The following is a 115343-nucleotide window of genomic DNA, read 5'->3' as shown; positions in this document are numbered from 1 at the left end:
AGTGGGTGAACCGTCCCCGGGCGTGGCCTCGGGGTGGGCCGGGGGCTCGGGGCGGGCGTGGCCGGAGGTGGTCCGGCCTGTTCGCCCGGCGCCCTCGGAGGCGTCCGCCGTCGGAGGCGTCCGCCCTCCGGGGTTTCCGCCCTCGGGGGTTTCCGCCGTCGAAGACGTCCGCCGTCGGGGGTGTCCGGTCGCTCCGGGTGGGAGCGGCGGGTGGCCCCGGGCCCTCCCCGTATCGGAGTGCGCGGAGGGGGCGGGCGGGACGGGTCCTCGGCGGGCCCGGTGCCCCGGTGTGCTCGTGCCGGAGGGGTCCGGGTCAGGACGGGCGGCGGGCCTCGTCCGTCAGGAGGACCGGGATGCCGTCGCGGACCGGGTACGCGAGGCCGCAGTCCTTGCCGGTGCAGAGGAGTTCGGGGGTCTCGTCCGCCGTGCGGTCGTTCAGTGGAGCGTGGCACGCGGGGCAGGCCAGGATCTCCAGGAGGCCGGCTTCGAGCGGCATGGGGTGTCCCTTCGAACAAACGGTGGTGTGCTGCCCTACGGGCCAGGTCAGCCTACCGCCGGGGGCCGGGGGTCGCCCCGTCCCCCGGCGGCGGGCCGGTGGCGGGCTCAGTCGGTCGCCCGCACCAGGGCGAGGACCTCGTCGCGGACCTTGGCCATGGTGACCGCGGAGCGGGCCTCGACGTTGAGGCGCAGGAGCGGCTCGGTGTTCGAGGCGCGGAGGTTGAACCACCAGTCCTCGGCGGTGACCGTGAGGCCGTCCAGCTCGTCGAGGGTGACGTCGTCGGACTCGTACGCCGCGCGGACCTTGGCCGCGCTCGCCGCCTGGTCGGCGACGGTGGAGTTGATCTCGCCGGAGGAGGCGTAGCGGTCGTACGAGGAGACCAGCTCGGAGAGGGTGCCGTCCTGGCCGCCGAGGGCCGCGAGGACGTGGAGCGCGGCGAGCATGCCGGTGTCCGCGTTCCAGAAGTCCTTGAAGTAGTAGTGCGCCGAGTGCTCGCCGCCGAAGATGGCGCCGGTCTTCGCCATCTCCTCCTTGATGAAGGAGTGGCCGACGCGGGTGCGGACGGGCTCGCCGCCCTGCTCGCGGACGACCTCGGGGACCGACCAGGAGGTGATCAGGTTGTGGATGATCGTGCCGCCGGGGACCTTGGCCAGTTCGCGGGCGGCGACGAGGGCCGTGATCGCGGACGGGGAGACGGGCTCGCCGCGCTCGTCGACGACGAAACAGCGGTCGGCGTCGCCGTCGAAGGCCAGCCCGAGGTCGGCGCCCTCGGCCCGGACGCGGGCCTGGAGGTCGACGATGTTCTTCGGGTCGAGCGGGTTGGCCTCGTGGTTCGGGAAGGTGCCGTCCAGCTCGAAGTACATCGGCACGAGGTCGAGGGGCAGGCCCTCGAAGACGGTGGGGACGGTGTGGCCGCCCATGCCGTTGCCCGCGTCGACGACCACCTTGAGGGGGCGGATCGAGGTCAGGTCGACCAGCGCCTTCAGATAGTCGGCGTAGTCGGTGAGGGTGTCCCGCTCCGTGACCGTGCCCGGGGTGGCGGCGGGTTCGGGCGCGCCGGTCTCCGACCACCGCTCGGCCAGCTCGCGGATCTGGGCGAGACCGGTGTCCTGGCCGACCGGGGCGGCGCCCGCGCGGCACATCTTGATGCCGTTGTACCGGGCGGGGTTGTGCGAGGCGGTGAACATGGCGCCGGGCAGGCCGAGGCTGCCGGAGGCGTAGTACAGCTGGTCGGTGGAGCAGAGCCCGATCAGGGTGACGTCGGCGCCGAGGCGGGCCGCGCCGCGCGCGAAGGCGTCCGCGAGACCGGGCGACGAGGGGCGCATGTCGTGGCCGATGACGATCGCCTCGGCGTCCGTCACCCGTACGAAGGCGGCGCCGAACAGCTCGGCCAGGGTCTCGTCCCACTGGTCGGGGACCACTCCGCGGACGTCGTACGCCTTCACGATCTGCGACAGATCGACAGTCACGGATCCACCCTTCTGAGTTCTCGGCACGCGGTGCGGCGTGTGTACGGAACGCCCAAACTACCCGGCGCGCCGGAGGGCGACGCGGACGGTGGCCGGTTGGAAGCGCGGGTGGAAGCCGGCCGGGGGCGCGGAAGGCGGCCGATCGGCCCCCTGGTGGCGGCTCGTCAGTTTTCCGTGGCGGATCATCAGATTCCGGTGGCGGGCCGTCAGGTCCCGCTGCCCGCCGGGCGGCACGCGCCCCGGTGCCGGTCGTGGGGCGTCGGCCGCCGGGGGTCGGTTGCCGGTTGCCGGGCGTCGGTCGCGCCGGTTGCCGGGCGTCGGTCGGGCCGGGCGTCAGTTGTCGGGGGAGCGCAGCACTCTGAGGTGTCCTCGGCGGCCGACCTCCATCGGATCGCCTCCTCGGCCGGAGCCGCCCTTGCCGCCGGCCTCGGCCGCGCGCTCCTGGGGGCGGGCCGCCTCCCGTACCGCGTTGGCCAGGGCTTCGAGGTCGTCGCCGCTGGGGCGGGGTGGGGCGGAACCGTCGGTGAGCCGCACGACCTCCCAGCCGCGCGGGGCGGTCAGGCGCTCACTGTGCTCGGCGCACAGGTCGTAGCAGTGGGGCTCGGCGTAGGTGGCGAGCGGGCCGAGGACCGCAGTCGAGTCGGCATAGACGTACGTCAGTGTCGCGACGGCAGGGCGGCCGCACGCGGTGCGCGAACAGCGACGTACAGGGCTCACGACGTTGGACGGTACCGCACTCTTGAGCGGGCCGCGACGACTCTCCCTCAGGTCACTCCACCGTGTCGCGGTGTGAGCTGTGCCACCGACGCCCTCGGACGGCCTTCTCCGGCCTGTGGGAGAGGAGGCGCAAGAGGCCTCGCGCCGGAGTCGATCCAGGCGATCCGGGGTACGGATCCGGTCGTCCGGGGCCAGATGGCCGATCGTGCGGACGGGACGAGACGAGCGGATGATTGGCCGGAATGTTCGGGTTTCGCGGCAGGGCGGATCGGCGGGGTCCGGAAGCGTCGGGAGGTGGCGAGGATGCGCCACGGTACGGGGGGACCGATGAGAGTTACGCTGCGTCAGTGATGGACAGTCCTGTGCCGCCCAGCCCCCCGCAGCGCCCCACGGAGCCTTCGGCGGAGCCCCGGGTGCGTCGCCGCGACCGGCACGGCCGCGGGATGCGCGGGCCCGTCGCCCCGCCCCAGGTGCCGCTCTCCGCGAGCCGGGCCGACACCTTCCGCGATCTGGTCCTGGACTCGGTGGAGCGGCTGGAGCGGCGCTGGCCGCAGCTGGCCGACGTCGAGTTCCTGGTGATGGAGGTGCCGCCGCCGGTGACGGGCGAGATCGTGCCGCTGGGCGGGGCGGTGGCCGCCGAGAAGGGCGAGCCCGCCCGGGTCGTCGTCTACCGGCGGCCGGTCGAGATCCGCTCCAAGAGCCGTGACGACCGGGCGCTGCTGGTCCACGAGGTGGTCGTGGAGCAGGTCGCCGAGCTGCTCGGCCTCTCCCCCGAGTCCGTCGATCCTCGGTACGGGCAGGAATGAGGCGGGCGGGGCGGGGGCGGGGCCCTTGGGGTGGGACCCTGACGGGACGGACCCCTGTTACGGGACAGGCCCCGTACGGGACGGACCCTGGCGAGTGGGAGCTGTACGGGGTAAGCCCCGACGGGTGCAGCCCGAATGGGGCAGAGCCCGTACGGGACGGCCCCTGACGCGTGGGACCCGTACGAGGTGGCCCCGACGGGTGGAGCCCGTATGGAGCGGAGCCCGTACGGGATGAGCCCTGACAGGGGCAGGGCCCGTACGGGAGGCCCCCGCCCTCGCCGGGGCCCTTCGGGTGTCAGTCCAGGACGCCCAGGTCCTGGCGGGCCGCCGGGACCTCGACCGTGCCCCGGTCGTCGACGAAGGGCTGGATGGTGAACATCGGGATGCCGTCGAGCGGAAGGGCCAGCATCCGGGAGGCGTGGACCTTGCCGCCGGAGACCGGTTCCACGGTCAGCGCGTAGGAGCCCTTGAGGCCGCCGGGGACGAGATCGACGAGGGCGGTGGTCGTGCCCGCCTTGACGGCGACCTCCTTCGACACCGGCGTCCCTCCGCCGGATCCGGCCGAGGCAGTGACCTTGACCCGGGCGTCGGCGCCGACGGCCGTCAGGGCGAGCGTCGAGGCCTTGGCTCGGTTGTCGGCGACGGTCGCGCGGGCGGTGACCGGCGCCGTCGCGGGCAGGAAGGCGATCTCGGTCTTGCCCTCCTTGCCCCGGACCACCTGGAGCGCGGCGACGAACGGCGTCGCCTTCTTCGGGTCGCTCGGGGTGAGCACCAGGGAACCGGTCTGTCCCCTGGTCAGCCCCGGCAGGTCGATGAAGGCGGTCATCCCGGACTTCACATGGAGGCCGTCGGAGCCCGCCGGGACGATCGTGCCGGTGGCGGTGGCCAGCTGGACCTTGAGGTCGGCGTCGTCCTCGCCGGGAACGAAGGCCACCAGGCGTACGGAGGTGGCGTCGGCCGGGATGCCGGGGAGCACGGCGGTGGTGGCCGGGTCGGCGGCGGGCGGGAGCCAGTCGCCGCCGAGCTTCTCGTCGGCGGCGGCGATGGCGGCGCCCACCCGGCCGCTGCGGGTGGTGACGTGGACGGCCACGTCCTGCTGGGGCGCCTCGGCGGTGAGGGTGGAGAGCAGGACGGGGACGGTGGAGTGGGCCGGGACCGGGATGCCCTCGGTGAACTGGGACTTGAGGGCGCCCTTGGGGCCGAACAGCTGGATGTCGGCGACGGCGGCCGTGTCGTCCGGGTTGGTGAGGTGGACGTAGTCCTGGCGGTCCTTGCCGGTGGAGGCGGCCGGGAACCAGAAGTCGGTGTCGGGGCCGCCGCAGCCGAGGCCGCGCAGTCCGCGCGCGCCGCCCGCGGAGACGACGGTGGTCTGCTGGACGGTCCAGCCGGGCGCGAGGGTGCCGGTGGCGGAGCCGACGAGCGCGGGGACGCCCGCGCCGTCGACCTGGGCGGCGACGGGCTTGCCGGGGGCGGTGACGGTGGCCGGGAGCTTGGGCGCCTTGGGCTTCTTGCCGGTCTTGCCCGCGCCGTCCGCGGCCTGGCTCGCGGCGGGCCGCAGCCGGGCCGCGGACGGCTCGGCCTTCGCGGCTCCGGTCGCGCCCGCGGCCGTGCCGGTGCCCGGCGGGGTGTACGAGGTGTAGAGGGTCTCGGCCACCTCGGAGGTGCTGGGGACCGGGCAGACCAGTCCGGCGCGCTGCACCGGAAGCCGGGTGGCGGCCTTGGCCTCGGGGACGGGGGCGGCGCCGGGGGCGGTGAGGGACGCGAAGCCGGTGACGGCGGCGAGGGCCGTGGCGACCGCGATCAGGGAGAGGGTCGTGCGCTTCACTGGTGGCTGCTCCCGTCGGGACGCTGCTGGTTCTCGTGGCCCTGGGGATATCCGTAGCCGTAGCCGTACGGGTCGTACTGCTGCGGGTCGTACGGGGGCTGACCGTCGTACGGGGGCTGACCTTCATAGACCTGCTGACCGTCGTACGTCCGCTGTCTGTCGTAGGCCTGCTGTCCGTCGTAGGCCTGCTGGCCCTCGTACGGCTGCTGACCGGCGTAGGGCTGCTGCGGTCGGCCGTAGCCCTGGTCGGCGTAGGGCTGCTGCTGGTCGTAGCCCTGCGGGGGGTACGCGTACGGCTGCTGCTGGTACGCGTCGGCGGGGTACTCCTGGCCGGGGTGGTAGCCGCCCTGGTCGGCGTAGGCCGGGGTGTGCGGCTGGTCCGGGGCCTGGTCGTGGCCGGTGGGGGCCCAGCCCTGGGAGGTGTCGGGCTCCTGTGCCCGCCGGGGCTCGTACGGCTGCTGTTCCGGGATCGGGAGGCGCTCCGGGTCGGCCCCGGGGGCGTCCGGCCCGGATCCGGCGGCACCCTCGGCCTCGGCCTCGGCGGAGGCTTCCGCCTCGGCGGCCGCGCGCAGACGGCGGGCCCGGCGGCCGTCGCCCTCGGCGGACGGGGCCGGGATCACCGGCGCCTCCTCGGGCAGGTCGTCGTCGATCTCGCGGCGCCGTCCGGGCAGGGCGAGGACGAGCAGCACGACCGCGAGGCCGACCTGGGTCCAGACCCAGACGGTGTGGGTGAACGGCTGGTCGTACGTGATGTCGAGGCGACCGCCCTGGGCGGGCAGTTCGAAGCCCTGGGCCCAGCCGTCGACGGTGGTGCGGGGCAGCTCCTTGCCGTCGAGGGTGGCGGTCCAGCCCTCGTCGGCGCGGTCGGCGAGGCGCAGGACGCGCCCGGCGGGCCCGGCCGGGACCGTGGTGTGGGCCTCGACGGGTCCGGCGGCGACGGCGACCGGGGCGGGCTTCTTCCCGGGGTCGGCCGCGGCGTCCTCGGGGTTCTTCCCGGCGGGCGGGACGATCATGATCCGGGCGATCTCGCGGTCGACCCGCCAGAGCGCGCTGCCGTCGAGCTGGCTGAGGCGGCTGAGCCCGGGGGTGGCGTCGAGGACGCGGCTCATCTGGCGCGGCGCGCCGTCGCGGACGAGGACGTAGCGGATGGCGTACCCGCTGAGTTCCTCGGTCTGGTCGGCGCCGGAGCCCGCGACGAGATGGGCGACGACGGAGTCGAGGCGCGGGTCGGCGTCGGCGGCGGCGGTGAGTTCGCCGTCGCCGAGGCGGGCGCCGGAGCCGCGCACCAGGGTGTAGGCGACCTCGCCGGGCGCGCCCGCGCCGAGGACGAGGGTGCGGGGCTGGTCGCGGGTGCCGCTCTCCTCGGCGACGAAGGCCGGGACCTGGACGGGGTCGCGCCGGGTCAGCGGGCCGTCGGCGCCGCCGATCATCCAGCCGACGGCGGCGGCGGCCGGGCCGACGGCGCAGGCGAGGGCGATGAGGGCGGCGACGGGCTGGCGCCAGCCGAAGCCGTGGACGGCGACGCGGCTGCGACCGCCCTCGGCGCCGATGGTGCCGGCGGCGATGAGGGCGGCGCCGTAGACGAGGGTGGCGGGCCCGGACCAGCCGGTGCCGTCGGCGCCGTTGGACAGGACCGCGAAGAGGAGTCCGGCGAGGGCGGCGGTCCAGGCGGCGCGGACGGCGAGCTGCCGCTCCTCGCGCAGGAGTCCGGCCAGGGCGGCGAGGACCAGGCCGATCAGGAGCAGGCCGCCGGTGGTGCCGGGGCCGCCGGGGCTGGCGCCGAGCAGGTCGAGCGCGGTGGCCGTGCCCGTACGCACGTCGAGCCCGGCCTCGTGGAGGAAGGCGGCGGGGTCGGTGAGCAGGGTGAGCGACCAGGGGGCGAGGACGAGCAGCGGGGTGCCGACGGTGGCGAGGAAGCGCAGTCCGTACGCGGTGAGGTCGGAGCGGCGGACGACGAGGACGCCGAGGCCGAGGAGGACCGCGAGCGGCCAGACGACCGGGGTGAACGCGGTCGCGAAGGTGAGCAGGAAGGTGTACGCCCAGGTGGCGCGCCAGCTGCCCCGGTCGGGGCGGTTGAAGCCGTGGGCGGCGACGGCGGCGCGGGCCATCAGCGGGAGGAGGACCGCGAGGACGGCGGTGCCGAGCCGGCCGGTGGCGAGGGCGCCGGTGGCGGCGGGCAGGAAGGCGTAGGCGATGGCGGCCCAGGCGCGCAGCAGACGGGACTCGACGATGCCCCGGGCGGCGAAGTACGCGGTGAACCCGGCGAGCGGGACCGAGCAGACGAGCAGCAGGGTCAGCGCGGTGGAGGTGGAGCCGAGGAAGAGCGCGGAGAGCGCGGCCAGGACGGCGAGGTAGGGCGGGGCGGTCTGGGTGCCGCCGGTGCCGAGGGCGTGCCAGGAGTCGGCGTACCGCGACCAGAGGGCGGAGACGGTGTCGGGGGCGGGCAGCAGGGTGCCGCCCGCGAGGGAGCCGCCCGCGAAGAGGCCGCGGCAGGCGACGAGGGAGACGACGAGCAGCAGGGCGAAGAGGACCGGTCCCGGGCGGCCCGCGATCTTCTTGAGCCGGGCGAACTGCTCGATCTCCAGGTAGTCGGCGTCGTCGCCGCCGGGGCCCGACTCGACGACTCCGTGGCGGGAGCCGGTGTCGGCGTCGGCGCCGCCGAAGTCGGAGGTGAACTGTTCGAGGGCGGCGCGGACGGTGGCGCCGGGCGGCGGGAACAGCGGGCGGAGTTCGCTCGCGGGGACGGCCGGGTTCCTGCGCCGTTTGCGGGCGGCGAGGATCTTCTCCGGGCGCAGCAGGGTGGCGAGGAGGCCCATGAGTTCGTCGACGGCCTGTCCGGGGACCTTGCCGACGAGACAGGCGAGGGTGCGGAACAGGGTGCCGAGGACGAGGCGCACCAGGACGTACGGGAGGGCGGCGCCCCGGGTGTTGGCGAGGAGGGTGTAGACGGCGCCGGCCTTGTCGACGCGGTGCGGGTTGGCGGCGGTGCGTCCGGCGCAGTCGACGGTGCGGCGCTCGCGGGCGGAGGCCTCGGCGTGCCGGAGGACGGCGTCGGGGGCGATGAGGACGCGATGTCCCGCGGAGTGGGCGCGCCAGCAGAGGTCGACGTCGTCGCGCATGAGGGGCAGGCGGCGGTCGAAGCCGCCGAGTTCCTCGAAGACGTCACGGCGGATCAGCATGCCCGCGGTGGAGACGGAGAGGACGGAGCGGACCTGGTCGTGCTGGCCCTGGTCCTGTTCGCGGCGGTCGAGTCCGGTCCAGCGGCGGCCGCTGCGGGCGATGGAGACGCCGGTTTCGAGGAGCTGCTTCTTGTCGTACCAGCCGCGCAGTTTGGGGCCGATGACGGCGGCGTGCTCGTCGGCGTCGGCGACGCGCAGGAGTTCGGCGAGGGCGGTGGGCTCGGGGGCGCAGTCGTCGTGGAGGAGCCAGAGCCACTGGACCGGTTCGCCGTGCGGGAGTTCGGGGAGGTCGTAGGCGTCGTCGTTCCAGCTGCGGGTCTCGGGGTCCCAGCTGCCGGGGCGCTTCAGATAGGGCAGGTCCTCGGGGCCGAGGGGGGGCGCGGTGCGCGCGGCTTCCTCGACGGCGGCGCCGAAGCCGGTGCGGCGCGCGAGGTGCAGGACGCGGTCCGGGCCGATGGCGTCGGCGAGGAGCCGGGCCGAGTCGTCGGCGCTGCCGGTGTCGGCCGCGACCACGTTCTGCGCGGGGCGTTCCTGGGCGAGCAGCCCGGCGAGGGCGTCCGGCAGCCAGCGTGCGCCGTCATGGGTGACGAGCACGGCGGTGACGACGTGTCGCGGAAACTCAGGAGTCGAGGACATCGAGCTACGGGCCCTCCGGCCGGGGTCGCCCGCTGGGGGCGTGGGGTGCGTCTCGGACGGAGGCCCACACTAACGGCTGTGCGCGGAGCGCTCTCCCGCCCTGTGGACAGAGCGGGAGGAACATGCCCATCCCCTGTGGACGGAGTGTGGGAGGCGGTGGCACGGGGTACGTGCGGGGCCGCCTGACGGTGCGGCGGGTGCCCAGGACGCGGAGCGGTCCCGTGCGGTGGCCGTCCCTGACGCGGAACGGTCCCGTGCGGTGGGTGCCCCGGACGCGGAACGGTCCGCCGCCTGTGGGTGCTGCACAGGGGGCGGACCGTTCGGTGGGGTCTGCTGGGCCGACGTCACGCGGTGCCCGTGCCGGGGGGCGGCGGGCGGTCTGCCGTTCAGACGGCGGCCTTCTTCAGTCGGCGTCGCTCGCGCTCGGAGAGACCGCCCCAGATGCCGAACCGCTCGTCGTTCTGGAGGGCGTATTCGAGGCATTCCGAGCGGACCTCGCAGGCGAGGCAGACCTTCTTGGCTTCGCGGGTCGAGCCGCCCTTCTCGGGGAAGAAGGACTCGGGATCGGTCTGGGCGCACAGTGCGCGCTCCTGCCAGCCGAGTTCTTCGTCCGCGTCCTCGACCAGCAGTTCCTGGAACAACTCGGTCATGTGCGCCCCTCGTCTGTTCTGTGCGTCCCGTGGTGTTGCCGTGGTGTGTGCCCGGCCGAACGACACGAGTGAAATTACAAGTTCGTGGTCTGCGCGAGTCAAGCCGAGATCTGCTACCGGGCCCGGTATTCACTCTGCGGAACCAAGCGTATGCGGAAAGTGTTCAAATCACCAAAAAACGTGACACAAGCCACCGCCCGGTGACACCGCCACTCTCCGCCGCCCTCACGGGGGAGGACGAACAGGGCGCACACCCTGTTGCGATCCGGCCATGGAAGCGAGCCGGATCACAGACCGACCGCGCCCGCTCGTCGACAGGGACGGCCGAACCGCCTCCGCGGAGGCGGCCGTACGCCTCCCCGGGGACGGTCGAATAGCCGTCTCACCTGGTCGACACATGAACAAACCTTTCTCCGGTATGCCCTAACCGGATGAGGTGAAACATTACCGCCAAAACGGTCATTGAGTTGACAGTCCGGTGGCCTTCCGGCCACCTTGGTTGCCATGCCAGCGACCGCAGCGCTCTCCGCGACCCACGACCGTGGGTTCCGCAGCGCTGTCCAGGCGCGCTGTTGCTGTCGTTGTTCCAGCTGTTGATGCCGTAGAGCTCCAGCCTTTTCCCCCAGCGTCACCCCTGCGTCACTCGCGTCACCTTTCCCGTGACCCCCACCGCTTCTGTTTCTGCTGAGGAACCCCCCTACCCATGAACATGGACAGCGACCTTCAGATCGCCGGCGACATCCTCGAAGTCCCGCACCTGCTCCAGCCCGAGCGCCCGCACCCCCTCACCGTGGCCGAGTTCACCGGTCTCGCGCGCTCGCTGGCCGCCGACCGCTCCCAGTGGGCCCCGTACGTCGAGTACGACGCCACCACCCGCTGGTACCACCGGCTGCGCACCGGGCCCGGCTACGAGGTGTGGCTGCTCTCCTGGCTCCCCGGCCAGGGCAGCGGGCGCCACGACCACGGCCCCTCCTCCGGCGTGCTGACCGTCCTGGAAGGCGCCCTGACCGAGCGCACGGACCGGGGCACGCGGACGCTCACCCCCGGCGGGGAGCGGCTCTTCGCCCCCGGATACGTCCACGAGGTCGTCAACGACTCCCTCGAACCCGCCGTCAGCCTGCACGTCTACTTCCCCGGGCTCACCGAGATGCCGATGCGCTCCACGCCCGTCACCCGGTGCGTTCCAGCCGCCCCTGGGGTCCTCACCGCCTGACGGCCTGACAGACTGCCGTACATGCGCATTGTGGTTCTGGCAGGCGGCATCGGTGGTGCCCGTTTCCTTCGCGGCCTCAAGCGGGCCGCGCCGGACGCGGAGATCACGGTCGTCGGCAACACCGGTGACGACATCCATCTCTTCGGGCTGAAGGTCTGCCCCGACCTGGACACGGTGATGTACACCCTCGGCGGTGGCATCGACGAGGACCAGGGCTGGGGCCGCCGTGACGAGTCCTTCACGGTCAAGGAGGAACTCGCGGCCTACGGCGTCGGACCCGAGTGGTTCGGCCTCGGCGACCGGGACTTCGCCACGCACATCGTCCGTACGCAGATGCTCGGCGCGGGCTACCCGCTGAGCGCCGTCACCGAGGCGCTGTGCGCCCGCTGGCGGCCCGGCGTACGGCTGCTGCCCATGTCCGACGACCGCGTCGAGACCCATGTGGCGATCGAGACCGACGGCGAGCGGCGCGCGGTGCACTTCCAGGAGTACTGGGTGAAGCTGCGCGCCTCCGTCCCGGCGCTCGCGGTCGTGCCCGTCGGCGCCGAGGAGGCGAAGCCCGCGCCGGGCGTCCTGGAGGCCGTCGCCGAGGCGGACGTCATCCTCTTCCCGCCGTCCAACCCCGTCGTCAGCATCGGCACCATCCTGGCCGTGCCCGGCATCCGCGAGGCGGTCGCCGCCGCCCCCGCGCCCGTGGTCGGCCTCTCCCCCATCGTCGGCGACGCGCCCGTGCGCGGCATGGCCGACAAGGTCCTCTCGGCGGTCGGCGTGGAGTCCACGGCGGCGGCCGTCGCCCTGCACTACGGCTCCGGGCTCGTCGACGGCTGGCTCGTCGACGGCGTCGACGCGGGCGCGGTCGACGAGGTCGAGGCGGCGGGCATCCGCTGCCGGGCGGTCCCGCTGATGATGACCGACCCCGAGGCCACGGCCGCGATGGCCCGGGAGGCCCTGGCGCTCGCCGAGGAGGTGCGCGGATGACCGGCGCGCCGCCCTCGTACCGGGTCTGGGCGCTGCCCGGACTGCCCGAAGTGGCGGCGGGCGACGACCTCGCCAAGCTGATCGCCGCCGCCGCGCCGGACCTCGCCGACGGTGACGTCCTCCTCGTCACCTCCAAGATCGTCAGCAAGGCCGAGGGGCGGATGGTCGCCGCCGCCGACCGCGAGGCCGCCATCGACGCCGAGACGGTACGGGTGGTGGCGCGGCGCGGGACCCTGCGGATCGTGGAGAACCGGCAGGGGCTCGTCATGGCCGCCGCCGGGGTCGACGCCTCCAACACCCCCGCCGGGACGATCCTGTTGCTGCCCGAGGAGCCCGACGCCTCGGCGCGCCGGATCCGGGCGGGGCTGCGGGACGCCCTCGGCGTCGACGTGGGCGTGGTCGTCACCGACACCTTCGGGCGTCCCTGGCGCAGCGGGCTCACCGATGTGGCGATCGGGGCGGCCGGGGTGCGGGTCCTCGACGACCTGCGCGGCGGGACGGACGCGTACGGCAATCCGCTGAGCGCGACCATCGTCGCCACCGCCGACGAACTCGCCGCCGCCGGAGACCTCGTCAAGGGCAAGGCCACCGGTCTGCCGGTGGCCGTCGTCCGGGGCCTTCCGCACGTGGTGGCCGGGGACGAGGAGCCGGGCGCGCGGGCCCTGGTGCGCTCCGCCTCCGGTGACATGTTCCGGCTGGGCACCTCGGAGGCCGTACGGGAGGCGGTGACGCGTCGGCGGACCGTACGGGAGTTCACCGGGTCGCCGGTCGACCCCGGGGCGGTGCGGCGCGCGGTCGCCGCCGCCGTGACCGCGCCCGCCCCGCACCACACCACGCCGTGGCGGTTCGTGCTCCTGGAGTCGGAGGAGTCGCGGGTGCGGCTGCTCGACGCGATGCGGGAGGCGTGGATCGCGGACCTGCGGCGGGACGGCAAGTCCGAGGAGTCCGTCGCCCGCCGGGTCCGGCGCGGGGACGTGCTGCGCCAGGCCCCGTACCTGGCGGTGCCCTGCCTGGTCACGGACGGTGCCCACCACTACGGCGATCCGCGCCGGGACACGGCCGAACGCGAGATGTTCGTGGTCGCGGCGGGCGCGGGCGTGCAGAACTTCCTGGTGGCCCTGGCCGGTGAGCGCCTCGGCTCGGCGTGGGTCTCCTCGACGATGTTCTGCCGGGACGTCGTACGGAAGGTCCTCGACCTGCCGGACGACTGGGACCCGCTGGGCGCGGTGGCGATCGGCCACCCGGCGACCGAGCCGGGGGCACGGCCGGAACGGTCGGCGGAGGACTTCATCGAGGTGCGGTAGGCAGGAACGGGGTGCACCGGTGGGGGCCTGAGGGCCGGGCCCCCACTGCGGGGCGCTGCCCCCTACGGGGCCGGGCCGATCCCGTACGGGCAAGGGTTTCCCCTACGGGCCGGGGAGACCTCCTACGGGTCGGGCCGACCCCGTACGGCCAGGGCTCCCCTACGGGACGGGCCGGTCCCGTACGGGGCCGGGTCTCAGATGCGGGTGATGTCTCCCGGGGTCATCCGGGGTGCCCTGCGGGGCGGGACCCGGCCGCCGAGGAGGATCAGGCGGGCGGCCCGGTGGCGCTGGCCCGCGTAGGGCGCGAGCAGTTCCAGCATCGTCGTGTCGTCGGCCGTACGGTCGCCCGCGAGGGCCCAGCCGACGATGCCCGGGAGGTGCAGATCGCCCGTGGTCACCTCGTCCGGGGCGCCGTTGCTGCGCTGGACGGTCTCGGCGCTCGTCCAGGGGCCGATACCCGGGACCAGTTCAAGACGGGCGCGGGCCGCCGCCGGTGCCATCCGCGCGGCCTCTTCCAGACGGGCCGCCACCCGGGCGGCGCGGACGATCGTCGCCGAGCGCTTGCCGTCGACGTTGGCGCGGTGCCACTCCCAGGACGGGATCGCCGCCCACCCGCGCGCGTCCGGCATCACGTGCATGCCCTCGGGCGCCGGGCCCGGCGCGGGCTCGCCGTACTTCCGTACGAGCAGCCGCCAGGAGTGGTAGGCCTCGTCCACCGTGACCTTCTGCTCCAGGATCGTCGGGACCAGGGTCTCCAGGACGAGTCCGGTCCTGGTGAGCCGCAGCCCCGGGCGGCGCCGGTGCGAGGCCAGGAGCAGCTTGTGCCGGGGGACGAAGGCCGCAGGGTCGTCCTCGGCACCGAGCAGTGCGGGGAGGCCGTCCAGGAGCCAGGAGCCGCCGGGCCCCCAGGCCTCGGCCTCCGCCCGCCCCTCCCGGACGGCAACGCGGAGGGTGCCGGGCCCCTCGGGGGTACGGCTGGCCCGCCAGACCGAACCGTCCGGGGCCACCCGGAACGCGGGATCGGCGGGCCCCCGCCGCAGCGGCCCGAGGGTGAGCCCCAGATCGAGAGGCGCGTCTCCGGGGAGGGTCAGGGTCCGGGTCCGGGTCCGGGTCCGGCAGAGGGCGGTCGCCGCACCGGCAGGGGCCCCGGCCGGTGCGGCGGAGGGACCCGCCGTGCCGGAGGGGGCCGCCGTACCAGAGGAGGGCACGGCCACCTGGCCGCCGCGCGCGCCGACGCGTGAGACGGGGACGGGGGGAGTGAAACGGCCTGCCATGAGGGCGAGGGTAGTCGGAGCGGGGGCGGAACCCCGTACGCGTCAGGGTTGCGGGCCTCCCGCCCCTGAGGGCCCTGAGGGCCCCTCGCCCCTGGTGGTCCGAGCCCCGTGGTGCTCTGGATCCCCCTAGTGGTCCGGGTCCCCCTGGTGGTCCGGGTCCCTACCCGCCCAGCCTCCTACCCGTCCGGGCCCCCTACCCGTCCCGTCCGGTTTCCCCTACTGGTCCGGCCTTCCGGTCCGGTTTCCCCTACTGGTCCGAAGAGAAGCGGACCGAGCACGGGGGCAGGACGGCGCCGCACCAGATCCTGATGCCGTCGCGGAGTTCGTTGTCCGCGCCTATCCGTGCTCCGTCGCCGATCACCGCGCCGTCCAGGACCGTGCGGGCGCCGATGTGGGCGCCCGCGCCGATCAGGGAGTCGGTGATCACCGCGCCCGGTTCGACGACCGCGCCCGCGAGGAGCGTGGAGCCGCTGATCCGGGCGCCCTCGCCGACCACCGCGTCGGCGCCGACGACCGTACCGCCGGTCAGCTTGGCGTCGGGGGCGACCCGGGCCGTCGGCAGGACGAGGCGGTCGCCGCAGCGGCCCGGCACCGCAGGGGAGGGCGCGCGGCCGAGGACGAGGTCGGCGGAGCCCCGGACGAAGGCCTGGGGGGTGCCGAGGTCCAGCCAGTAGGTGGAGTCCACCATGCCCTGGAGGTGGGCGCCCCGGGCGAGCAGTTCGGGGAAGGTCTCCCGCTCGACCGAGACGGGTCGGCCGGTGGGGATGGTGTCGATGACCGAGCGCCGGAAGACGTACGCGCCCGCGTTGATCTGGTCGGTGACGATCTCCTCGGGCGTCTGCGGCTTCTCCAGGAAGGCCGTGACGCGCCCGGTGGCGTCGGTGGGGACCAGGCCGAAGGCGCGCGGGTCCTCGACGCGGGTGAGGTGGAGGGAGACGTCCGCGCCGGATTCCGCGTGGGTGGCGACCAGGGCCCGGATGTCCAGGCCCGTGAGGATGTCCCCGTTGAAGATGAGGACCGGCTCGTCGGGTCCTGAGCGCAGCCTGGAGGCCACGTTGCGTATCGCGCCGCCGGTGCCGAGCGGCTCCTCCTCGGTCACGTACTCCAGGCTCAGGCCGAGCGAGGAGCCGTCGCCGAAGTGCGGCTCGAAGACCTCGGCCAGGTAGGAGGTGGCGAGCACGATGTGCTCGACCCCGGCGGCGCGGGCCCTGGCCAGCTGGTGCGTCAGGAAGGGGACGCCCGCCGCGGGGACCATGGGCTTGGGCGTGTTGACCGTGAGCGGTCGCAGCCGTGTTCCCTTGCCGCCGACCAGGAGGATCGCTTCAGTCACCTTGTCGTCTCTGCTTTCCTGTTCGGGGCCCGTCGGTTCGCCCGTCGCGGTCGTCCGTGCGATATGACCGGTCAGTTTATGCAGATGGTTGCCCCGATGCCCCCATCAGTGCCTTCCCTGGTACTTCGCGGAGCTGGTACGGGCGCTGCCGAGCCGGCCGTACAGCCGGGCGCCGGGGCACTCGGTGGCGAAACCGTCGCGGTGCCCCGCGATGGTGTGGAACCGTACCCGAGTGCCCTTCTTGTAGAGGTTTCCGCCCCCGGAGACGAGGTAGGTGCTGCCCTTGGGGTCGATCCCGTGGAGCCCCAGTTTCCAGGCCGTGAGCCGGGCGACGGCGGTCACGGCGGCGGCGGGCGGGGTGCTGCTGCCGAAGGTGCCGAGGACGGCGATGCCCATGCTGTCGACGTTGAAGCCGAGGGTGTGCGCGCCGAGGACGGGCTTGGTGACGCCGCCCGCCCGGCCCTCGTAGATGTTTCCGCACTTGTCGACGGCGAAGTTGTAGCCGATGTCCCGCCAGCCGCTGCTCTTCACGTGGTAGCGGTAGATCCCGCGCAGGACGGCGGGCGCCTGGCTACAGCTGTAGTTGTTGCCGGTCGCGCTGTGGTGCACGAAGGCCACCTTGATCGTCTTCGTGTAGACGAAGCCCTTCTCCCGGATGCGTTCGTCCGCGCCCCAGCCCTGCCGGGTGACGATCTTGGGCCGGGGGCCGATGTACGGGCGTGCGGCGGGCTGCTTCACGGAGGACTGCGCGGTCTCCGCCACCGCCGTCACCCCTTCCGTCTCCCCCGCCGCCTCGGCCTCCTTCGCCAGGGCCGGGACCCAGGCCGACCCGTAGGGGGCGAGCCGGGTGCCCCACTCGCCCTCGGCCGCCTCCCTGGCCGTCTCCGCGGCGGTCCGCGCGGCCTCTGCGGCGGCTTCCGTCATCTCCGCCGCGTCCGTGCCGGGGCCGGTCCCGGAGGACGGCCCCGAGGCCGAACCCGAGGCCGAACCGGCGCGTGCCCCCGAGTCCGACCCCGAAACCGGCCCTGAGGCTGCCCCCGCTCTCGTCCGAGGGGGCGCGGCCGACCCCGAGTCCGCCCCTGAGTCCGCCCCCGAGTCCAAGCCCGGGTCCGTCGCCGTCCCCGCCCTCGTCTCCGGGGCCTCCCCCGGGTCCACCAGTTCCAGGCGCAGGCCCCCGGGGAGCTTCTCCTCCCCTCTCACGCGGATCTCCACGCCGTCCGAATCGCCCACCCACAGCGGGGCGGTGGAGCCCTTGAGCACCCGGCCCGCGCCCTCCGCCGTGCCCGGGTCCGCGCCGTGCTCGTCGTTGTGGGTCTCGACGTCCTGCCACTCCGACCAGGTCCCGCCGCCGGTGGCCCGGGTGCGGACCTGCACGGTGCCGCGCAGCACGGCCCCCGGGTCGTCCCAGACGACACCGACGAGCGAGAAGGGCCTGACGTCCCGGCGGCCGAGCCCCTGGACGCCCGCCCCTCCCGCGCCGCCGCCCAGCGCCCGCGAGGTCCCGCCGAGCGGCGCCAGCGGCAGCGACTGGGTGGAGCCGGGCAGTTCGGGCGCGGGCGGCAGCGCCGCGACCGCGGGTGGCCGTGCGAGCGCCGGGGGCGCCGAGGCCGCCACGGGCGCGGCGAGGGAGACCGGCAGGGCGAGGACCGCGGCGCAGGTGACGGCGATCGTGGAGGCGAGTGAGGCACGCATGGCCCGATCCTGCGGAGCCCCGGGCCGTTCCGCTCGCCGGAAAACTGACGGGCCGTCGGGCCGACCGGTGGACGGTGTCACCGGTACGGCGGACCCGCACGGGCCGGCCCGCGTACCCTGTCCGGCGTGAACGCCAGCGACCGCACCCCTGCCGACCTGCTGCGATCCGCGCTCGCCGCGGACCCCGCCCGCCCCTTGGTCACCTTCTACGACGACGCCACCGGTGAACGGGTGGAATTGTCCGTCGCCACCTTCGCCAATTGGGTGGCCAAGACGGCGAACCTGCTCCAGGGCGAGCTGTCCGCCGAGCCCGGCGACCGGCTCGCGCTGCTGCTGCCCGCGCACTGGCAGACCGCCGTGTGGCTGCTCGCCTGCTCCTCCGTCGGCGTGGTCGCGGAGATCGGCGGCGACCCGGCGGACGCGGACCTGGTGGTCGCGGGGCCCGACACCCTGGAGGCGGGCCGCGCCTGCTCCGGCGAGCGGATCGCGCTCTCCCTCGCCCCGCTGGGCCGCCGCTTCCCCGAGGTGCCCGCCGGATACGCGGACTACGCGGTGGAAGTGCCGAGCCAGGGCGACCGCTTCGCCCCGTTCGCCCCGGTCGATCCGGACGCTCCGGCCCTCGTCGTCGACGGTACGGAACGCAGCGGCGCCCGGCTCGTCGAGCAGGCCCGCGCGGACGCGGCGGAACTCGGCCTGGACACCGGCTCGCGGCTTCTCTCCGGCCTCGGGTACGGGGACTGGAAGGGCCTCTCGGCCGGTCTGTACGCGCCGCTCGCGGCCGGTGGCTCCGTCGTCCTCTGCCGAAACCTGGAGCTGCTGGCGGCCGACTCCCTGGCCAAGCGCGCGGAGAGCGAGCGGGTGACGACCACGGCGGTGTGAGGACGGCGCCACGTGGGGGCTTCCCGTACGGGGCGGCCCCCTCCCCCGTACGGGAAGGCCCCCGTCCCTCAAACCTCCGGCCCGCGCCCTCCGCCCGTGCGGAACCGTTCCTCCACTCGTTCGGCCGAGCGACGCGCCGAGTCCCTCCGGTTGTACGCCCCGGCAGGTAGATGATCGGCCGGGGAGACGGCTCCTTCCGCACAACCATGGCCCGGGTTCGCCCGTCTCCTTCTACGACCGGCGGTCGCCCGCCGACGCCACGAAGGACGGACTCAGACGTGACGGACCGCGCGGGCTCGCCCGAACCGGATCCCCCGGAAGCGCCGGGCGCGGACCCCGGTGCCCCGGGGGCGCCGCGCCGGCGCCACTGGCTGCGATGGACCGCGCTCGGCGTCTCGGCGACGGTGCTCGCCGCCGCCGGGGCCGGCTGGTGGTTCTACCGGAAGCTCGACGGGAACATCACGACGGACACCACCGCCGAGGCCGAACTCCGCAGATACGAGAAGGAGCGCCCGCCCGCGGGCACCTCCGCCGCCCGGAACATCCTGCTCATCGGCTCGGACACCCGGGCGGGCGCCGGGAACCGCCCGTACGGCAGGGACAAGGGCACCCAGCGGTCCGACACCACGATCCTGCTGCACCTGGCGGCGGGGAAGGCGGGCGCGACCGCCGTCTCCCTCCCCCGCGACCTGATGGTGACCGTCCCGAGCTGCCGGAAGGCCGACGGGAGCCGGACCGGGGAGCAGTCCGCGCAGTTCAACTGGGCCTTCGAGTTCGGCGGCGCGGCCTGCACGATCCGTACGGTCGAGAAGCTGACCGGGATCCGGGTGGACCATCACATGGTCGTCGACTTCCGGGGCTTCAAGAAGATGGTGGACGCGGTCGACGGGGTCGAGGTCTGCCTCAAGGAACCGGTGGACGACCCCGACGCCCAGCTGAGGCTGCCCGCGGGGCGTCAGATCCTCCACGGGGAGCAGGCGCTGGGATTCGTCCGGGCGAGGAAGTCGATCGGCGACGGCAGCGACACGGAACGGATGGACCGCCAGCAGCAGTTCCTCGGCGCGCTCGTCAACAAGGTCCAGAGCGACGGGGTGCTCCTGAACCCGACGAGGCTCTACCCGGTCCTGGACGCGGCCACCAAGTCGATCACGACCGATCCGGGGCTCGACTCGCTGCGGGACCTCTACGACCTGGCCCGCTCGATGCGGGCGATCCCGACGGACCGGGTGCAGTTCCTCACCGTTCCCCGACGCCCTTACTCATATGATGCGAACCGTGACGAACTGGTACAGCCGGCGGCGAGTCAGCTCTTCCGACGACTGCGGGAGGACCAGCCCGTCGACGTGACGCCGAGCGTCGGGGCGACCCCTGCCCCAGGGACGGCACCGGCTCCCGGGACGGTGCCGCGCGCCGACGGGAAGCCCGACGACGCGGACGCCCCGACCCCCGGGGCCACCCCCACCTTCACGGGGCGGAACGCGGCGGAAGGGGTGTGCTCCTGAGGCTGCCAAGGGGGCGACGAGTAAAGGACACACCAAGGTGAGGACGGGGAGGGATGAGGTTTGAGCAAATTGCCCGGTTGTAAGGGGCGTGGAATTTGTCACGCGCGTCGCCCCGCGCTGAACTGGGCGGATAGTGTGACGCGATCCGGTGCACCCGTAAGGCGTGGTCGCACTCACCAAGGATCGAACGACCGGGAGAGCGGCGCCCTGTGGGGGAGGCGCCCCGCGCCGCACCGACGGAGGACTCGAGGAACCGTGGACGCGCACAGCCGTGGACGGGCGGACGACATCGACCCCGCCGACCAGTGGGTCCTCAACCCGCGAACGGGCAACTACGAGCTGCGACTGGACCACTCCGCTGAGCAGTCGCAGGCACCTTCCCCGGCCCATGGATCCACCGCTCCCGTGCCCGCTCGGGGCCCCGCCGAAACCCCGGCCGCACCCGCCGCACCCGCCGTGCCCGTGCAGCGGCGCCGCCGGGTCGACGAGGAGGACGACGGCGGCGGGCGGCAGGCCCCGGCGAGCCGCCGCAAGCCGAAGCAGGGTGCCTCCCGCAAGCGCAAGGCCCTCCTGTGGACCGGCGGCACCATGGCCTTCGTCCTGGTGGGCGGCGCCACCGGCGCGTACATCCTCTACAAGAAGCTCGACGGCAACATCGCCGTCATCGACACCGTCGGCAGCGAGAGCAAGGGCTTCCGCAAGGGCGAGGCCTTCAACGTCCTGGTCATCGGCACCGACAAGCGGACCGGCAAGGGCAACGAGGGCTACGGCGACAAGGACAGCCCCGGCCACGCGGACACCACGATCCTCTTCCACGTCGCCAAGGACCGGACGAACGCCACGGCGCTCTCCATCCCCCGCGACCTGATGACGACGATCCCCGAATGCCAGTCACGGCAGCCTGACGGAACGATTCTGACGATCCCCGGCCAGGAACAGGCCCGCTTCAACGTCAGCCTCGGCCAGGACGGACGCGACCCCGGCTGCACCATGCGGACCGTCAAGGAGCTGACGGGTCTGACCGTCGACCACTTCATGATGGTCGACTTCAACGCCGTCAAGGAGCTGTCCACGGCCGTCGGCGGCGTGAAGGTCTGCGTCGAGAAGCCCGTGGACGACAAGAAGTCGCATCTGAAGCTCCCCGCCGGCGAATCCGTCGTCGAGGGCGAACAGGCACTCGCCTTCGTCCGTACGCGCTCCAGCTTCGGCAACAAGAGCGACCTCGACCGGATCAAGATCCAGCAGCAGTTCATCGGCTCGATGATCCGCCAGATCAAGTCGAGCGAGACCCTGACCAGCCCGAAGAAGCTCTACGACCTGGCCCAGGCGGCGACCAACGCGCTCACCGTCGACAAGGGCATAGGTTCCCTCTCCAAGCTGGAGGACATGGCGAAGGAGCTGTCCGGGGTCGACACCAGGAACATCGCGTTCACGACCCTCCCGGTCATCGACAACCCGGACGAGCCCAAACCCGTCACCGTGGTCCCGCACCCGACACAGGCACCCGAGCTGTTCTCCGCGCTCCAGGCCGACGTCTCGCTGACCGAGGTGAAGAAGAAGGCACAGGACACCAAGAACGCCCAGGCCCAGGCCCAGGCGAAGCTGCTTCAGGGCACCCGCGCCCAGGCCTCCGACGTACGCGTCGACGTCTACAACGGCAGCGGCATCCGGGGCGCGGCCCAGTCGACGCTCAACTGGCTCCAGAACGAGCAGGGCGTGAACCGCTCCACCAACAAGAGCAACGCGCCCGAGAAGGCGGCGCGGACGACGCTCACCTACGCACCGAACCAGGCCGATCAGGCCCGCGCGCTCGCGGACATGATGGGTCTTCCCGCCACGGCACTCAAGCCTGGCACGCAGGACGCCGCGCCGCGCGAGCCCATGACGCTCGTCCTCGGCGCCGACTTCAAGGGCGCGGGGGTGCCCGTCAACGGCCCGGCGAAGGCGCCGGACGTCGTGAAGGTAGAAGCTGACAAGCAGGTGTGCGCCAAGTGACCCGGAAGCACCGGGACTCGGCGCACGCCTGACTGACGAGGGGACCTTGGGGTGGGACAGAACAGCGTGCGTGGGGAGGGAACGCGGGGACGCGTTCCGCGCGCCCGTGAACTGGGCTGGGACGACGAGATGTACGGCGAGGGCGAGGCCGGGAAAGCGGCCGGCGGCCACGCAGTGACGTCCGAGCGGTCCGGGGACGACGGGGACGACGGCGGCGGGGCTTCCGGCGCCTCGACCCGTGCCGAGCGCCGTCGCGGCGCGGCGGGCGGCGGCGCCTCGGCCGGTGGCGGCGGCGACGGCCGCTCGGGACACCGGCGCGGCGGCTCCCGCAGGCGCGGCAAGGGCCGCGCCAAGAAAGGCGGCAAGCGCAAGGTGCTGCGCTGGGTGGCCATCACGATGTCGGTGCTGATACTCGGGACGGCCGGCGCCGGATACCTCTACTACCAGCACCTGAACGGAAACATCCGCGGCGGCAGCCGCGCGGGCGGCGAGAGCGGCGTGAAGAAGGCCGCGCCGAACGCGCTCGGCGACACCCCGCTGAACATCCTCCTGATCGGCTCCGACAGCCGCGCCGACGCCAAGAACGTGGCACTCGGCGGCGGCAAGGACCTCCGGGACGCCAAGCCGCTCGCCGATGTGCAGATGCTGCTCCACGTCTCCGCCGACCGGCAGAACGCCTCCATCGTCTCCATACCGCGCGACACCATCGTGCCCATACCGGAGTGCAAGGACGGCGCCCAGACCTACCCGGCGACGACCAGCGACCCCATCAACGAGACGCTGGGACGCGGCGGTCCCGGGTGCACCCTCACCACCTGGGAGAAGCTCACCGGGATCTACATCGACCACTGGATGATGATCGACTTCGCCGGTGTGGTGGCGATGGCCGACGAGGTCGGCGGCGTCCCCGTCTGTGTGAAGACCGGCGTCTGGGACAAGTCGACCCGCGCCCAGAAGGGCGGCTCGGGCCTCAAACTGCCCGAGGGGACCACCGAGGTCCAGGGCAAGCAGGCCCTCCAGTGGCTCCGTACCCGGCACGCCTTCGGCAGCGACCAGAACCGGGCGAAGGCCCAGCACATGTACCTCAACGGCATGGTGGAGAAGCTCCAGAAGCAGAACGCCTGGAGCGACACCGGCCAGCTGATGAGCCTCGCCGAGACCGCCACGAGGGCGCTCCAGGTCTCCGACGAGCTGAAGAGCGTGAAGAAGCTCTTCGATCTGTCGATGCAGCTGAAGAACGTGAAGATGAACCGTCTGACGACGGCGACGGTCCCGACGACCGAGTGGTCCCAGAACCGGAACAAGGTCGTCATGATCGAGTCGGCCGCCGACAAGATGTGGTCGATGCTCCGCGACGACATCGCCTTCGACAAGAACGGCAAGCCCGCCGGGGAGAAGGCCAAGCCGACCGCGCCCGCGAAGCCGAAGGCGGTCCCCGAGGAGCCCGGCACCCTCGCCGTGACCGTCCTCAACGGCACCGCGGGCAACGACAAGTCGCCCGTCGAGGGCCGTGCCAAGGCCATCGCCAAGGCCCTCGCGGACAAGGGCTTCACCCAGGCGGGGCACTCCAAGGAGCCCGCGCCCCGCGAGGACACGATCGTCCTCTACCCGAAGTCCGGCGGCGACCAGGGCAAGGCGAACGCCGCCTCCGTGGCCAAGGCCCTCGGCCTCCCGGAGAACAAGGTCAGGGCCGACGAGAAGGCGGAGGGCATCACCCTCGTCGTCGGCGCGGACTGGCGCGAGGGAGACGCCTTCAAGGCCCCGGCGACGGTGGCGGGCGATCTGCCCGTGGGCGCCGACGACAAGACGGAGTGCATGGACATCTACTCGGTCTACCGCTGGGACGGCAAGAGCTGACCGCTCCCCGCACACGGCGACGGCCGGGCCCCCTCGGCGGGGACCCGGCCGTCGTGCTTCTCGCCGAAGAGGAGGCCCGGGGGCTCAGACCGCCTCGGTCTCGCCCGTGCGGACGGCCGGGCGGCGGCTCGCGATGACCTTGCGCGCCAGGGAGCGGGGGCTGGTCAGGAAGCCGTACCCCCAGGACATGTGCATGGTCGCGAGGGCCACCGGGATCTGGAGCCGGGCCTTGAGCGGCAGGCCCTTGCCCGCCGGGACGGAACCCGCCGTGATCGCGGCGAGGTAACCGGCCGGGATCACGAAGCCGAAGGGGGTGAGGACGGCGCCCGTGACGAGACCGGCCACGATGGCGCAGAGGGCCACCGGCGGGGCCAGATAGCGCAGGTTGATGGAGCCCTGGTGGTAGCGGGCCACCACATGGCGCCAACGCCCGTAGTCCTTGTACTGCTTGGCGAGGGCGCGCACCGAGGGGCGCGGCCGGTACTGCACGCGCAGCTCCGGCGAGAACCAGATCAGCCCGCCGGCCTCGCGGATGCGGAAGTTCAGCTCCCAGTCCTGGGCGCGGATGAACTCGACGTTGTAGCCGCCCTGCTGCTCCAGCGCCTCCCGGCGGAAGACGCCCAGGTACACGGTCTCGGCGGGCCCCGCCTCGCCGCCGGTGTGGAAGGCGGCGTTGCCCACGCCGATCCTCGACGTCATGGCGGCGGCGACGGCGTCCTCCCACGCGTTCTCGCCCTCGGCGTGCATCACCCCGCCGACGTTCTGCGCGCCGGTCTCCTCCAGGAGCCGGACGGCGGTGGCGATGTAGTTCGGGGAGAGCATCCCGTGTCCGTCGACGCGCACCACGATCGGGTGGTGCGAGGCCTGGATCGCGGCGTTGAGCGCGGCGGGGGTACGGCCGGTGGGGTTCGGCACCGTCTGGACGCGGCGCTTGTCCGACGCGGTCTCGCGGACGAGTTCGGCGGCGATCTCGTCGGTGCGGTCCGTGGACGGCCCGAGCGCGATCACCACCTCCATCTCGCCGTCGTACTCCTGCTCCAGGATGTGGCGAACCGAGGTGCGCAGATACCGCTCCTCGTTGAGAACCGGCATGATCACGGAGACGGGGGGCAGCATGGTTCCTCGGGGGTTCGGGGGTCGCCCCCCGGGAGACGGCGTTATTGCCCGCCACGTTACCGCGAACGGGGGACACCGAGCGCGCCCGCACGGGTGGTGCACCACTCCTCTGATCGTATGGACCTATCGTGCTCCGGTCCCTACGTCACACCGCGGAGGTGTCCGTCCGTGCCCACACCGCCCCGCCCGGCCCGCCCCCGGCCCGCCGCCCGCGCCGTGCCGGTCCGCCGGAGGCGTCCGCGGTGGGGGATACGGGCGGCGACGGCGCTCTCCGTGACGGTGCTCGCGGCGGGCGGGATCGGGCACGCCGTGGTGACCGGGCTCGACACCGGGATCATGCGGGTCGACCCCTTCAAGGACATGAAGAACCGGCCGCAGGCGGGCCACGGGATGAACGTCCTCGTCGTCGGCACCGACGGACGCGACCGGATCACCCCGGAGGAGCGGACCCTGTACCGGCTCGGCGGCGCCCCCTGCCACTGCACCGACACGGTGATGCTGGTGCACCTCTCGGAGGACCGGGAGCGGGCCAGCGTGGTGAGCCTGCCCCGCGACTCGTACGCCGAGATGCCCGAGCACACCGATCTGACCACCGGCAAGGAGCACCACGCGCATCCGGTGAAGCTGAACGCGGCGTACGCGGAGGGCGGCCCCGGGCTGACCGTGCGGACCGTCGAGTCGATGACCGGCGTCAAGATCGACCACTATCTGGAGCTGGACTTCACCAGCTTCATGCGGACCGTGGACGCCGTCGGCGGGGTGCGGATCTGTACGACCCGGCCGATGAAGGACGCGTACACCGGGCTCGACCTGCCCGCGGGCACCCATGAGCTGAACGGCGGGCAGGCCCTCCAGTACGTGCGCTCCCGGCATGTCGACGGCGCCGCCGACCTCGGGCGGATGCAGCGGCAGCAGCGCTTCCTCGCGGCGCTTGCCGAGCGGATGTCGAGCGGCGGGGTGCTGCTCAACCCGGTGCGGTTCCGCGAGGTGGCGACGACCATGCTGGGCTCGGTCCGCGCGGACGAGGGCTTCGGCACGGACCAGCTGCTCGCCCTCGCCAAGGCGATGCACGGCTTCACCCCGGCGTCGTCGGAGTTCGTCTCGGTGCCGGTCGGCGACATGAGCTTCCCCGTGAAGGGGATCGGCTCGACGGTGAAGTGGGACGCGGCGAAGGCGCAGAAGCTGTTCCAGTCGCTACGGGAGGACCGCCCGCTGGCCCCGGCGCCCACCGGTTCCTCGGCGAAGGCGCCGAAGGCGCTGGTGGTGGACGTGCCGCCGCGCACGGTCCGGGTGCAGGTCTACAACGGCACCCGGACCGACGGGCTCGGCAGGAAGGTCGACGACGCGCTGCGGGGCACCGGCTTCGACACCACCCGCACCCCGATGACCGGGGCGGGCCCGGAGCGGGACCGGACCGTCATCGAGTACGACCCGCGCTGGGACCGCTCGGCGAAGACCCTGGCCACGGCTCTCCCGGGCGCGGAGCTGCACCCGGTGGAGGGGCGCGGCGGGACCCTGCGGGTGACGGTGGGCGCGGAGTACCGGGGGGTGACGGCGGTCCACGCGGAGGACACGGCCCACGGCCCCTTCGAGGCGGTCACGGGAGACAGGGTGGTGTGCCCTTAGGGGGTACGGGTACGGGAGGGGCGCGTACGGAGGAAGGCGTACGGGTACGGGAGGAGCGCGTACGGGTACGGGCTCAGTCCTCGTACCCCTCCGCCGCGCGGCGCTCGCGGAGTTCCATGATCGCCTGGCGGCGGGCGAGGCGGTGGGTGCGGCGGATCTGGGCCTCCTGGTTGCGGCGCTTGTCCTGCTCCGTCTCCGGGATGACCTGCGGCACCGCGCGGGGCCTGCCCTCCGCGTCGACGGCGGCGAAGACGAGGTACGCGGAGCCGACCTGGGTGGCGGGCGTGGACTCGTTCCAGCGCTCGGCCAGGACCCGTACGCCGACCTCCATGGAGGACCGGCCGGTCCAGTTGACCTGGGCCTTCACATGCACCAGATCGCCGACCCTGACCGGTTCGAGAAAGGCCATCTCGTCCATCGAGGCGGTCACGGCCGGGCCGCCGGAGTGCCGGCCCGCGACCGCACCCGCCGCGTCGTCCACCAGCTTCATGATCACGCCGCCGTGCACCGTACCGAGGAGGTTGGTGTCATGGCTGGTCATGATGTGGCTGAGGGTGGTGCGGGAGGCGGAGGTGGGCTTGCCCGGGATATCGCCCTGATCTGTCATGCCCTCCACCATATGCCGGGTCCGGTCGTGGTAGCCGTCCGGTCCGGTTTGCATCAGCTTGGCAACAGGGGCGGCCCTATCCTCCACCCGGCCTGTCGTCCACGAAGGCCTGCCCGGCACACTGGTCCGCATGAATGACTGGCCCGAAGACGGCGGCTACGGCCGCGGCAGCGCGAACCCCCAGCCCGAGGGACCGCGCCGGATGAGCCATGTGCGGCGCCCGCCGGTGCCGCAGCAGCCGCCTCGGCACGACCAGGGCTACCACCAGGGCCAGGGTCAGGGCTACGACCAGGGCCAGGGTCGGGGTTACGACCAGGGTCAGGGTCGGGGTTACGACCAGGGTCAGGGTTACAACCCCGACTTCACCCAGGCCCAGGGCACGGGGTACGACTCCGGCTACAGCTCGGGCCAGGTCTACGGCGGCCCGCAGGGCGGCGGGCACGGCGGCGTGCCCCCGCAGTACGCCCCGGGTCCCGGCGGCGGGCAGCCCGGCGGACCCGGACGCGCGGCCCCCGACTGGCGCAAGCGGATCAAGATCGGCTCCATCGTCGTGGTCGTGGGCGTCCTCGTGTGGGGCGTCGGCACCTACGCGTGGGCCAGCTCGCGGATGCGCAACGAGGTCGATCTCTCCAAGGTCGTCGAGCGCCCCGCCGAGGGCGACTGCACGACGTATCTGATCGTCGGCTCGGACAGCCGTGAGGGCATGACCGCCGAGGAGAAGAAGAAGCTGCACACCGGCTCCGCCGAGGGCAAGCGGACCGACTCCATGATGATCCTCGCCGCGTGCTCCAGCGGGAACACGATGATCTCGCTCCCCCGTGACTCCTGGGTGACGATCCCGAACTTCGTCGGCTCCGAGTCGGGCAAGGCGTTCCCGGCCCGCGGCGGCTCCAAGCTGAACGCGGCGTACGCGCTGGACGGGCCCGAACTGCTCGTGCGTACCGTCGAGTTCAACACCGGGCTGCGCATCGACCACTACGCGGAGATCGGCTTCGCCGGTTTCGCGAACATCGTGGACGCGCTCGGCGGGGTCGAGCTGAACATCGAGAAGGGCTTCAAGGACAAGAAGTCCGGCGCCGACTTCCAGGCGGGCACGCAGACCCTCAACGGCGAGCAGGCGCTGGCCTTCGTCCGCACCCGTTACGCCTTCGCCGAGTCGGACCTCCAGCGGACGAAGAACCAGCAGAAGTTCCTCTCCGCGCTGGCCAACCAGGCGGCGACACCGGGCACGATCCTCAACCCGTTCGCGCTGTACCCGACGCTGGGCGCCGGTCTGGACACGCTGATCGTGGACAAGGACATGTCGCTGTACGACCTCGGCAAGATGTTCTTCGCGATGAAGGGCATCAACAGCGGCGACGGCAAGTCCATGAACATGCCGATCGCGGGCAGCGCGCCGCAGAACTCCCTGAAGTGGGACATGCCGAAGGTGAAGCAGCTCGTCGAGCAGATCAAGAACGACGAGAAGGTCACGGTCGAGTCGAACCGCTGACGCCCGGCCCCGCATGTCGCGCGGCGCCGCTTCTCGTACGGCGCCGCTTCTCGTACGCATCATGAGGGGGTGTCCTCCCACCGAGGAGGACACCCCCTCACGGCACGAAGTCCGGCACGGAATCCGGGACGGGGTCCGGCACGGAATCCAGGACGGGGTCCGGCACGGAATCCAGGACGGGGTCCGGCACAGGGCTCCCGACCAGGGCAGGACTATGCTCGGGCAGGCATTCCGCCCGACGTTCACTGGAGACCCGCATGGCCCTCAAGATCACTGTGATCGGCACCGGCTACCTCGGCGCCACGCACGCCGCGGCCATGGCGGAACTGGGCTTCGAGGTGCTCGGGCTCGATGTGGTCCCCGAGAAGATCGAGATGCTCTCCGCCGGGCGGGTCCCGATGTACGAGCCCGGTCTTGAGGAACTGCTCGCCCGGCACGTCGCCGGCATCGAGGGCTCCAGCGGGCGGCTGCGCTTCACCACCTCCTGGGAGGAGGTCGGCGCCTTCGGCGATGTGCACTTCGTCTGTGTGAACACCCCGCAGAAGCACGGCGAGTACGCCTGCGACATGAGCTACGTCGACTCCGCGTTCGCCTCCCTCGCCGCCGTCGTCCGCGAAGGGGCCCTGGTCGTCGGCAAGTCGACCGTGCCCGTCGGCTCGGCCGAGCGGCTCGCGGGCGTGCTGCCGGAGGGCGTGGAGCTGGCCTGGAACCCGGAGTTCCTGCGCGAGGGCTTCGCCGTGTCGGACACCCTGCACCCGGACCGGATCGTGGTCGGCGTACGCGGCGAACGGGCCGAGAAGCTGCTGCGCGAGGTGTACGCCGTACCGGTCGGCGAGGGCTCGCCCTTCGTCGTGAGCGACTTCCCCACCGCCGAGCTGGTGAAGACCTCCGCGAACTCCTTCCTCGCCACCAAGATCTCCTTCATCAACGCGATGGCCGAGGTCTGCGAGGCGGCGGGCGGCGACGTCGCCAAGCTGGCCGAGGCCATCGGCTACGACGACCGCATCGGGGCGAAGTTCCTGCGCGCGGGCATCGGCTTCGGCGGCGGCTGTCTGCCGAAGGACATCCGGGCGTTCATGGCCCGCGCCGGGGAGCTGGGCGCCGACCAGGCGCTGACCTTCCTGCGCGAGATCGACTCGATCAACATGCGGCGGCGCGGCCAGATGGTCGAGATGACCCGCGAGGTCCTCGGCGGCAGCTCCTTCCTGGGCCGCCGGGTCGCCGTCCTCGGCGCCACGTTCAAGCCGGACTCGGACGACGTCCGCGACTCCCCCGCGCTGAACGTCGCCGGTCAGATACACCTCCAGGGCGGCCAGGTCACCGTCTACGACCCGAAGGGCATGGACAACGCCCGCCGCGTCTTCCCGACCCTGGGCTACGCGGACTCGGCCCGCGAGGCGGTACGCGGCGCGGACGTGGTGCTGCACCTGACGGAGTGGCGCGAGTTCCGCGACCTCGACCCGGCGGACCTGGCCGAGGTCGTCTCCTCCCCGGTGATCCTGGACGGCCGCAACGCCCTGGACCCGGAGCGCTGGCGCGCGGCGGGCTGGACGTACCGGGCGATGGGGCGGCCTCGGGCGTAGGGGGCGGGGGCTCGCGGAAGCGGTTGCGCGCCCCAGGGCTTCAGGGCCTCAGGGCTTCAGGGCTTCAGCCGAGCCGGTGTTCCCAGCGCAGCAGGGGGCTGCCGTCGATCCCGTACAGGTGCGATCCCTCGGTGACCTGGAGGCGGACGGTCTCGATGCCGGGGCGTCCCGCGTCCTGCCAGGCGACGAGGGAGCGTTCGACGCGGTCCCAGAGCGGCACGGGACCGCCTTGGCGCACCGTCCAGCCAGGGCCGTCGGGGACGAACGCGGCGAACGACTCGCGCTCCGGGTCGAAGAGATACCGCAGGGGTGTGCCGTCGCCGTCCGTCGCCCGGACGAACTGCGCGCCGGGCGCCGCGAGCTGGGCGAGGAACGCGGGCATCCACTCCTCCAGGGCGAGCGGGGGCACCAGCGCGGGCCGCTCGCCGTCCGGGCAGGCGGTCCTCGCGGAGAGGTCGCCCGCCAGGGGAACCACGGCCTGGGCCCGCGCCTGCATGAAGGAGGAACGCCCGACGATCCCGCCCTCGGCGGTGCCGTCCTCGCCGACGGTCAGCCTGGCGAGGCCGGTCCCCCACGGCCAGGACCCGACCGTGCCGAGGACGATGCCACCGGGCCGGGTCTGTCTGATCCACGCGTACGGGATGCGCCGGACGGCGCAGGTGGCGATGACACGGTCGTACGGTGCCCGGTGCGGGTGTCCGAGGAGCCCGTCGCCCGTCACCGTCCAGGTGGAGAAGCCGACGGCCTCCAGGGCGGCGTCGGCACGGGCCGCCACCTCCGGGTCGACCTCGACCGTGGCGACGGCGTCCTCGCCGAGACCGTGGCACAGGAGAGCCGTCGAGTAGCCGGTGCCCGTGCCGATCTCCAGGACCCGGTGGCCCGCCGAGACGTCCAGCGCCTCGATCATGGCGACGACGGTGGCCGGGTCGGTCGAGGAGGACGTGGGAAGACCGGTGACGGGGCCGTCGGCCCGGTCGGCGGTGAGATGGCCGTCGAGCTGGGTGGTGAGGGTGTCGAGGCCGTACGCGATCCTCGACCAGTCACCCTTCTCCGTACGGGCGGCGGTGACGGGCCGCCAGACCCGCCCCTCGTCCAGGAACACGCCCGGGTGGAGGAACCGCTCCCGGGGCACGGTCTCCACGGCGGCGCGCAGCCAGGGCGAGACGAGGACGCCTCGGTCCGCGAGCAGGGCGGCCATCCGGTGCCGCTCGTGCGCGGTGTCGGTCATCGTCGGTTTCCTTCCGTGAGGAGGTCGGCGAAGGCGGCGGACAGCGGCAGTCCGGTCTCCGTCTCCAGCCACCCCCACTGCCCGTTGGGGTTCAGCTCCAGCCACCAGTGGTGGCCCGCCCGGTCCACGGCGAGGTCGAAGCTCCCGGACACCAGTCCGAGCCGGCCCAGGTAGTCGCGCAGGGCCTTGTCCACAGGGCCGGGAAGACGCTCGACGGCGTAGGTGAGAGCGCTGTAGTCCCTGCGCCAGTCCAGCAGTCCGGAATCGATGCGTACGGCGAACGTGCGCCGGCCCACGATCAGGACGCGGAGATCGGCGACCTTGTCCACCCGGGCCTGGAACAGGTGGGGAGTCACGCGGACGCTGTCGTCGATCTCGTCGGCGGTGACGGGAGCGGCCCACCCGGTCACCGGCACGCCGTCCCGCGTGTACGGGGTCCACCGCAGGGTCTTGGAGATCGCCTCCGGCTGGGAGCGGATGAACTCCCGGGCCGCCTCGGGATCGTTGGTGACCAGGGTGGGCGGGACGGTGAAGCCCAGCCGCCGGGCGAGCGCGAGTTGGGCGGGTTTGTAGTCGGCCGCCGCCATGCGAAGAGGGTGGTTGACCCAGAGCGGGTCGTCCAAGGCGTAGAGGATGCCTCCGAGCCCGTACCGGACCTGCGCGGCAGCGAACCGGGAATCGTCCGGCGGCAGATGGGCGAACGACGGCCACTCGGGGCGGCGCCAGTACACCGACCGTACGCGGGTCAGGTCGAGGCGCCTCGACGGGGTGCGCGCCTGCCCGGTCACGGGGGCCGTGCGGGCACCGAACCCGGCCGAGACGGTGAGGTGCTCACCGATGTCGGCCGGGTCGAACCGCACCACCGGCACCGCACGCCGGTCGAGTACGCCGATCACCATGTCGGCGGTGACGTCGTCCGCCTCGGTGACCACCAGGACCGTGCCTTGCTCGACCGATGTCATCAGTCCTGGCTGCTGTCCTGGTCGTGTCCTTGGTCGTTCTTGGAGTCCGAGTTCGTCGTCGTGGACGTCTCGGTGCCGGAACCGGTCCCGTGCCTGCCCCTCTCGACGACCCGCCCGGCACGATCACGGAAGACCCCGAGCTGCGTCGCGGGGTCGATGGAGACGGTGGCATGGGGCCGACGGACGACGGCCGGGTAGGGCGCGAGACGGGCGGCGGCCCAGGGGCGGGTGGGGGTGGTCATGGGGAACTCCTTGGATGAGGTGAGGCTTACGCCTCGGAGGAGAGCGGGGCGGATGCCTTCGGCTGCCGACGTCCACGGTGCGCTGGGCGTCCTGACGCTTCGGGGCCCCGAAGCGTCCTTCGACCTCCGGGGTCGTACGACCATTCAACGGACTTGCGACGACAGCGGCCAGGAAGGCTTGTCGTCGTCTCCCGCCCGGCCAACCGGAAGACTTTGCGTACCCATTACGCCTCAGCTGGTTCGCCCGGCGTCTCCCCAGCTACCTTCGGCGCCATGGGAGCGAACGCCATCCTCAAGGGCCGGATGGATGAACTCGGCCTCACACAGGACGAATTAGCCCATCGGATGAACGCCGCGATCGAGTCACTCGGGGGCAGACCGGGCGACGTGTCCTCGCGTACAGTGCGGAACCTGCTCAACGGGAGCACGCGGAGGCCGATCGGCCGTACATGTGCCGCATTGGAAGCGGTTTTCGGGTGCCCCGTATCGGCCCTGGGGTTCGACCCGCCCCGTGCCACCGCACCAGCGGAGGATCCCGTGCACCGCAGAACCTTTCTTGGCGCAGTGACCGGAACCACCGCCACCGCCGTGGCTGCCTCGGCCGGCCGCACGCGGTGGGGGCAGGCTGACATCTGCCGCCTTCACCGGGAGTACACCGACCTGCTCAGAGGTGACCGGCTCGGTGGAGCACGACAGGTCGAGAACCAAGCCATCGAATTGGAGGCCCGCATCCAGCGGGTTCTCACCGGCCACGGCGCCTCGGACCGTGTCCGGCGTCGGATGTACCGGCTCGCCTCCCATGCCAGATGCCTGGCAGCCTTCGCAGCCATCGACAGGAGTGCTCCGCGGCGCGCCCGCGCCCACCTGGACACAGCCCTCACCCTTGCCGGGCTCGCGCGCGACGGCGAGACCACGTACCAGGTCTGGGACCATCTGATGCTCACCTCCAGCCAGCGGGAGAACCATGCCGAGGCGATGGCCGGTGCCGAGGTGATGAAGCGTTCGTCGGTGGCTCGACGCGATCCTCTGTACGCGTCCCTGGGGCACATGCGGCATGCCAACGCCTTGGCCATGCTGCACCGGCCCGTCGAGTCGCTGAGAGCCCTGGATCTCGCGGAGAAGGCCTTCGGACGAGCCCGGGATGAGGAGCCGCCGATGTGGATCACTTTTTACGGCCCGGCCGAGTTCGCCGCCCTGTCGTCGTACGTCTGGACGGCGCTGGGGGAGCACGAGCGGGCCGAGTCCTGTCTCCACCGCACCCTCGCCGCTCTCCCCGGTGACATGGCCCGGGACCGGGCCCTGTACACGGCGCACCTTTCGCTGTCCCAGGCCAGGCAGGGGGAGCCCGAGTCGGCGTGCGTCACGGCACGGCGGGCCTACGTGATGCTGTCGTCGGCGGTCGGCTCCCAGCGCACGATGAACGCCCTCAACCGAACGCGCCAAGTCGTCGAGGCCACGGGCACGAAGGCGCCCGCAGTGGCTGACTGGATCGAGGAGTCCCGCCGATGGACCTGAAGTGGTACACGCACTCCGACGCGCCCGCCGTCCGTTCCCTGCTTCTCGATGTCCACGACGAGGTGTACGCGGACGATCCCGACCCGTTCCACTCGCGTGAGAGGTTCTCGTACTTCCTCGACCTGTGGTCGGGACGCGAGGACTGGCGGTGTGTCTCGGGGTGGCAGAGCGGTGGCCCGGTCGGGTACGCGTACGGCTCGATGTTCAAACCTGGCGGCTGGTGGAAGGGGTCGCTTCGGCCCAGGGATGTGCGAGGCCGGATCTTCGCCCTGTCCGAACTGATGGTGGTGCCGTCGTGGCAGGGCACCGGCCGGGCGCGGCGCATTCATGACGCGCTCGTCGAGTCGACCGAGGCGGACTTCGTGACGCTCCTCGTCGACTCCGCACACCCCAAGGTGCGTGCACTGTACGAGAAATGGGGCTACGCGCAGCGGGACGAGGCCAAGCCTTCCGAGGACTCGCCTGTGTACGCGGTGATGGTGCGCGCGGCACGGACCGATGCCCCCTAAACCGAAGGGCTCCGGGCAGGAGGGCCGGTCGCCGTACGAGAAGCCTTCCACGTACACCTGCGCCACCCGCTGGTCCGTGATCTCCCTGCCGTACCACGATTCGTGCGAATGGGGACAGTAGCGCTTCCTCGCCCTGAAGGCCCCCCGTGGCGGGAGGGGCGGCTCGTCACAGACCGCCCCTCCCGCCCGTCGACGCCCTCAGCGCCCTACGCGTCCCGCGCGTCCAAAGACTCCAGCGTCGCGTTCGAGACCGCCGTCCTGTTCCTCAAGTCCCGGGAGACCGATTCCGCGTCGCGGAGGGTGCGGACCGCGTTGGTCCAGGTCAGTTGGGTGAGGTCCTGGTGGGACCAGCCTCGGTGGAGGAGTTCGGCGATCAGGTTCGGGTAGCCCGAGACGTCGTCGAGGCCCTCGGGGGTGAACGCCGTGCCGTCGTAGTCGCCGCCGACGCCGATGTGGTCGATGCCCGCCGCCTCGCGCATGTGGTCGAGGTGGTCGGCGACCGTGGCGGCGGTGGCGCGGGGGCGCGGGTCCGTCTCCTCGAAGGCGTGGTGGATCGCCATCGCGCCCGCCGTGGTGTCGAGCGGGTGGAAGCCGTGCGCCCGCAGGTTCTCGCTCGCGCGGGCGGTCCACTCGGCGGCGCCGGGGAGGATGAACTTGGGCACGAACGTGGCCATCGCGATGCCGCCGTTGGCGGGCAGCCGCTCCAGGACGTCGTCCGGGACGTTCCTCGGGTGGTCGCAGACCGCGAGGGCCGAGGAGTGCGAGAAGATCACCGGCGCGGTACTGGCGTCCATCGCGTCCCGCATGGTCGACGGGGCCACGTGCGAGAGGTCGACCAGCATGCCGGTGCGGTTCATCTCGCGGACGACCTGCCGGCCGAAGGCGGAGAGTCCGCCGACGCGGGGCTCGTCGGTCGCCGAGTCCGCCCAGTCGTTGTTCTGGTTGTGGGTGAGCGTCATGTACCGCACGCCCAGGGCGTACAGCGCGCGCAGGGTGGCGAGGGAGTTGTTGATCGAGTGGCCGCCCTCGGCGCCCTTGAGCGAGGCGATCCGGCCCTGTTTCCTGGCCGTCTCCATGTCGTCCGCCGTCAGCGCGGGCGCGAGGTCGGCCGGGTAGCGCGCGAGGAGTTGGTCGACCGCGTCGATCTGCTCCAGGGTGGCGCTGACCGCGTCGTCCCCCGCGAGGTCGCCGGGGACGAACACCGACCAGTACTGGGCGCCCACGCCCCCGGCCCGCAGCCGGGGCAGGTCGGTGTGGAGTTCGCCGGTGCGGTCGGCGCCGATGTCGAGCCGGTCCAGGTCGTAGCGCGCGCGGGCGCGCAGCGCCCAGGGCAGGTCGTTGTGGCCGTCGACGACGGGGTGCCCGGCGAGCAGCGCGCGGGCCTCCTGGAGCCGGTCGGCGGCGCTCATCCGGCGAAGCCGAAGGAGTCGCTGCCCCCGACCTTGGCCCGCAGTCTCCGGCCCTTCTCGGTGGCCTGGTCGTTCAGTTCCCGCTGGAAGTCGCGCATCCGGTCGAGCAGCGCCGGGTCGTGCGCGGCGAGCATCCGGACGGCGAGCAGGCCCGCGTTGCGGGCGCCGGCGACGGAGACCGTGGCGACGGGGACGCCGGCCGGCATCTGCACGATGGAGAGCAGCGAGTCCATGCCGTCGAGGTACTTCAGCGGCACGGGCACGCCGATGACGGGGAGCGGGGTGACGGAGGCGAGCATGCCCGGGAGGTGGGCGGCGCCGCCCGCTCCCGCGATGATCGCCTTGAGGCCGCGGCCCGCGGCCTCCTCGCCGTACGCGATCATCTCGCGGGGCATGCGGTGCGCGGAGACGACGTCGACCTCGTAGGGGATGCCGAACTCGTCGAGGGCCTGGGCCGCGGCTTCCATGACGGGCCAGTCGGAGTCGGAGCCCATGACGATGCCGACGACGGGCGCGGTGGCGCTGCTCGTGCTGCTCACTCGGTGATCGTTCCTCGCAGGTAGCCGGCGGCATGGCGGGCGCGCTCCAGCACGTCGTCCAGGTCGTCGCCGTAGGTGTTGACGTGGCCCACCTTGCGGCCGGGCTTCACGTCCTTGCCGTACATGTGGATCTTGAGCTGCGGGTCTCGGGCCATGCAGTGGAGGTACGCGGAGTACATGTCCGGGTAGTCGCCGCCGAGGACGTTGCACATCACGGTCCACGGGGCGCGCGGGCGCGGGTCGCCCAGGGGCAGGTCGAGGACCGCGCGGACGTGGTTGGCGAACTGGGAGGTGACCGCGCCGTCCTGGGTCCAGTGGCCGGAGTTGTGCGGGCGCATCGCCAGTTCGTTGACGAGGATGCGGCCGTCGGTGGTCTGGAACAGCTCGACGGCGAGGTGGCCGACGACGCCCAGTTCCTTGGCGATCCGCAGTGCCAGTTCCTGCGCCTGGCCGCCCAGCGTCTCGTCGAGGTCGGGGGCGGGGGCGATCACGGTGTCGCAGACGCCGTCGACCTGGCGGGACTCGACGACCGGGTAGGCGACGGCCTGGCCGTGCGGGGAGCGGACGATGTTGGCCGCCAGCTCGCGGACGAAGTCGACCTTCTCCTCGGCGAGGACCGGGACGCCCGCCCGGAAGGGGTCGTGGGCGTCCTCGGCGGTGCGGACGAACCAGACGCCCTTGCCGTCGTAACCGCCGCGGACGGTCTTGAGGATGATCGGGTACCCCCCGACCTCGGCGGCGAACGCCGCCGCGTCCTCGGGGTCCGCCACGATGCGGTGCCGGGGGCTGGGCACGCCGATCTCGTCGAGCCGGGCGCGCATCACCCCCTTGTCCTGGGCGTGCACCAGCGCGTCGGGCCCGGGGCGGACGGGGATGCCGTCCGCTTCGAGGGCCCTCAGGTGCTCCGTGGGGACGTGCTCGTGATCGAAGGTGATCACGTCACATCCACGCGCGAAGGCACGCAGCGTGTCCAGGTCGCGATAGTCGCCGACGACGACCTCGCTCACCACCTGGGCCGCGGAATCCTGCGGGGTGTCACTGAGGAGCTTGAACTTGATGCCGAGGGGGATGCCCGCCTCGTGGGTCATACGGGCGAGCTGACCGCCACCGACCATGCCGACTACCGGGAACGTCACCCTCTTAGGGTATCCGCACCACCGAGGAACACGCGTCCGGCTGTGCTTTGGCACAACGAAGGGCCAGGTGGGGAGCGGCTTCCCCCATGGTTTGCGAGGTACACCGACGGGTGACAGGGGCGCTGGTTAGCATGGTCGGGTTGACGTCGCCCGGACGTCATACGGACGGACGGGACTGAGCCATCACCATGAGTGAACCCGGCGCGCTGCGCACGCGACTCGACCGGCTCGTCCGTGAGGTCGTCAAGTTCGGTCTGGTGGGCGGTCTCGGCGTCCTGGTGAACCTGGGCGCCTTCAATCTGATCCGTCACTACACGGACATTCCGATGGTCCGGGCCAGTCTGATCGCCACCGTGGTCGCCATCGCCTTCAATTACGTGGGGTTCCGCTACTTCACGTACCGCGACCGGGAGAACTCGGGGCGGACGAAGGAGATGACGCTGTTCCTGCTGTTCAGCGTCATCGGCATGGTCATCGAGAACGGTGTGCTCTACGCGGCGACGTACGGCGTCGGCTGGGACGGTCCGCTGGCGAGCAACTTCTTCAAGTTCTTCGGCATCGGCATCGGGACCCTGTTCCGCTTCTGGTCGTACCGCACCTGGGTGTTCCGGGCGCTGCCCGCGAAGGAAGCGGTGCAGACCGCCGAATCGTTCCTCGAACACGCGCCGCGCCAGGCGACCCGCCGCCAGCCCGACCGGGTCTGAGCCGAGCCCGGATCGGGGCCGAGCCGGGGCCGGGTCGGGGCTGAGTCAGGGTCGGATCGGGGTCCCAGGCGGGCCCGTACGGGATTTACCGTACGGGCCGTTCCAGGGGTTCCGCCGAGATGCCCCTGACCTCCCGGCTGAGGAAGAGCGCGAAGACCGGCGGCTGCTGCTGGAGCAGTTCGAGGCGTCCGCCGTCCGCCTCCGCGAGGTCCCGGGCGACGGCCAGACCGATGCCGGTGGAGCTGCGTCCGCTGACGGCTCGTTCGAAGATCCGCGCGCCGAGGTCGGCGGGGACGCCCGGCCCTTCGTCGGTGACCTCGATCACGGACTGGTTGCCGGTGACCCGGGTGCGCAGGGCGACCGTGCCGCCACCGTGCATCAGGGAGTTCTCGATGAGGGCGGCGAGGACCTGGGCGACCGCGCCGGGGGTGCCGACCGCGCGCATGCCCTGCTTGCCGGAGTGGACGATGGCCCGTCCGGCGCTGCGGTAGGCGGGGCGCCACTCCTCGATCTGCTGCTTGACGACCTCGTCGAGGTCGAAGGCGACGGCGGAGCCCGTCCGTGGGTCGCGGGAGTTGGTGAGCAGCCGTTCGACGACGTCGGTGAGCCGCTCGACCTGGGTGAGCGCGATCGTCGCCTCCTCCTTGACGGTGTCGAGGTCGTCGGCGAGGGCGACCTCCTCAAGGCGCATGGAGAGCGCGGTGAGGGGGGTGCGGAGCTGGTGGGAGGCGTCGGCGGCGAGCCGGCGTTCGGCGGTGAGCATCCGGGCGATGCGCTCGGCGGAGGCGTCGAGGACGTCCGCGACCCGGTCGAGTTCGGGGACCCCGTACCGCTTGTGGCGGGGGCGGGGGTCGCCGGAGCCGAGACGCTCGGCGGTCTCCGCGAGGTCGGTGAGCGGGGAGGCGAGCCGGTTCGCCTGGCGTACGGCGAGGAGGACGGCGGCGACGACGGCGAGGAGCGCCACCGCCCCGATGATCAGCAGGGTGCGGCCGACCTCTGCGGTGACGGCGGAGCGGGACTCCTCGACGGTGACCAGCTCGCCGCGCTCGCCCTGGGCGTGCCCCCGCAGGACGTCGCCGCCGGGCCGGTTGCCGATGTGGATGGGCTCGCGGCCGGGGATGCGGATCGTGGCGTACCGCTTGGCGCCGCTCTGTTCGGCGAGGATGTCCGGGTTGACGGGCTCGCCGCCGATGAGGCGGCTGTCGACGATGGAGACGATCCGCAGCGCCTCCGAGTCGACGCTCTCCTGGGCGCTGCTGGTGATCGTCCGGGTCTCCACGATGACCAGCGAGACGCCGAAGACGGCGATGACGACGAGCACCACGGCGAGCGTGGACTGGATGAGACGGCGGCGCACGGTGCGGGGTCAGCTCTCTTCGAAGCGGTACGGGGCCGGCCACGCGAAGGCCGTACGGAGTCGGCCCCGCGCGCGGCCGTACGGGGTCAGCTCTTCTCGAAGCGGAAGCCGACGCCTCGGACGGTGGCGATGTAGCGCGGGTTCGCCGCGTCGTCGCCGAGCTTCTTGCGGAGCCAGGAGATGTGCATGTCGAGGGTCTTGGTGGAGGACCACCAGGTGGTGTCCCAGACCTCGCGCATCAGCTGGTCGCGGGTGACGACCCGGCCGGCGTCCCGGACCAGGACCCGGAGCAGGTCGAACTCCTTCGCCGTGAGCTGGAGCTCCTCGTCCCCCATCCAGGCGCGGTGCGACTCGACGTCGATCCGTACGCCGTGGGTGGCCGGGGGGACGGCGGGCTCGGTGGCGCCGCGCCGGAGCAGGGCCCGGACGCGGGCGAGGAGTTCGGCGAGCCGGAAGGGCTTGGTGACGTAGTCGTCGGCGCCGGCGTCGAGCCCGACGACGGTGTCGACCTCGTCGGCGCGCGCGGTGAGCACCAGGATCGGGACCGTGTGGCCTTCGGCGCGCAGCCGGCGGGCGACTTCGAGACCGTCCATGCCGGGCAGTCCGAGGTCGAGCACGACCAGGTCGACGCCGCCCTGGAGTCCGGCGTCGAGGGCGGTGGGGCCGTCCTCACGGACCTCGACCTCGTAACCCTCTCTCCGCAGGGCGCGGGCCAGCGGTTCCGAGATGGAGGCGTCGTCCTCGGCGAGCAGTACACGGGTCATGGAGTGATGGTAGTCCGCGCGGGTGCCGGACCGGGGCGGGTTCGGCCGGGGCCGGAGTCCTCCTGTGGATCTTGTGCTCGTCGCGCGCGGGACCTTCGAACAGGTGCATGCGGTTGCGTCTTGGCCTGTGATCCATCTCTCAAGTCCTTCCATATCCGACAGTGTCGTGGCGTATGGTGGCGAGACGTCTGTAGCGGTAAACGGGGACCTTTGGCCGACTTCACTCGCCGAGGTCCTCTTCTGCGTGAGGTGCGGCTGCGCCGTTCCTCAGGACGATGAATGACCTGTGGGCCGGGTTCCGGGACGCGACGACGCGATTCCCGGGGCGTGGATCCCGACGGGGCCGTACCGACGGCCCCTGCGGTGCCGGCCTCCCCCACCGGGCGCATCACGCTCACAAGGCACGCGTCCCGACAGAGCAAGGATCGACATGGCGTCCAGCCTGACGACGGCTTCGAACGGAATCTCCGGTTCCGGGAAGACGTTCCTCGGCCACCCCCGCGGCCTGGCCACCCTCTTCTTCACCGAGATGTGGGAGCGATTCTCCTACTACGGCATGAGGGCACTGCTCGTTCTCTACCTGGTCTCCGGCGGCACGGACGCGGCCGTCGGCAGCCAGGGCGGCGGATTCGCCATGACCGCGGCCACGGCCACGGCCATCTACTCCGTCTACGTGTCGATGGTCTACCTGATGGCCATGCCCGGCGGCTGGTTCGGCGACCGCGTCTGGGGCGCCCGCAAGACCGTCGCCATCGCCGGTTTCGTCATCATGGCCGGTCACGGTCTGCTGGCCCTGCCCGGCCAGGCGATGTTCTTCGTCGGTCTCGTGTTCGTCGCCGTCGGCTCCGGTCTGCTCAAGGCCAACATCTCGACGATGGTCGGCCACCTCTACGACGGTCCGGACGACCCGCGCCGTGACGGTGGCTTCACGCTCTTCTACATCGGCATCAACCTGGGTGCCTTCGTCGCTCCCTTCATCGTCGGCACCATCGGCGAGAAGGTGAACTGGCACCTCGGCTTCGCCCTCGCCGCCCTCGGCATGGGCCTCGGTCTGGTCTGCTTCCTCTCCTTCTCCAAGAGCCTGAGCGAGAAGAGCAACGTCGTCCCGAACCCGCTCACCGCGCAGGAGCGCAAGGGCATCCTGACCAAGGCCGCGATGATCGTCGTCGTCGCCGCCGCCTTCTACGGCGTCGTCGTCGGCCTCGACATGTTCACCTTGAAGTGGGCGCTCGTCCCGATCACCCTCGCCGGTCTGATCATCCCGGTCGCCGTTCTCGTCCGCATCAAGCGGGACAAGGACCTCGACAAGACCGAGCAGTCGAAGATGACCGGCTACATCTGGTTCTTCGTCGCCGCCGCCGTCTTCTGGATGATCTACGACCAGGGTGGTTCGACGCTCTCCCTGTTCGCCGACGGCAAGGCCGCCGACAGCCTCTTCGGCTTCACCTTCCCGGCCACCTGGTTCCAGTCGCTGAACCCGCTCTTCGTGATGGCGTTCGCCCCGGTCTTCGCCTGGCTGTGGCTGTGGCTCTCCCGCCGCAACCAGGAGCCGAACACCGTCGTGAAGTTCTCGATGGGCCTGGTCCTGGTCGGCGCGTCGTTCTTCGTCTTCATCATCCCGATGAGCATGGCGTCCGACGGCACCAAGGTCTCCCCGATGTGGCTGGTCTCGATCTACATGATCCAGACCATCGGCGAGCTGTGCCTCTCCCCCGTGGGCCTCTCCGTCACCACGAAGATGGCGCCGCAGAAGTACGCCTCCCAGATGATGGGCGTCTGGTTCCTCGCCGTCACCGCGGGCGACTGCACCACCGGTCTGCTCTCCCTCGCGGGCGTCAGTCTGAACGGTACGGGGATCATCGCGATGGAAGCCTCGCTCGCGGTCCTCGCGGGCTTCGCGATCTTCATGTACCGCAAGAAGGTCCAGAGCCTCATGGGCAGCGTCCGCTGACGCCACCCCCTTCCGTACGGCTCTGAGGGCCGCCGCACCGACCGGTGCGGCGGCCCTCCGCCGTTCCCGGCCCGGTGTCAGCGCCTGAGCCGCGCCCACGGGGTGAAGGTGAACACCGCGCCGCCGAGCAGGATGCCGGTGCCCGCGACGAGCGCGAGGGCCCGCAGGGCGCCGTCGCCGTCGCCGCCGGTCTGGGCGAGGTTCCCGCCGGAGCCGCCCGTGCCGCCGGAGGCACCCGTGGCAGCCGTACCGCCGGAGCCTGCGGCACCGCCGGAGCCGCCGGAGCCGCCGGAGCCGCCGGAGCCGCCGGTCACCCCGCCTTCCTGCTTGCTCGTGTCCAGCGTGAGCGAGGCTTCGACCGCGCCCTGCACCCGGCAGGGGATCGCGATCTTCGCGGAGCCCAGGGTGACGGAGATGCCCAGGGTGCCGGGGCTGAGAGTGGCCTTGCCGGTGGCACCGGGCCGGTAGGTGCCCGTCATGTCCGGCAGGTTCACCGGGTCGCCCAGCTTCAGGGCGGTCGCGTTGGCCGGTCCGGCGACCTTCACCGTGCCGTGGTCGGCGCCGCCGACCGTGATCTCCATGGACGGCTTGAGCGCCCCGGCGGGCAGCGGGGCGGGGCTGTCCATGACGCCCTTGGCCGTCTTGACCGTCAGGTCGTAGACGCCGCCGTTCCTCCGGGCGTCGATCGTGACCTTGGAACGGACCGGGGGGATGCCGTCGTAGTCGCAGAGATAGGAGACGGCGACTTCCTTGCCGGGGAAGGAGGTGGGACCGGTGGGACCGCCGGTGGTGGAGCCGGTGGTGGAGCCGGTGGTGGAGCCTCCGCTGGTGGTCGTACCGCCGGAGGAGGTGCCGGTGCCACCGGAGGCGCCGGTGCCGCCCGAGGCCGTCGTCCCGCCTGAAGTCGTCCCCCCGGCCGCCGTCGAACCACCAGAAGTCGTTCCCCCGGAGGCCGTCGAACCACCAGAAGTCGTTCCCCCGGAGGCCGCCGAACCACCGGAAGTCGTCCCCCCGGCCGCCGTGGTCCCACCATCCGTGGTCCCACCGGCAGTAGCTCCACCATCCGTGGTCCCGCCGCCCGTGGTCCCGCCGGTCGTCGTGGAGCCTCCCGCCGTCACCTTGATCGTGGCGCCGACCGGGACCGGTTCCTTCGGGGTGCAGACGGTGTCCGTCGACAGGGGCTTGGAGACGTTGATCGTGTACGCGCCGGGAGTGAGGGTGATCTCGCCCGCCGAGGTCAGTTTCAGCGTGCCCTTCATCTCGGGCAGCACCATCGCGCTGTTCTTGGGGATGGGCGGGTTCTGCCGGGGGCCCGTCATCGCGACCGTCCCGGTCCCCGCGCCGCCCACGGCGAGGACGCCGGTCGGCTTGACCGTGTCCTGGTCGAGGTCGAGCATGTCGGGGTTCTTCGACGCGGCCTCGACCGTCTTCCAGACGATCTCGACCTCGTCGCCGACCCGGGCCTCGGCGGGTGCGGTGATCTGCACTTTCGTCGTCCCCCGTACGGGCGGAAGCCCGGAGATCGGCGGTGGGACGCACTCCGTCGCGTAACTGCTCCCGGCGGCCCCGGCGGGAGCGGCGGTCAGCAGGATCCCCGCGCCGCCGAGCGCCATCGCGATGCCCGCCGCGCACATCCTCCGTTGCGTACTCACGCGTGTCCCTTCGTCGTCGGACTGCTCTCTGGGGCTGACGGTGCGGAGTCAGGACGGAACCACGGCAGGACCGCGGTGGCCTCGGTGCTCTCGGCGTCCCCGGGGACCCGCCGTACGAAGCCGGGGACACGCATGCGCGTACGCGGTCGGGGGCGCGGTCGGGGTCGGTGCCGGTCGGCGGGCGGCCGGGCCCGGTCGACGAGGGCCATCCCGATACGGAAGAGGGCGGCCGGAACGACGATCGCGAGCAGCGCCCAGAAGAGGATCACGCCCCAGGGCCTGTCGACGGCCCACGGCTGCTCGGCCAGGACCTTCCCCGCGTACGTCACGGAGACCCGGTAGTCGCCGTGCGCGCCCGCCGGAAGTTCGACGGGGAGCCGTACGCGGGCCTTCCCGCCGGAGGCGATCGTGCCGCGCCACTGGCGTTCCTCGTACTGCGGTGCGAAGACGCCGTGCCCGGTGCCGATCCGGAAGACGGGGTCCTTCACGGGCGCCGGGCCGAGGTTGCCGACGGTGAGGACGATCTCGCGGGAGGCCGGGGCGCCGAACCGGACGAGGACGCCGTCGTCGCCTTCGAGACGGACGGTGGTGAGGACCGCGAGCCGTCCGTCGCCGGAGGGCTCGGGGAGCGGGGCGGTGGGGTGCCCGGCGACGGTGAACGCCCGGTCCACGGCGTCCTGCCGGCCGGTGACCCCGGCCACGTGCACCACGCAGGGGCAGGGCTTGGGCGGTTCGGCGACGGGCAGCCTGGCGCTGAAGCCGCCCCGGGCGTCGACGGTGGCGGCCCGGCCCTCGGCGTTGGCGCAGGAGTTGGTGCCGCCGACGACGCCCTTGCCGGGGGCGCCCTGCCCGCAGACGAGCAGCATGAGCAGCGCGCCCGGCTGCCAGCCGCTGCCGCTCACGGTGATCTCCCCGCCCTTGCCGCCCTCGGTCCGCGAAAGCGCGACGACGGGCCCGGAGTCGGCCGTCGCGGGCGCGGCGGGCAGCAGGGCGAGGGCCAGGGTGGCGAGGAGGACGGCAAGGGTACGGACCGCCCGCGGGCTCGTACGGATCGTCCTCATGGTGTCGCTCCCGCCGAGGCTTGTGGAGTACGGGTACGGGTCCGGGCGCGCCGTCGCAGAGCCAGGCCGAGGACGCCCGCCACCGCCGCGAGTACCCCGGCCCGCACCGGGCCGGAGACGAAGGCGGCTCCGGCGCGGGCGGTGGCGGGGTCCGCGCCCGGGGCGGTGGCGGTCAGCCGGACGGTGACGGAGTCGAGCGCGGGCGGGTCGGGCCAGGGTTCGGTGCGGGTGACGCGCTCGCCGGGCCGGAGGGTGAGGGGCAGCGGGTGGTCCGGCCGGTCGAGGCGGGTGCCGAGGAGCCCTTCGGCACGGACGGCGAGCCGGGGGGCGAGGACCGTACTGCCCCGGTTGACCAGGGTGTAGCGGAGGGCTCCGGTGCCGGTGTCGACGCGGACGTCCTCGACGGTGAGCGCGGCGAGACGCGGCCCCGGGACCCGTAACCGCAGGTCGAAGCGGACCTCACGGCCCGCAGCCGTGGCCCGTACGGTGCCCCGGTACCCGCCGGGCGGGGTGTCGGCGGCGACGGTGACGGCGAAGGGCACGTCGGCGCGGGTCCGCGCGGGCACGGTCACGTCCGCACGGGCGAAGGCCACCCGGGCCCCGTGAGCGGCGAGACGCACGGTGAGCGGCCGGGCGCCCGGATTGGTCAGCGACAGGACGTCCTGGAGGACACTCCCGGCGGGGCCCTCCAGATAGACGTACGGCCGACGGGCGACGGGCGCGGCGGTCCAGGACCGATCGACTGGGGGCGGCACGGTCCGGGACCGGTCGGCTGGGGGCGGCACGGTCCGGGACCGGTCGGCTGAGGGCGGCACGGTCCGGGACCGGTCCCCGGCAGGCACCACCGACCAGCCCCGGCCCCCCGCAGGCACCACCGCCCAGCCCCGGCCCCCGGCAGGCGTCGACGTCCAGACCCGGTCGCCCCCGGACGCCACCGACGTCCAGACCCGGTCACCCCCGGCAGCCACCGACCAGGCCCGAACCCCCGCAGGCGCCACCGCGACCACGCCGCAGAGGGTGGTCGCGGCGGCCGCCAGTGCCGGGCGGGCGGCCGGTCGCATCAGCGTGCCGTGCGTCGCGTGAGCCAGAGGACTCCGGCGGCGCCGGTCAGCAGGACGGTGCCGCCGAGGGTGCCGAGGGCTACGGCGGAGTCGAGGGGGCCGGTCCTGGGCAGTTCGGCGCCGGTTCCCGCGTCGGCGGGCGGCGGGGCGGCGGAGTCCCCACCGGCACCGGAACCCCCGCCGGCCCCGGAGGTCCCACCGGCCCCGGAGACGCCCGTGACGTCGAGTTCGAGGGCGGGGCGGGGGCTGTTCTTCGGGGTGCAGACGGCGGCGTCCATGCCGAGGGCGTGCACGGTGAGGGTTCCGGCGGTGAAGGTGACCCTGCCGTTCTTCCTGGGGGTGTAGGTGCCGGTCAGGGTGCCGATGGCGATGGGGGTGTCGGGCGGGATGGCGGCGGTGTTGGGGGCGCCCTCGACCTTGAGGGTGCCGGAGTCGGCGCCGCCGAGGACGAGTTCGGCGCGGGGGGTCATGACGCCCTTGGGAAGCTCGATGGGGCTGTCGGAGACACCCTTCTCGAAGGACATGGTGACCGTGTAGGACCCGCCGTTCCGCACCGCCTTGATGTCGACGGGCGACACGGCGCTCTTGGGCCCGATCTTCGTCGTACAGCCGTAGTTCACGTCGACGACGGTCGCGTACGCGCCCGGGGCGGCGCCCCACACGACCGCCCCCGCGACCCCGGCCGTCAGGACGGCCGCCGCCGCCCTCCTCCGATTCGACACCTTGGACACCGGGAACACCCCTCACGGCGAACGGACCTGACGGTCTTTCAGATGAGCCGTCAAGGTACGCCGGGGGCCCTGCGGAGGGAAGGCAGGGAGGCGGGCGGAGTTGTGAAGGTCGTGCGAGCCGTCCGGGGCCCCCTGAGGGCGCCTTGGCCTCGACGCCGAGCCGGGAGTTCCACGGCTCCGGGGTCGGATCGCACGCGCGGAGCACGCTCGCGGGACCGGGGCGGGGCGTCGCTCAAGGAGGAGGCGCCGATCCCGTAACCCCGTACGAGGCTCTAGGCCGGCGCCGCCAGCTCCGCCCAGACCGTCTTGCCCGGCGCGCCCGGGACCCGTTCGATGCCCCAGTCCAGGCAGAGGCGCTGCACGATGAACATCCCGTGGCCGCCGGGGCGGCCCGAGCGGTGGGGGGTGCGGGGGGCCGGCTGGCCCGCTCCCCGGTCGGTGACTTCGAGGCGCAGGATCCTCGGCAGGCGCAGGACGCGGAGGCGTTCGGGGCCCTCGGCGTGCAGGCAGGCGTTGGTGACCAGTTCGGAGACGACGAGCAGGACGTCCTCGGCGGCGGCCCTGCGGTCGGCGGTGGCGGCGGGCAGCCAGCCCCATTCGTGGAGCGCGGTCCGCGTGAAGTCGCGGGCGAGCGGCACCGTGCCGCTGGTCTCGCCGAGGGCGAGGGTACGGACGTCGGAAGCTTGGTCCATCAGCGCTTCACCTCACCGATCGACGGGACAGAGGGGCAGGACGGGGGCCGTGCGGGGCGGAACGGAGAAACCGTTCAGCCGGGCAGGGCCGTGGCGAGCGTCTCGTGGACGGTGAAGACGGCTTCCGCACCCGTGATGTGGAACACCCTGGCCACCGGCGGTCTCATCGCCACCAGATGCACCCCGCCTCCCGCCGCGTGCGCCCGCAGCCGGGCCGCGAGGAGCACATTGAGCCCGGTGGAGTCACAGAACTCCAGGCCCGAGCAGTCGACGACCAGCCGGGAACGGCCCGCGTCGAGCGCCCCGTCGAGGGGTTCGCGCAGCAGGTCGGCGGTGTGGTGGTCGAGTTCGCCGGACGGGGCGAGGACTTCGCTCGCGCCCACGGTCCGGACCTCGACCCGCAGCCGCGCGGGCGGTGCGCTGCCGATGTGCTCGCGGTCCATGTGCCGTGCCTCTTCTCGCTCTCGCGGATCCGGACTTGCGTCCACGAACCCTACAAGCGGGGGCCCCTTTCCCGCACATGAGGTCTCCAATAAACCAGGACAAACCGGATTGTCGACACTTGCGGGCCCCGGTGTCGAGCAGGTAGGGCTAGAGGGAGACACCGACACGAACGGCTTTGGAGGCGCCGCAAACCGCAGCAGAGGACCCCACGAAGGAGACCCATGTCACCCCGGCTCGACGCCCCGCGTACCCCCGACGCGCCGTCGGCAGCAGTCCCCCTCGGACACCCGGTCGACCAGGCCGCCGGCCGCCCCGCCGACCCGACCACCGGCCCCCGCGCCGGAACGGTCACCGCCCAGGTCACCGTCCCGACCGCCACCCCCTCCGGCGGCCCTTCCGTCGCCCCGCTCGCCGGCCCTCCCGCCGGTGCGGCCACCGACCCGGTCACCGGCCTCCCCGTCGGAGCCATCGACGACCGCCCCCTCGACCGCATCGGACCGGTCGACGCGCGGGCGCTGTCGAAGCAGCTCTTCGCCCGGCTCGCCGAGCTGGAGGAGGGCACCCACGACCACGCGTACGTCCGCAACACCCTCGTCGAACTCAACCTCGCCCTGGTGAAGTTCGCCGCCTCCCGGTTCAGCACCCGCAGCGAACCCATGGAGGACATCGTCCAGGTCGGCACCATCGGCCTCATCAAGGCGATCGACCGCTTCGAACTCACCCGCGGCGTGGAGTTCCCCACGTTCGCGATGCCGACCATCATCGGCGAGATCAAGCGCTTCTTCCGCGACACCTCCTGGTCCGTGCACGTCCCCCGCAGGCTCCAGGAACTCCGGCTCGACCTCGCGCGGGCGGGCGACGCGCTCGCGCAGCGCCTCGACCGTTCGCCCACCGTGGCCGAACTGGCGGAGGAACTCGGCATCACCCCCGAGGAGGTCGTCGAGGGCATGGCCGCGAGCAACGCGTACACCGCGAGTTCGCTCGACGCGCAGCCCGACGAGGAGGAGGGCGGCGCGGAGGCCACCCTCGCCGACCGGATCGGCTACGAGGACCACGGGCTCACCGGCATCGAGTACATCGCCTCCCTGAAGCCGATGATCGCCTCGCTGCCCGTCCGCGAACGCCGCATCCTCTCCCTCCGGTTCGTCTCCGGCATGACCCAGTCGGAGATCGGCACGGAACTCGGCATCTCCCAGATGCACGTCTCCCGGCTGCTCTCCCGCACCCTCGCCAGGCTGCGCCGGGGCCTCACTCTGGAGGAATGACCTCCGTCCCCTCCCCCGAGCGGTCAAAATGACTGCGGAAAGGGCCCGTTCACGGTCGTCCGACCGAGAGCGGGCCCTTTCCGCACGACAGGGGGGCGCGCCGACGGGCCTTCCCGTACGACAGGGAAGCCGTGCCGGACAAGCCTTCCCGTACGACCGGGGAGCCCGTGCCGGGCGGGTCTTCCCGTACGACCGGGAGGGCCGCGCCCACACGCCTTCCCGTACGACCCGAGGGCCGCGTTGACGCGTCCTTCCGCATCGGGTCCCATGGGGGTCCGGGGTTCAGGGGGGGAAACATGGTCTCCGCGTACGCGGAACTCGAAGAGCGGATGCGTGCCAGGCTCGACGGCCGGGAGTGCCTCTACGTGCCCTCGTGCCGCCTCGGTCTCTACCTCGCCCTGCGCCACTGGTGCCCGCCCGGCGGCCGGGTGCTGATGTCCCCCGTCAACGACGACGTCATCTTCTTCGTCGTCCTCGCCGCCGGACTCCGCCCCGTGCAGGCGCCGCTCGACCCGCGCGACGGCTCCCTCGACACCGCCGCCGTGCCCGACTCCCTCTGGCCGGGGCTCTCCGCCGTCCTCACCACCAATCTGTACGGCGCCCCCGACCCGGCGCCCGAGCTGCGCGAGCGCTGCGACCGGCTCGGCATCCCGCTGATCGAGGACGCGGCCCACGCCATCGGCTCCACCGTCGGCGGGCGGCCGGTCGGCACCTACGGCGAGGCGTCCGTCTTCAGCCTCTCCAAGCACACCGCCGCCAAGACCGGCGGCTTCCTCACCGTCGCCGACCCGGCCGACCGCGCCCCCCTCGCCGCCGCCCGGGACGCCCTGCTCCACCCCGCCCGCACCGGCGCCGAACTCGCCTATCTGGTACGCCCGTACGCCGAGGCCACCGTGCGCGGCCTGCGGCTCGCCGGGGCCGCCCGCGCGACCCTGCGGCGGCTCGGTCTCGACGAGCGGGACGGGATACGGATGCCCCTGCGCCCCGGGGAGCTGGCGCGGGCCCTCCCCTCGGCGCCCGCGCTCGACCCCTTCCACTCCTGGATCCGGGTCGATCTGCACGACTACCGGCTGCGACCGGGCCCCGGCAGGCTCCGCCGTACCGCCCACAGGCTCGCCGCGCTCGACGGCGTCCTCGACGCGCACCGGGCGGGCACCGCCCTCCTCCACGCCAGCGAATACGCCGACCAGGACGCCGATCCGGACGCCAAGGCCCGCCCGCCGCAGCCGCTCTTCCGGGTGCCGCTGCTCGTCGCGGACCGGGACGCGGCCATCGCCGCCCTCGCCCGGCACCGGATCACCACCGGCTATCTCTACGATCCCCCGCTCGACACGTACGCGGGCACCCGCTTCACCGACCCCTCCCCCGCGCCCGAGCCCGCCGCCTGGTTCGCCCGGCACGCCCTGCCCGTCGACCCGCGCCACGCCACCCGGGTCCTGCGCGTCCTGCGCGCCGAGGGCGTGACCCCGGTCCGGTCCTCGACCGCGCCCGGCGGCGCCCGGTGACCGACGCCGGACGGCCACGGGGCCGGGGGCGGACCGGAAGGAGCGCCACCCCCACGGACCCGCACCGCCGGGACCGCCCGCGCCCCGCCCCGACCCCCCAGGCTCCCCGGGCTCCCCAGGCCCCCCGGGCCCCCCGGGCCCCCCGCGAGGAGTCCGACGCCTCCCTCTTCCGCAACGCCTACGCCCTGATGCTCTCCACCGGCGTCTCCGCCGCCCTCGGGCTCGGCTTCTGGCTGGTCGCCGCCCGCTACTACTCCGAGGAGGCCGTCGGCCAGGGCTCCGCCGCCATCGCCGCGCAACGGCTGCTCGCCTCCCTCACCGCCACCACCATGATCGGCGCCGTCGTCCGGTACGTGCCCCGGGCCGGGCGCGCCACCGGGCCGCTCGTCCGGCGCCTCTACCTGGTCAGCACCGGCGTCGTCACCGTCGCCTGCGGCGGCTTCCTGCTCACCCTGGACCTGTGGGGCCCCTCGTACGCCCCTCTCGGCTCCCTGTCCGCCGGGCTCTTCTTCACCGCCTCCTGTGTCGGCTGGGCCCTGCTCACCCTCCAGGACGGCGTCCTCACCGGGCTCCGCCGGGCCGTCTGGGTGCCCGTCGGCAACGCCGTCTTCTCGCTCGGCAAGCTGGTCCTGCTCGTCGTCCTCGCCACCGCCCTGCCCGTCCTCGGCGTCTTCGTCTCCTGGTCGGCGGCGATCGCCCTGTCCGTACTCCCCCTGGGCTGGCTCGTCTTCCGCCGGCTCATCCCCCGGCAGGCGCACGCCGACCGGGACAAGGAACCGCCGGGGACGGGCGAGATCGGCCGGTTCATGGCGGGGGACGCCGTCGGCGCGCTCTTCAGCCTCGCCATGATCAACCTGCTGCCGGTGATGGTCGCCGTCCGCTTCGACGCCGCCCACAACGCCTTCTTCTACACCGCCTACACCGTCGGCGGCACGATGGAGTTCATGGCCATCAACATGGCCTCCTCGCTCACCGCGCACGCCTCCCACAGCCCCGACTCCCTCGCCGAGGGCGTCAGGGGCGCGCTGCGCCGGATGGCGGTGCTGCTCGTCCCGGTCGTCCTCGTCCTCGTCGTCCTCGCCCCGGTGATCCTCTCGCCGTTCGGCCCGGACTACGCGCGCAATGGCACGACCGTGCTCCGGCTGCTCGCCGCCGCCGCGCTGCCCCGGGTCGCGGTGGAGCTGTACATCGGCGTGCTGCGCGTCCAGGGGCGTACGGGAGTGCTCGCGCTCCTCCAGGGAGCCATGTGCGTGCTGGTGCTGGGCAGCGCGACCCTGCTCCTCGGGCCCTACGGCATCCCCGGCGCCGGGGTCGCCGTCCTCGCCTCGATGACGCTGATGGCGGCGGTCTCGGCGCCCGGTCTGCGGGCCGTGCTCAAGGGCCGCGCCCGCCCCGGGCGCCCCCCGGAGGCCGCCCGGACGAAGCCGCGCGCGGAGGACGGCTACGGCACCGGCTGGGCGCGGGAGAGCGCCTATCTGCGGGGCGCGCACGACTCGGTGACGCCCGCGTTCGGCATCCCCGTGTACGCGCCCCCGCCGGAAGGCGCACGGCCGTCCGGCCCGGTCGCCCCGGCGCCGGTCGCCGTCCCCGACCGGGCGGGGCCCTGGCTCTGGCCGGTCCTGGCGGTGGTGGCCGGGGCGTTCTGGCTGCCCCTCGCCCGCTCCGGCGGTCTGGACGTGGAGCGGCTGCCGGGTACGGGGCTGCCGGGCGCGCTGCCCCCGCCGACGCTCGCCGCCGGGCTGCTGCTCCTGGTCCTCCAGGGCGTGTCCGTCGCCCGGCGGGCCTTCCGGCCGGTCTTCGCCGGAACGGTGCTCCTCGCCACCTTCCTCGCCCTGCACACCGCGCCCCCGCTGCTCGGTCTGCGGCCCCCCGAGGCGGCGGGGCCCGGCGCCGGACTCCTCGGCGAGGGACTGGAGCGGGCCGTCATCCCGATCGCCCTCCAGGCCCTGTGTCTGCTGCTCGTGGCGGTGCTGCTGCGGGTGGCCGGGGCCGGTCCCCGGGGCACCACCGCCCTGGTGTGGGTCCTGGCGTGGGCGGGCTGGACGGGCCAACAGGGCTTCGCCGCCGCCCCGTTGCCGCTCTTCCTCGCACTGGCGGGGAGCACGATGGCGTTCTGCGCCTTCCGGGGGCTCGCGGCGGGACGGCGGTAGGCGGGGGCGGTGGTAGGCGGGGGTAGGCGGGGCGCCGCCGCCCCGCCACCGGCCCGGCCGCTCAGCGTTCGGCCGCGCCCCGGGTCGCGGCGGGCAGCGGAAGCCCCGGCAGGAAGGCGACCACGCTGGTGAAGAGGGACAGCGGGACGAGGAAGGCCGATACGGAGAACGCTCCGAGCAGGAAGAGGAGCGTGGCGACGAGCGAGGCGAGGGCCAGGCTCACCGGGGCGGCGAGCGCGAACGACTCCAGGCGGGCACCCGGCCGCAGCCCGCGCGGCTGCGGATACAGCAGCGCGGCCCCCGGCCCGAGACAGACGAAGGCCAGCACCACGATCCAGCGCGGCGGGGAGCCGTCCGGCAGCAGGGTCGCCGCGAGGGCCAGCCACCCGGAGGCGGCGACGAGCACACGGGTCCGGTTTTGGTTCCGATACCGGGGCTGGGGCTGGGACTGGGACTGAGGTTGGGGCTGGGGCTGGGGCTGGGGCTGGGGCTGGGGCATGCTCACGAGGCACCGCCTGGGGTGGCCGGGGTCCGGGGGGACTTCGGTGGCTTCGGTGGCTTCGGGGACTTCGGGGTGTACGCGAGGACGAGACCGTACGGCCCCTCCTCGACGGTCGTGAAGAGCGGGGACTCCTTCAGGCGGGTCCGCAGGGCCGCGAATCCGCCCGGCGGCAGCAGCCCCTCGCCCGCCGTGTACCGGTCCTGCGTCCGGGTGAGGACGAGGTGCGCGGTGGTCCCGGGCGGGATGCGGTCGGCGAGATAGCGGGCCGGATCGGCCAGCATCTTCTCGTTCTCGGGCAGCTCCTGCTCGGCGAAGAACCAGTGTTCGACCTGGTCGTAGCGGTGCAGGGCGGCGGGGAAGGACCCGGAGGTGGCGAGGAGCAGCCCGCCCTCGGGCAGCCGGTCGATGGCCCGGGTGACGAGCCGGGTCTCCTCGGGCGGCGTGTAGTACATCGCGTCCTTGCCGTAGTACGCGGGCAGGAACCCGGCGAGCAGGACGACGAGGACCACCGGCAGGGCGACCGCCGTGACCCGCCGCCGGGCGGCCGCGCCCCGGCTCCCGAAGGCCCCGGCGGCGGGCGGTACGAGCGCGGCGGCGGCGAAGAACGCGGCGCCCGGAAGCCCGAACAGATAGACCCGGAAGATCATCTCGCCGCCGTAGTCGTTGACGGCGAAGAGCGGCACGGGGGCGACCGAGACGAGCAGCAGCGGCAGCGCGCCCCGGGTCAGCCCGCGCCGGGCGAGCACGGCGATCCCGGCGAGCAGGACGAGCACGAGGGCCATGACGATCCCGGCCCGGCCCGCCAGCTCGGGCCCGGGTCCGGTGAGCTGACCGGCGTATCCGGCACGGGAGTTCTGGGTGAGCCGGCCGAGCGAGTCCCGCAGGGTGGCGAGGGTCTCCAGGAACAGCGGTCGCCCCATGGTGAGGTCCCAGGCCAGCATCACGAGCGCGGCGACGGCCAGCAGACCGAGGTTGCGGTAGCGGCGGGTGAGCGCGAGGGCGGCCAGGGAGACGCAGAGCATGACCGGGGTGAGCTGGTGGACGGCGTTGACCGCGAGGATCAGCGGGGCGAGGATCGCCACGCAGACCGCGCGCTGACGCCGGGTCGTCGGCGGCGGCACGGCGGCCGACGTCGGGTCGAGCCACGTCCGGTCCCGCAGCCGCCCCGCCGATCCCGGCCGCACGAAGTGCCGCAGGACGACGGCGAGTACGGTCAGATGGAGGATGTACGCGAGGCCCTGCGGCGCCAGGTAGTCCTGGCCGACCCAGTTGGCGAGCTGGAAGATCCACACGGCGGTCCACACCAGCCGCCAGTCCTCGGTGAAGGTGCGGTAGATCAGCACCAGGACGGGCAGGACGATCAGACCGAGGGCGATCGGCGCCCAGTTGAGGTAGGCGGCGGTGCTGTCGACGCCGAAGGCCCGGACGAAGGCCGCGTTCAGGGTGAAGAAGCCCGGCCACTGGTCGTAGGCCGACATGTTCCCCGACAGGGCGGCCTCCGGGCGCAGTTCACCGGCACCGAGGAGGGTGCTGACGACGGCGTCGTGCTTGGAGGCCCACGGGTAGCGCACGGAGTCGTAGAGGACGGCGGGGCCCGCCTTGAGCGCGACGAGCAGTGCGGCGCAGTAGACGAGCGGCCAGCCGGGCGAGGTCCCGGCGCGTCGCAGCGTGACCAGGAACCCGGCGGTGAGCACCAGCAGGGACCCGTAGAAGACGGGGGGCAGCCGGTCCAGGAGCCCGTAGTCCGCCATGGTCCGGAAGTCGGTCAGGGGCAGCGAGACCCCCCAGAGCCCGAGCCCGAGCAGCAGGAGCAGGACCGGCAGCCAGGGGATGGCGGCCGACGGGGTACGCGTGGCCGGGGCGCCCGGGGCCTCTCGGCCGGGACCTGACCCGGGAGTCGGCTTGCGGCCCGGATCACTGCTCGGGTCACGGCTCGGATCACGGCTCGACCGGCGGCTCGGATCACGGCTCGGCTTGCGGTGGCTCCGGGGGCGGGGGGCAGGGGTGTCTTCGGCGGCGGCGGGGGCTCCGGAGACGGCCGGGGCTCCGGGGACGGCGGGGGCTCCGGGGACGGCGGGGGCTCCGGAGACAGCCGGGGCTCCGGGAACGGTGGGGACAGTGGGAACCCCGGGATCCGGAGCGGCGGGGTCCGTGGCGGTGGGGTCCGGAGCGGCGGGGTCCCAGACAGTGGGATCCGGGGCGGGAGGGGGCGCGGGCACGCCATCGCTGCCCTCGGCGGCCGGTTCTGGTCCGTGGTGCTGCACGACTCCCTCTCCCCCACCGACTGGCGGTGCTTTGGTCTTGCCTGCGCGGTGCCTTGGTTCTCTCTGGTCGGTGCCTGGTCTCGTACGGGTGGCGCCGGGTCTCGTCCGGGTGGCGCCGGGTCTCGCACGGGTGGCGTCAGGGGCTCGGTGTCACAGACCCCGGGGGCTCGACGTCACGGGATCCGGTCGGGGGCCCGGTGGCCGGGGGCGCGGAGGGCCCCCGGGTCGCCCCGCCCCGGGGCCGCCCCGCCCGGCTCAGCCCGCGAACTCCGGCCCCCGCAGCAGCGCGCGGGCTCTCCGGTACGCGCGCCAGCCGACGGTGGGCAGGGAGTCGCGGTACGGGGCGGCCCTGGCGCCCTCCCCCCGCATCCACCGCTCCACGTCGGCGGCGGTGTGGCTGCGGCGGACGATGAGCCGGGCGATCCGGTAGGGCTCGTCGGTCTCGGAGCTGAGGGCGTGCCGGACGGCGACGGCGGAGGCGTATCCGGCGGCGCGGACGGCCCGGCGCACGGCGGGACTGTTGTACCCGTGCGGATAGGCCAGATGCCGGATCTCATGCCCGAGGACGTCCTCCAACACGGCCTTGGGCTCCCGGAGTTCGGCACTCAACGCGCCCGGCGCGAGGGTGTCGAGCTGCGGGTGGGTGGCGGTGTGGGCGCCGATCTCCATCCCGTACGCCTCAAGCTCCGGCACCCGCGCGAGGGTGATCATCGGCGCGGGCGGCAGGAGGCAGGGGCGGCCCGGGACGAGGGCCCCGGTGGTGAGGTAGGCAGTGGCCGGGAGGCGCCGGGCGGCGAGCGCTTCGGCGGTCGGCCCGGCAAGGTCGGCGAATCCGTCGTCGAAGGTGAGCACGACGGGCCGGGGCGGCAGCGGGTCCCCGGCGGCGAGGAGGCCGACGAGGGCGCCGACGGTGAGCGGGCTGCGCCCACTGGCGACGACCGCGTCGAGCTGCCGGGCGAACTCCGTGGGCGAGACGGTGAACTCGGCTATCCATGGCGGGGGTTCGGCCATCACGGCGTGGTAGAGGAGGACGGGGATACGGGCGTGCCGGGGCGCCCCGCTCATCGGGAACCTCCGGGGAGACGGGCCGGGGCGCTCGCGCGGGCCCGGAGATAGCCGACGGGCCCGTAGAGCATGCCGCGCCGCTCCAGCCGGGAGAGGTCGCGGGGCCAGGGGTGGTGCCGGGTGCCGTGCTCGCCGGGGACCCCGCCACCGCCGCCGTCGCGCCGGGCGGTCATGGCGCGGGCGTGCGCGAGGCCGCGCGGCAGCCGGGCGAGGAGGGCGGGCAGCAGGCGGGGGCGGCGGAGCAGGGTCGCGGTGAGGTACGCGGTGAGGCCCGCGCCGTAGCCGTACGCCTGGTTCCGCAGGTCCTGCCAGGTGTCGCGGTGGTGGTGCCAGACGAGGGCGTCGGGGGTGTAGCGGAGCCGGTGTCCGGCGGCGAGGACGGCGACGAAGGCGTAGAGGTCGTCGCCGCCGCGCGCGGCCGTCCCGGTGCCGGTCGCCGGGTCGAAGCCGCCCGCGCGGCGCAGCGCGTCGGCGCGAAAGGCCATGTTGGCGCCGGAGCCGAAGCCGCCCGCCGTGAAGGGGAACAGCGGCTCGTCGACGGGGGGCCGGGCAGGGTCGTACAGGCGGGGTGCGAAGCCCTTCGCGAAGCCGCCGTGCGCTTCGAGGAGGATCTGCGCGGGGGTGGCGAGCCGGGCGGGCAGGATGAGCCCGGTCGAGCAGCCGAGCCCGGGATCGAGGGCGAACGGGCGGGTGAGGGCGGTCAGCCAGTGCGGGTCGGCGATCACGTCGTCGTCGGTGAAGGCGACGACGGCCCCCCGGGCGGCGGCGAGCCCGGTGTTGTGGGCGACGGCGAGCCCGGGGACGTCCTCGCGGAGATAGCGGACGCGCCCGGCGTACGCGCCGGTGACCAGCGCGCGGGTGGCGTCGGTGACGGGCGCGTTGTCGACGACGAGCACGTCGAAGTCCGGATGGTCCTGCGCGAGCAGCGAATCGAGCGCCCGCCCGAGCAGCCCGGCGCGCTCGCGGGTGGCGACGACGACGGTGGCGGGGGGCGGCGGTGTTCCGTCCTCGGCGGTACGGGTCGGGTCGCGGCCCTCGGGAAGGCTCCCGGCGCCGGTGCGGCGAAGGCTGCGGGCGGCGGGGCGTCCGGCTTCGGTGCGGGGCGCTCCGGCGTCCGCGAGGCGTTCCGCGTCGGTGCGGGGCGTCCCGGCGTCGACGAGCCGGGGCCCGGCGAGGGCGGCGAGGACGGCGGCGGGGTCCTCCCCGACGCCGACGGTCCCGAGGACGGTGGCGGCGGGCCGCCCCCGGAGCCGTACGAGCGCGAAGACGTCACCGGCGACGACGGGCGGCCCCCCGGGCGAGGGCCGAAACCCGAGCACGGGCCCACCGGGCGCGGCGAGATCCAGCTCGGCGACGGAGATCGCCCGGGGGGCGGAAAGACTCATCGGGGATCGCTCCACGAACGGGGACGAGGGCGACCGCCGGGCAGGGAGGGGGCGAGCGGGGCGGGGACGGGGGCGGAGGCGGCCGGGAACGGGGTGGAGGCGGCCGGGAGGGGGACGGAGGCGGCCGGGAGGGGGACGGAGGCGGCCGGGAGGGGGACGGGCGGGGCGGCCACGGCGTCGGGGGCTGGTGGTACGGGGCCGGGGGCGGGCGTCGCGGAGACGGAGACGGAGGCGGGGGCGGGGGCGGGGCCGGGGGCGGGCGGCACAGAGACGGGGGCGGGCGGCACGGAAGCAGGTCCGGGCCGTACGGGACGGGGCGCAGCCGGGATGGGACCGGGGCTGGCAGGTGCGGGGCCGGGACCGGGACCGACCGATGCGAGACGGGGACCGGCCGGTGCGGGGGCGACGGGGCCCGGCATCGCGGGAGCAACGGGTGGCGACCCTGTAAGGGCGGCGGGCAATGACCCCGTAGGGACGGCTGGCGACGATCCCGCAGGGACGACGAGGCCTGGCACCGCAGGAACGACGGAGCCCGGCATCACGGGCGCGACAGGCGGCGACCCCGCAGGGACGACGAGGCCCGGCACCGCAGGGACCACGAAGCCCGGCATCACGGGCGCGACAGGCGGCGGCACCGCAGGTGCGACAGGCAGCGGCACCGCAGGGACGACGAAGCCCGGCATCACGGGCGCGGCGGGCGGCGGCAGCATCGCGGGGGCAGCCCGCTCCCCGGGGCCGTTAACGGGGGCCCCGCAGGCGGGCGAGGTGGTTGAGGGTGGTGCGGCCTCGGGCGGCGAGGGCCGGGCGGGCGCGGACGTAGGCGTGGGCGCGGCGGGCGGGCTCCCGCCGTAGCCAGTGGAGGGACGCCCGTGGGCCGGGCCGGACGACGGCCCCCTCGTACACGGTCAGCTCGCCCGTCTTCAGGGCGTCCTTGTACTCGGCGGAGCCGCGCCCGAGGTCGAGCATGCCGATCCCGGCGGCGGCGGCGGCCTCCGCCATCCGCAGATGGAGGACGAGTCCGGGCGAGTACTTGGCGAACTCGGGGTCGTAGGCGGGGAACCAGCAGGAGAGGACGGTCGCCGAGCGGAGCCCGAAGTGGGCGGCGACGGGCCGGTCCCCGGCGTAGAGGACGGACAGGACTCCGGAGCAGCCGGGGGCGCGCAGGGCGTGGAGGCGGTGGACCAGGGTGGTGATCCACTCCTGGGCGAAGCGGTCGCGGCGGCCGGTCCTGCGGTACTGGGCGGACTTCCACCGCATGAGGGTGCGCAGGGCGGCCGGGTCGCGCTCGTCGAAGACGAACCGGAGGTCGCCGTGGGCGCCGCGGGCGAGCCTGCGTTCCTTGGCGAGGGTGGTCCTGAGGAACTTCGGCGACTGGACCCGCAGCAGCGCCTCGTAGGCCTGGTAGCCCTCGCCGACGTCGATGACGGGCGAGGCGAACTCCCCGACGGCGGCGCCTTCGAAGACCCGTTGGCCGGACTCCAGGTTGTCGAACTCCCAGCTGGCGAGGCCGCATTGGCGCAGCAGGACCTGTGCGGCGGGGTGGAGGCCGGGGCGCAGGACGGCGCCCTGGCAGTCGGAGACGCCGTGGCCGATGGCGCGGCCCTGCCCCAAGGGGCCCTTCTCGTACGGGAAGAAGCCGACGGGCTCGCCGTCCTCCCACCAGACGGCGACCCGGGAGCGGGGCCGTACGGCGGCGACGGCCTGGGTGAACTCCGGTTCCATGAAGGGGTTCGCGGGCGCGCCGGACTTGACGCGCAGCTCGCGCCACGCCTCGACCTCGCGCGTACCCAGCTCCCGCGCCCTCATGACCCGTATGCGGACAGCGCCCACCCTGCCGACCCCCCGGTCTTCCCCCCTGTGGTCCTGCCAGGACAGGACGGTACCCGTCCGGCACCCGGCGAGACAGGGAAACCGGGGGTCCGGCCTCAGCCGGACATCGCGAGCCGGACGCCGAAGGCGGCGATGACGGTGCCGGTGATCCGGTCGAGGACGCGGCGGGCCCGGGGGCGGCGCAGCTGCTCGCGCAGGAGCCGGGCGAAGGCGATGAGGACGGTGGACCAGATCAGGCCGAGGACGATGTGCTCGCTGGTGAGCAGGAGCCCCATGGCGAGGTGGTGGTCTCCGCCTGCCGGGAGGAACTGCGGCAGGACGGCCACGTAGAAGGCGCCGGCCTTGGGGTTGAGGAGATTGGTGAAGGTGCCCTGCCGCCAGCCCGCGAGGAACGAGTCCTGCCCGGCGGTCGCGCCTTCGTCGGCGCCCTCGTCGGCGGCGGCGCCGCGCCGGAAGGTGGCGCGGAGCATCTTGATCCCCATCCAGAGCAGATAGAGGGCACCGGCCCAGCGGAGCACGTCGTAGGCGAGCCGGGAGGCGGTGAGGAGCGCGGTGACTCCGAGGGAGGTGAAGGCCCCCCAGATCAGGGTCCCGGTCTGGATCCCGAGGACGACACCCCAGGCACGGGCCCGATGCCCGAGCGCGGAGGTCCGCAGGATGAGAGCGGTGTCGAGACCGGGGGTGAGGGTGAGCAGCCCTACGACGAGGGCGAAGGACCATAGAGCGGTGGTGGCTTCCATGGACTCTTAGCGTATCGCGGCTGGTGGGGGGCTTGGGGCGGGGGGTTTGGGGTCCGGGGTTGAGGTGCGGGGCTGGCGTGCGGGGCAGGGGCGGGGGCCCGTCGGCAGGGCCGTCCGGGTCGGGGGCGATCCGCGCCTCACACCACCCGCACCCCCGCCCGCCACACCTCCCGGACCAGCGGGACTCCCGGGCGGTAGGCCAGGTGGACGTGGGAGGGGGCGTCCAGGAGGGTGAGGTCGGCTCGGGTGCCGGGGGTGAGGCGGCCGATGTCGGTGCGGCGGAGGGCCTTCGCGCCGCCCGCGGTGGCCGACCAGACCGCCTCGTCGGGGGTCATGCCCATGTCCCGGACCGCGAGGGCGACGCAGAAGGGGACGGAGGAGGTGAAGGAGGAGCCCGGGTTGCAGTCGGTGGAGAGGGCGACCGTCACGCCCGCGTCCAGGAGGCGGCGGGCGTCCGGCCAGGTGGCGCGGGTGGAGAACTCGGCGCCCGGGAGGAGGGTGGCGACCGTGCCTCCGTTCGCGAGGGCGTCGACGTCGGCGTCCGTGAGGTGGGTGCAGTGGTCGGCGCTCGCCGCGTCCAGTTCCACCGCCAGTTGGACGCCGGGGCCGTACGTCAACTGGTTGGCGTGCACCCGGGGGTGGAGGCCCTTCGCCTTTCCCGCGGTGAGGATCGCGCGGGCCTGGTCGCCGTCGAAGGCGCCCTTCTCGCAGAAGACGTCCACCCAACGCGCGTACGGGGCGCAGGCGTCGAGCATCTCGCCGGTGACCAGCTCCACATAGGCGGCGGGGTCGTCGGCGTACTCGGGGGCGACGATGTGCGCGCCGAGGTAGGTGACCTCGTCGGTGTGGGCGGACGCGATGCGCAGGGCGCGGGCCTCGTCCTCGACGGTCAGGCCGTAGCCGGACTTGGTCTCGAAGGTCGTCGTGCCCTGGCGGAGGGCTTCGTCGAGGTGGTGGGCGAGGTTGCGCGCGAGGTCCTCGTCGGTGGCCGCCCGGGTCGCCGCGACCGTGGTGCGGATGCCGCCGGCGGCGTAAGCCCGGCCGGACATGCGGGCGTTGAACTCGGCGGTGCGGTCGCCGGCGAAGACGAGGTGGGAGTGGGAGTCGACGAAGCCGGGGAGGACGGCCCGGCCTTCCGCGTCGACCCGGTTGTCAGTGGCGGGTGCTTTGCTCGACTCACCGATCCAGACGACTCGGTCGCCTTCGACGACGACGGCCGCGTCCCGGATCAGGCCCAGGGGGGATCCATCACCGAGGGAGGGGTCGTTGGTGACGAGGCTGGCGATGTTGACGATGGCGGTGGCCGCCGTCGCCACGGCGCTGTTCGCGCTCGTGGGGGCGGGGGTCGCCGTCGGGTTGTTCCTCGCCGCGGGGCCGGTGTTCATGAGGGGTGTCTCCTTCAGCCGCGCAGGGCGGCGATCGAGTCCGCGAGGGCTCCGGCCACGTCGGGTACGGTCGCGTGCGCCCCGTCCCGGACGAGGTGACGGCCGCCCACGACCGTGTGCCGCACATCCGCGGCCGACGCTGCGAATACCGCCGTCTCGGCTGCCAGACGCGGTACCGGTCCCGCTGTCCTGACCGAGTCGAGGGCGATCGTGGCGAAGTCGGCGAGCGCGCCGGGCGCGAGGCTGCCCGCGTCGGGCCTGCCGAGGGCCGCGTGGCCGTCGGCGGTGGCGGCGCGCAGCAGCGCGGCGGCGGTCCAGTGGCCCCGGGTGCGGGTGCGCAGCCGCTCGTCGAGTTCCATCGCGCGGGCCTCTTCGAGGAGGTCGACGACGGCGTGGCTGTCGCTGCCGAGGGAGAGCGGGGAGCCCGCTTTCCGGAGGGCGGCGGCGGGTCCGATGCCGTCGGCGAGGTCGCGTTCGGTGGTGGGGCACATGCAGGTGCCGGTGCCGGTGGAGCCGAGGAGGGCGATGTCGTCGTCGGTGAGGTGCGTGTTGTGGACGCCGGTGGTGCGGGCGCCGAGGACGCCGTGTTCGGCGAGCAGCCGGGTGGGGGTCATGCCGTGGGCGGCCAGGCAGGCGTCGTTCTCGGCGGTCTGTTCGGAGAGGTGGACGTGCAGGGGGGCCTGCCGGTCCTGGGCCCAGCGGGCGACGGTGGCGAGCTGGCCTGCGGGGACGGCGCGGACGGAGTGGATGGCCGCGCCGAGGCGTACGCCGTCGTGTTCCTTGAGGGCGCTCACCCGTTCGGCCCAGGCGTCGGCGGTGCCGTCGCTGAAGCGGAGCTGGTGGGGCTCGGGGGCGGCGCCGAAGCCGGAGGAGAGATAGGCGGTGTCAAGGAGGGTGAGGCGGATTCCCGCGTCGGCGGCGGCGGCGATCAGGGCCTCGCCCATGGCGTTGGGGTCGGCGTAGGGGGTGCCGCCGGGGGCGTGGTGGACGTAGTGGAACTCGCCGACGGCGGTGATCCCGGCGAGGGCCATCTCCGCGTAGACGGCGCGGGCGAGCGCGAAGTAGCTGTCGGGGGTGAGCCGCTGGGCGATGCCGTACATGATCTCGCGCCAGGTCCAGAAGGTGCCGGAGCCGACCTGGACGGTGCCGCGCAGGGCGCGGTGGAAAGCGTGCGAGTGGGTGTTGGCGAGGCCGGGGACGGTGAGCCCGCGCAGGATCTCGGCGCCCTGCGGGGGTGTCGTCGTCCCGGTGCGGACGGCGCCGATCCGGCCGTCCGCGGTCACGTCCAGGGCCACGCCCGGCTCGACGTGGGTGTCGAGCCAGGCGTGTTCCAGCCAGTACGTCGTCAGCGGCACGCCAGCTCCTCCAGTACGTCGGCGAGTGCGAGGACCCCGGCCACGCAGTCGTCCTCGGCGGCGGACTCGGCCGGGGAGTGCGAGACGCCGGTGGGGTTCCGTACGAACAGCATGGCGGTCGGGACCGAGGCGGAGAGGATTCCGGCGTCGTGTCCCGCTCCGGTGCCGAGGACGGGGACCTTTCCGGTGGCGCCGAGGACGCGGGCCAGCTCGTCGCGCAGGGCGTGCGAGAAGTCGACGACCGGGGTGAAGGACTCGCGGACGACGGTGAGGTCGACGCCGTGCCGGGCGGCGTGCTCGCGGGCGGCGGTCTCGACCCCGGCGACGAGGGTGTCCAGGGATTCCTGGTCGGCGGCGCGGGCGTCGAGCCAGCCCCGGACGAGGGAGGGGATGGCGTTGACGCCGTTGGGTTCGACGGCGATCTTGCCGAAGGTGGCGACGGCGCCCGTCAGCTCGGCCTCGCGGCGGGCGGCGAGGACGGTCTCCGCGTAGCCGAGCATCGGATCGCGGCGGTCGACGAGCCGGGTGGTCCCGGCGTGGTTGGCCTCGCCCGCGAAGTCGTACCGCCAGCGGCCGTGCGGCCAGATGGAGGAGGCGATGCCGACGGGGTCGCCGGAGAGGTCGAGGGACCGGCCCTGTTCGACGTGGAGTTCGACGAAGGCGCCGATACGGGCCAGGCGTTCGGGGTCGGGGCCGATGCCCGAGGGGTCGTGGCCCGCCGCCTCCATGGCCTGCGGGAGGCTGGTGCCGGAGGCGTCGCGAAGCTCGTACGCCTGCTCCTTCGTCAGTTGTCCCGCGGCGAGCCGGGAGCCGACGCAGGCGAGGCCGAAGCGGGCGCCTTCCTCGTCGCCGAAGTTGACGATGGCGAGGGGGCGCTTGAAGGAGACCTTGCGGGCGCGGAGTTCGTCGAGGGCCGCGAAGGCGGAGACGACGCCGAGGGGGCCGTCGAAGGCGCCGCCGTCGGGGACGGAGTCGAGGTGGGAGCCGGTGACGACGGCGTCGCCCGCGGTGGGGTCGCCGAGCCAGGCCCACTGGTTGCCGTTGCGGTCGGTCTCGACGTCGAGACGGCGGGCCTCGGCCTGCATGCGGAACCAGAGACGGACGTCGGCGTCGGCCTCGGTCCAGGCGTAGCGCCGGTAGCCGCCGGTGGCGGCGCTGCGGCCGAGGGGGCGCAGCGACCGCCACATGGCGTGGAACGTGTCACTCACGCGGAGGCCGCCCCACCGTCGGCGGCGGCTTCGGCAGCCGTCCTTTCCCCGGCCCCGCCCTCGCGCATCGGCACCCGGACGCCCTTCTCCTCCGCGACCCGTTCGGCGCCTTCGTAGCCCGCGTCGACATGGCGGATGACGCCCATGCCGGGGTCGTTGGTGAGCACCCGGCGGATCTTCTCCCCGGCCAGCGGGGTGCCGTCGGCGACGGTGACCTGCCCGGCGTGGATCGAGCGGCCCATGCCGACGCCGCCGCCGTGGTGGAGGGAGACCCAGGAGGCGCCGGAGGCGACGTTGACCATGGCGTTGAGCAGCGGCCAGTCGGCGATGGCGTCGGAGCCGTCGCGCATGGCCTCCGTCTCGCGGTACGGGGAGGCCACCGAGCCACAGTCGAGGTGGTCGCGGCCGATGGCGAGGGGCGCGGTGAGTTCGCCGGAGGCCACCATGTCGTTGAAGCGCTCGCCCGCGCGGTCCCGCTCGCCGTAGCCGAGCCAGCAGATCCGGGCGGGCAGGCCCTGGAAGTGGACGCGCTCGCCGGCCATCTTGATCCAGCGGTGCAGGGACTCGTTCTCGGGGAACAGGTCCAGGATCGCCTTGTCGGTCTTGTGGATGTCGGAGGCCTCGCCGGAGAGCGCGGCCCAGCGGAAGGGGCCCTTGCCCTCGCAGAACAGCGGGCGGATGTAGGCGGGGACGAAGCCGGGGAAGGCGAACGCCCGCTCGTATCCGGCGAGTCGCGCCTCGCCCCGGATGGAGTTGCCGTAGTCGAAGACCTCGGCCCCGGCGTCCATGAAGCCGACCATGGCCTCGACGTGCCGGGCCATGGACTCGCGGGCGCGGGTGGTGAACCCGGCCGGGTCCTTGGCCGCCGCGTCCGCCATGTCGTCGAAGTCGACGCCGACGGGGAGGTAGGCGAGCGGGTCGTGGGCGCTGGTCTGGTCGGTGACGATGTCGATCGGGGCGCCTTCGGCGAGCAGCGCCGGAAGCAGTTCGGCGGCGTTGCCGAGGAGGCCGATGGAGAGCGGGCGGCGGGCGTCGCGCGCCTCGGTGGCGAGCCGGAGGGCGTGTGCGGGGGAGTCGGCCCGCACGTCCAGGTACTTGTGCTCGATACGGCGCTCGATGGCGCGCGGGTCGCAGTCGACGCAGATCGCGACGCCGTCGTTCATCGTCACGGCGAGGGGCTGGGCGCCGCCCATGCCGCCGAGTCCCGCCGTGAGGGTGATCGTCCCGGCGAGGGTGCCGCCGAACTTCTTGGCGGCGACGGCGGCGAAGGTCTCGTAGGTGCCCTGGAGGATGCCCTGGGTGCCGATGTAGATCCAGGACCCGGCGGTCATCTGCCCGTACATGGTGAGGCCGAGCTGTTCCAGGCGCCGGAACTCCTCCCAGTTGGCCCAGTCGCCGACCAGGTTGGAGTTGGCGATGAGGACGCGCGGGGCCCATTCGTGGGTCTGCATGACGCCGACGGGGCGCCCGGACTGGACGAGCATCGTCTCGTCCTGCTTGAGGGTGCGCAGGGTGCGGACCATGGCGTCGAAGGAGCGCCAGTCGCGGGCCGCCTTGCCGGTGCCGCCGTAGACGACGAGCTTGTCGGGGTGCTCGGCGACCTCGGGGTCCAGGTTGTTCTGGAGCATACGGAGGGCGGCCTCCTGCTGCCATCCCAGGGCGCTCAGTTCCGTACCGCGCGGGGCCCGTACGGGGCGGGGTCCTGACATGGCGGTGCCTCCTCGAATGTCGCTCGGATATTCACATCCTGGCGTCATGAATAGTTGTAGTCAACAGGGCGGGGCGCCCCGCGTGACCCATGTGCCCCGCGTGACCCACATGACCCGCTCCCGTCGAGACGGCGGGATGGCACATACGACCCGCCCCCGCCCCGCCGAGGTGGTGGGATGGCCCCCATGGCCTCCTCCCGTCGCGACCTCGCCGTCCGAGCCTCCGTCGACCAAGGGCTCCTCTCCCCCGCCGCACCCGTCGTCGCCCTCCTCGACACCGCCGGTATCCGCGCCTCCGCCGCCGCGCTGACCAGTGCCTTCGCCGCCGTCACCGACGCCCCCGTGCTGCACGCCTTCGCCGTCAAGGCCTGCCCCCTCGTCCCCGTCCTGCGCCTGCTCCACGAGGCCGGGATCGGCGCCGAGGTCGCCAGCCCCGGCGAACTCGCCCTCGCCCGCGCCGCCGGGGTCCCACCCCGCCACACCGTCCTCGACTCCCCCGCCAAGACCCCCGCCGAACTCCGCGAGGCCCTGGCCCTCGGCATCGCCGTCAACGCCGACAACCTCCAGGAACTCGCCAGGCTCGACGCCCTCGTCGCCTCCGCGCCCACCGCCTCGCCCCTGGGCATCCGGGTGAACCCGCAGGTCGGAGCCGGTGCCATCGGTGCCACCTCGACCGCGACCGCCACCTCCAAGTTCGGTGTGGCGCTCCGCGACGAAGGCGCCCGCGCGGCCCTCGTCCAGGCCTTCCTCGCCCGCCCCTGGCTGACCCGGCTGCACACCCACACCGGCTCCCAGGGCGTACCGCTCGCCCTGATGGCCGAGGGCGTCCGGGAGACGTACGCGCTCGCCGAGGAGATCAACCGGGCGGCCGGACGGCGCCGGATCGACACCCTCGACATCGGCGGCGGACTGCCGGTCGACTTCGCCTCCGACGAGGAGACGCCGACGTACGCGGAGTACGCCCGGCTGCTCGCCACCACCGCCCCCGGCCTCTTCGACGGGCGCTACCGGCTCGTCACCGAGTTCGGCCGCTCCCTGCTCGCCAAGCACGGCACGGTCCTCGCCCGCGTGGAGTACACCAAGAGCGCCGGGGGCCGGGCCGTCGCCCTCACCCACGCGGGCGTCCAGCTCGCCACCCGTACGGTCTACGCCCCCGAGTCCTGGCCCCTGCGCGTCCTCGCGTACGACTCCGCGGGCCGCCCCCGCACCGGGGAGGTCACCGTCCAGGACGTGGCGGGCCCCGCCTGCTTCGCCGGGGACCTCCTCGCCACCGGCCGCGCCCTGCCGCTGCTGCGCCCCGGCGACGTGGTGGCCCTCCCCGACACCGGCGCGTACTACTTCGCGCACCACTACGCGTACAACAGCCTGCCCCGCCCCGGCGTCCACGGCTTCACCGTGGACGCGGACGACCGGGTGCGCTTCACGACGGTACGCAGACCCCAGACACTCGCGGAGATCGTCGCGGAATCGGGCGGCGGGGAGGCGGAGGCGCTGGTGGGGTGAGGGGTCGGAGGGAGAGGGGAAAGGGCCCCGACGAGCAGGGCTCGACGGACGGGGCCCGCAGGAAGCGCCCTGCGCGAAGGGGCCCCGACACGCAGGGCCCCGGACGGAAGGCCCCCGGCAGGAGGGGGCTTCCATGACGGCCCCTCCGCCCGGTAGCGCTCGCCCGCACCCCCCGCTTCCATGAAGGCATGACTGGAACCGGTACGGCCGCCACCTCCGTCGTCGTCGAGCGTCGGGTCTCCGCCTCTCCCGGGCGGGTCTGGGAGACGATCACCGATCTCCGGGAGCTGCCCCGTCTCCTGTCGGGCGTCTCGCGGATCGAGGTGCTCACCGAGGGTGGCTTCGACGTGGGCACGCGCTGGCGCGAGACCCGCAGGACGCTGGGCAAGGAGGCCACCGAGGAGCTGACCGTGACCGCCTGCGAGCCGCCCGACCGGTACGTCACCACCGCCGCCTCGCACGGCATGCGGTACGTCTCCGAACTGACCCTCGCCCCGGACGGCACGGACGCCACCACCCTGCGGATGGCGTTCACCGCCCGGCCCGCCGACGGGCGCGCGCCCGGCCTCCTCGGGCGGCTCACGGGCCTGTTGGGCGGGCGGATGGTCGCCAAGGCGCTCGCGAAGGACCTGACGGAACTGGCACGGGCCGTCGAGTCCCGGTTCTGAGCCCGAGCCGCCACCGGGTCGGCAACTGTTCCGATCCGAGGCCCCCCCGGGGAGAGGGGAGACAGGGCGGGCCGCCACTGCCCCGAGAGGCGCGCGGGGGCGCTCGAACCCCGACCTGACAGACGATCCCGAGCACGTTCCGGGTCAATTTCGAACAGACGCAGGCATGTTCCGGCGGAAAATGCCAGAACCGCTTCCGGCCGCCGCTGCGTTCAGTAACGTCGCCGTCACTGCCGCACGTTCGCACGCCGTATCGGGAGGGGAATCCGCGTGCCCGGAATCGACGAGTGCCTGACGGAGGCCATGACCCTGCCCGGTGCCCGAGGTGCCTCCCTGGTCGACTGGACCAGCGGGCTCGCCCTCGGCACGGCGGGCGAGTCGCCCGTCGGGGACCACGAGACCACGGCCGCCGAGACCGCCGAACTCGCGCGCTACGCAGCCGAGTTAGACACCTTCGCCACCCCCGGGGAGGCATCGGGAGACGCCCCGGGCCTCCCGGTGGAGGACCTGATCGTCACCACCCGCTCCGGCTACCACGTCATCCGCTTCGTCGAGACCTCCTTCGACAGCAGCGTCTTCCTCCACCTCTGGCTCGACCGCGACACCGGCAACCTCGCGCTCGCCCGGATGCGGCTGCGGGACATGACCGAAAGGCTGGTCCTCGGATGAGCGCCGTCGCCACCCCCGTATCCCCACTCCTCGTCCGGCTCGCCGCCGAGCGGGCCACCGGCGCCCTCCTGCGCGACCACGGCACGCTCTACCTCGTCGACGGACACGTCGTCCACGCCGAGAGCCCCGCCGCCCCCGGCGTCGACATCCTGCTGACCACCGGCGGCCGACTGCCCCGGGAGAACTGGGACGAGGCCGTCGACCGGGCGGGCGCGCACCACGCCGTCGGCCGCTTCCTCGTCGACAGCGGGCGGCTGCACGACGGCGAGCTGGAGATCTGCCATCTCGGCGCCGTGTTCGACGCCGCCTTCTTCGCCCTCTCCCCCACCAGCGGCCCGACCCGCTTCCGGTACGGGGTCGGCCACTGGTTCGGCACGGTGCGGCCGGTCTCCGCCGAAGCCGTCGAACGCGAGACGGTCCGCCGCCGCGAACTCCTCGACGCCGTCTGGCCGTACGCCTCCGTCGACACCGCCCCCGTGGTCCCGAGGCCGGCCGCGCCAGGACAGACGGCGGGCCCCCGGCAGCGCGCGCTTCTCGCCGCCGCCGACGGCGTACGCACCCCGGCGGAGCTGGCCCGGCTGCTCGGCAGGCCCGCCTTCCACACCCTGCTCGACGTGCGCCGGCTGGCCGCCGCCGGGCTCGTGGAGACCCCGCTCGAACCCGCGCCCGTACCGCCCCCGGCCTCCTTACCGGTCCCGCCGGTGGCCGATCCCGACATCGCCTTGCTGCGCCGGCTCCGTGACGCCCTGGAGGCACACCCGTGATGAGGCGTGCCCTGCGCCTGCGCGCCGAAAGGAAACAGCTCATGACGGCAGAAGCCGAGGTGCTCGGCGAGCTACGCAGGCTGCGGGCCAGACTGCCCCAGCTGACCGGAGCGCTCGCGGCCAGCGCCGACGGGCTGGTCCTGGCCCACGACCCGCTGGACACCGACGCGGAGAGCGTGGCCGCGCTGACGGCGGCGGCGCTCGGCGTGGGACAGCGGCTCTCCGTCTCCACCGGACAGGGCCGCTTCCGCGAACTGCTGGTCCGGGGCGAGGGCGGTTACGTCGCGACGTACGCGGCGGGCACCTCGGCCGTCCTGACGCTGCTCGCCGAACCCCGGATCAACGTGGGCCGCCTCCATCTGGAGGCCCGCAGGTCCAGCGCCCGGATCGGCGAACTCGTCGACGGGGCACTGGAGCGCAGAGACCCCACCTGACCGCACGGTCCCGGCCACCCGCACCACACGAGCCACCCGCACCACCCAAGCCACAAGAACCATCGGCAGCACCGGCATCACCGGCATCACCCGCGAAACCCGTACCCGAGAAGGAAGAAGTACGACCATGGCGAACACCGAGACCTCGCTCAAGGAAGCCCTCTCCATCGACGGCGCCATCGGCGCGGCCCTCGTCGACTACACGAGCGGCATGGCGCTCGGCACGCTCGGCGGCGGCAAGGAACTCGACCTGAACGTGGCCGCCGCGGGCAACACCGACGTGGTGCGCGCCAAGGTCCGGGCGATGGAGATGCTGGGCCTCGGCGACGAGATCGAGGACATCCTGATCACCCTCGGCCGCCAGTACCACCTGATCCGGCTGCTCAAGGGGCGTGGCACCAACGGCCTGTTCCTCTACCTGGCCCTGGACAAGGAGCGCGCGAACCTGGCGATGGCCCGCCACTACCTGAAGCGCATCGAGTCCGAGCTGGAACTCTGACCGTCCCTCGTACGCCCTACTCGACGAAGAGTCCCCGGGCCGCCGCCCTGGTGTCGAACTCCTCAAGTCGCGCCTGCGCGTCGGGGAGTTCGTCGGCCATGGCTTCCAGGAGGACCCGGCCGAGGAGCATCGGCGCGCAGGCCGTGTCGAAGGCGAGGCCGGTGCCGACGGGCGCCGGGATGAGCAGGTCACTGTGGGCGGCGACGGGCGCGAACGCCGACTCGGCGACGGTCACGATCGTGAGCCCGGCCGCCCGCGCGTGCTCCAGCGTCTCGACGACCTCCCGGGGGTGCCGGGGCAGCGCGAAGCAGAGCAGGGCGGTGGCCCCTGCCAGTACGGCCGCGTCGACGCGGTCCGTGAGCATGGAGCCGCCCTCGTCGAAGAGCCGGACGTCGGGGTGCACCTTGGCGGCGAAGTAGGCGAAGCCGCGCGCCTGCGAGGACGCGGCCCGCAGCCCGAGGACGGGCAGCGGGCGGGAGGCGGCGAGAACCCGGCCCGCCTGTTCGACGGGCGCGGGGTCGGCGAGCAGCCCGGCGAGGTGCCGGAGGTTCGCGATCTCGGCGAGGACGGCCTGCTGGTACTCGTTGAGCACCTCGCCCTCCCCGTCGCCGGACTCCGTCTCCGGGGGTGTGACCTCGCGCAGATGGCGCCGGAGCGCCGGGTAGCCGTCGAAGCCGAGGGCGACGGCGAAGCGGGTGACGGAGGGCTGACTGACCCCGGCGAGTTCGGCCAGCTCGACACTGGACAGAAACGGCACGTCGGCGGCGCGGCGCACCATGCAGTGCGCGATCCGCCGCTGGGTGGGCGTGAGCCGATGCCCCTCGAAGAGCCCTTGCAGCCGCCCGGCAGGACTGTCGCTCATGCCGCCTCCTCTCGCTATTCACCGCTTATTGGTCCTGCATAACTATATGCAGGATCGCGGGGGAGGGTCACCTCGCGAGACGGGTGCAGTGATCTGGGTCACATGAAAGCCGCCCCACGGAACCCCCTCTTCGCACACTTCCGACCACATCTTCACACCTCCCCCTGGATCAACTCTCCGCATCCACAGGAGAGTTGACGACCCTCCCGGGCGTGAACACGCAGCGGAATCCCTTGGTTACACATCCCCCATGATCGACACCAAGTGGAAGAACCCGACACCTCGGACGTCGCCGAATTGATCTAGACCCCCTCCCCCACACCCGAGTACCGTCTGCCGCGTTCCGAATCCACAGGGTGAGGAATTTCCGGATCCCCAATGGTCCGGTATCGGTGATCGAGGAGATTCAGGGGGAATCATGAGCATCCGAACTGTTCGCACTCGCACGGGAGTCACGGCTGCCGCGGCCGCTGCGGCGGCCATGACCATGCTTTACACCGCGACGCCCGCGGCGGCGGCTTCCACGCAATACGTCAGTGACAACTGTTCCTTCATGAACTGCACCGAGGGCGACCTCTACCTGAACTACAGGTCGGTCGCCAGCTCCGGTAACGGAAACCCGCCCGGCAGTTTCGCGAAGTTCTACGGGAACATCTACGACCACGCGGGCACGACCATCTCGTACAACGGCACGGACACCGGCACCGTGAACTACGTGTACGTCTTCTCCGCCGGTCAGGGCGAGGGCTCGGGCCAGGCGGTCAAGAACAACTCCGCGTCCGCCAACAACTGCTCCGCCGTGGACGGCTACCGGGTGTACTACAACTCCGGCTACGCGGGTCACTCCCAGTCCATCCCGCACTACTGGGCCTGCGCCTCCAGCACCAACCTCGACGCCACCCTGAAGAACAACAATGCCTCTTCGCACTTCGCGTGAGGTCACGGGGTTCCGCCCCCCGTCCGGGGCGAGAGGGCCGCTGACGCGGTCCCTCCTCGCCCTGGCGGGGGCGGTCCTCGCCCTGAGCCCGCTGACGGGCTGCGGCCCGGCGGACCCCGCCGAAGGGGCACCGCGCGCCGGCGCCCCCGGCGCCGCCGTCCCGGTCGACGAGTCGAACTGGCCCAAGTCCACCCCGGACAAGGGGCTCGCCCGGGGGCTCGTCCTCCCCCTTCAGCAGTACATGCAGACGTACAAGGAATCCGTCGTCATCGAACGGGCCGCACGGGGTCTCCAGACGGAATGCATGGCCGAATTCGGCTTCACCATCGTCTTTCCCCCGGCAGGCGTGAACCCGCCGCCGAACGCGGACGACGCCAACATGTCACGACGGTACGGAATCACCGAGCGCGACCTGGCGGAGAAGTACGGATACGGAATTCCGCCGGACGCGGTGGAACACCCCGCACCTCCTCGCCTCACCCCCGCCGCCATCGCCGTCCTCACCGGCCGAAAGGCATTGGACCCGAGAGCGGAACCGGCACCGGCCACCTATCAGGGAAAGAAGATTCCCAAAGACGGCTGCCAGGGCTCGGCATTCGACAGGATCGGCGCCCGCATCGACTTCGGGCTCTCCAGCCGGCTCGATCACGACAGTCTTGTGAAATCTCAGGAGACACCGGAAGTCCAGGCCGTGATCAAAGCCTGGTCCGGCTGCATGCGGAAAAAGGGATACGAGGTCGCCGACCCCTATGCGGCCACCGACCTGGTGCGCAGGGTCGAGGGCGTGGAGACCTCCGGCAAGGAGATCGCCGCCGCGCTCGCGGACATCGACTGCAAGAAGGAAGTGGACCTCGTCCGCATCTGGCACACGGTCGACGCCGCCCTCCAGGCCCGGCAGGTCGAGCAGAACCAGCTCGCGCTTCAGCAGCTGAAGGACAAGAACGCCCACGCGGTCAAGGCCGCCGAGGCGGCACTGCGCGGATAGGCGGCCCGGGGCGGGCTCCGGCATCCCGGAACACCCGGCCCGGCACCGCACCGCACCGCACACACAGGGGGATCAGCGGTGGACAAGGGACCTGACGCCTCACCCGGCGACGACGTGGGGGAACACGCCTCCGGGCACGAGGCGGCGGAGGAGCCGCGCACCGGCCTCGCCCGGCGCCGACGGCTGCTCGGCGCCGTGGCCGCCGCGGCGGTCCTGGTCTCGACGCTCGGCATCGGGGCCGCCCGGGTGATCAAGTCGCCCGCCCAGGCCGCCGCCGACACCGAGGCGCCGCCGCCGAGCGTCATCACCGCGACGGTGGAGCGACGGGTGCTGAAGGAGGCGGTGATCGTACGGGGGACCGTGCGCGCCTCCCAGACCGTCGAGGTCGCCGCCTCCGGTGGCGCGGGCGGCACGCCCGTCGTCACCAAGATGAACGTGGACGCCGGTGACACCTTCCGCTCCGGCCGGGTCCTGATGGAGGTCTCCGGACGGCCGGTCATCGCCCTCAAGGGAAGCGTCCCGGTCTACCGGGACCTCAAGCCCGGCGCCGAGGGCGAGGACGTCGGCCAGCTCCAGAGCGCCTTGCGGGAACGGGGCCACTCCACCGGCTCGGACCGCGAAGGGCTCTTCGGACCCGGCACGAAGGCCGCGCTCACGGCCTTCTACCAGGGCATCGGCTACGACCCCCTGCCCGCGGAGCCGGACGGCGAGGAGAGCCTGACCGGCGCTCAGGAGGCGGTGACCGAGGCGCGTCGCCGGGTCGAGGACATCCGGTCGGCGGCCCGGACAGCACCAGGGCCCCCCGGGACTCCCGGGACACCGGGGACACCGGGGACCACGACCGGCTCCGACTCCGGCACCGGAGCGGACGCGAAAGCCGGTGCGGAATCCGGTTCCGGCGGACCCGCCGGCCCGGCTGGCAGCCCCGCCGGCCCGGACGGCACCTCCGTGGAACTCGCCCGCGCCCGGGAGGACCTGGCGAAGGCCGTGGACCGGCTCGAACAGGTCAAGGCGCGGACCGGCCCCATGCTCCCCGCCTCGGAGGTCGTCTACCTCAAGGGCTTCCCGGCCCGGGTCGACGCGGTGTCCGCCGTCGTCGGCGGCAAGGCCGAGGGGAACGCCCTGACCGTCTCGGCGGGTGCCCTGATGGTCGAGGGGTTCCTCCAGAAGCACCAGCGCGGTCTGGTCAGGCCCGGCCAGCGGGTCACGGTCTTCTCCGAACTCGAAGGCAGGTCGGCCGGGGCGACCGTGCGCTCCGTCGCGACCGCCCTCGCCCGGCCCCGGACGGGGGCCGGTGCCGCCGAGCCCGGGGGCGACAAGGCCGGTTCCCCGGGCTACGCCCTGCTCGTGACCCCGGACAAGCCGCTGGACACCTCCCTGGCAGGCCAGGACGTACGGCTGACGGTCGAGACGGCCGCCACCCGGAACGCGGTGCTCGTCGTCCCGGTCACCGCGATCTCCGCCGGGGCCGACGGCACCACCTCGGTGACGGTCGTCGGACCGGCGGGAAAGCGGCTCCGGGTGCCCGTGAGCACCGGCGGAACCGGCGACGGCTACGTGGAGGTCAGGCCCGTGCGCGCGGCGGATCTGTCCCCGGGCGACCAGGTCATCACCGGGGTCGCGGCCGGTGCGCCCGCCCGGGGCGGCGCCACCGCCGTCGGCCTGTCATGAGCGGGACGGCTCCGAGCGGCGGGACCGCCGCCGTATCGCCCGGCGCCCGGACGGGGACCGATGCCCCGGCCCCGCCCGCCCCGCCCGTGATCGAGATGCGCGGCGCCGGTCTCACGTACCCGGGACCACCCGCCGTGACCGCCCTCAAGCCCTGCGATCTCGTCGTGCGGAAGGGCGAGTTCGTGACCGTCGTGGGCCCCTCCGGCTCCGGGAAGTCGACCTTCCTCAACATCGCGGGACTGCTCGACTCCCCCACCGAGGGCCGGTACCTCCTCGACGGCGTCGACACCGGGCCGCTGCGCGACGCCGACCGCTCGGCGCTCCGGGGCCGCCGCATCGGCTTCGTCTTCCAGGCCTTCCATCTGCTGCCGCACCGCACGGCGGTGGAGAACGTGTCGCTGTCGATGGTGTACGCGGGGGCGAGCCGGGAGGACCGGGTCCGCGCGGCCCGGGACGCCCTCGTGCGCGTCGGCCTCGGGCACCGGCTGGAAGCCGTACCGACCACCCTGTCCGGCGGCGAGCGGCAGCGCGTGGCCATCGCGCGCGCCCTCGCCTCCCAGCCCTCCCTGCTCCTGTGCGACGAGCCCACCGGCAACCTGGACAGCGCCACGGCGGCGACCGTGATGGAGCTTCTGGAGGGCCTGCACCGGGACGGGATGACCGTCCTGGTCATCACCCACGATCCCGCCGTGGCCCGGCGGGGCGCCCGCACCCTCTCGATCCGGGACGGCGTGCTGACCGAAGGCCCCACCCCATGAGACTCCGACGTTCCACGGAACCCCACCGCACCGAGGGACCCGGCCGGCTCGCGCGGTTCCGGCGTCGCGGGACCCTCGGCATCGAGCCCTCCCGCCTCGCCTGGCGCGACCTCGTCTCCGAGTCCACCGCCGGACTGCTCCAGCGTCCCGCCCGCGCGGCGCTGACGGCCCTCGGCACCGTGCTCGGCGTCGGTTCCTTCGTCGCCGTGCTCGGCCTCACCGCCACCGCGGCCTCGCAGATCGACGGCCGCTTCACCGAGCTGAACGCCACCGAGGTCACCGTCCAGGACGTCAGCGGCGAGTACGACGAGTTCGAGACCCTGGCCTTCCCCGGCGACGCCGACCGCCGGGTGGAGCGCCTCAACGGCGTCACCCACGGCGGCGTCCTGTGGTCGGTGCAGCCGGGCGGCGACCGGCAGGTGCGGGCCGCCCCGGTCGCCGGAGTATCGGCCGCGAGCCAGATCCAGATCGTCGCCGCCTCCTCCGGCGCCCTGCTCGCCGCCGAACCGGCTCTGCGGGAAGGGCGGGTGTACGACCGCTGGCACGACACCACCCGGCAACGGGTGGCCGTGATCGGCGCGGGCATGGCGGCCAGGCTCGGCATCACCACCCTGGAGACGCAGCCCGCCCTGTTCATCGGCGACGAGGCGTTCACCGTCATCGGGGTCGTCGAGGACGTACGGCGCAAGGCGGACCTGCTGCTCTCGGTGATCGTCCCGCGCAGTACCGCGCAGGAGCTGTGGGGCCCGCCCAAGGACGGGGCCGAGATGCTCGTCAGCACCCGGGTGGGGGCGGCGCAGCAGGTCGCCCGCGAGGCGCCCGTCGCCCTGCGCCCGGACCACCCCGAGTACCTCAGGGCCGTCCCGCCGCCCGACCCGCGCGCCCTGCGCAGCGGGGTGAGCGGGGACCTCGGGCAGCTGTTCCTGGTGCTCGCGGCCGTCTGCCTCTTCATCGGCTCGGTCGGCATCGCCAACACCACGCTGGTCGCCGTCATGGAACGGACCGGCGAGATCGGGCTGCGCCGGGCCCTGGGGGCCAGGGGACGGCACGTCCTCGCCCAGTTCCTCACCGAATCGGGGGTGCTGGGCGCACTGGGCGGACTCGTCGGCACCTCCCTCGGCGTGAGCGTGGTCGTCGCGGTCGCCATGGCCCGGGAGTGGACGCCCGTCATCCAGCCCACGACGGTCGTCGCCGCCCCGGTGATCGGCCTGCTCACCGGCCTCCTCGCCGGTCTCTACCCGGCCTGGCGCGCCAGCCGCATCCAGCCGGTCGAGGCGCTGCGCCGCTGACGCACGGCGCACGCAGCGCCTTCCCCTCACACGTCACGGCGGGGTGCTCCCGTACGCCGGGAGCTTCGCCGTGCCTCCGGAAGATCCGATGGTGCGCGAGCACCACTCCGACGAAGGAAGAGCGTGAGACACATACGCATGCGGCGCCTGGCGCCGCTCACGGTCGCGCTGGCCACAGCGCTCGCCGTGCCGCTGACGCTGCCCGCGCGGGCAGCGCAGACCACACCCCCGGCGGGCGGCGCCCCGGCGCCGGTCACGCGGCAGGTGGACGAGCCCGGCGCGGTCGCGCCCGCGGACCGGGCGGCCGTCCTGGGCGACGGCTACGCGCGGTCCACCGACACCGCGTTCACCACCTCCGGCGACGGTACGGGCTTCCACCTGCTCGTCGCCGACGAGAGCGCGGGGTACGCCTGGAAGACGGCGGCCACCCTGTCCGAGCCCGGCTTCGACGCCGACGCCTGGATCGGCAACGCCTGCCTCACCGCGTCCGGCAGGCGCGCGGCCGTCGCCTACGCGCCGCGTACCTTCACCAACAAGCCGGAACTGATGGCGCGGGGAGCCTTCGCGGCGACCGTGGACCTCACCACGGGCAAGGTCACCAAGCTTCCCTTCCAGGCTTCGCTCGCCTACTTCAGCCCCGGCTGCGGCGCGGGCGAGCAGGCCGTGTTCAGCCAGCTGTCCTACGAGGAGGACAGCGCGCAGCGGACCCGGCTGATCACGGTGGACACCGTGACCGGCGAGTCCGGCGAGCCGGTCGCCTACCCGGGCCAGGTCACCTCCGCCGTGCCGACGCGGGACGGCATCGTCGCCGCGCACGGCAACCGGCTGGTCGCCGCCGGGGCGAAGGGCGGGCTCCGGGAGATCACCCGCACCCGGGCGGTCCCCTTCCAGCTGACGGCGGACTCCTCCGGCGGCCTCACCTACATCGACCGCTCCGGCGGCGGCGACGCCGTGACGGTGGCGACGGGGTACGCCGAGCACCTGACCGGCGCGCAGCTCCGTCAGGGCCGGGCGAAGGCCGCCACGGTGGCCTCGGGCCGGCTCACCGACTGGGACCTCGCCTCCTCGGCCGACGGCACCGTCTACGTGACCGGCGACGCGGCCACGAAGGGCACCCTGCCGAAGGCCGTCAGGAACCCCGGCGGTCTGGCCAAGGGCGCCCGGCTCTCCAGCCACGGCCACGCGGCGGTCACCACGGCGTGGGCGGACGGCAAGGACAGCCGCATCCGGCCCGAGGAGGCACTGACCGAGCGCACCGCGCGCACCACGGTGCGGCTCCTCGGCACGGCCCGTACCGTGACCCTGGACACCCTGCCGGGCGAGGTCCGCGTCGGCGGGCCGAAGGCGGCGGAGCGGGGCCGTACGCCCTCTCCGGCGCTTCCGGCTCCGGCGAAGGGCGGCACGGCCGCCACGCGGGGCACGGGCGGTTCCCCGGCCGCGAAGGGCCTCGCCCCCGCCGCCGGTGCGGCCGCGTTCGGCGGCTCGCCGACCGATCCCGGCGAGGACGAGAACGAGCGCACCTGCGCGGTGCCCCGCAACGACGTACGGAAGCAGGCGTTCCAGCCGACTCCCCGTCAGGTCGAGTGGGCCGTGGACCAGGCGGTCATCGGGCGTCTGAACCTCACCCGCAGCCCGAACTGGAAGAACACGGGCATGGGCGGCTACCAGCCGCAGGGCCTGTTCCCGCCGATCACCCTCGCCGGTGACCCCAACGGAACCCTGGACAGCGAGGACGGCGACAACGACCGCTGGCACATCCCGTCACAGATCCTCCTGGGCGTCACCGCGCAGGAGTCGAACATGTGGCAGGCCACGCGGTACGCGGTGCCCGGCGTCACCGCCAACAGCCTGATCGGCAACTACTACGGCGTCGACTACAACCCCAGTGGCACCCAGGGCGACCCGTGGTCCATCGACTGGAAGAAGTCCGACTGCGGCTACGGCATCACCCAGGCCACCGACGGCATGCGGCTCCCGGGCCACGACCAGCCCACCAAGACGGTCCTCCAGCAGGAGGCCATCGCGCTGGACTACACGGCCAACATCGCGGCCGGGGCCCAGATCCTCTCCGAGAAGTGGAACCAGACGTACAACGCGGGGATGAAGGTCAACGACGGCCACCCCAAGTGGATCGAGAGCTGGTTCTTCGCCCTGTGGGCGTACAACTCGGGCTTCTACCCGCAGTCCGCCGCGGACTCCGCCGGACACTGGGGCGTGGGCTGGACCAACAACCCGGCCAACCCGCTGTGGAAGGCCAACCGCACCCCGTTCCTGGAGAACGCGCTCGGCGGCACCGACTACAGCCACGCGGCACGCCCGCAGGAGTGGCCGTACGAGGAGAAGGTCATCGGCTGGGCCGCCCGGCCCATCACGGCCATGTTCGCCCCCGGTGACATGCAGGCCGGGTACCGCCCCGCCAACTGGACGATCAACGCGGACCGGACGACCGCCAAGCCGCCGATCGGCCTGTTCTGCGACACGTCGAACAACTGCACTCCGAGCAAGATCGCCGAGGGTGACTCCAACGACCCGGGCATGGGCGCCTGCGGTCTGGACTCCGGCAACGGCACCACCAACCCGCACTGGCTGCACTGCTGGTGGAACAAGGCGGTGACCTGGAAGAACTGCGGCTCCGGAGCCCAGTGCGGCAACCAGGTGCACCGGTTCGACACCAGTTACCCGGAGCAGCCCGACGCCAACTCCTATCCGCCGCGCTGCTCCAGCGGTCTCCCGGCGAACGCCCTGATCGTCGACGACGTCCAGCACGGGATCGTCCCGGCGGGATCGGCTTCGAGAAGCTGCGGGACAACCGTGTCCGCAGGCACGTTCAAGCTGAACTACTACATCTGGAGCGACGGCACCTACCCCGGAAAGATGGACACCCACCAGATCGGCGCCGGCTACGGCAACCACTTCTGGTTCACCCACACCCGCCAGCCGGACCCGAACTACGGGCACCGGATGGAGATCGACGGGGTGTGGAAGCTGAACCAGCCGATCCCGGGCGGCCAGGCGAAGGTCTACGCGCACATCCCGGACCACGGGGCGCAGACCAAGAACGCCGACTACCGGATCAAGACGGTGGACGACACGGTCGTCAAGCCCGTCTCCCAGGCGGACAACGCCTCCAACAAGTGGGTCGACCTGGGCGCCTACCAGTTCGGCGACACGATTCCCCAGGTCAGCCTCTCCAACTTCACCTCCGACGGGACCGGTGAGAAGGACATCGCGTGGGACGCGATCGCCTTCGTTCCGGGCGAGTACTCGGGCATCCCGGCGGATCTGACCTTCGGAGACCCGAACCCGCTCGCTCCCGACCCGGAGCCGAACGACCAGCCCCAGACCGCCGCCTCCCTCTTCTCCGACACGATTCCGTCGCCCTCCTGGCCGGTCGCCCCGGCGAACGGCGCCGGAGCGTCCGGCGGGCAGCAGGCCAAGAGCGGCGGTGCGGGGACCAGTGCCGTGCTGTCCTTCGGCAAACCGACCACACTCGGGCTGCTCCAGTCGCCCTCGCTCACCGGTCTCACCGCGGCGACCCCCGGGGAGACCGCGTCCTGCTCGGTGGTCCAGAACCCCTCGGTCAACTTCCTGCGGACCCAGTCCTGCCTGGTCGACGAACTCGTCATCACCTACCTGGTGAACGGCACCCCCAAGGGCCAGGCGAGGTTCAACTTCCGGCTTGAGGTCGACACCGACCTCAACACCGACACGACGACGCAGACCGCCTCCATCCAGCTGAAGTCCATGGACTCGGCCGTCAACACCGCCTCCGTCAACCTGGACTTCCTGTGCCGGGGCTACTGCCAGGTCACCACGACCCCGTGGACCGGCCTCACCACCTTCGCACGCGGCGACGCCCACTGGGCGATCGTCACCTCCCGGATGAAGTGGACGCCGTCGAACGGCGCCGAGCGCGGCACGATCACTCCGTACTGGAGGCTCAGCGGTACGGCCAACGGCGCTCCGAGCAACTCGGTCGACGCGGAGAGGCCGGAACTCAACGTCCGGTGCGACGTCGAGGCGAAGGCGACCCCCGGCTGTGTCTTCCTCTCGTACCGGCCCGAACTCCGGATCAACGAGAAGAAGTTCCCCGCGGCCGCGGCCCACATCTGGCTGATGCAGGAGAAGATCCCCGGCGGGTACGGCCGAAAGGGCAAGGAGCCGCTCACGTACCTGACGAAGGATGTCCTCGTACCCCTGCCCAACTCCACGAAGCCGCTGCCCGATCACAACCGGGACGTCATCTGCCCCCAGTCGTGGGTACGGAGCCCACTCGCCACCATGTCTCCCGAGCTGGGCCCGAACGACGTGCCCAGTTGTGACGAGTACCCCTTCGCGTCCAGCTGGCAGAGCGCGGCGATCCCGAAGGTCTGGAACGGCCAGAACCAGAAGTCCGTCGCCGACGGCAGCGGGTGCGCCAACACCATCGCCCAGCGCGATGCCTCGGGTCTGTGGCACCTGATCCCGGACCCCCGGGAGCACCTGCCCACCTGGACCGAGCCGTGCGGACGGTCCAGCATGTCCAACAACCAGAACTCCCAGTCCATGGCCGGGTTCGGTGGCTTCATCACGCGCAACCGCCTCCTGGAAGGCGACGCCTACTGGGTCAACGCGCCCAAGCCGTAGGGAGGAAACCGTACGAACGGCGGGGCCCGGTGCGTTCTTCGCGCCGGGTCCTGCCCCGTTTCCGGGTCCTCACTCCCAGTCGAGCAGACCGTCCCTTGCCACCGGCCGGTAGCCGCCGGTCGCGGGGGTGGCCTCGCCCCGCTCCAGCGCTTCCGCGATCCCGGTCAGGCAGGGGCCGAGCGAAGGGGCGCGGGCGGAGGCGTACTCGGGCTCGTGGAAGGCGAGCACCGGGGGGCTGTCCCCGCCGTGCGCGGTGTCGAGGAGCATCCCGACATGGGCGTCCGGGACGGCCGTGACGGGGATCCAGGAGGGCCGCCACCAGTCCTCGTCGTCGATGTCGACGGCGATCCGGCGGTTCCGGCGGTACAGGAGGCCGATGCTCTCGCAGTCGAGGAACACCTCGCCGCGGGGCAGGAAGGCGGAGTGGGGATGGGGCACGTACCGGTGCCCGCCCTCCGGGAGCGGCACCCGGTGGTCCAGGGCGGTGCCGCCGTTGTTCCGGCGCAGCCAGGCCACCAGGTCCCCGGGCACGGCAAAGCCCAGGGCTTCTTCGAGAAGGCGCAGGTCCTCGTCGGAGGCGGGCGGGCGGAGCACGGCCGTGTTCCCGGGTGCGTGGGCCTCCAGCCAGCGGACGATCCCGTCCCACGAGGCGGCCGCCTCGTTCGCGTAGGTCATGCGCCTGTCCTACCAAAGCGTCGTCGCGGGGACCGCCGCACCCCCGTTCACCGGGGGGCGGGACGACGGCGGTCCCCGCGAGGGGCGCGGGTCCGGGTCAGGGCCGGGCTTCGCGTCCGTGGCGTCGTACGGGATCCGGGAGCCGCTCCGGAGAGTCCGTGACGCCGACGTCCACCAATCTGCCCGACCCGTGTGACGCGGGTGCTTCGCGGATGTGTCGGGCTCGTTCCGGTTGTGCGAACGGGCCCGGCGCCTCCTTGTGACGGTTCACGCGCACGACCCGGCCCCGCCCCGTACCGGCTTCGCGCGCGGGCCCGGTGCCTCCCGGCGCCGGGACCGAGCCTCGTCCCCGTGCCGTCCCTACTTCGTTCCCCCGCCCGCCAGGAACGCCAGCAGGTCCTGGCGGCTGACGACGCCGGTGGGCTTGCCCTCGACCAGGACGATCGCCGCGTCCGAGGTGTCGCCGAGGACGGCCATCAGGTCGGCGACCGGTTCGCCGGAGCCGACCTGCGGCAGCGGGCGGCACATGTGGTCCTCCAGCGGGTCCTCCAGGGACGCCTTCTGGGTGAAGAGCGCCTGGAGCAGTTCGCGCTCGACGACCGAGCCGATGACCTCGGCGGCCATGACGTCGGGGTGGCCCGCGCCCGGCTTCACGATGGGCATCTGGGAGACGCCGTACTCGCGCAGCACCTCGATGGCCTGGCCGACGGTCTCGTCCGGGTGCATGTGGACGAGGGAGGGAATGCCGCCGTCCTTGTGGCGCAGCACGTCCGCGACGGTGGCGGAGGTGGTGTCCTCAAGGAAGCCGTAGTCGGCCATCCACTCGTCGTTGAAGATCTTGGAGAGGTAGCCGCGGCCGGAGTCCGGCAGGAGGACCACCACGACGTCGTCGGGGCCCAGCTCCCGCGCGACCTCAAGGGCGGCCACCACGGCCATGCCGCAGGAGCCGCCGACGAGGAGGCCCTCCTCCTTGGCGAGGCGGCGGGTCATCTGGAAGGAGTCCTTGTCGGACACGGCGACGATCCGGTCCGTGACGGTCCGGTCGTAGGCGGTGGGCCAGAAGTCCTCGCCGACGCCCTCGACCAGGTACGGCCGGCCGGAGCCGCCCGAGTACACGGAGCCCTCGGGGTCCGCGCCGACGATCTCGACCTTCCCGCCGCTGGCCTCCCTGAGGTACCGGCCGGTGCCGGAGATCGTGCCGCCGGTGCCGACGCCCGCCACGAAGTGGGTGATCCGCCCCTCCGTCTGCTCCCACAGCTCGGGACCGGTGGTCTCGTAGTGGGAGCGCGGGTTGTTCGGGTTGGAGTACTGGTCGGGCTTCCAGGCTCCGGGCGTCTCGCGGACGAGCCGGTCGGAGACGTTGTAGTACGAGTCCGGGTGCTCGGGGTCGACGGCCGTGGGGCAGACGACGACCTCGGCGCCGTACGCGCGCAGTACGTTGATCTTGTCGAGCGACACCTTGTCCGGGCAGACGAAGATGCACTTGTAGCCCTTCTGCTGGGCCACGATCGCCAGGCCGACGCCCGTGTTGCCCGAGGTGGGCTCGACGATGGTGCCGCCGGGCTTGAGTTCGCCGCTCTGTTCCGCCGCCTCGATCATCCGCAGGGCGATCCGGTCCTTGACCGAGCCGCCCGGGTTGAAGTACTCGACCTTGGCGAGAACGGTTGCCTGAATGCCCGCGGTGACGTTGTTGAGCTTCACCAGCGGGGTGTTGCCGACGAGGCTGATCATCGAGTCGTGGAATTGCACCGTAATCTCCGGGGTCTCCGTAATGGTGTGGCCAGCGTATGCGTAGTCGGAGCCGGTTACGGGGCAGTTAGACCTTTGACCGGTCTGAAGGAGGTGACGGCCCCATGTCGAGGGCGCGGGTGGCACGGCGGATCGCGGCGGGTGCGGCGTACGGGGGCGGCGGCATCGGCCTGCTCGGGGTGGCGGCGGTCGGCGTGCTCGTGGCCGAGGTCCAGATCGCCAAGCGGGCCGTCGGCATCGGGGCGGCTCCGCTGCCGCCGGGGGCGGACGGCCTGTACGGCAGGGCGTTCGGCCCGGACACCCCGCTGCGGCTTGCCCTTCTGGGTGATTCCACGGCGGCGGGCCAGGGCGTGCGCCGCTCGGGCCAGACGCCGGGCGCGCTGCTCGCCTCGGGGCTCGCGGCGGTGGCCGAGCGGCCGGTCGTGCTGCGGAACGTGGCGCTCTCCGGCGCCCGCTCGGACGATCTGGAGCGGCAGGTGTCGCTGCTGCTCAGCCAGCCGCTCGGGCCGCCGGACGTCTGCGTCCTGATGATCGGCGCGAACGACGTCACCCACCGGATGCCGCCGACCCAGTCGGTGCGGCTGCTGGCCTCGGCGGTGCGGCGGCTGCGGACGGCGGGCGCGGAGGTGGTGGTGGGCACCTGCCCGGATCTGGGGACGATCGAGCCGGTGTACCAGCCGCTGCGCTGGCTGGCCCGGCGGACGTCGAGGCAGCTGGCGGCGGCGCAGACGATCGTGGTGGTGGAGCAGGGCGGCCGGACGGTGTCGCTGGGGGATCTGCTGGGGCCGGAGTTCGCGGCGAACCCGCGCGAGATGTTCGGGGTGGACAGTTTCCATCCCTCGGCGGAGGGGTACGCGACGGCGGCGATGGCGGTCCTGCCGACGGTCTGCGCGGTGCTCGGCGTCTGGCCGGAGACCGACCGGCCCGAGCCCGCCCGCCGGGAGAACGTGCTGCCGGTCGCCAAGGCGGCGGCCGAGGCGGCGTCGCAGGCCGGTACGGAGGTGACGGGGGTCCGGGCGCCCTGGGCGCTGCTCAAGCACCGGCGCAGGCGGCGGCTCCCGGTCCCGGCGGAGCCGTCGGCCGTCACCGATCCTCCCCCCGCCCCGCACGGCCCTCGGGTCCCGCACACCCCCCGAGCCTGAGCGAGCGCTTAGAAAAGAGGTCCGCATCACACGTCCGGCCCGGTGACCCCGTGCGGTACGTGCGGGTAACTTCCCTTTCAGTCCGCTCACTCCGCACCCTCATGGAGCCGTGATGCCCGAAGCAGTGATCGTCTCGACCGCCCGCTCCCCCATCGGCCGGGCCTTCAAGGGCTCCCTGAAGGACCTGCGGCCGGACGACCTCACCGCGACCATCGTCCAGGCGGCCCTGGCCAAGGTGCCCGAGCTGGACCCGCGCGACATCGACGACCTGATGCTGGGCTGCGGTCTGCCCGGCGGCGAGCAGGGCAACAACCTGGGCCGGATCGTGGCCGTGCGGATGGGCATGGACCACCTCCCGGGCTGCACGGTCACCCGCTACTGCTCCTCCTCCCTCCAGACCTCCCGGATGGCCCTGCACGCGATCAAGGCGGGCGAGGGCGACGTGTTCGTCTCGGCGGGCGTGGAGATGGTGTCCCGCTTCGTGAAGGGCAACTCGGACTCGCTGCCCGACACGCACAACCCGTTCTTCGCCGAGGCCGAGGCCCGTACCGCCGCCGTCGCCGCATCCGAGGGCTCGGCCTGGCACGACCCGCGCGAGGACGGCCTGGTCCCGGACGCGTACATCGCCATGGGCCAGACCGCGGAGAACCTGGCCCGGCTGAAGGGGATCAGCCGCCGGGAGATGGACGAGTTCGGCGTACGGTCGCAGAACCTCGCCGAGCAGGCCATCGCCAAGGGCTTCTGGGCCCGCGAGATCACCCCGGTGACGCTGCCGGACGGCACGGTCGTCTCCGCCGACGACGGCCCGCGCGCCGGGGTCACCCTGGAGGGCGTGGAGGGCCTCAAGCCGGTCTTCCGCCCCGACGGTCTGGTCACGGCGGGCAACTGCTGCCCGCTCAACGACGGCGCCGCCGCGCTCGTGATCATGTCGGACACCAAGGCGCGCGAGCTGGGCCTGACCCCGCTGGCCCGGATCGTCTCCACCGGCGTCTCCGGCCTCTCCCCCGAGATCATGGGCCTGGGCCCGGTCGAGGCCTCGAAGCAGGCCCTGTCGCGCGCCGGCCTGACCATCGGGGACATCGACCTGGCCGAGATCAACGAGGCCTTCGCCGCCCAGGTCATCCCCTCCTACCAGGAGCTGGGTCTCGACCTGGACAAGGTGAACGTCAACGGCGGCGCCATCGCCGTCGGCCACCCCTTCGGCATGACCGGCGCCCGCATCACCGGCACCCTGATCAACAGCCTCCGGTTCCACGACAAGCAGTTCGGCCTGGAGACCATGTGCGTGGGCGGCGGCCAGGGCATGGCGATGGTGATCGAGCGGCTGAGCTGACCCGAGCCGGGAGGGCGTGACGGAAGGACCGGAGCACGTCGGAACGGGCCGCGCGGACCGGATCCGAGCCGGGAAGGGCCGGATTTCCGGCCGTTCCCGGGATCGGGAGGACCGGACTTCCGGCCGTTCCCGGTCCGGTCGGCCGGACCGGGAGGCGCGGGGCCGACCGGCCGCCGGCCGGGTCAACCACGCCGCGTCCGAGCCGTGACCGAATCTCCCCCAGGATGTGACCTACATCCCGGAAGAGTTTATTTACGCAGGTCAGAGCCATGTTGGGACTAACCTCCTGGTACAAATACCTGTCCAATTCGTGACGTAATGCACTGACAGCGGGCCCCACCCCACGACAAGCTGAGGTAGGAAGTCGGGGGATCGACTCGGAATGGGGAGTACGTCAGTGAGCGCCATGCCTCTTGCCCTGCTGCTGACCACGGCCGCCGCCACGGCCGTGGGCACTGCCGCCCTGCACGCCGTCCATGGTCTCCGCAAGCAGGTCGCCGCGCTGCGGAGCGAGCTGGCGACCGGTCACGGCGTCACCGTTCCAGCCGCCCGCACCAGTCACGCCGCCGAGATACGGGCCGCGGTCGCGGAGGCCCTGGCCGAGGAGCGGGAGCGCGAGCTCGCCGAGGCACGGGCCTTCTGGGCCGCGCAGGAGGCCCGGGACGCGGCCGACGCGCCGTCCCTGCTCGGCGGTCTGGGCGGCCCGGCCGAGGACGCCGGTTTCTACGTGCCCCGCCAGACCGACTTCGTGGGCCTTGAGGCGATGGCCCTTGAGGCGATGGAGGCGGAGGCCGCCGCGCTCGACGGGATCGACCCGCTGGACGCCTTCGACGAGTATCCGGAGGACTCCGCGGAGCTGGCCGCCGCCCGCCGCCGCCACCCCTCGCACCCGGACTTCGTCCCCGTGCAGACCCCGGTCGTCACCGACCACGAGCGGACCGTCGCCCGCCTTGAGGGACTGGCCGACACCCGTACGGCGCTGACCGACGTACGCCCCGGCCCGCTCGGCACGCTCGACGTGTACGTCTTCGCCGACGGCACCACGCTCTGCATGACCCCGGGGCACCGCGAGACCGCGGAGCGCCTCGCGGAGGCCCTGCGCTCCGGCCGCACGCCGGTGCTGCTCGGCGGCTCGGGCGTCTCGGGCGCCTTCGCCCTCACCTTCTCGTACGGCGACTCCGACGAGGAGAACGTCTACATCCTGGCGGACCGCGTCATCGCCTCCCTGTAGCCCCCCGGAAGCCCCGGCGGGGTCCTACAGCCCCGAGCGCCGCTCCGCCGCCCGTACCCGTTCCACGGCCTCCGCCAGTTCCCCCTCACGGGAATCGGCCGGGGCCGTTCGCAGGATCTCGGCCAGGTCGTTCCCGGCCACGACCAGTTGGTCGGCCACGGCGAAGACCCCCGCGTCCGGCATGGTCCTCGGCTCCCGCCGCGGGTCCTCGGCGCGCTGGGCGCGGGCCGCCAGCTCCCGGGCCAGGGCCAGGCCCTCGGCCGCCGCACCGCGCTGGAGACGGCTCTGCGGGGCGCTCCGCAGCCGGTCGGCGAAGCGCTCGACGGCCTCGGTCAGTTCACTCGTATCACGCACCCCGCGACCCTACGCGCCGCCCGGCCCCGCCGGGTGCCGCGGGTACGCGGAAGGGCCCGCCCGGCGCGAAGCCGGACGGGCCCTTCACCCGTTTCAGGGGGTGCGTCAGTCGTCGCCCTGGAGGATCGACAGGAGACGCAGCATCTCCAGGTAGATCCAGACCAGGGTCATGGTGAGGCCGAACGCGGCCAGCCAGGCCTCCTCGCGCGGCGCGCCGTAGGCCACGCCGTCCTCGACCTGCTTGAAGTCGAGGGCGAGGAAGCAGGCGCCCAGGATGACGCCGACGACGCCGAACAGGATGCCGAGGCCACCGCTGCGGAAGCCGAGGCCGTCGCCGCCGCCGAAGACGGAGAACAGCAGGTTGGCCACCATGAGCAGCATGAAGCCCATCGCGGCGGCCATCACGAAGCCGTAGAAGCGCCGGTTGACCCGGATCCAGCCCAGCTTGTACGCGATCAGGACACCGGCGAAGACCGCCATGGTGCCCAGGACCGCCTGGGTGACCACGGCGCCGCCGATGTGCGCCGAGACGGCGGCCGAGATGACGCCGAGGAAGACGCCCTCGAAGGCCGCGTAGCCGATGATCAGCGCCGGGGACGGCTTGCGCTTGAAGGACTGCACGAGCGACAGCACGAGCGCGACCAGGGCGGCGCCGATGCCGATGCCGTACGACTTGCCCAGGTTGGCCGCGTCGACCGGCAGCAGCGTCCAGGCGAGGACGGCGGTGAGCACGACCGTGCCGAGCGTCATGGCCGTACGGCTCACGACGTCGTCGATCGTCATCACGTTGGCGCGGACCGGCTGCGGCGCACCGAGCGTGTCCTGCGGGGCGTACGGGTTCGTCGCGTACGGGTTCGTCGAACCCTCGGCGTACGGGGTACCGGTGGCGTACGGGTTGGTTCCGACGGCGGGGCCCCCGGCCTGCGGCTGCTGCGCGTTGAAGCCCGCGTAGCCGGCGTCGCGGCTGAACCCCCGTCGCGAGAAGACCGGGTTGCTGCTCCTCATCTCACTCCTCCATGGCGGACCGCACGGCGCGGCCTTGCGTCAAGAGTAATGGGTAGGCAAAAGAAACTCCCTAGTGCTCGGGGAGGATCTTTTTCCGCGAGTTCCGCACGATTCCGATCATCGTCAGCCGTCGGAGGGTGCCCTCCACCAGGCTCGTTCCGGCAGCGACCGTCCTGACGGCACCGGCGGGACCGGCCGCGCCGACAGCGGCGATCGCACCCGGCCCCGACAACGGCGATCGCGGACCGCACCGACCGGATGGAGAACCGATGACACCCACGCCCGACGAGACCTGGGACCTGCGCGGCGGCACCGCCCGTGTCTTCACCGCCGGCGCCTTCACCGCCCGGGAGGGCCTCATCCGGCCGGTGCTGCTCGCCGGGGACCCCGGCACGAAGGCCGAGGACCTGACGGCCGCCGCCGATCACCCCGCGTACTCGCTCCTGGCCGCGCTGCGTGGCCGCGGCCACGATCTGGTCCTGATCGCCCTGGAGGACCCCGACGCCTCGCTCCCCGGCAACGGGGCGGTGGTCCAGCGGGCCCTCCAGCGGACGCTCGCCAAGCGGCAGGGCACCCGCCCGCTGGCCGTCGGCGGCACCCTGGGCGGCGCGCTCGCCGCCCGCTACACGCTGACGAGCATGGAGTACCAGCGGATCGACCACCGCACGGAGGTCTTCCTCTCCCACAACGCCGCCGCCCCCGCCTTCGAGGACGAGGCCGACCTGGCCCGCCTGGGAACGATGCCGCGCATGCCCCGCAATCTGCGCCTGACCGACGGCCCCGTCTCCGACGGCCTGACCGACACCGACTTCGACGAGACGAGGACCGCACCCCCGACCGCGCCGGGCCCCCTGCTCCCCGAGAGCCACGGGTCCTGGCTGCTGGGGCGGCTGCCGTAGAACCGCGGGCCGGTCGCCGCGGGACCGGTCGTCAGGGGGCCGGTGGGCCGGTCGCGCGGTAGTGCCGTAGAAGACGAACCGTGGTGCCCGGAACCGGACTCGAACCGGTACGGCCAAAGGCCAGCGAGGTTTAAGCTCGCCGTGTCTGCGTTCCACCATCCGGGCGTCGCGAAGCTCCGCGTTGGCACTGGAGCCTATCGGGGGAGCGTCCCTCGTTCAGCGGAACATCTTCTCGATGTTGTCTTATTTTATTGACGTCTGAGGGTGCGTCAGTGCAGGTGGGGGCCCCTTCACCGGACCGTGGTCGAGGGCACAGGCGCAAAGCCGCACCCCCCGGAATGACGAAAAGTCGCCGCACGTGTGTCACCTCGGCCGAAGCTCGCCATCGGCCCTCCTCCCGGGGCCGCCGTCATACCTCAGGAGGAGACTCCGAAGCCCCGGTCAGACTCCAGAGGGCCCCGGGAACGGGCACAGGGACGGACGATCCGAACGGGGACGTCCGACACGATGAAGGGGTTCCCAAGAAGACCCCGCAGTGACAGGAGTCCCCCGTGACCACCAGCCCCACCGTGTCCCGTGCCACCGCGGTGGCCGCCCGTGCCACGGACCTCTCCAAGGTCTACGGCCACGGCGAAACCCAGGTGGTCGCGCTCGACCACGTCAGCGTGGACTTCCGGCAGGGCGAGTTCACCGCGATCATGGGGCCCTCCGGCTCCGGCAAGTCCACGCTCATGCACTGCGTCGCGGGCCTCGACTCCTTCTCCTCCGGTTCGGTCCGGATCGGCGACACCGAGCTGTCCACCCTCAAGGACAAGCAGCTCACCCAGCTCCGCCGGGACAAGATCGGCTTCATCTTCCAGGCGTTCAACCTGCTGCCCACCCTGACCGCCCTGGAGAACATCACGCTGCCGATGGACATCGCCGGCCGCAAGCCCGACAAGCAGTGGGTCCAGCAGGTCATCGACATGCTCGGGCTCTCCGGCCGGCTCAGCCACCGCCCCACCGAACTCTCCGGCGGCCAGCAGCAGCGCGTGGCCGTGGCCCGCGCCCTCGCCTCCCGCCCCGAGATCATCTTCGGCGACGAGCCCACCGGAAACCTGGACTCCCGCTCGGGCGCCGAGGTCCTCGGCTTCCTGCGCAACTCGGTCCGCGAGCTGGGCCAGACCGTCGTCATGGTCACCCACGACCCGGCGGCCGCCTCCTACGCCGACCGCGTGATCTTCCTCGCCGACGGCCGGATCGTCGACGAGATGCCGAACCCGACGGCGGACGGCGTACTCGACCGCATGAAGGCCTTCGACGCCAAGGGCCGCACCAGCTGACCCCCGGCGCCCGCCCGCGCCGGAGCCGCCACGCCTCCTGACCCTCCGGCGCCCGGTCCCGGCCCGCCACGGCCGCCGCCGAGCGCGGCGCCTGCCCGCCCGGGGTCCGCCCACCCGCCGACCCCGGCGCCCGCCCGTCTCCGATTCGCCGCCCCACCCTCCCTCCAGGACACACCCATGTTCCGTACCGCCCTGCGCAATGTGCTCGCGCACAAGGCGAGACTGCTGATGACCGTTCTCGCCGTGATGCTCGGCGTGGCCTTCGTCTCCGGCACGCTCGTCTTCACCGACACCCTCTCCCAGGCCTTCCGCAACCAGTCCGCGAAGAGCTACGACGACGTCGCCGTCTCCGTCTCGCTGTACCCGGACCCGGAGGAGGCCCGGAAGAACCCCGGTCTCTCCCAGCGGACCGTGGACGAGGTCGCCGGACTCGGCGGGGTCGCCTCCGTCGCGCCCCGCGTCGACGGCTTCGCGGGCGTGCCCGACAAGAACGGGAAGCTGATCGGCGTCGGCTGGTCCAACAAGGGGACCAACTTCGCCCCCGACAAGGACGGCAAGGACCGCGCGTACGCCTTCACCAAGGGAACGGGCCCGGTCGAGGCCGGGCAGGTCGCGCTCGACGAGGAGACCGCCGCCAAGGGCGGCTACGAGGTCGGCGCTCCCGTCCGCGTCGCCACCAACGGCCCCGTGAAGGAGTACACCCTCTCCGGTGTCTTCACCACCGAGGACGGCGCCGTCAAGGCGGGCGGCAGCCTGGTCCTCTTCGACACCCCGGTCGCCCAGCGGCTCTATCTGAAGCCGGGCTTCTACCGGGACATGACCGTCACCGCCGCCCCCGGCGCCGACTCCGACAAGCTGCTCGCCGAGGTCGTGAAGGTCCTCCCGAAGTCGGCCACCGCACAGACCGGCAAGGCCCTCGCCGACCAGCAGGCCAAGGACATCGAGAGCGGCATGAGCGCGCTCAACCAGATCCTGCTGGGCGCCGCGGGCATCGCGCTCTTCGTCGGGATCTTCCTGATCTCCAACACCTTCACCATGCTGGTCGCCCAGCGCACCAAGGAACTGGCCCTGATGCGCGCGGTCGGCGCCTCGCGCAAGCAGATCACCCGCTCCGTCCTCGCCGAGGCCGCTCTGGTCGGCCTGGTCGCCTCGGCCGTCGGCTACGTCCTCGGCATCGGTCTGGCCGTGGGGCTCCGCTCGGCCATGAGCGCCTTCGAGATGAAGATCCCGGACGGCGATCTGGTCCTCGGCGCCACCCCGCTCGTCAGCGCCTTCGCCGTCGGCGTCCTCATCACCGTGCTCGCCGCCTGGCTGCCCGGCCGCCGCGCCTCGAAGATCCCGCCGGTCGCCGCCATGAGCAGCGTCCACGCCTCCGCCAGCACCAAGTCGCTCGTCGTACGGAACTCGATCGGCGCCTTCCTCACCGCCGTCGGCGCGGTCCTCATCGTGCTCGGCGCGGGCCAGGGCGGCAGCGGCGGACGCATGTTCATCGCGGGCGGCGCGTTCCTCACCCTCATCGGGGTGATCGTGCTGATCCCGTTCCTGTCCCGGCCCGTGATCGCGCTGATCCGCCCGCTCTTCGTACGGCTCTTCGGGGTCTCCGGCAAGCTCGCCGGGCTCAACGCGGTCCGCAACCCGCGCCGCACCGGCGCCACCGCCTCCGCGCTCGCCATCGGCCTGACCCTGGTCACCGGCCTCTCGGTGCTCGGCGCCACGGTCGGCTCGGCCCTCGACAAGGCGACGACCGACCAGATCAAGGCCGACTACATGGTCACCATGGCCAGCGGCGACAACCTGAGCGGGGAGGCCCTGACCGCCCTGGAGAAGACCCCCGGCGTCACCGCCGTCTCCCCCCTCCAGTGGGGTTCCCTCCAGCTGAAGGGCTCGTACGTCTCCGGCACCGGTGTCACCCCCGGCGCCATCGGGAAGGTCCTCAAGCTGGACGTCACGGAGGGCTCGCTCGCCTCCCTCGGCGGGAACACGATCGCCGTCGACACCAAGACCGCCGACAAGCTCGGCCTGAAGGCGGGCTCCCCCGTCCCGGCCGAGTTCACCGACAAGCGCAAGGGCGCCCTGACCGTCGGCGCGGTCTACGCGAACAACGACTTCGTCTCCTCGGTCCTGGCCGACCACGAGCTGATCACCGCGCACGAGACGGAGCGGGAGATCCGTCAGATCTTCGTCTCGATGTCCGGCGGCGCGAGCCCCGCCCACGAGCAGGCCCTGGCGAAGGCCATGGGCGACAACCCGGCGATCACGGTGATGGACCACAAGGACATCCGTGACAGCTTCGGCGGCCCGATCAACATGATGCTCAACGTCATGTACGGACTGCTCGGCATGGCCCTGGTCATCGCCGTCCTCGGCGTCGTCAACACCCTCGCGATGTCCGTCTTCGAGCGGCAGCAGGAGATCGGCATGCTGCGGGCGATCGGTCTCGACCGGCGCCGGGTGAAGCGGATGGTCCGCCTGGAGGCCGTCGTCATCTCGGTCTTCGGCGCCATCGTCGGCATCGCCCTCGGCACCTTCCTCGGCTGGGCCGTCGGCGAGACGATCAAGAGCAGCCTGCCGGGGTACAGCCTGGTGCTGCCCTGGGACCGGCTCGGGCTCTTCCTGGTCCTGGCCGCCCTGGTCGGCGTCCTCGCCTCGCTGTGGCCGGCCCGCAGCGCGGCCCGGCTGAACATGCTCTCCGCCATCAAGGCCGAGTAGCCGACGGCGTACGCGCACCCGGCGCGGGCACATGCGAAGGGCCGGTCTCCCGGGAGGGGGGACCGGCCCTTCGTCCTGTCGCGCACGGCACGGAGGCCGGGTGTCAGACCGTCGTCTCGTTCCAGACGCGCGGGCGCAGCGCCGTGCCGCTCCTTCCCGACTCCGGGGTCTTCACGGCGAGGAACTGGTTGACACCGATCCGGTTGCGTTCGAAGGAGACGGCGGAGGCGGCCATGTAGAGCCGCCAGATTCTCGCGCGGCCGGGTGAGACGAGCCGGACCGCCCTGTCCCACTCGCGCTCCAGATTGGCCACCCAGCGGCGCAGGGTGAGCGCGTAGTGCTCGCGGATCGCCTCGACGTCCCGCACCTCGAAGCCCGCGTCCTCCAGGGTCGTCAGGGTCCGTCCCATCGGGGAGAGTTCGCCGTCGGGGAAGACGTACGCGTCGATGAAGGCGTCGATCTCGTACGCCTCCTCGTCGGGCTCGGGGCGCCGGGAGATCTGGTGGTTCAGGACCCGCCCGCCGGGCTTGAGGAGCCCGTACAGGACATCGGCGTACTCCCGGTACTTCACGGCGCCCACGTGCTCGGCCATGCCGATGGAGGAGATCGCGTCGTACGGGCCGTCGGCGACGTCCCGGTAGTCCTGGACGCGGATCTCGATCCGGTCGGTGAGACCCTCGTCGGCGATCCGCTTGCGGGCGTACGCGGCCTGCTCGCGGGAGAGGGTGACGCCGACGACCCGGGCGCCGTACTCGCGGGCCGCGTGGATGGCCATGGAGCCCCAGCCGCAGCCCACGTCGAGGAGCCGGTCGCCCTCCTTGAGGTTCAGCTTGCGGGCGACCAGGTCGAGCTTGTCGCGCTGGGCCTCCTCCAGGGTGCCGTCCGGGGACCAGTAGGCGCAGGAGTAGACCATCGAGGGGCCGAGGACCAGCTCGTAGAAGTCGTTGCCCACGTCGTAGTGGTGACTGATCGCCTGCTTGTCGCGGCGCCGGGTGTGGCTGCCCCCGCTGCGGCCCCGCACCTCCTCGGCGGGCGGCGGTGGCGGCGGCAGCGGTCCCGCGAGCCGGAGCAGGCTCCCTATGGCGGCGCGGACGCGGGGGTCGCGGGCCGCGTCGAGCAGGCCGCGGCCTTCGCCGGAGCGCTCCCAGAGCACCCCGGAGAGCCGGTCGAGGAGTTCGTAGAGATCGCCCTCGACGTCGATCTCACCGGCCACCCAGGCACGGGCCAGGCCCAGTTCCCCCGGCTTCCAGACCAGCCGCCGCAGGGCGCGGCGGTCGCGGACGATCAGGACGGGGCCTTCCTTCGGCCCGGACTCGCTGCCGTCCCAGGCGCGCAGTCGTACCGGGAGCGGTCCTCCCGCCAGCTCCTCGGCAAGGGTCGTCAGCCGCGACGCGGCGTCGGCCATGGTGCACACCTCCGTGATCGAGAGCCCCAGAAATGTTCGTCACCAGGAGAACACTCCGCGTGGCGCGGGCACTCCCGCCGCAGCGCAACGAGTCGGCAAAACACGCGAAGGGCCGTCCGCACCACGGATGGCGGACGGCCCTTGCGGGGGTGTCACGGTACTGCGCCGGGCTGGGGACCCTCAGGGGTCCCCGGCCCGGTGCCTCGGCCTCAGGCCTTGGCCTTCTCCTGCGCCGGGGCGGCCGGCGCGGGGGCGGGCTTGGCCGCCTCGTAGAACTCCTCGCGCGGCGTCTCCATGGCGCCGAGCGAGACGACCTCGCGCTTGAGGAACATGCCGAGGGTCCAGTCCGCGAAGATGCGGATCTTGCGGTTCCAGGTCGGCATCGCCATGCCGTGGTAGCCGCGGTGCATGTACCAGGCGAGACGGCCCTTGAGCTTGATCTTCACCTTGCCCATGACGATCATGGCGACGCCCTTGTGCAGACCGAGTCCGGCCACCGCGCCCTTGTTGGCGTGGCTGTACGGCTTCTGCGGGAAGCCGCGCATGCCCGAGACCACGTTGTCGCCGAGGACCTTGGCCTGACGCAGGGCGTGCTGGGCGTTCGGCGGGCACCAGGCGTTCGGGTTGCCCGCACGGCGGCCGACCATGTCCGGGACCTGGGCGTTGTCGCCCGCGGCCCAGGCGTAGTCCAGGCCGTTGATCTGGAGCTTCTCGGTGGTGTCCACGTGGCCGCGGGGGCCGAGCGGCAGACCGAAGCGGGAGAGCGCCGGGTTCGGCTTGACGCCGGCGGTCCACACGATGGTGTTGGCGTCGACCTCAAGGCCGTTCTTCAGGACGACGTGACCGTCGACGCAGGAGTCCATGGAGGTTTCGAGGTAGATCTCGATGCCCCGGCTCTCCAGGTGCTCCTTGCCGTACTGGCCGAGCTTCGGGCCCACCTCGGGAAGGATCTTGTCGGCCGCGTCGACCAGGACGAAGCGCATGTCCTCGCGCGACACGTTCTGGTAGTACTTCGCGGCGTCGCGGGCCATGTCCTCGACCTCGCCGATGGTCTCCGCGCCGGCGAAGCCGCCGCCCACGAAGACGAAGGTCAGCGCCTTGCGGCGGACCTCCTCGTCGGTGGTCGAGTCGGCCTTGTCGAGCTGTTCGAGGACGTGGTTGCGCAGGCCGATGGCCTCCTCGATGCCCTTCATGCCGATGCCCTGCTCGGCGAGACCGGGGATCGGGAAGGTGCGGGAGACCGCGCCCATCGCGATGATCAGGTAGTCGAAGGGCAGCTCGTAGGCCTCGCCGACGAGCGGCGCGACCGTGGCGACCTTGCGGTCCTGGTCGATGGTGGTGACCCGGCCGGTGAGCACCTCGGCTCCGCGCACGACGCGTCGCAGCGGGACGACGACGTGGCGCGGCGAGATGCTGCCGGCGGCGGCTTCGGGGAGGAAGGGCTGGTAGGTCATGTACGACCGCGGGTCGACGACCGTGACGGTCGCCTCCGCGTAGCGCATCTTCTTGAGGATGCGCCGAGCTGCGTACAGGCCTACGTACCCGCCGCCTACTACGAGGATCCTGGGACGCTCCGTGGTGCTCATGGCATCGAGTATCCACCCCCTCCTGGGGGGTGGTTCGTGCGCCCCTTCACAAGGACCTTAACCACCTCTGCTACACTCCGCCGCCCACGTGATCCATGTCATGGTGGTGCAAAGGAACCGGAGTGCGGGGGCGAACGTTTGCCACCCCTTGTGAACTGGCCCGGAGGGGCCCCGTGGAGGTCGAAACAGGGGCCCCGTTCACGCAATGGAAACTTCGAGCGAATCGGCCTTCACGCCTGCGAAAGGCCCCCGAGACGCCCCTCAAAGGGCCTAATGGCCCTCTCTGGGCGCCAACAGGACCCTTTTCCTTGTGAAGAACTTCACGAACTTTCCCGACGGGATGTCGCCGGACGCCACGATAGGTGCCCGCTATGCCACGGATAGGGCGATCCCATCGAGGATGTCGTGCTCGCTGACGACGACCTCGTGGGCTCCGACCCGCTCGACGATCTCCCGCAGGACGAGCGCTCCGGCGATGATCACGTCCACCCGCCCGGGGTGGATCACCGGGATCCCGGCCCGCTCGGCGTGGGTGGAGACCAGCAGCCGGTCGGTGACCTCGGCGACCTGCGCGGCGGAGAGCCGCGCGTGGTGGATCTTCGTGGAGTCGTACTCCGGGAGTCCGAGGGCGATCGCGGCGACCGTGGTGACCGAACCGGCCAGACCGACGAGGGTCCCGGCGGTCCCGATCGGCACGGTCTCGGCGGCCAGGTCGAGGGCGGCGCGGACGTCGGCGCGGATCGCGGCGACCTCCTCGGCGGTCGGCGGGTCGTGCCGGACGTGCCGCTCGGTGAGCCGGACGCAGCCGATGTCGACGGAGCGGGCCGCCTCGACCTCGCGGTCCCCGGTGACGAACTCGGTGGAGCCGCCGCCGATGTCCACGACCAGGTACTTCTCGGCGGCGGGCAGCTCGCCGGTGGCCCCGGTGAAGGAGAACGCGGCCTCCTGGTCGCCGGAGATGACCTCGGGCTCGACGCCCAGGATCGCCTTGACCCCGTCGACGAACTCGTCCCGGTTCTCGGCGTCGCGGGAGGCGGAGGTGGCGACGAAGCGCAGCTTCTCGGCGCCCAGCTCCTCGATGACCTCGGCGTAGGCGCGGCAGGCGGCGAAGGTGCGCTCCAGGGCCTCGGGGGCGAGCCGCCCGGTCTGGTCGACGCCCTGCCCGAGCCGGACGATGGTCATCCGCCGGTCCAGCTCGGTCAGCTCGCCCGTCTCCGGGTCCACGTCGGCAACGAGCAGCCGGATGGAGTTGGTGCCGCAGTCGATTCCGGCGACCCGGGTCATTCCGCCGCCTTCGTCTCGTCGGCGCACGGGGTGACGCAGGGGCCCTTGGCCCACCACTCGGGGAGCATCGCGAGGGCCTCGTCGCCGAACGGGTTGACCCCGGGGCCCGCGACCAGCGCGTGGCCGACGAGGACGTGCAGGCACTTGACGCGGTCGGGCATGCCACCGGCGCTGGGGAAGCCTTCGAGGACCTCGATGGCGTCCCGGCGCGCGAGGTAGTCCTCGTGCGCGGCGCGGTAGGCGTCGGCGAGCTCCGGGTCGGTGGCGAGCCTGGCCTGCATCTCCTTCATGACCCCGTTGGCCTCCAGGGTCCCGATGGCCGAGGCCGCCCGGGGGCAGGTCAGGTAGTACGTGGTGGGGAAGGGGGTGCCGTCCGGGAGCCGGGGGGCGGTCTCGACGACATCGGGGTTGCCGCACGGGCAGCGGTGCGCGATGGCGCGCAGTCCGCGGGGCGGGCGGCCGAGCTGGAGCTCGAAGGCGGCGACGTCCGCGTCGGTGGGCTCGGTGCGTTCGGTCTGCGGAGGGGGCGTTTCCATGTCTGCCTTGCTCGTGTGTCGCGTATGAGGGTCTACGGCTCAGGGGCGGTCGGCGCGGTCGACGCCGTCCCAGAGGTTGTCGTACCAGGGGCGGTCGGCCGCGCCCTGGTCGGCACGGGGCCGCTGCCCGGCGCCGGGGTCGTTCACGGTGAAGCCGGTCTCGCCGGGCATCAGGTAGTGGAGGTGCTCGCGGGCGAGGCGGCGGACGTAGGCCGGGTCCTGGAGGCGGGCCTTCTCGTCCCTGAGTTCCTCGACCCGCCGGGCCGCGTCGGCCGTCTTGCGCTGCTGGTCGGCGATCTCGCCCTGCTGGGAGACGTAGCTCCGCATGGGGTAGGCGAGGGCCACCACGAGGGAGCAGACGACGAGCGCGAGGAAGGCCGCGCGGCCGGTGAGCCGGGAGCGGTGGGCCTGGCGGCGGGTCTGCGAGCGGTAGACACGGGCCGCCGTCTGCTCCCCGAGCAGCTTGATCCGGGTCGCGGTCGAGAACCGGTCCCGGTCCTTCACGGCCATGTCGTGTCGCCTCCCCTGTTCACGCGGACGTCCCCGCCCACGGTACGGGACCGAGTGCGGGGACGCTTCGCTTCGCGGCGCCCTGCCGCCGGTTCGATTTCACCGGCGGCGGGGCGGGGGGCCTGCGGACGGACCGTCGGTCAGCCCTTGAAGCGCGGGAAGGCGCTGCGGCCGGCGTAGACGGCGGCGTCGTCGAGGATCTCCTCGATGCGCAGCAGCTGGTTGTACTTGGCGACGCGGTCCGAGCGGGCCGGGGCGCCGGTCTTGATCTGACCGCAGTTCACCGCGACGGCGAGGTCGGCGATGGTGACGTCCTCGGTCTCGCCGGAGCGGTGGGACATCATGCACTTGAAGCCGTTGCGCTGGGCCAGCTCGACGGCGTCGAGGGTCTCGGTCAGCGAGCCGATCTGGTTGACCTTGACCAGGAGGGCGTTGGCGGTGCCCTCCTCGATGCCGCGGGCGAGGCGCTCGGGGTTGGTGACGAAGAGGTCGTCGCCGACGATCTGGACCTTGCTGCCCAGCTTGTCGGTGAGGACCTTCCAGCCCGCCCAGTCGTCCTCGTACAGCGGGTCCTCGATGGAGACCATCGGGTACGCGGAGACCAGCTCCTCGTAGTACTCGGTCATCTCGGCGGCCGAGCGGGTCTTGCCCTCGAACTCGTAGACGCCGTCCTTGTAGAACTCGGACGCGGCGACGTCGAGCGCGAGCGCGACATCGGTGCCCGGGGCGTAGCCGGCCTCCTTGATGGCCTCGATGATGAGGTCGAGGGCGGCGCGGTTCGACTCCAGGTTGGGGGCGAAGCCGCCCTCGTCGCCGAGACCGGTGGAGAGGCCCTTGCGCTTCAGGACGCCCTTGAGGGTGTGGTAGATCTCCGCACCCCAGCGAAGGGCCTCGGAGAAGGACTCCGCGCCGATCGGGGCGATCATGAACTCCTGGATGTCCACGTTGGAGTCGGCGTGCGACCCACCGTTGAGGATGTTCATCATCGGAACGGGCAGCAGGTGCGCGTTCGGGCCGCCCAGGTAGCGGAAGAGGGGGAGGTCGCTGGCCTCGGAGGCGGCGTGCGCGACGGCGAGGGAGACGCCGAGGATGGCGTTGGCGCCGAGCGAGCCCTTGTTCTCGGTCGCGTCCAGGTCGAACATGGCCTGGTCGATCAGCCGCTGCTCGGTGGCGTCGTAGCCGACCAGCTCCGGGCCGATCTGCTCGATGACGGCGAGGACGGCCTTCTCGACGCCCTTGCCCAGGTAGCGGTTGGGGTCACCGTCGCGAAGCTCGATGGCCTCGAACGCACCGGTGGAGGCGCCGGACGGAACAGCAGCACGGCCGGTGCTGCCGTCGTCGAGGCCGACCTCGACCTCGACCGTGGGGTTGCCTCGGGAGTCCAGGATTTCCCGGGCTACGACGACGTCGATGGACGGCACGAGCATCTCCTTCTGGGATGTGACGCTGGATGTGACGCAAGGTCGGGCGGGGTCGCTTGGCCTTGCGACAAGAGCCTAACCGGCTCGGAGGCTCCGGTCGGCCGGGCGCCCGCCCCCTGGGACGAAAAAGGACCCAAGGGCATGCATCCCGGGACGAATGACCCGAGGTCTACTGGCAGGTAATCGGAAAGTCGCCCGAAAACGGTCCCTGGAACGGGGCAACACGCGGACCGTCGCACTCGGATGGCTCCCGGAGGGCGGCCCCCTGCGGACCGGGCGCACGCGAACGGTCCCCGGACGCCCGATGCCCGGTTACCCGATACCCGATACCCGATACCCGATACCCGGATACATGGAAACCCCGCCCCGGCGCGCACGGGGGAGGCGCGCCGGGGCGGGGTGGTCACCGCGGGAGGGTCGCAGGGGCCGGGTGAGCCGCCGGACTCACTCGGACCGCCGGGCTCACTTCAGGTGGAGCTGCTGGCCCGGGTAGATCAGGTCGGCGTGGTCCACGACGTCCTTGTTCAGCTCGAAGAGCTTGGCCCAGCCGCCCTTGACGCCGTGCGCCTGGGCGATCTTGCTGAGGGTGTCGCCGGTCGAGACCTTGTACTCGCCGTCGCCCTTCTCGACCTTCTTGCCGGTCGGCGTGGTGACGGTGGCCTTCGGCGCGGCCTGACGCTGCTGCGTGGCCTTCTTCGGGGCCTGGCGCTGCTCGCTGCGGGTGGTCGGCTGCTCGACCGTCCGCTGCGTCTGCTGCTGCTTCGGCTGCGTCCGCTGCTGCTTGGGCTGCGTCTGCTGCTGCTTCGGCTGGGTCTGCTGCTGGGGGGCGCTCTCGACGGCGCCGCCGTACGTGGTGCGGGAGAGGCCCACGCCACAGCTCGGCCAGGCACCCTTGCCCTGGCCCGCGAGGACCTTCTCGGCGATGGCTATCTGCTGGGACTTCGACGCCTGGTTGGCGGTCGGGGCGTAGGCCTTGCCGCCGTACGCGGCCCAGGTGGAGGCCGAGAACTGGAGGCCGCCGTAGTAGCCGTTGCCCGTGTTGATGGACCAGTTGCCGCCGGACTCGCACTGGGCGACGCGGTCCCACTCGGAGGCCGTGGCGGCCGAGGCGCTGCCCGCGGCCATCAGCGGGGCGGCGACGGCGGCACCGGTGACGCCGACGAGCGTGACGACCTGGGTGGCCTTGGAGGGACGGCGGTGTTTGCCCTTGCCGGAAAACAGCATGGAGATTCTCCTCACCGACGCCTGTGAGGTGAGCTGTCGGGTTCGGGCCGGAAAGTTGCCCGGCCGCGTGTCCTAGCACGCGGCTTCACCCCAAGCCGTTCGTCGGCCGTCCATCGAGACGGCCGGGACCGGCACTTACCTTGGGTCCCCCACTCCTGCCTTCGGCGCTTGCGCGACGACTGTTCCCATCGGCCGACGGCAGGATTCGGCGTTTCGGTCGACGGGGCCCGCGGTGGCGAGCGGTGATGACCGTAGTCATAGATCCACCGGAAGTTCAAAGAGGCGTATTGCGGAAATAACGCCCCTCCTTGCCCTCCGGTGGAGGGCGTTTACGCAGGTGGGAGGCGGCATCAGCAAAGTTTGCGGACGTGACACGCCAGTTCGGGTGAAGAGACCCATGTCTCACTTGCCCATAACGGACATATGACTACGGATCACCCCGCCTTCGCGACCGAACCCTTCGTCAACTCCAGGCTCTGACCAGGGAGGATGAGGTCCGGGTCGGTTCCGACGGTCCCTCGGTTGGCGTCGTAGAGCGCGGTCCAGCCGCCGGGCAGTTCGTTCTCCTGCGCAATGTCCGACAGGTTGTCACCCGGCTTCACCGTGTACGCGCCCGAAGTGCCCTGACTGTCCGTTCCGCCCGAATCCTTCGCGGTGTCGGCCACGGACTTCATCGCGACCTTCCCGGCCGACCCGCCCCCGTCTGCCGCATGTCGTCCGGATTCAGCGGAAGTGCCCGCCTTGCCGGTTTCGTCCGAGGCGGCCTCGCCCCGGTGCTTCCCGTTGCCGGGCGCGGCCGACGAGGCGTCACCCGACGGCACCCCGGACGGATCGGATGTACCGGATGAATCAGATGAACCGGACGGGCCCGAGGAGGTCGACGGCTCCGGCGCACCGGGCGTGCCGGTCGCGTCGGGCGTCGCGGAGGAGCCCGGAGCCGTCGGAGCGGCCGAGCCGTCGGGGGTGCCGGTCGCCGGGGTGCCGGTGGGGGTCCCCGGGGTCGCGGAGGAGGGCGCGGTGGACGGCGTCGCGGACGGGCTCGCGGAGGCGCCGGCGCGACCGGCCGCCCCTGCCGCCCCTGCGGCGCCGGTCGGCTTCGTCGCGTCGGACGCAGGCAGCCCCGACGTCCTGTTCGACTCGCCGACGGGCCCCTGGGCCTTCGGCGCCTGGGACGGGCCCGGGTTCACCGCGGGCTTGGCGCCGTCGTTGGCGAGACCGGCGATCGGCGCGCAGCTCGCCCAGTCGGAGGCGCCCTGGGCGAGCGCCTTCTCCGCCACCGCGATCTGCTGGGCGCGGCTGGCCAGATCGGGGCTGGGCGCGTACGCCAGACCTCCGTACCGCTCCCAGCCCTCCTGGGTGAGCTGGAGTCCTCCGTACCGGCCGTTGCCGGTGTCGGCGCTCCACTGGCCGCCGGACTCGCACTCGGCGACCCGGTCCCAGGTCGCGGCGTCGGCGGCGGTGGCCGAGCCGGTGGCGAGCAGCGGAAGGGCCATCGCCGAGCCGGTCACCCCCGCCGCGACGACGAGTGCGGGGGCCTGACGGGGGCGGCGGTGTCGTCCGTTCCCGGAAAGCATAGGGACGCCTTTCGCGTGGCGGCTGAGACAGCGGCGAACGTAGCGGCATTCGAATGCCCGTCACAAGCCGATGCACCTCCGATCACGCGAAGATCACATTTCTGACGGCTCGTCAGTAGGCAGGAGTGGTGCGGACGGGGTGAATTCCACCGGAAGCGTGCGCAATCCCCGCATGATGAGCCCGCCGCGCCATCGCAGTTCGTCCGGATCGGCGGCGAGCCGGAGGTCCGGGAGGCGGGTCAGCAGGGTCGCGAGCGCCGTCTGCCCTTCGAGCCGGGCCAGCGGCGCGCCCAGGCAGTAGTGGACGCCGTGGCCGTACCCGAGGTGCTGGTTGTCGCGCCGGGCGAGGTCGAGGACGTCCGGGTCGTCGAACCGCTCCGGGTCCCGGTCGGCGGCGGCGAGGACCACGAGCACCGGGTCGCCCGCCGGGATCTCCTGGCCGCCGATGACGAGCGGCCGGGTGGCGTACCGCCAGGTGGCCATCTCCACCGGCCCGTCGTACCGCAGCAGCTCCTCGATGCCGGTCTCCAGGAGCCCGGTGTCCCCGGCGGCCAGCGCGTCTTGGAGCCGCTCGCGCTGCTCGGGGTGCCGAAGAAGTGCGTAAAGTCCGTTTCCTACCAAGTTGACGGTAGTTTCAAAACCGGCGAACAGAAGGATGAAGGCCATGGCGGCGGCCTCGTTCTCGGTGAGGTGCTCGCCGTGGTCGGAGGCCTTGATGAGCCCCGAGATGAGGTCGTCCCCGGGCTCCTCGCGCTTGCGGTGGATCAGCTCGGCGAGATAGCCGCGCATCTTCTTCACCGAGCGGGCGACCCCGCCGCGCGGCCCGCCGCCGTGCCGGATCATCATCCCGGCCCAGTCCCGGAAGTCGTCCTGGTCCTCCTCGGGCACCCCGAGCAGATCGCAGATGGCGTAGATGGGGAGCGGGAAGGCGAACTCGTGGATGAGGTCCGCGCTCCCCCGCTCCACGAAGGAGTCGATGAGCCGGTCGGTCAGCTCCTGCACGCGCGGCGCGAAGGCGGCGACCCGGCGCGGGGTGAACGCCTTCGAGACGAGACGGCGCAGCCGGGTGTGGTCCGGCGGGTCGATGTTGAGCAGATGGGTCATCAGCTCGGCCTTGCGCTCGCCGGGGATGCCCGTCTTCCCCTTGGCGTGCGGGGACTCGTCGTGGTGCGCCGGGTTCTTGGAGAGCCGCTGGTCGGCGAGGGCCTGCCGGGCGTCGGCGTACCGCGTCACGAGCCAGGCCTCCACCCCGCTGGGCAGCGTGGTGCGGTGCACCGGCGCGTGCTCCCTGAGCCAGGCGTACGCCGGATAGGGGTCGCTCGCGAACTCCCAGGTGAAGAGGGGCGGCGCGGGATCGGAGTCCGGGCGGGAGGAACCGCCGGAGACGGGACAGGAGGGAGACCCGGGGGTGGGGCCGGAGGCGGAGCCGGGCGCGAGGGTGGGGCCAGGCGCGGGCGCGGGGCTGGAGGCGGGGCCAGGCGCGGGGGTGGGGCTGGAGGTGGGGCCGGTGCCGGAGGTGCTGCTCACCCCCCGACCGTACAGGCAGCTTCCGGCCGGTCCGGGTGTGGAGATCCTGTGATCAAGAAGGGGGGTGGTGCCCTAGATTCTTGACCGTGGACCCTCAGATGCTCAGAAGCACGTTCGCGGTCGTCGAGCGACGGGCCGAACACGCCGTCACCTTCTTCTACGCGCATCTCTTCTGGCACAACCCGGCCCTGCGCGAGCTGTTCCCCGAGGACATCCGGCCCCAGCGGGACCGGCTCTTCGCCGCCCTCGGGCACGTGGTCGACCTGCTCGACGACCCCGACCTGCCCGGATACCTGGAGCGCCTCGGCCGCGACCACCGCAAGTTCCTCGCCACCCCCGCCCTCTACTCGGCCGTGGGGACCAGCCTCCTCGCCGCCTTCGCCTTCGCGGCGGGACCCGCCTGGACCCCGGAGGCGGAGAAGGCGTGGACGGAGGCGTACGGGGCGATCTCCGACCGGATGCTGGCGGGCGCCGACCAGGCCGCCGGGGCGGGCGATCCCGTCTGGTGGGACACGGACGTCCTCCGGCACGAGCGGTACGGCCCCGACCTGGCCGTCCTCACCCTGCTGCCCCGCAGACCGCTGGCCTTCCACCCCGGCCAGTACGTGAGCGTCGGCTCACCGCAGCGCCCGCGCGTCTGGCGCACCTACTCCCTGGCCGACGCGCCCCGCCCGGACGGCACGGTGGAACTGCACGTGAGCCGGATCCCGGGCGGGGCCCTGAGCACGATCCTCGTCGACGGCACGGCGCCGGGCGGCCGGCTGCGCCTCGGCGTGCCCGACGGCGGTCTGGTCGCGCGCCCCGTGCCGGGCGGGCCGCGCACCTATATATGCGCGGGCACCGGCTGGGCGCCGATGAAGGCCCTCCTGTCGGAGGCGGCGGAGCAGGAGCCGGGGCTGCGGGGGCGCCTGTTCGTGGTGGCCCGCGCGAAGGAGTACCTGTACGGGCGGCGGGACGTCGAACGGCTCGCGGCCCGGCTCGAAGGGCTGAGCGTCACCTACATCACGCCCGCGCCCGACCATCCCCGGGACCAGGCGACGGAACGGCTCGTCCAGGCACTGCGGGCCTGCGTCCACTGGGACACGCACGAGGTGTACCTGGCCGGGCCGCCGGGCTTCGTCACGGAGATCACCGAAGTCCTCGTGGCCCTCGGCACCCACCCCGACCGCGTCCACCACGACCGGCTGCCCTCAGTGGACCCCTTCGTCCTCCGCCCGACGTCCCCCGCCGAACGCCTCATAGGCCCCCCGGTCCCGTCCTGGCACAACCCGGAGGCACGGGTGCCGAGGCCACGCTGAAGGGAGGGGAAGAGAAGGGAAGGGAGGTGTGGGATGGCATGGGGTGGGATGGCACCCCCTCACTCCCCCGCGCTCAGCCCTCCCCCGCGCTCAGCCCCTCCGCCGCGCGGATCGCGTCGCGGTAGGCGCGGGCCGCCGCGCGCAGGGCCGCCTCCGGGTCCACGCCCGACTCCTCCGCCTCTACGGCCAGGGCGAGCAGGTCGTATCCGATGCCCTCCCCGGTCGGCGGGGGCACGTCGAGGCCCGCCGCGCGGACACGGCCGCCGAGCTTGGCGGCGAGCGCGAGGCCCGGCTGCCCGAGCGGCACGCCGTCGGTGACGGACGCGCGCCGCTTCTCGACCTCCTTGATCCGCAGCCACTGCTCCCGTACCGCCTCCGGCGTCTCGACGGTCTCGTCGGTCTCGCCGCCGAAGACGTGCGGGTGGCGCAGGATCAGCTTCTCGGCGAGGGTCCCTGCGACGTCGTCCACGGAGAACGGCTCCTCGGGGTCCTCCTCGGCGATCCGGGCGTGGAAGAGCACCTGGAGGAGGACGTCCCCCAGCTCCTCGCGCAGCTCGTGCCGCTCGCCGTCCTCGATCGCCTCGACGAGTTCGTACGCCTCCTCGATGGCGTACTTGGCGAGACCCTGGTGGGTCTGGCGCGAGGACCAGGGGCAGGCGCGCCGGATGCGGTCCATGATCTGGACGAGGTCGAGCAGCCGGGCGCCGGGCAGGTCGTAGGAGCCGGGCAGCAGCTCCAGATCGGGCATCGCCACCCGCCCCGAGCCGGCCAGCCGGGCGAGCCCGTCGGTGAGGTCCCGGTCGCCCTCGCCGGAGGGCAGGACGAGGACCGTACGGCCCCCGGCGCAGGCGGCGACCAGCTCCTCGGCGGTGAGCCGCACCGACTCGGCCTCGACCCCGGCCTCCCGCACGTACGGCAGCTGGGGATGCCCCTCGTCGGGACAGAGCACCCGGTCGGCGGCGCGCAGCGCCTGCCAGGCGGGCCAGGACAGCAGTCCGGGCGCCACCCGGTGGCTGGCGGTGAGCAGAACGACACGGCCGGGGCTCTCAGAAGTCACCCTTCGAACCTACCCCGGGCGTCGCCTCAGGCCCCCGTCGGTGCCGCCCGGACTCCCTTCCCCCGTGTCACGGGAATCACCGCGCATCAGACCGGACAGGAGGCCCCCGCCCGTCCCATCCTGATCGGGAAACCGTCCACAGGAATTAGGGGAACCGCCATGGCGCGACGGCTCCGGTTCATCGGCACCAACTCCGGCTACAACGGCTGCCCGACGTTATACGAGGACCAGGACACCGGGGAGGTCCTGGTCCAGGGGGACGCGGTGACGGATCCCGAGGACGTGGCGCAGCTCAGGAACGTCAAGGAAGGGGAGGGTTTCGTGGTCGTCCCCGGGTGCTCCTGGCAGACTTCGCCCCCAAGGACGCGGAAAGGACCCCCGTGCTGATCGGCTTCGACGAGTTCACCCGGATGTTCGAAGACTTTTCGCACACGGTCTGGCGTCTGGAGTCCCGGCGCCGCTACCGGTCCGACGAGGAGACCGAGACCTATCAGCGGTTCCTCCGGGGCGAGGAGCCCGGCTGGGACCCCGATCACCCCTGGTGCGTGGCCCGGCGCGAGCAGTCCGCCCTGGGCAAGCGTTTCGGGCGGGTCCGGATCGTCGACAACCCGCCCACCCCCGGCCAGCGGTATCTGTTCGACAACGCCCGTCACATCGGCGAGGCGGGCGAGGACATCCGCAACCTGTGGCGCTCCGAGGCCGAGGCCCTCCGGCTTCCCGACGACGACTTCTGGCTCTTCGACTCCCGGGTGATCGCCCGGCTCCGCTTCGACGACGACGACGTGCTGACCGGCGTGGAGCTGATCACCGACCCGGTGGAGGTGGCCCGTGCCTGCCAGGTGCGGGACGCCGCCTGGCACCACGCCGTCCCGCACGAGACCTTCGTGGAACGGGTGCCGTCCGAAGAGTGAGCACCGATTTCCAGTACGCGAGAGTCGCCCTCGGTGCGCGGCTGCGTGAGCTGCGCACCGATCGGCGTCTCACAGGTCGCCAGCTGGCGGCCCTGCTCGGCTGGCCCCAGTCCAAGGTCAGCAAGCTGGAGACCGGCCGGCAGACCGCGACGGCGGACGATCTGCGGGCGTGGGCGAGCGGCACCGGCCGCCCGGAGGCGGCACCGGAGCTGGTCACCCGGCTGCGGAACCTTGAGTCCCGGTCCCGCACCTGGCGCAGACAGCTCTCGGCGGGGCACAAGCCGGTCCAGGACGCGCTGACGGCCGAGAGCGAACGCACGAGGACATTCCGTGTCTGGGAGGGCGCCATGATCGTGGGCATGCTCCAGACCGCCGAGTACGCCCGGCACGTCTTCACCCGGTACGCGGACCTTCACCAGACCGTCCGGGACACCGAGGAGGCCGTCCAGGCCCGGGTACGGCGTCAGGAGATGCTCTACGCGCCGGGGCGGACCTTCCACATCGTGATGGGGGAGGCCGCGCTCCGGAGTCTCGTCTGCCCTCCCCCGGTGCTGGCCGCCCAGCTCGACCGGCTGACGGGCCTTCTCGGTCTCGCCGGAGTCTCCCTGGGCATCGTCCCGTTCGACGCCGTCCTGAACCTCCCCCCGGCCAACGGTTTCTGGCTGCACGACGACCGTCTGGTGATCGCGGAGGACTGGCACGCGGAACTCTGGCTGGACGACGCCGACAGCGTGCGTCTCTACCGGAGGGTCTGGCAGGCACTCGCCGACTCCGCCGTCTACGGCGCGGACGCCCACCGGGTGATCGTCCGTGCCCGACGAGCCCTCGACGTTCCCTGAGGACCCTCGGGAATCCGTCGGAAATCCACGGACCCGCCCGAGAATTCCCACGCATCGGGCCCCACGGAGACGGGCGTCCGGGCCTAGCTTCTTCCCCATCGGCGGCCCGGCTGTCCGGCCGGGCCGTCGCCGCACCGTTCTCCACCCTCACGAGAAGGAGCACACCCCATGGCGGGAAAGCACGACGGCGGTACCGGAGCGGGTCAGGGCGGAAGCCGGCAGGACGACAGTCAGGCGGGCAGCGGCGCCAAGCACGGCGGCGGCGGGTCCGGGGACGGCACGGTCGGGCGTGACGACACCAAGGCCCCGGCCAAGTGACCCACCACCTCACGGGGGAGGCCGGTCCGGAAGAACTGGCCTCCCGGCTCATGGACCAGGGCGACCTCGGCGCCGACTGGCTTCCCGCCTATCGGGCGGTGCCACGGGAGGCGTTCGTCCCGGATGTGATCTGGGCGGCCGTGTCCAGCGGCACGGGTCACCCGGAGGGCATCGACCGGGCGAAGGACCCCGCCGCCTGGTATCGCGCCGTCTACGCGGACGTGTCCCTCACGACCCAGTGGGACGACGGAGCGCATACGGGAACCTTCCGGGGCGAGAACCCCACGTGCAGCAGCTCGCAGCCCTCCGTCGTGTTCTCCATGCTGGCCGCGCTGGGCATCCCGGCGGACGTCCCGCCTGACTTCACGGCCCTGGAGGTGGGAACCGGCACAGGCTGGAACGCGGCGCTGCTGTCCGAGCGGCTCGGCTCCTCGCGGGTCGTCACCGTCGAGTACGACGAGGACAACGCGTCCTCGGCCCGCACCCGGCTGGAAGCCGCCGGGTACAGCCCGGTGACCGTGGTCGGCGACGGCTCCCGGGGCTGGCGGCCGTGCGCCCCGTACGACCGGGTGCTGGTCACCGCCGGGCTCCGGGAGGTCCCGGCGGAGCTGGTCCGGCAGACGCGGCCCGGTGGCGTCCTCGTCCTTCCGTACGCCACGGAGTACGGCGGCGAGGGAATCGTCCGGCTCACGGTCCGGGAGAACGGTAGCGCGTCGGGCCCGTTTCTCGGGGACTCCGCGTTCATGAGGCTGCGGCAGCAGCGTCCGGATCTGCCGCACACCCGGACGTACCTGGGGGGCGAGTGGCCGGGCGACGGACGGCGCTCGGAGACGGATCTGTCCCCGCGGGCGGTGACCGGCGTACTCCCGCGGTTCGCCATCGGGCTCCGGACCCCAGGAGTGTCCGTTTTCCGGGAGCCGTACGAGGACGGCTCCTTCACGCTCTGGCTCCGGGACGACGAGGTGACCTCGTGGGCCACCGTGGACCAGGTACCCGGCGAGGAGACCTTCGTGGTCTACCAGGGCGGCCCCCGCGAGCTGTGGACGGAGGTGAGGTCCGCGTTCGACTGGTGGGCCGGGCAGGGGCGGCCCGGACACGAACGGTTCGGCCTCACCCTGGCCCCGGACGGAACGCCTCTGGCCTGGCTCGACTCCCCGGAGCACCCGGTCCGGCCGGGGATCTCCTGAACAGGGACGCACAGACGTCGACTCCGCTTCGGCCGGGGCCGACGTCCGCGCGTTCCCTCAGGCCCCCGTCGGTGCCGCCCCCGGCTCCTTCGTGAGCTGGCGCAGCCAGGCGCTGCCGTCGTAGGTGTTGTCCAGGCGGACCTGGGTGTCGTCCCAGCGGCCGTAGCGCGGGTTCACGTCGATGGCGAGGGCCTTGGACGCGGCGGAGAAGGTGTCCGTCAGCTTCTTCTGGCCCTCGGGGCTCGCGTTGGCGCCCAGTTTGACGGCGATCTTGTTCATGAGGACGTTGCGGCGGACGACGTCGTCGATCTGGCCCGGGGCCACGCCCTGCTCCTGGAGGAGGGCCGCCGCGAGCTGATCCTCGCCGCCGCTCTGGCGGACGAAGGCGGTCCGGGTGTCCTGGAGTTCGGCGCGGGTGGCGCTGACCCCGGTGTCCGCCGCGACCTTGTCGACGATCCGGTCGAAGATCATCACGTTGAGCTTGCGGCGGGGCAGGTCTCCGGTGGCCTGGACGAGCTGCGCGGCCTGCGGGGAGCCCTGCTGGGCGGCGCGGACGTCGGCGACCTGGGCCTGGAGGCTGGAGACGTCGATCCGGTCGCCGCCGACGACGGCCGCCGCTCCCGGATGGGCGTCGCTCCCGCAGGCGGTGAGCAGCGGGGCCCCGGCGAGCAGGGCGGCGGAGACGGTGAGCGCAGTGCGGCGGTGCAAAGGAGCCTCCCGGGCTGGTCGTGCGGCAGTGGAACGACCTTGCGGTGATCGATGGTAGGCAGTCGCCGGGGCCGGAGCCACTACTTCGGCGCGACTGATTCCCACAACGACTCACCCGCACGCCGGGTGTCGCCCCGGCTCCCGCCCGTCTCCTGCCCCTCGTGCGTCTCCTTCACCAGGTAGTGGGGGCGCCGTTTGACCTCGTAGTAGATGCGTCCGACGTACTCGCCGATCAGTCCGACCATCACCATCTGCACGCCGGCGAGGGCGGTGACGGCGACCAGGAGGGTGACGTATCCGGGCGTGTCCACGCCGTTGACCAGGGCGTCCCCGACGATCCAGGCGGCGTAGCCGAGGGCGACGAGGACCAGCAGGAAGCCGAGGTGGACGGCGGCACGCAGCGGCTTGTTGTTGAAGGAGAGCAGCCCGTCCAGGCCGTAGTTGAGGAGCTTGCCGAAGGTCCACTTGGAGCGGCCCTCCTCCCGGACGGCGTTCTCGTACGCGAAGGTGGTCGTCCGGAATCCGACCCAGGAGAACAGGCCCTTGGAGAAGCGGTTGTACTCGCCGAGGCCGAGGACCGCGTCGACCGTTCGGCGGGACAGGAGACGGAAGTCGCCGACGCCGTCGACCAGCTCGACGTCGACGAGCCGGTTGATCGCCCGGTAGTAGAGGCGGGCGGTGAGCGTACGGGTGACCCGGTCGCCCTCGCGGGTGCGGCGGGCCACGACCTGGTCGTAGCCCTCGGCGTGCAGCGCGAGCATGCGGTGGACCAGCTCGGGCGGGTGCTGGAGGTCGGCGTCCATGATGACGACGGCGTCTCCGGCCGCGTTGCGCAGGCCCGCAAGCATCGCCGCCTCCTTGCCGAAGTTCCGGCTGAAGGAGACGTACCGGACGTGGCGGGAGTCGCGCGCGGCGAGTTCCTGGAGGAGCGGAAGCGTTCCGTCGCGACTTCCGTCGTCCACGTAGACTATTTCGAACTCGCCCTCGATCCGGGCTAGTTCTCGGGTCACGTGGTCGTGGAAGCGGGCGAGGACGTCCTCCTCGTTGAAGCACGGGACGACGATCGATAGCAGCACGCCGACCACGACAACGGAGCGCGGTGTCCCGGCCGGTCCGCCGGGATGGCGGGCAGACGACCATTGCGTGAACGGGCCCGCGCCGCCCCGTCCCGGCCTCCCGGCGGCTGGCATATTCGACCCCGCCATGCCGAACTCCACACCGGGGACAGCCCGTTCCGGCCCGCGCGCCCCCCTGCTCCGCACCTTTCGCCGACGGCCCCTCCCGCAGCCCCTCCCTCGCCCCCTCCCGCAGCCCCTCCCTCGCCCCCTCCTTCGGCTCGGTGGGGCCGAGCCGCTCGCCGCCCTCCTCGCCGTGGCGGCCGTCTGCGGCGGGGACGCCGTAGCCCGGGTCTTCCCCTTCGGGCCGCGCCACCGGGCCGTCAACGACCTCGCCAACCAGTTCGTGCCCTTCCACGCGCATCTGTGGGACCTGCTGCGCGGCCGGGCCGACGGCGGGCTGCTGCTCGACTGGCGGGCCGGCTGGGGCACCTCCTTCCTGCCCGACTACGGCACCTATCTGTCGAGCCCCCTCGCCCCGCTGGTCGCGCTCTTCCCCCGCGCGGACATCGAGTACGCCGTCTACGCCCTCACCGTCCTCAAGACGGGCCTCGCGGCGGCGGCCATGACCTTCCTGCTGCGCCGCCTCGGCACCGCACCCGGCGGCCCCCGCACCGCACCCGACCGCCTCGGCCGCTGGTGGGCGCCGGTCCTCGGCGCCTCGTACGCGCTCTGTGGCTGGTCCCTCGCCGAAGGCACGTACAACCCGATGTGGCTCGACGGGCTCATCGCCTTCCCGCTGCTCTGCCTGGTGGCCGAGTGGGTGCGGGAGGCCCGGCGCCCGCTCCTGGGCCCGCTGGTGGTCGCGGTCTGCTGGACGGCGAACTTCTACACCGCCCACATGGCGACCCTCGGCGCCGCCCTCGTCCTCCTCGTCCGGCTCGCCGCCACCGGGACCTTCCGGCTCCGCGTGCTGCTGCGGGCGGCGCTCGTCACCGGCACCGGCATCGCGCTCGCCGCGCCCGTCCTCGTCCCCGTCTTCCTCGGCTCCCGCCACGCCCACCCCGGGCTCGTCCGCGAGTTCGTCCCGGCGTCCGGCACCGACGTCCTGGCCCGGCTGCTCCCCGTCACCTACGGCTTCTCCACCCCCGCCGCCTTCGTGAGCACGGCGGTGCCGCTCCTGGTGGCGACCCTGCTCTTCCGCCGGGACGCGCCCGTCCGGGAGCGGCTGCTGTGGCCGGGGCTCTGCGCGGCGGTCGCCGCCTCCCTGCAATGGGGCCCGACGCATCTGGTGTGGCACGCCTTCGCGACCCCGAACGGCAGCCCGTACCGGCAGACCTTCGTCTTCTCCGGCGTCCTCGTGATCGCCGCCTGGACCGCCCTCGCCCACGGCATGCCGGACCGGCGGGCGCTGCTCGGCGGGACCGGCGTGGTCCTGGCCCTGACGGCGGGGGCGCTGCCCAGCCCGCTGCTCACCTCCTGGGCGCTGCTGCTGACCTGCGCGGGTCTCGCGGCGGTGGCGGGCGCGCTGCTGCTGCCCCGGCGCGGGCGGTACGGGCTGCTCGCCGCCGTCCTGGTCGCCGGGACCGTCCTCGGGCAGGCGGCGGCGACGACCGCGTACGCCGACCGGGAGCGCATCCTCCGGCTCGACGACTATCCGCCGTGGGGCCCGGAGCAGGACCGGCGGGCGGCGGCGCTCGCGGCGGCCGACGGCTGGCCCGCGTACCGCACGGATCCGGGGCTGCCCCTCGTCGCGGGGAACGATCCGCTGCTCCTCGGCGGTCAGGGCGCCGCCTACTACAGCAGCCACACCCCGGCGGTCCTCACGGCCACGCTGTCCGCGCTCGGCGGCGGCTGGACCTCGCGCGGCCGGAACCTGCCGACCCTGGACAACCCGGTGACGGACGCCCTCTTCGGGGTGGGGGCCCGGTGGCGGGAGGGGCGGGTGGTGCGTGCGGAGGCACTGCCGCTGGTGACGGTCCGGCCCCCGGGTCCGCCTCCGGTGTACGGCCCGTCGCCCTTCCGCAACCAGGAACTCCTCCTCGGGGCCCGGGTGTACGACGAGCCCCGGGGCGGGGCGTGTCCGGTGGGCAGCGAGGTGTTCCTCTGGGCCCCCGACGTCTCGGGCCCGGTCCGGTTCGCGGGGCGCGAGGTGCGGCTGCTCGGCGGGCAGCCGAAGCGCCGCGCCGCGCTGGTCTCCCTCGGCCGCCAGGACCGCGCGGGCGAACGGCCGTCGGTCCCCGCGCCCGGCGGCGCCCTCGGCTGCCTGG

95 protein-coding genes, 1 tRNA gene and 1 riboswitch are annotated in these 115343 nt (G+C 72.8%); of the genes, 43 read left to right on the top strand and 53 right to left on the bottom strand.

The window, feature by feature from the left end:
- Nucleotides 1-313: 313 nt before the first annotated feature.
- From BU197_RS09680 to BU197_RS09670, 3 genes are all read right to left on the bottom strand, one after another.
- The gene (locus BU197_RS09680; RefSeq protein ID WP_188267828.1) at nucleotides 314-496 is read right to left on the bottom strand and encodes a Trm112 family protein; all 183 of its coding nucleotides are present in this window, start codon (nucleotides 494-496) and stop codon (nucleotides 314-316) included.
- A 107-nt stretch (nucleotides 497-603) separates the two neighbouring features.
- The gene (locus tag BU197_RS09675; RefSeq protein WP_188267827.1) at nucleotides 604-1968 is read right to left on the bottom strand and encodes a phosphomannomutase/phosphoglucomutase; all 1365 of its coding nucleotides are present in this window, start codon (nucleotides 1966-1968) and stop codon (nucleotides 604-606) included.
- A gap of 333 nt (nucleotides 1969-2301) precedes the next feature.
- Complete coding sequence (locus BU197_RS09670) at nucleotides 2302-2736, bottom strand: DUF3499 domain-containing protein (protein WP_188267848.1); 435 nt, start codon at nucleotides 2734-2736, stop codon at nucleotides 2302-2304.
- Between the two features lie 299 nt (nucleotides 2737-3035).
- On the opposite strand from BU197_RS09670, the gene BU197_RS09665 reads away from it, so the two are divergent.
- A complete protein-coding gene (locus tag BU197_RS09665) occupies nucleotides 3036-3491 on the top strand; it encodes a metallopeptidase family protein (protein ID WP_188267847.1) in 456 nt (151 codons plus the stop codon).
- Nucleotides 3492-3786: 295 nt separating this feature from the next.
- Here BU197_RS09665 and BU197_RS09660 read toward each other — a convergent pair whose 3' ends face one another.
- The 3 genes from BU197_RS09660 to BU197_RS09645 form a co-directional block, all read right to left on the bottom strand.
- Complete coding sequence (locus BU197_RS09660; protein ID WP_188267826.1) at nucleotides 3787-5316, bottom strand: DUF5719 family protein; 1530 nt, start codon at nucleotides 5314-5316, stop codon at nucleotides 3787-3789.
- Nucleotides 5313-9131 carry a glycosyltransferase family 2 protein gene (locus BU197_RS09655; protein WP_188267825.1) on the bottom strand — a complete coding sequence of 1273 codons (3819 nt, stop codon included), beginning with the start codon at nucleotides 9129-9131 and terminating at the stop codon, nucleotides 5313-5315. Before BU197_RS09655 ends, BU197_RS09660 begins: the two co-directional genes overlap by 4 nt.
- Before the next feature lie 386 nt (nucleotides 9132-9517).
- Nucleotides 9518-9781, bottom strand: coding sequence for a WhiB family transcriptional regulator (locus tag BU197_RS09645; RefSeq protein ID WP_015033978.1), 264 nt, complete (start codon nucleotides 9779-9781; stop codon nucleotides 9518-9520).
- A gap of 703 nt (nucleotides 9782-10484) precedes the next feature.
- On the opposite strand from BU197_RS09645, the gene BU197_RS09640 reads away from it, so the two are divergent.
- Genes BU197_RS09640 through BU197_RS09630 form a run of 3 tightly spaced genes read left to right on the top strand, consistent with a single transcriptional unit; the run spans nucleotide 10485 to nucleotide 13276 of the window.
- Nucleotides 10485-10994: a cysteine dioxygenase gene (locus tag BU197_RS09640; protein WP_188267824.1), complete on the top strand. Its 510-nt coding sequence runs from the start codon at nucleotides 10485-10487 to the stop codon at nucleotides 10992-10994.
- Between the two features lie 21 nt (nucleotides 10995-11015).
- Entirely contained in the window at nucleotides 11016-11972 is a 957-nt protein-coding gene (gene cofD / locus BU197_RS09635; RefSeq protein WP_188267823.1) for a 2-phospho-L-lactate transferase, read from the top strand.
- Entirely contained in the window at nucleotides 11969-13276 is a 1308-nt protein-coding gene (locus BU197_RS09630) for a coenzyme F420-0:L-glutamate ligase (protein ID WP_188267822.1), read from the top strand. Before cofD ends, BU197_RS09630 begins: the two co-directional genes overlap by 4 nt.
- 194 nt (nucleotides 13277-13470) lie before the next feature.
- On the opposite strand, the gene BU197_RS09625 is transcribed toward BU197_RS09630, so the two are convergent.
- From BU197_RS09625 to BU197_RS09615, 3 genes are all read right to left on the bottom strand, one after another.
- Nucleotides 13471-14550, bottom strand: a complete 1080-nt coding sequence (locus BU197_RS09625) for a DNA-3-methyladenine glycosylase family protein (protein WP_188267821.1) — start codon at nucleotides 14548-14550, stop codon at nucleotides 13471-13473.
- Nucleotides 14551-14797: 247 nt separating this feature from the next.
- Nucleotides 14798-15880, bottom strand: a complete 1083-nt coding sequence (locus BU197_RS09620; RefSeq protein WP_188267820.1) for a sugar phosphate nucleotidyltransferase — start codon at nucleotides 15878-15880, stop codon at nucleotides 14798-14800.
- A gap of 105 nt (nucleotides 15881-15985) precedes the next feature.
- On the bottom strand, nucleotides 15986-17572 hold the full coding sequence (locus BU197_RS09615) for a peptidoglycan recognition protein (protein WP_188267819.1): 1587 nt from the start codon (nucleotides 17570-17572) through the stop codon (nucleotides 15986-15988).
- A gap of 126 nt (nucleotides 17573-17698) precedes the next feature.
- Here BU197_RS09615 and BU197_RS09610 point away from each other — a divergent pair, with 126 nt between their 5' ends.
- The 4 genes from BU197_RS09610 to BU197_RS09595 all read left to right on the top strand — a co-directional run bounded on the left by BU197_RS09610 (nucleotide 17699) and on the right by BU197_RS09595 (nucleotide 23805).
- Nucleotides 17699-18451 (top strand): TIGR03089 family protein, encoded by a 753-nt coding sequence (locus BU197_RS09610; RefSeq protein WP_188267818.1) that lies wholly within the window; start codon nucleotides 17699-17701, stop codon nucleotides 18449-18451.
- A 278-nt stretch (nucleotides 18452-18729) separates the two neighbouring features.
- Nucleotides 18730-19953 (top strand): LCP family protein, encoded by a 1224-nt coding sequence (locus tag BU197_RS09605; protein WP_317452042.1) that lies wholly within the window; start codon nucleotides 18730-18732, stop codon nucleotides 19951-19953.
- Nucleotides 19954-20208: 255 nt separating this feature from the next.
- Nucleotides 20209-21948, top strand: coding sequence for an LCP family protein (locus BU197_RS09600; protein WP_188267816.1), 1740 nt, complete (start codon nucleotides 20209-20211; stop codon nucleotides 21946-21948).
- Nucleotides 21949-22344: 396 nt separating this feature from the next.
- Complete coding sequence (locus BU197_RS09595; RefSeq protein WP_223182605.1) at nucleotides 22345-23805, top strand: LCP family protein; 1461 nt, start codon at nucleotides 22345-22347, stop codon at nucleotides 23803-23805.
- Nucleotides 23806-23889: 84 nt separating this feature from the next.
- Here the strand turns inward: BU197_RS09595 and BU197_RS09590 are convergent, their stop codons facing one another.
- Nucleotides 23890-24921 carry a glycosyltransferase family 2 protein gene (locus BU197_RS09590; RefSeq protein WP_188267815.1) on the bottom strand — a complete coding sequence of 344 codons (1032 nt, stop codon included), beginning with the start codon at nucleotides 24919-24921 and terminating at the stop codon, nucleotides 23890-23892.
- Nucleotides 24922-25170: 249 nt separating this feature from the next.
- Between BU197_RS09590 and BU197_RS09585 the strand changes: the two genes are divergently transcribed.
- Complete coding sequence (locus BU197_RS09585; RefSeq protein ID WP_411158468.1) at nucleotides 25171-26547, top strand: LCP family protein; 1377 nt, start codon at nucleotides 25171-25173, stop codon at nucleotides 26545-26547.
- A gap of 73 nt (nucleotides 26548-26620) precedes the next feature.
- On the opposite strand, the gene BU197_RS09580 is transcribed toward BU197_RS09585, so the two are convergent.
- Nucleotides 26621-27154 (bottom strand): acyl-CoA thioesterase, encoded by a 534-nt coding sequence (locus tag BU197_RS09580; RefSeq protein WP_223182599.1) that lies wholly within the window; start codon nucleotides 27152-27154, stop codon nucleotides 26621-26623.
- A 130-nt stretch (nucleotides 27155-27284) separates the two neighbouring features.
- Here BU197_RS09580 and BU197_RS09575 point away from each other — a divergent pair, with 130 nt between their 5' ends.
- Complete coding sequence (locus BU197_RS09575) at nucleotides 27285-28646, top strand: LCP family protein (protein ID WP_188267813.1); 1362 nt, start codon at nucleotides 27285-27287, stop codon at nucleotides 28644-28646.
- 257 nt (nucleotides 28647-28903) lie between these two features.
- Nucleotides 28904-30229, top strand: a complete 1326-nt coding sequence (locus BU197_RS09570; RefSeq protein ID WP_188267812.1) for a UDP-glucose dehydrogenase family protein — start codon at nucleotides 28904-28906, stop codon at nucleotides 30227-30229.
- 64 nt (nucleotides 30230-30293) lie between these two features.
- On the opposite strand, the gene tgmC is transcribed toward BU197_RS09570, so the two are convergent.
- The 3 genes from tgmC to tgmA are packed head-to-tail and all read right to left on the bottom strand — an operon-like array spanning nucleotide 30294 to nucleotide 32661.
- Nucleotides 30294-31457 carry an ATP-grasp peptide maturase system methyltransferase gene (gene tgmC / locus BU197_RS09565; protein ID WP_188267811.1) on the bottom strand — a complete coding sequence of 388 codons (1164 nt, stop codon included), beginning with the start codon at nucleotides 31455-31457 and terminating at the stop codon, nucleotides 30294-30296.
- The gene (gene tgmB, locus BU197_RS09560; protein WP_188267810.1) at nucleotides 31454-32419 is read right to left on the bottom strand and encodes an ATP-grasp ribosomal peptide maturase; all 966 of its coding nucleotides are present in this window, start codon (nucleotides 32417-32419) and stop codon (nucleotides 31454-31456) included. Before tgmB ends, tgmC begins: the two co-directional genes overlap by 4 nt.
- Nucleotides 32419-32661 carry a putative ATP-grasp-modified RiPP gene (gene tgmA / locus BU197_RS09555; RefSeq protein ID WP_188267809.1) on the bottom strand — a complete coding sequence of 81 codons (243 nt, stop codon included), beginning with the start codon at nucleotides 32659-32661 and terminating at the stop codon, nucleotides 32419-32421. Before tgmA ends, tgmB begins: the two co-directional genes overlap by 1 nt.
- 273 nt (nucleotides 32662-32934) lie before the next feature.
- On the opposite strand from tgmA, the gene BU197_RS09550 reads away from it, so the two are divergent.
- Nucleotides 32935-34176 carry a helix-turn-helix domain-containing protein gene (locus BU197_RS09550; protein ID WP_223182600.1) on the top strand — a complete coding sequence of 414 codons (1242 nt, stop codon included), beginning with the start codon at nucleotides 32935-32937 and terminating at the stop codon, nucleotides 34174-34176.
- Entirely contained in the window at nucleotides 34167-34685 is a 519-nt protein-coding gene (locus tag BU197_RS09545; RefSeq protein WP_188267808.1) for a GNAT family N-acetyltransferase, read from the top strand. Before BU197_RS09550 ends, BU197_RS09545 begins: the two co-directional genes overlap by 10 nt.
- Nucleotides 34686-34891: 206 nt before the next feature.
- Here BU197_RS09545 and BU197_RS09540 read toward each other — a convergent pair whose 3' ends face one another.
- The 3 genes from BU197_RS09540 to BU197_RS09530 are packed head-to-tail and all read right to left on the bottom strand — an operon-like array spanning nucleotide 34892 to nucleotide 37823.
- Nucleotides 34892-36094 (bottom strand): dipeptidase, encoded by a 1203-nt coding sequence (locus BU197_RS09540; RefSeq protein WP_188267807.1) that lies wholly within the window; start codon nucleotides 36092-36094, stop codon nucleotides 34892-34894.
- Nucleotides 36091-36588, bottom strand: coding sequence for a 5-(carboxyamino)imidazole ribonucleotide mutase (gene purE, locus BU197_RS09535; RefSeq protein WP_188267843.1), 498 nt, complete (start codon nucleotides 36586-36588; stop codon nucleotides 36091-36093). Before purE ends, BU197_RS09540 begins: the two co-directional genes overlap by 4 nt.
- Before the next feature lie 41 nt (nucleotides 36589-36629).
- Nucleotides 36630-37823: a 5-(carboxyamino)imidazole ribonucleotide synthase gene (locus BU197_RS09530; RefSeq protein WP_411158467.1), complete on the bottom strand. Its 1194-nt coding sequence runs from the start codon at nucleotides 37821-37823 to the stop codon at nucleotides 36630-36632.
- Between the two features lie 134 nt (nucleotides 37824-37957).
- Between BU197_RS09530 and BU197_RS09525 the strand changes: the two genes are divergently transcribed.
- Nucleotides 37958-38473, top strand: coding sequence for a GtrA family protein (locus BU197_RS09525; RefSeq protein ID WP_188267805.1), 516 nt, complete (start codon nucleotides 37958-37960; stop codon nucleotides 38471-38473).
- A gap of 85 nt (nucleotides 38474-38558) precedes the next feature.
- Here the strand turns inward: BU197_RS09525 and BU197_RS09520 are convergent, their stop codons facing one another.
- Nucleotides 38559-39830, bottom strand: coding sequence for a HAMP domain-containing histidine kinase (locus BU197_RS09520; protein ID WP_188267804.1), 1272 nt, complete (start codon nucleotides 39828-39830; stop codon nucleotides 38559-38561).
- Nucleotides 39831-39916: 86 nt separating this feature from the next.
- Nucleotides 39917-40594, bottom strand: a complete 678-nt coding sequence (locus BU197_RS09515; RefSeq protein WP_188267803.1) for a response regulator transcription factor — start codon at nucleotides 40592-40594, stop codon at nucleotides 39917-39919.
- Nucleotides 40595-41024: 430 nt separating this feature from the next.
- Between BU197_RS09515 and BU197_RS09510 the strand changes: the two genes are divergently transcribed.
- Nucleotides 41025-42545: a peptide MFS transporter gene (locus BU197_RS09510; RefSeq protein WP_188267802.1), complete on the top strand. Its 1521-nt coding sequence runs from the start codon at nucleotides 41025-41027 to the stop codon at nucleotides 42543-42545.
- 77 nt (nucleotides 42546-42622) lie between these two features.
- Here BU197_RS09510 and BU197_RS09505 read toward each other — a convergent pair whose 3' ends face one another.
- From BU197_RS09505 to BU197_RS09480, 6 genes are all read right to left on the bottom strand, one after another.
- Complete coding sequence (locus tag BU197_RS09505; protein ID WP_188267842.1) at nucleotides 42623-44179, bottom strand: hypothetical protein; 1557 nt, start codon at nucleotides 44177-44179, stop codon at nucleotides 42623-42625.
- A gap of 14 nt (nucleotides 44180-44193) precedes the next feature.
- Nucleotides 44194-45258 (bottom strand): hypothetical protein, encoded by a 1065-nt coding sequence (locus BU197_RS09500; protein ID WP_188267801.1) that lies wholly within the window; start codon nucleotides 45256-45258, stop codon nucleotides 44194-44196.
- Complete coding sequence (locus tag BU197_RS09495) at nucleotides 45255-46013, bottom strand: hypothetical protein (RefSeq protein ID WP_317452044.1); 759 nt, start codon at nucleotides 46011-46013, stop codon at nucleotides 45255-45257. Before BU197_RS09495 ends, BU197_RS09500 begins: the two co-directional genes overlap by 4 nt.
- A 305-nt stretch (nucleotides 46014-46318) precedes the next feature.
- Nucleotides 46319-47041 (bottom strand): peptidase, encoded by a 723-nt coding sequence (locus BU197_RS09490; RefSeq protein WP_188267841.1) that lies wholly within the window; start codon nucleotides 47039-47041, stop codon nucleotides 46319-46321.
- 281 nt (nucleotides 47042-47322) lie between these two features.
- Nucleotides 47323-47742: an ATP-binding protein gene (locus BU197_RS09485; protein WP_188267800.1), complete on the bottom strand. Its 420-nt coding sequence runs from the start codon at nucleotides 47740-47742 to the stop codon at nucleotides 47323-47325.
- 74 nt (nucleotides 47743-47816) lie between these two features.
- A complete protein-coding gene (locus tag BU197_RS09480) occupies nucleotides 47817-48185 on the bottom strand; it encodes an STAS domain-containing protein (RefSeq protein WP_188267799.1) in 369 nt (122 codons plus the stop codon).
- A gap of 222 nt (nucleotides 48186-48407) precedes the next feature.
- On the opposite strand from BU197_RS09480, the gene BU197_RS09475 reads away from it, so the two are divergent.
- The 3 genes from BU197_RS09475 (at nucleotide 48408) to BU197_RS09465 (ending at nucleotide 53106) form a co-directional block, all read left to right on the top strand.
- Nucleotides 48408-49451 carry an RNA polymerase sigma factor SigF gene (locus BU197_RS09475; RefSeq protein WP_188267798.1) on the top strand — a complete coding sequence of 348 codons (1044 nt, stop codon included), beginning with the start codon at nucleotides 48408-48410 and terminating at the stop codon, nucleotides 49449-49451.
- Nucleotides 49452-49747: 296 nt separating this feature from the next.
- Complete coding sequence (locus tag BU197_RS09470) at nucleotides 49748-50956, top strand: DegT/DnrJ/EryC1/StrS family aminotransferase (RefSeq protein WP_188267797.1); 1209 nt, start codon at nucleotides 49748-49750, stop codon at nucleotides 50954-50956.
- A complete protein-coding gene (locus BU197_RS09465; protein ID WP_317452045.1) occupies nucleotides 50953-53106 on the top strand; it encodes a lipopolysaccharide biosynthesis protein in 2154 nt (717 codons plus the stop codon). Before BU197_RS09470 ends, BU197_RS09465 begins: the two co-directional genes overlap by 4 nt.
- A gap of 61 nt (nucleotides 53107-53167) precedes the next feature.
- Here BU197_RS09465 and BU197_RS09460 read toward each other — a convergent pair whose 3' ends face one another.
- From BU197_RS09460 to hutU, 10 genes are all read right to left on the bottom strand, one after another.
- Complete coding sequence (locus BU197_RS09460) at nucleotides 53168-53512, bottom strand: hypothetical protein (protein ID WP_188267796.1); 345 nt, start codon at nucleotides 53510-53512, stop codon at nucleotides 53168-53170.
- Nucleotides 53513-53607: 95 nt separating this feature from the next.
- Nucleotides 53608-55872 carry a hypothetical protein gene (locus BU197_RS09455; RefSeq protein WP_317452046.1) on the bottom strand — a complete coding sequence of 755 codons (2265 nt, stop codon included), beginning with the start codon at nucleotides 55870-55872 and terminating at the stop codon, nucleotides 53608-53610.
- 255 nt (nucleotides 55873-56127) lie between these two features.
- Nucleotides 56128-56937, bottom strand: coding sequence for a polysaccharide deacetylase family protein (locus tag BU197_RS09450; RefSeq protein WP_223182601.1), 810 nt, complete (start codon nucleotides 56935-56937; stop codon nucleotides 56128-56130).
- Entirely contained in the window at nucleotides 56934-58322 is a 1389-nt protein-coding gene (locus BU197_RS09445) for a glycosyltransferase (protein ID WP_188267795.1), read from the bottom strand. The genes BU197_RS09450 and BU197_RS09445 overlap by 4 nt, the downstream gene beginning before the upstream one ends.
- A gap of 738 nt (nucleotides 58323-59060) precedes the next feature.
- Nucleotides 59061-60128 carry a GNAT family N-acetyltransferase gene (locus BU197_RS09440; protein WP_188267794.1) on the bottom strand — a complete coding sequence of 356 codons (1068 nt, stop codon included), beginning with the start codon at nucleotides 60126-60128 and terminating at the stop codon, nucleotides 59061-59063.
- A 119-nt stretch (nucleotides 60129-60247) separates the two neighbouring features.
- A complete protein-coding gene (locus tag BU197_RS09435; protein ID WP_188267793.1) occupies nucleotides 60248-60892 on the bottom strand; it encodes a LysE family translocator in 645 nt (214 codons plus the stop codon).
- A gap of 137 nt (nucleotides 60893-61029) precedes the next feature.
- Nucleotides 61030-62277 carry an imidazolonepropionase gene (hutI, locus tag BU197_RS09430; protein WP_188267792.1) on the bottom strand — a complete coding sequence of 416 codons (1248 nt, stop codon included), beginning with the start codon at nucleotides 62275-62277 and terminating at the stop codon, nucleotides 61030-61032.
- A 14-nt stretch (nucleotides 62278-62291) separates the two neighbouring features.
- Nucleotides 62292-63632 (bottom strand): formimidoylglutamate deiminase, encoded by a 1341-nt coding sequence (locus tag BU197_RS09425; RefSeq protein WP_188267791.1) that lies wholly within the window; start codon nucleotides 63630-63632, stop codon nucleotides 62292-62294.
- On the bottom strand, nucleotides 63623-64819 hold the full coding sequence (locus tag BU197_RS09420) for an allantoate amidohydrolase (RefSeq protein ID WP_223182610.1): 1197 nt from the start codon (nucleotides 64817-64819) through the stop codon (nucleotides 63623-63625). Before BU197_RS09420 ends, BU197_RS09425 begins: the two co-directional genes overlap by 10 nt.
- A gap of 17 nt (nucleotides 64820-64836) precedes the next feature.
- On the bottom strand, nucleotides 64837-66549 hold the full coding sequence (hutU, locus tag BU197_RS09415; protein ID WP_188267789.1) for a urocanate hydratase: 1713 nt from the start codon (nucleotides 66547-66549) through the stop codon (nucleotides 64837-64839).
- 177 nt (nucleotides 66550-66726) lie between these two features.
- Between hutU and BU197_RS09410 the strand changes: the two genes are divergently transcribed.
- The 6 genes from BU197_RS09410 (at nucleotide 66727) to BU197_RS09385 (ending at nucleotide 71086) form a co-directional block, all read left to right on the top strand.
- On the top strand, nucleotides 66727-68052 hold the full coding sequence (locus BU197_RS09410; RefSeq protein WP_188267788.1) for a diaminopimelate decarboxylase: 1326 nt from the start codon (nucleotides 66727-66729) through the stop codon (nucleotides 68050-68052).
- Nucleotides 68053-68240: 188 nt separating this feature from the next.
- The gene (locus tag BU197_RS09405) at nucleotides 68241-68720 is read left to right on the top strand and encodes an SRPBCC family protein (protein ID WP_188267787.1); all 480 of its coding nucleotides are present in this window, start codon (nucleotides 68241-68243) and stop codon (nucleotides 68718-68720) included.
- Nucleotides 68721-68990: 270 nt separating this feature from the next.
- The gene (locus tag BU197_RS09400) at nucleotides 68991-69389 is read left to right on the top strand and encodes a hypothetical protein (RefSeq protein ID WP_188267786.1); all 399 of its coding nucleotides are present in this window, start codon (nucleotides 68991-68993) and stop codon (nucleotides 69387-69389) included.
- Nucleotides 69386-70153, top strand: coding sequence for a transcriptional regulator (locus tag BU197_RS09395; protein ID WP_188267785.1), 768 nt, complete (start codon nucleotides 69386-69388; stop codon nucleotides 70151-70153). The genes BU197_RS09400 and BU197_RS09395 overlap by 4 nt, the downstream gene beginning before the upstream one ends.
- 41 nt (nucleotides 70154-70194) lie before the next feature.
- Complete coding sequence (locus BU197_RS09390) at nucleotides 70195-70587, top strand: roadblock/LC7 domain-containing protein (protein WP_223182602.1); 393 nt, start codon at nucleotides 70195-70197, stop codon at nucleotides 70585-70587.
- 127 nt (nucleotides 70588-70714) lie between these two features.
- Nucleotides 70715-71086, top strand: a complete 372-nt coding sequence (locus BU197_RS09385) for a hypothetical protein (protein ID WP_188267784.1) — start codon at nucleotides 70715-70717, stop codon at nucleotides 71084-71086.
- A gap of 16 nt (nucleotides 71087-71102) precedes the next feature.
- On the opposite strand, the gene BU197_RS09380 is transcribed toward BU197_RS09385, so the two are convergent.
- Entirely contained in the window at nucleotides 71103-71948 is an 846-nt protein-coding gene (locus BU197_RS09380) for a MurR/RpiR family transcriptional regulator (RefSeq protein ID WP_188267783.1), read from the bottom strand.
- Between the two features lie 553 nt (nucleotides 71949-72501).
- Here BU197_RS09380 and BU197_RS09375 point away from each other — a divergent pair.
- The 6 genes from BU197_RS09375 (at nucleotide 72502) to BU197_RS09350 (ending at nucleotide 82214) form a co-directional block, all read left to right on the top strand.
- A complete protein-coding gene (locus BU197_RS09375; protein ID WP_188267782.1) occupies nucleotides 72502-72885 on the top strand; it encodes a hypothetical protein in 384 nt (127 codons plus the stop codon).
- Nucleotides 72863-73870: a hypothetical protein gene (locus BU197_RS09370; protein WP_188267781.1), complete on the top strand. Its 1008-nt coding sequence runs from the start codon at nucleotides 72863-72865 to the stop codon at nucleotides 73868-73870. Before BU197_RS09375 ends, BU197_RS09370 begins: the two co-directional genes overlap by 23 nt.
- Before the next feature lie 78 nt (nucleotides 73871-73948).
- Nucleotides 73949-75541 carry a hypothetical protein gene (locus BU197_RS09365; RefSeq protein WP_317452047.1) on the top strand — a complete coding sequence of 531 codons (1593 nt, stop codon included), beginning with the start codon at nucleotides 73949-73951 and terminating at the stop codon, nucleotides 75539-75541.
- Nucleotides 75542-75636: 95 nt separating this feature from the next.
- Nucleotides 75637-76299, top strand: a complete 663-nt coding sequence (locus BU197_RS09360; RefSeq protein WP_223182613.1) for an ABC transporter ATP-binding protein — start codon at nucleotides 75637-75639, stop codon at nucleotides 76297-76299.
- A complete protein-coding gene (locus tag BU197_RS09355; RefSeq protein ID WP_188267779.1) occupies nucleotides 76296-77588 on the top strand; it encodes an ABC transporter permease in 1293 nt (430 codons plus the stop codon). The genes BU197_RS09360 and BU197_RS09355 overlap by 4 nt, the downstream gene beginning before the upstream one ends.
- A gap of 138 nt (nucleotides 77589-77726) precedes the next feature.
- A complete protein-coding gene (locus BU197_RS09350; protein WP_188267837.1) occupies nucleotides 77727-82214 on the top strand; it encodes a hypothetical protein in 4488 nt (1495 codons plus the stop codon).
- 69 nt (nucleotides 82215-82283) lie between these two features.
- Here the strand turns inward: BU197_RS09350 and BU197_RS09345 are convergent, their stop codons facing one another.
- Together BU197_RS09345 and BU197_RS09340 are read right to left on the bottom strand one after the other, a co-directional pair.
- On the bottom strand, nucleotides 82284-82889 hold the full coding sequence (locus BU197_RS09345; RefSeq protein ID WP_188267778.1) for an SMI1/KNR4 family protein: 606 nt from the start codon (nucleotides 82887-82889) through the stop codon (nucleotides 82284-82286).
- Between the two features lie 360 nt (nucleotides 82890-83249).
- Nucleotides 83250-84638 carry a cystathionine beta-synthase gene (locus BU197_RS09340; protein ID WP_188267777.1) on the bottom strand — a complete coding sequence of 463 codons (1389 nt, stop codon included), beginning with the start codon at nucleotides 84636-84638 and terminating at the stop codon, nucleotides 83250-83252.
- 104 nt (nucleotides 84639-84742) lie between these two features.
- Here BU197_RS09340 and BU197_RS09335 point away from each other — a divergent pair, with 104 nt between their 5' ends.
- The 3 genes from BU197_RS09335 (at nucleotide 84743) to BU197_RS09325 (ending at nucleotide 88344) form a co-directional block, all read left to right on the top strand.
- On the top strand, nucleotides 84743-85780 hold the full coding sequence (locus BU197_RS09335; RefSeq protein ID WP_188267776.1) for an SGNH/GDSL hydrolase family protein: 1038 nt from the start codon (nucleotides 84743-84745) through the stop codon (nucleotides 85778-85780).
- Between the two features lie 112 nt (nucleotides 85781-85892).
- Entirely contained in the window at nucleotides 85893-87113 is a 1221-nt protein-coding gene (locus BU197_RS09330) for an acetyl-CoA C-acetyltransferase (protein ID WP_188267775.1), read from the top strand.
- Nucleotides 87114-87510: 397 nt separating this feature from the next.
- On the top strand, nucleotides 87511-88344 hold the full coding sequence (locus BU197_RS09325) for a hypothetical protein (RefSeq protein ID WP_188267774.1): 834 nt from the start codon (nucleotides 87511-87513) through the stop codon (nucleotides 88342-88344).
- A gap of 24 nt (nucleotides 88345-88368) precedes the next feature.
- On the opposite strand, the gene BU197_RS09320 is transcribed toward BU197_RS09325, so the two are convergent.
- Both BU197_RS09320 and BU197_RS09315 read right to left on the bottom strand, forming a co-directional pair.
- Nucleotides 88369-88698: a hypothetical protein gene (locus BU197_RS09320; RefSeq protein WP_188267773.1), complete on the bottom strand. Its 330-nt coding sequence runs from the start codon at nucleotides 88696-88698 to the stop codon at nucleotides 88369-88371.
- Nucleotides 88699-88803: 105 nt separating this feature from the next.
- On the bottom strand, nucleotides 88804-89703 hold the full coding sequence (locus BU197_RS09315) for a Bax inhibitor-1/YccA family protein (protein WP_188267772.1): 900 nt from the start codon (nucleotides 89701-89703) through the stop codon (nucleotides 88804-88806).
- 269 nt (nucleotides 89704-89972) lie between these two features.
- Here BU197_RS09315 and BU197_RS09310 point away from each other — a divergent pair, with 269 nt between their 5' ends.
- The gene (locus BU197_RS09310; protein ID WP_188267771.1) at nucleotides 89973-90602 is read left to right on the top strand and encodes a hypothetical protein; all 630 of its coding nucleotides are present in this window, start codon (nucleotides 89973-89975) and stop codon (nucleotides 90600-90602) included.
- 81 nt (nucleotides 90603-90683) lie between these two features.
- Here BU197_RS09310 and BU197_RS09305 read toward each other — a convergent pair.
- Nucleotides 90684-90767: transfer RNA gene (locus BU197_RS09305), tRNA-Leu, on the bottom strand.
- 386 nt (nucleotides 90768-91153) lie between these two features.
- On the opposite strand from BU197_RS09305, the gene BU197_RS09300 reads away from it, so the two are divergent.
- Nucleotides 91154-91924, top strand: a complete 771-nt coding sequence (locus BU197_RS09300) for an ABC transporter ATP-binding protein (protein ID WP_188267770.1) — start codon at nucleotides 91154-91156, stop codon at nucleotides 91922-91924.
- Between the two features lie 177 nt (nucleotides 91925-92101).
- Nucleotides 92102-94633 (top strand): ABC transporter permease, encoded by a 2532-nt coding sequence (locus BU197_RS09295; RefSeq protein ID WP_188267769.1) that lies wholly within the window; start codon nucleotides 92102-92104, stop codon nucleotides 94631-94633.
- A gap of 103 nt (nucleotides 94634-94736) precedes the next feature.
- Here the strand turns inward: BU197_RS09295 and BU197_RS09290 are convergent, their stop codons facing one another.
- The 9 genes from BU197_RS09290 to BU197_RS09250 all read right to left on the bottom strand — a co-directional run bounded on the left by BU197_RS09290 (nucleotide 94737) and on the right by BU197_RS09250 (nucleotide 105700).
- Complete coding sequence (locus BU197_RS09290; protein WP_188267768.1) at nucleotides 94737-96038, bottom strand: SAM-dependent methyltransferase; 1302 nt, start codon at nucleotides 96036-96038, stop codon at nucleotides 94737-94739.
- A gap of 209 nt (nucleotides 96039-96247) precedes the next feature.
- Entirely contained in the window at nucleotides 96248-97624 is a 1377-nt protein-coding gene (locus BU197_RS09285) for an NAD(P)/FAD-dependent oxidoreductase (RefSeq protein WP_188267767.1), read from the bottom strand.
- 369 nt (nucleotides 97625-97993) lie between these two features.
- Entirely contained in the window at nucleotides 97994-98908 is a 915-nt protein-coding gene (locus BU197_RS09280) for a Ppx/GppA phosphatase family protein (protein ID WP_188267766.1), read from the bottom strand.
- Nucleotides 98905-99444 (bottom strand): DUF501 domain-containing protein, encoded by a 540-nt coding sequence (locus BU197_RS09275; protein ID WP_188267765.1) that lies wholly within the window; start codon nucleotides 99442-99444, stop codon nucleotides 98905-98907. The genes BU197_RS09280 and BU197_RS09275 overlap by 4 nt, the downstream gene beginning before the upstream one ends.
- 39 nt (nucleotides 99445-99483) lie before the next feature.
- The gene (locus tag BU197_RS09270) at nucleotides 99484-99954 is read right to left on the bottom strand and encodes an FtsB family cell division protein (RefSeq protein WP_188267764.1); all 471 of its coding nucleotides are present in this window, start codon (nucleotides 99952-99954) and stop codon (nucleotides 99484-99486) included.
- 140 nt (nucleotides 99955-100094) lie between these two features.
- On the bottom strand, nucleotides 100095-101381 hold the full coding sequence (eno, locus tag BU197_RS09265) for a phosphopyruvate hydratase (RefSeq protein WP_188267763.1): 1287 nt from the start codon (nucleotides 101379-101381) through the stop codon (nucleotides 100095-100097).
- A 456-nt stretch (nucleotides 101382-101837) separates the two neighbouring features.
- Nucleotides 101838-102599: a transglycosylase family protein gene (locus BU197_RS09260; RefSeq protein ID WP_188267762.1), complete on the bottom strand. Its 762-nt coding sequence runs from the start codon at nucleotides 102597-102599 to the stop codon at nucleotides 101838-101840.
- Nucleotides 102600-102602: 3 nt separating this feature from the next.
- Nucleotides 102603-102776: riboswitch (cyclic di-AMP (ydaO/yuaA leader) on the bottom strand.
- A 257-nt stretch (nucleotides 102777-103033) separates the two neighbouring features.
- Entirely contained in the window at nucleotides 103034-104173 is a 1140-nt protein-coding gene (locus BU197_RS09255; RefSeq protein ID WP_188267761.1) for a transglycosylase family protein, read from the bottom strand.
- A 93-nt stretch (nucleotides 104174-104266) separates the two neighbouring features.
- Nucleotides 104267-105700: a cytochrome P450 family protein gene (locus BU197_RS09250; RefSeq protein WP_188267760.1), complete on the bottom strand. Its 1434-nt coding sequence runs from the start codon at nucleotides 105698-105700 to the stop codon at nucleotides 104267-104269.
- Nucleotides 105701-105798: 98 nt separating this feature from the next.
- Between BU197_RS09250 and BU197_RS09245 the strand changes: the two genes are divergently transcribed.
- A complete protein-coding gene (locus tag BU197_RS09245; RefSeq protein ID WP_188267759.1) occupies nucleotides 105799-106998 on the top strand; it encodes a globin domain-containing protein in 1200 nt (399 codons plus the stop codon).
- A 73-nt stretch (nucleotides 106999-107071) separates the two neighbouring features.
- On the opposite strand, the gene BU197_RS09240 is transcribed toward BU197_RS09245, so the two are convergent.
- On the bottom strand, nucleotides 107072-108055 hold the full coding sequence (locus BU197_RS09240) for a nucleoside triphosphate pyrophosphohydrolase (protein ID WP_188267758.1): 984 nt from the start codon (nucleotides 108053-108055) through the stop codon (nucleotides 107072-107074).
- A 159-nt stretch (nucleotides 108056-108214) separates the two neighbouring features.
- Here BU197_RS09240 and BU197_RS31275 point away from each other — a divergent pair, with 159 nt between their 5' ends.
- The 5 genes from BU197_RS31275 (at nucleotide 108215) to BU197_RS09220 (ending at nucleotide 111310) form a co-directional block, all read left to right on the top strand.
- The gene (locus BU197_RS31275; RefSeq protein WP_317452048.1) at nucleotides 108215-108442 is read left to right on the top strand and encodes a hypothetical protein; all 228 of its coding nucleotides are present in this window, start codon (nucleotides 108215-108217) and stop codon (nucleotides 108440-108442) included.
- Nucleotides 108436-108966 (top strand): DUF6879 family protein, encoded by a 531-nt coding sequence (locus BU197_RS09235; protein ID WP_317452049.1) that lies wholly within the window; start codon nucleotides 108436-108438, stop codon nucleotides 108964-108966. Before BU197_RS31275 ends, BU197_RS09235 begins: the two co-directional genes overlap by 7 nt.
- Nucleotides 108963-109805 (top strand): helix-turn-helix domain-containing protein, encoded by an 843-nt coding sequence (locus tag BU197_RS09230; RefSeq protein WP_188267757.1) that lies wholly within the window; start codon nucleotides 108963-108965, stop codon nucleotides 109803-109805. Before BU197_RS09235 ends, BU197_RS09230 begins: the two co-directional genes overlap by 4 nt.
- Before the next feature lie 168 nt (nucleotides 109806-109973).
- Complete coding sequence (locus tag BU197_RS09225; RefSeq protein WP_188267756.1) at nucleotides 109974-110123, top strand: hypothetical protein; 150 nt, start codon at nucleotides 109974-109976, stop codon at nucleotides 110121-110123.
- Complete coding sequence (locus tag BU197_RS09220; RefSeq protein WP_317452050.1) at nucleotides 110120-111310, top strand: methyltransferase domain-containing protein; 1191 nt, start codon at nucleotides 110120-110122, stop codon at nucleotides 111308-111310. Before BU197_RS09225 ends, BU197_RS09220 begins: the two co-directional genes overlap by 4 nt.
- A 57-nt stretch (nucleotides 111311-111367) precedes the next feature.
- Here the strand turns inward: BU197_RS09220 and BU197_RS09215 are convergent, their stop codons facing one another.
- Both BU197_RS09215 and BU197_RS09210 read right to left on the bottom strand, forming a co-directional pair.
- A complete protein-coding gene (locus BU197_RS09215; protein WP_188267755.1) occupies nucleotides 111368-112018 on the bottom strand; it encodes a SurA N-terminal domain-containing protein in 651 nt (216 codons plus the stop codon).
- A gap of 80 nt (nucleotides 112019-112098) precedes the next feature.
- Nucleotides 112099-113094 carry a glycosyltransferase family 2 protein gene (locus BU197_RS09210; protein ID WP_317452051.1) on the bottom strand — a complete coding sequence of 332 codons (996 nt, stop codon included), beginning with the start codon at nucleotides 113092-113094 and terminating at the stop codon, nucleotides 112099-112101.
- Between the two features lie 295 nt (nucleotides 113095-113389).
- On the opposite strand from BU197_RS09210, the gene BU197_RS09205 reads away from it, so the two are divergent.
- Nucleotides 113390-115343 (top strand): YfhO family protein (locus BU197_RS09205; RefSeq protein ID WP_317453382.1); only part of this gene is annotated, 1954 nt, incomplete at its 3' end.

It is taken from the genome of Streptomyces sp. CBMA291 (genome assembly GCF_014596525.1).
Taxonomy (GTDB): domain Bacteria; phylum Actinomycetota; class Actinomycetes; order Streptomycetales; family Streptomycetaceae; genus Streptomyces.
The sequence above is the reverse complement of the archived record's forward strand: the minus strand, read 5'-3'. Positions and strand labels throughout refer to the sequence as shown.

Bases quoted from the DNA above. Each gene is read 5' to 3' on its own strand.
- tgmC (WP_188267811.1), bottom strand. From the start codon at position 31,457: ATGACCGACACCGCGCACGAGCGGCACCGGATGGCCGCCCTGCTCGCG.
- BU197_RS09595 (WP_223182605.1), top strand. From the start codon at position 22,345: ATGTCGGTGCTGATACTCGGGACGGCCGGCGCCGGATACCTCTACTAC.
- BU197_RS09500 (WP_188267801.1), bottom strand. From the start codon at position 45,258: ATGAGGACGATCCGTACGAGCCCGCGGGCGGTCCGTACCCTTGCCGTC.
- BU197_RS09680 (WP_188267828.1), bottom strand. From the start codon at position 496: ATGCCGCTCGAAGCCGGCCTCCTGGAGATCCTGGCCTGCCCCGCGTGC.
- BU197_RS09625 (WP_188267821.1), bottom strand. From the start codon at position 14,550: ATGGCAGGCCGTTTCACTCCCCCCGTCCCCGTCTCACGCGTCGGCGCG.
- BU197_RS09440 (WP_188267794.1), bottom strand. From the start codon at position 60,128: ATGAGGGCGCGGGAGCTGGGTACGCGCGAGGTCGAGGCGTGGCGCGAG.
- BU197_RS09270 (WP_188267764.1), bottom strand. From the start codon at position 99,954: ATGGCCGTGAAGGACCGGGACCGGTTCTCGACCGCGACCCGGATCAAG.
- BU197_RS09540 (WP_188267807.1), bottom strand. From the start codon at position 36,094: ATGAGCGCCGCCGACCGGCTCCAGGAGGCCCGCGCGCTGCTCGCCGGG.
- BU197_RS09370 (WP_188267781.1), top strand. From the start codon at position 72,863: ATGCCTCTTCGCACTTCGCGTGAGGTCACGGGGTTCCGCCCCCCGTCC.
- BU197_RS09420 (WP_223182610.1), bottom strand. From the start codon at position 64,819: ATGTGGCGGTCGCTGCGCCCCCTCGGCCGCAGCGCCGCCACCGGCGGC.
- BU197_RS09480 (WP_188267799.1), bottom strand. From the start codon at position 48,185: ATGGACCGCGAGCACATCGGCAGCGCACCGCCCGCGCGGCTGCGGGTC.
- BU197_RS09435 (WP_188267793.1), bottom strand. From the start codon at position 60,892: ATGGAAGCCACCACCGCTCTATGGTCCTTCGCCCTCGTCGTAGGGCTG.
- cofD (WP_188267823.1), top strand. From the start codon at position 11,016: ATGCGCATTGTGGTTCTGGCAGGCGGCATCGGTGGTGCCCGTTTCCTT.
- BU197_RS09280 (WP_188267766.1), bottom strand. From the start codon at position 98,908: ATGACCCGGGTCGCCGGAATCGACTGCGGCACCAACTCCATCCGGCTG.
- BU197_RS09550 (WP_223182600.1), top strand. From the start codon at position 32,935: ATGGGAGCGAACGCCATCCTCAAGGGCCGGATGGATGAACTCGGCCTC.
- BU197_RS09570 (WP_188267812.1), top strand. From the start codon at position 28,904: ATGGCCCTCAAGATCACTGTGATCGGCACCGGCTACCTCGGCGCCACG.
- BU197_RS09295 (WP_188267769.1), top strand. From the start codon at position 92,102: ATGTTCCGTACCGCCCTGCGCAATGTGCTCGCGCACAAGGCGAGACTG.
- BU197_RS09505 (WP_188267842.1), bottom strand. From the start codon at position 44,179: ATGTGCGCGGCGGGCATCGCGATGGCGCTCGGCGGCGCGGGGATCCTG.
- BU197_RS09485 (WP_188267800.1), bottom strand. From the start codon at position 47,742: ATGGACCAAGCTTCCGACGTCCGTACCCTCGCCCTCGGCGAGACCAGC.
- BU197_RS09310 (WP_188267771.1), top strand. From the start codon at position 89,973: ATGACACCCACGCCCGACGAGACCTGGGACCTGCGCGGCGGCACCGCC.
- BU197_RS09525 (WP_188267805.1), top strand. From the start codon at position 37,958: ATGAGTGAACCCGGCGCGCTGCGCACGCGACTCGACCGGCTCGTCCGT.
- BU197_RS09345 (WP_188267778.1), bottom strand. From the start codon at position 82,889: ATGACCTACGCGAACGAGGCGGCCGCCTCGTGGGACGGGATCGTCCGC.
- BU197_RS09380 (WP_188267783.1), bottom strand. From the start codon at position 71,948: ATGAGCGACAGTCCTGCCGGGCGGCTGCAAGGGCTCTTCGAGGGGCAT.
- BU197_RS09275 (WP_188267765.1), bottom strand. From the start codon at position 99,444: ATGGAAACGCCCCCTCCGCAGACCGAACGCACCGAGCCCACCGACGCG.
- BU197_RS09640 (WP_188267824.1), top strand. From the start codon at position 10,485: ATGAACATGGACAGCGACCTTCAGATCGCCGGCGACATCCTCGAAGTC.
- BU197_RS09470 (WP_188267797.1), top strand. From the start codon at position 49,748: ATGGTCTCCGCGTACGCGGAACTCGAAGAGCGGATGCGTGCCAGGCTC.
- hutU (WP_188267789.1), bottom strand. From the start codon at position 66,549: ATGTCAGGACCCCGCCCCGTACGGGCCCCGCGCGGTACGGAACTGAGC.
- BU197_RS09350 (WP_188267837.1), top strand. From the start codon at position 77,727: ATGCGGCGCCTGGCGCCGCTCACGGTCGCGCTGGCCACAGCGCTCGCC.
- BU197_RS09655 (WP_188267825.1), bottom strand. From the start codon at position 9,131: ATGTCCTCGACTCCTGAGTTTCCGCGACACGTCGTCACCGCCGTGCTC.
- BU197_RS09315 (WP_188267772.1), bottom strand. From the start codon at position 89,703: ATGAGGAGCAGCAACCCGGTCTTCTCGCGACGGGGGTTCAGCCGCGAC.
- eno (WP_188267763.1), bottom strand. From the start codon at position 101,381: ATGCTCGTGCCGTCCATCGACGTCGTCGTAGCCCGGGAAATCCTGGAC.
- BU197_RS09285 (WP_188267767.1), bottom strand. From the start codon at position 97,624: ATGAGCACCACGGAGCGTCCCAGGATCCTCGTAGTAGGCGGCGGGTAC.
- BU197_RS09395 (WP_188267785.1), top strand. From the start codon at position 69,386: ATGAGCGCCGTCGCCACCCCCGTATCCCCACTCCTCGTCCGGCTCGCC.
- BU197_RS09290 (WP_188267768.1), bottom strand. From the start codon at position 96,038: ATGGCCGACGCCGCGTCGCGGCTGACGACCCTTGCCGAGGAGCTGGCG.
- BU197_RS09590 (WP_188267815.1), bottom strand. From the start codon at position 24,921: ATGCTGCCCCCCGTCTCCGTGATCATGCCGGTTCTCAACGAGGAGCGG.
- BU197_RS09355 (WP_188267779.1), top strand. From the start codon at position 76,296: ATGAGACTCCGACGTTCCACGGAACCCCACCGCACCGAGGGACCCGGC.
- BU197_RS09390 (WP_223182602.1), top strand. From the start codon at position 70,195: ATGACGGCAGAAGCCGAGGTGCTCGGCGAGCTACGCAGGCTGCGGGCC.
- BU197_RS09410 (WP_188267788.1), top strand. From the start codon at position 66,727: ATGGCCCCCATGGCCTCCTCCCGTCGCGACCTCGCCGTCCGAGCCTCC.
- BU197_RS09360 (WP_223182613.1), top strand. From the start codon at position 75,637: ATGCGCGGCGCCGGTCTCACGTACCCGGGACCACCCGCCGTGACCGCC.
- BU197_RS09645 (WP_015033978.1), bottom strand. From the start codon at position 9,781: ATGACCGAGTTGTTCCAGGAACTGCTGGTCGAGGACGCGGACGAAGAA.
- tgmA (WP_188267809.1), bottom strand. From the start codon at position 32,661: ATGACCACCCCCACCCGCCCCTGGGCCGCCGCCCGTCTCGCGCCCTAC.
- BU197_RS09475 (WP_188267798.1), top strand. From the start codon at position 48,408: ATGTCACCCCGGCTCGACGCCCCGCGTACCCCCGACGCGCCGTCGGCA.
- BU197_RS09335 (WP_188267776.1), top strand. From the start codon at position 84,743: ATGTCGAGGGCGCGGGTGGCACGGCGGATCGCGGCGGGTGCGGCGTAC.
- BU197_RS09615 (WP_188267819.1), bottom strand. From the start codon at position 17,572: ATGCGTGCCTCACTCGCCTCCACGATCGCCGTCACCTGCGCCGCGGTC.
- BU197_RS31275 (WP_317452048.1), top strand. From the start codon at position 108,215: ATGGCGCGACGGCTCCGGTTCATCGGCACCAACTCCGGCTACAACGGC.
- BU197_RS09665 (WP_188267847.1), top strand. From the start codon at position 3,036: ATGGACAGTCCTGTGCCGCCCAGCCCCCCGCAGCGCCCCACGGAGCCT.
- tgmB (WP_188267810.1), bottom strand. From the start codon at position 32,419: ATGACATCGGTCGAGCAAGGCACGGTCCTGGTGGTCACCGAGGCGGAC.
- BU197_RS09330 (WP_188267775.1), top strand. From the start codon at position 85,893: ATGCCCGAAGCAGTGATCGTCTCGACCGCCCGCTCCCCCATCGGCCGG.
- BU197_RS09580 (WP_223182599.1), bottom strand. From the start codon at position 27,154: ATGACAGATCAGGGCGATATCCCGGGCAAGCCCACCTCCGCCTCCCGC.
- BU197_RS09255 (WP_188267761.1), bottom strand. From the start codon at position 104,173: ATGCTTTCCGGGAACGGACGACACCGCCGCCCCCGTCAGGCCCCCGCA.
- BU197_RS09405 (WP_188267787.1), top strand. From the start codon at position 68,241: ATGACTGGAACCGGTACGGCCGCCACCTCCGTCGTCGTCGAGCGTCGG.
- BU197_RS09245 (WP_188267759.1), top strand. From the start codon at position 105,799: ATGCTCAGAAGCACGTTCGCGGTCGTCGAGCGACGGGCCGAACACGCC.
- BU197_RS09545 (WP_188267808.1), top strand. From the start codon at position 34,167: ATGGACCTGAAGTGGTACACGCACTCCGACGCGCCCGCCGTCCGTTCC.
- BU197_RS09225 (WP_188267756.1), top strand. From the start codon at position 109,974: ATGGCGGGAAAGCACGACGGCGGTACCGGAGCGGGTCAGGGCGGAAGC.
- BU197_RS09575 (WP_188267813.1), top strand. From the start codon at position 27,285: ATGAATGACTGGCCCGAAGACGGCGGCTACGGCCGCGGCAGCGCGAAC.
- BU197_RS09450 (WP_223182601.1), bottom strand. From the start codon at position 56,937: ATGAGCGGGGCGCCCCGGCACGCCCGTATCCCCGTCCTCCTCTACCAC.
- BU197_RS09260 (WP_188267762.1), bottom strand. From the start codon at position 102,599: ATGCTGTTTTCCGGCAAGGGCAAACACCGCCGTCCCTCCAAGGCCACC.
- BU197_RS09510 (WP_188267802.1), top strand. From the start codon at position 41,025: ATGGCGTCCAGCCTGACGACGGCTTCGAACGGAATCTCCGGTTCCGGG.
- BU197_RS09630 (WP_188267822.1), top strand. From the start codon at position 11,969: ATGACCGGCGCGCCGCCCTCGTACCGGGTCTGGGCGCTGCCCGGACTG.
- hutI (WP_188267792.1), bottom strand. From the start codon at position 62,277: ATGAACACCGGCCCCGCGGCGAGGAACAACCCGACGGCGACCCCCGCC.
- BU197_RS09515 (WP_188267803.1), bottom strand. From the start codon at position 40,594: ATGACCCGTGTACTGCTCGCCGAGGACGACGCCTCCATCTCGGAACCG.
- purE (WP_188267843.1), bottom strand. From the start codon at position 36,588: ATGGGCTCCGACTCCGACTGGCCCGTCATGGAAGCCGCGGCCCAGGCC.
- BU197_RS09385 (WP_188267784.1), top strand. From the start codon at position 70,715: ATGGCGAACACCGAGACCTCGCTCAAGGAAGCCCTCTCCATCGACGGC.
- BU197_RS09445 (WP_188267795.1), bottom strand. From the start codon at position 58,322: ATGAGTCTTTCCGCCCCCCGGGCGATCTCCGTCGCCGAGCTGGATCTC.
- BU197_RS09375 (WP_188267782.1), top strand. From the start codon at position 72,502: ATGAACTGCACCGAGGGCGACCTCTACCTGAACTACAGGTCGGTCGCC.